Source organism: Mesorhizobium sp. B3-1-6 (assembly GCF_006439555.1).
GTDB lineage: Bacteria > Pseudomonadota > Alphaproteobacteria > Rhizobiales > Rhizobiaceae > Mesorhizobium.
Genome location: NZ_VFTM01000019.1, coordinates 1 through 111,141, shown reverse-complemented (window position 1 = coordinate 111,141; position 111,141 = coordinate 1). Strand labels below are relative to the sequence as shown.

General features: G+C 63.2%; 110 protein-coding genes, 1 tRNA gene and 3 pseudogenes (1 of these 114 only partly in view). 66 read left to right on the top strand and 48 right to left on the bottom strand.

The window, feature by feature from the left end:
* The 4 genes in view from FJ414_RS18295 to FJ414_RS18280 are tightly spaced (at most 40 nt apart) and all read right to left on the bottom strand, a layout consistent with a single transcriptional unit that may run on beyond the window.
* On the bottom strand, positions 1–611 hold the beginning of the coding sequence (locus tag FJ414_RS18295) for an ABC transporter ATP-binding protein (RefSeq protein WP_140645755.1). 1,273 nt of this gene lie to the left of the window's left edge; 611 of the gene's 1,884 nt are visible here — the first part of the coding sequence; the start codon lies at positions 609–611; the stop codon falls past the left edge of the window.
* Positions 608–2,500 carry an ABC transporter ATP-binding protein gene (locus FJ414_RS18290; protein ID WP_140645754.1) on the bottom strand — a complete coding sequence of 631 codons (1,893 nt, stop codon included), beginning with the start codon at positions 2,498–2,500 and terminating at the stop codon, positions 608–610. Before FJ414_RS18290 ends, FJ414_RS18295 begins: the two co-directional genes overlap by 4 nt.
* Before the next feature lie 40 nt (positions 2,501–2,540).
* Positions 2,541–4,421, bottom strand: coding sequence for an ABC transporter ATP-binding protein (locus FJ414_RS18285; protein WP_140645753.1), 1,881 nt, complete (start codon positions 4,419–4,421; stop codon positions 2,541–2,543).
* Between the two features lie 26 nt (positions 4,422–4,447).
* Complete coding sequence (locus tag FJ414_RS18280) at positions 4,448–4,864, bottom strand: hypothetical protein (RefSeq protein WP_246672438.1); 417 nt, start codon at positions 4,862–4,864, stop codon at positions 4,448–4,450.
* Between the two features lie 494 nt (positions 4,865–5,358).
* Here FJ414_RS18280 and FJ414_RS18275 point away from each other — a divergent pair, with 494 nt between their 5' ends.
* Together FJ414_RS18275 and soxR are read left to right on the top strand one after the other, a co-directional pair.
* The gene (locus FJ414_RS18275; protein ID WP_140645751.1) at positions 5,359–5,817 is read left to right on the top strand and encodes a tRNA (cytidine(34)-2'-O)-methyltransferase; all 459 of its coding nucleotides are present in this window, start codon (positions 5,359–5,361) and stop codon (positions 5,815–5,817) included.
* Between the two features lie 148 nt (positions 5,818–5,965).
* Complete coding sequence (gene soxR / locus FJ414_RS18270) at positions 5,966–6,409, top strand: redox-sensitive transcriptional activator SoxR (protein WP_140645750.1); 444 nt, start codon at positions 5,966–5,968, stop codon at positions 6,407–6,409.
* Between the two features lie 181 nt (positions 6,410–6,590).
* Here the strand turns inward: soxR and FJ414_RS18265 are convergent, their stop codons facing one another.
* Positions 6,591–6,848, bottom strand: coding sequence for a hypothetical protein (locus FJ414_RS18265; protein WP_140645749.1), 258 nt, complete (start codon positions 6,846–6,848; stop codon positions 6,591–6,593).
* Positions 6,849–6,969: 121 nt separating this feature from the next.
* On the opposite strand from FJ414_RS18265, the gene hemF reads away from it, so the two are divergent.
* The 5 genes from hemF (at position 6,970) to FJ414_RS18240 (ending at position 10,756) form a co-directional block, all read left to right on the top strand.
* Complete coding sequence (gene hemF / locus FJ414_RS18260) at positions 6,970–7,884, top strand: oxygen-dependent coproporphyrinogen oxidase (RefSeq protein ID WP_140645748.1); 915 nt, start codon at positions 6,970–6,972, stop codon at positions 7,882–7,884.
* 257 nt (positions 7,885–8,141) lie between these two features.
* The gene (locus tag FJ414_RS18255) at positions 8,142–8,402 is read left to right on the top strand and encodes a DUF1344 domain-containing protein (protein WP_140645747.1); all 261 of its coding nucleotides are present in this window, start codon (positions 8,142–8,144) and stop codon (positions 8,400–8,402) included.
* Positions 8,403–8,645: 243 nt separating this feature from the next.
* A complete protein-coding gene (locus FJ414_RS18250) occupies positions 8,646–8,831 on the top strand; it encodes a DUF1059 domain-containing protein (protein WP_008877709.1) in 186 nt (61 codons plus the stop codon).
* 285 nt (positions 8,832–9,116) lie between these two features.
* Entirely contained in the window at positions 9,117–9,695 is a 579-nt protein-coding gene (locus FJ414_RS18245; RefSeq protein ID WP_140645746.1) for a hypothetical protein, read from the top strand.
* Between the two features lie 80 nt (positions 9,696–9,775).
* Positions 9,776–10,756, top strand: a complete 981-nt coding sequence (locus FJ414_RS18240) for a S8 family serine peptidase (RefSeq protein WP_140645745.1) — start codon at positions 9,776–9,778, stop codon at positions 10,754–10,756.
* Between the two features lie 22 nt (positions 10,757–10,778).
* Here the strand turns inward: FJ414_RS18240 and FJ414_RS18235 are convergent, their stop codons facing one another.
* Genes FJ414_RS18235 through FJ414_RS18225 form a run of 3 tightly spaced genes read right to left on the bottom strand, consistent with a single transcriptional unit; the run spans position 10,779 to position 13,335 of the window.
* Positions 10,779–12,047: a CCA tRNA nucleotidyltransferase gene (locus tag FJ414_RS18235; protein ID WP_140645744.1), complete on the bottom strand. Its 1,269-nt coding sequence runs from the start codon at positions 12,045–12,047 to the stop codon at positions 10,779–10,781.
* The gene (locus FJ414_RS18230) at positions 12,044–12,676 is read right to left on the bottom strand and encodes a CoA pyrophosphatase (RefSeq protein WP_140645743.1); all 633 of its coding nucleotides are present in this window, start codon (positions 12,674–12,676) and stop codon (positions 12,044–12,046) included. Before FJ414_RS18230 ends, FJ414_RS18235 begins: the two co-directional genes overlap by 4 nt.
* A complete protein-coding gene (locus FJ414_RS18225) occupies positions 12,676–13,335 on the bottom strand; it encodes a DUF1285 domain-containing protein (protein WP_140645777.1) in 660 nt (219 codons plus the stop codon). The genes FJ414_RS18230 and FJ414_RS18225 overlap by 1 nt, the downstream gene beginning before the upstream one ends.
* Positions 13,336–13,489: 154 nt before the next feature.
* Between FJ414_RS18225 and FJ414_RS18220 the strand changes: the two genes are divergently transcribed.
* From FJ414_RS18220 to FJ414_RS18205, 4 genes are read left to right on the top strand one after another with little or no spacing between them, the layout of a single operon-like run.
* Positions 13,490–14,494, top strand: a complete 1,005-nt coding sequence (locus FJ414_RS18220; RefSeq protein ID WP_140645742.1) for a MoxR family ATPase — start codon at positions 13,490–13,492, stop codon at positions 14,492–14,494.
* On the top strand, positions 14,494–15,411 hold the full coding sequence (locus FJ414_RS18215; protein ID WP_140645741.1) for a DUF58 domain-containing protein: 918 nt from the start codon (positions 14,494–14,496) through the stop codon (positions 15,409–15,411). Before FJ414_RS18220 ends, FJ414_RS18215 begins: the two co-directional genes overlap by 1 nt.
* Positions 15,408–18,230, top strand: coding sequence for a DUF4159 domain-containing protein (locus FJ414_RS18210; protein WP_140645740.1), 2,823 nt, complete (start codon positions 15,408–15,410; stop codon positions 18,228–18,230). The genes FJ414_RS18215 and FJ414_RS18210 overlap by 4 nt, the downstream gene beginning before the upstream one ends.
* Before the next feature lie 3 nt (positions 18,231–18,233).
* Positions 18,234–20,321, top strand: coding sequence for a hypothetical protein (locus FJ414_RS18205; RefSeq protein WP_140645739.1), 2,088 nt, complete (start codon positions 18,234–18,236; stop codon positions 20,319–20,321).
* A 53-nt stretch (positions 20,322–20,374) separates the two neighbouring features.
* On the opposite strand, the gene clpS is transcribed toward FJ414_RS18205, so the two are convergent.
* The 4 genes from clpS to FJ414_RS18185 all read right to left on the bottom strand — a co-directional run bounded on the left by clpS (position 20,375) and on the right by FJ414_RS18185 (position 21,896).
* Positions 20,375–20,680 (bottom strand): ATP-dependent Clp protease adapter ClpS, encoded by a 306-nt coding sequence (gene clpS / locus FJ414_RS18200; RefSeq protein WP_140645738.1) that lies wholly within the window; start codon positions 20,678–20,680, stop codon positions 20,375–20,377.
* 128 nt (positions 20,681–20,808) lie between these two features.
* Positions 20,809–21,153: a hypothetical protein gene (locus FJ414_RS18195; RefSeq protein WP_140645737.1), complete on the bottom strand. Its 345-nt coding sequence runs from the start codon at positions 21,151–21,153 to the stop codon at positions 20,809–20,811.
* Between the two features lie 151 nt (positions 21,154–21,304).
* Positions 21,305–21,556: a hypothetical protein gene (locus tag FJ414_RS18190; protein ID WP_140645736.1), complete on the bottom strand. Its 252-nt coding sequence runs from the start codon at positions 21,554–21,556 to the stop codon at positions 21,305–21,307.
* A gap of 37 nt (positions 21,557–21,593) precedes the next feature.
* Entirely contained in the window at positions 21,594–21,896 is a 303-nt protein-coding gene (locus tag FJ414_RS18185) for a hypothetical protein (RefSeq protein ID WP_140645735.1), read from the bottom strand.
* Positions 21,897–22,133: 237 nt separating this feature from the next.
* Between FJ414_RS18185 and FJ414_RS18180 the strand changes: the two genes are divergently transcribed.
* The 3 genes from FJ414_RS18180 (at position 22,134) to FJ414_RS18170 (ending at position 24,727) form a co-directional block, all read left to right on the top strand.
* Entirely contained in the window at positions 22,134–22,850 is a 717-nt protein-coding gene (locus FJ414_RS18180) for a response regulator transcription factor (RefSeq protein ID WP_140645734.1), read from the top strand.
* Positions 22,847–24,256 (top strand): ATP-binding protein, encoded by a 1,410-nt coding sequence (locus tag FJ414_RS18175; RefSeq protein ID WP_140645733.1) that lies wholly within the window; start codon positions 22,847–22,849, stop codon positions 24,254–24,256. Before FJ414_RS18180 ends, FJ414_RS18175 begins: the two co-directional genes overlap by 4 nt.
* Positions 24,257–24,352: 96 nt before the next feature.
* Positions 24,353–24,727 carry a YciI family protein gene (locus tag FJ414_RS18170; protein WP_140645732.1) on the top strand — a complete coding sequence of 125 codons (375 nt, stop codon included), beginning with the start codon at positions 24,353–24,355 and terminating at the stop codon, positions 24,725–24,727.
* Positions 24,728–24,747: 20 nt separating this feature from the next.
* On the opposite strand, the gene FJ414_RS18165 is transcribed toward FJ414_RS18170, so the two are convergent.
* Positions 24,748–26,226: an aspartate aminotransferase family protein gene (locus tag FJ414_RS18165; protein ID WP_140645731.1), complete on the bottom strand. Its 1,479-nt coding sequence runs from the start codon at positions 26,224–26,226 to the stop codon at positions 24,748–24,750.
* 81 nt (positions 26,227–26,307) lie between these two features.
* Positions 26,308–27,393, bottom strand: coding sequence for a pyridoxal-phosphate dependent enzyme (locus tag FJ414_RS18160; RefSeq protein WP_140645730.1), 1,086 nt, complete (start codon positions 27,391–27,393; stop codon positions 26,308–26,310).
* A 169-nt stretch (positions 27,394–27,562) separates the two neighbouring features.
* Here FJ414_RS18160 and FJ414_RS18155 point away from each other — a divergent pair, with 169 nt between their 5' ends.
* A complete protein-coding gene (locus FJ414_RS18155; protein WP_246672437.1) occupies positions 27,563–29,632 on the top strand; it encodes a transcriptional regulator in 2,070 nt (689 codons plus the stop codon).
* 114 nt (positions 29,633–29,746) lie between these two features.
* Here FJ414_RS18155 and FJ414_RS18150 read toward each other — a convergent pair whose 3' ends face one another.
* From FJ414_RS18150 to FJ414_RS18130, 5 genes are all read right to left on the bottom strand, one after another.
* Positions 29,747–30,784 (bottom strand): MBL fold metallo-hydrolase, encoded by a 1,038-nt coding sequence (locus FJ414_RS18150; protein ID WP_140645729.1) that lies wholly within the window; start codon positions 30,782–30,784, stop codon positions 29,747–29,749.
* A 182-nt stretch (positions 30,785–30,966) separates the two neighbouring features.
* A complete protein-coding gene (locus FJ414_RS18145; RefSeq protein WP_140645728.1) occupies positions 30,967–33,000 on the bottom strand; it encodes an autotransporter outer membrane beta-barrel domain-containing protein in 2,034 nt (677 codons plus the stop codon).
* A gap of 111 nt (positions 33,001–33,111) precedes the next feature.
* On the bottom strand, positions 33,112–34,293 hold the full coding sequence (gene choV, locus FJ414_RS18140) for a choline ABC transporter ATP-binding protein (protein ID WP_140645727.1): 1,182 nt from the start codon (positions 34,291–34,293) through the stop codon (positions 33,112–33,114).
* Positions 34,290–35,144, bottom strand: coding sequence for a choline ABC transporter permease subunit (choW, locus tag FJ414_RS18135; RefSeq protein WP_140645726.1), 855 nt, complete (start codon positions 35,142–35,144; stop codon positions 34,290–34,292). Before choW ends, choV begins: the two co-directional genes overlap by 4 nt.
* Positions 35,145–35,345: 201 nt before the next feature.
* Entirely contained in the window at positions 35,346–36,281 is a 936-nt protein-coding gene (locus FJ414_RS18130) for a choline ABC transporter substrate-binding protein (RefSeq protein ID WP_140645725.1), read from the bottom strand.
* Here FJ414_RS18130 and FJ414_RS18125 point away from each other — a divergent pair.
* The 9 genes from FJ414_RS18125 to FJ414_RS18085 all read left to right on the top strand — a co-directional run bounded on the left by FJ414_RS18125 (position 36,280) and on the right by FJ414_RS18085 (position 46,737).
* Positions 36,280–36,522: a hypothetical protein gene (locus FJ414_RS18125; protein WP_140645724.1), complete on the top strand. Its 243-nt coding sequence runs from the start codon at positions 36,280–36,282 to the stop codon at positions 36,520–36,522. The two genes, FJ414_RS18130 and FJ414_RS18125, sit on opposite strands and share 2 nt — an antisense overlap.
* Before the next feature lie 8 nt (positions 36,523–36,530).
* Positions 36,531–37,142, top strand: a complete 612-nt coding sequence (locus tag FJ414_RS18120; protein WP_140645723.1) for a thymidine kinase — start codon at positions 36,531–36,533, stop codon at positions 37,140–37,142.
* A 328-nt stretch (positions 37,143–37,470) separates the two neighbouring features.
* Positions 37,471–38,559 (top strand): hypothetical protein, encoded by a 1,089-nt coding sequence (locus FJ414_RS18115; RefSeq protein ID WP_140645722.1) that lies wholly within the window; start codon positions 37,471–37,473, stop codon positions 38,557–38,559.
* A gap of 34 nt (positions 38,560–38,593) precedes the next feature.
* Positions 38,594–39,739, top strand: coding sequence for a hypothetical protein (locus FJ414_RS18110; RefSeq protein ID WP_140645721.1), 1,146 nt, complete (start codon positions 38,594–38,596; stop codon positions 39,737–39,739).
* 24 nt (positions 39,740–39,763) lie between these two features.
* Positions 39,764–41,668, top strand: coding sequence for an ATP-binding protein (locus FJ414_RS18105; RefSeq protein WP_140645720.1), 1,905 nt, complete (start codon positions 39,764–39,766; stop codon positions 41,666–41,668).
* Between the two features lie 61 nt (positions 41,669–41,729).
* Positions 41,730–42,143: a DUF559 domain-containing protein gene (locus FJ414_RS18100; RefSeq protein ID WP_140645719.1), complete on the top strand. Its 414-nt coding sequence runs from the start codon at positions 41,730–41,732 to the stop codon at positions 42,141–42,143.
* Positions 42,144–42,207: 64 nt separating this feature from the next.
* Positions 42,208–43,512 (top strand): DUF6638 family protein, encoded by a 1,305-nt coding sequence (locus FJ414_RS18095; protein ID WP_140645718.1) that lies wholly within the window; start codon positions 42,208–42,210, stop codon positions 43,510–43,512.
* 102 nt (positions 43,513–43,614) lie between these two features.
* Positions 43,615–44,739, top strand: coding sequence for a DUF2333 family protein (locus tag FJ414_RS18090; RefSeq protein WP_140645717.1), 1,125 nt, complete (start codon positions 43,615–43,617; stop codon positions 44,737–44,739).
* 318 nt (positions 44,740–45,057) lie between these two features.
* Complete coding sequence (locus tag FJ414_RS18085) at positions 45,058–46,737, top strand: formate--tetrahydrofolate ligase (RefSeq protein ID WP_140645716.1); 1,680 nt, start codon at positions 45,058–45,060, stop codon at positions 46,735–46,737.
* Between the two features lie 67 nt (positions 46,738–46,804).
* On the opposite strand, the gene FJ414_RS18080 is transcribed toward FJ414_RS18085, so the two are convergent.
* From FJ414_RS18080 to FJ414_RS18070, 3 genes are all read right to left on the bottom strand, one after another.
* Positions 46,805–48,118: a hypothetical protein gene (locus tag FJ414_RS18080; RefSeq protein ID WP_140645715.1), complete on the bottom strand. Its 1,314-nt coding sequence runs from the start codon at positions 48,116–48,118 to the stop codon at positions 46,805–46,807.
* Between the two features lie 15 nt (positions 48,119–48,133).
* Positions 48,134–48,349 (bottom strand): hypothetical protein, encoded by a 216-nt coding sequence (locus FJ414_RS18075; RefSeq protein ID WP_140645714.1) that lies wholly within the window; start codon positions 48,347–48,349, stop codon positions 48,134–48,136.
* A gap of 163 nt (positions 48,350–48,512) precedes the next feature.
* Positions 48,513–49,154, bottom strand: a complete 642-nt coding sequence (locus tag FJ414_RS18070; RefSeq protein ID WP_140645713.1) for a cysteine hydrolase family protein — start codon at positions 49,152–49,154, stop codon at positions 48,513–48,515.
* Positions 49,155–49,279: 125 nt separating this feature from the next.
* Between FJ414_RS18070 and FJ414_RS18065 the strand changes: the two genes are divergently transcribed.
* Positions 49,280–50,269, top strand: coding sequence for a helix-turn-helix domain-containing protein (locus FJ414_RS18065; RefSeq protein WP_140645712.1), 990 nt, complete (start codon positions 49,280–49,282; stop codon positions 50,267–50,269).
* Positions 50,270–50,326: 57 nt separating this feature from the next.
* Here the strand turns inward: FJ414_RS18065 and FJ414_RS18060 are convergent, their stop codons facing one another.
* Together FJ414_RS18060 and FJ414_RS18055 are read right to left on the bottom strand one after the other, a co-directional pair.
* Positions 50,327–50,887: a cytochrome b/b6 domain-containing protein gene (locus tag FJ414_RS18060; RefSeq protein WP_140645711.1), complete on the bottom strand. Its 561-nt coding sequence runs from the start codon at positions 50,885–50,887 to the stop codon at positions 50,327–50,329.
* A gap of 5 nt (positions 50,888–50,892) precedes the next feature.
* On the bottom strand, positions 50,893–51,165 hold the full coding sequence (locus tag FJ414_RS18055; RefSeq protein ID WP_140645710.1) for a PepSY domain-containing protein: 273 nt from the start codon (positions 51,163–51,165) through the stop codon (positions 50,893–50,895).
* 189 nt (positions 51,166–51,354) lie between these two features.
* On the opposite strand from FJ414_RS18055, the pseudogene FJ414_RS18050 reads away from it, so the two are divergent.
* Both FJ414_RS18050 and FJ414_RS18045 read left to right on the top strand, forming a co-directional pair.
* Positions 51,355–52,012, top strand: a pseudogene (locus tag FJ414_RS18050) (response regulator transcription factor).
* Complete coding sequence (locus FJ414_RS18045; protein WP_140645709.1) at positions 52,009–53,388, top strand: ATP-binding protein; 1,380 nt, start codon at positions 52,009–52,011, stop codon at positions 53,386–53,388. The pseudogene FJ414_RS18050 and the gene FJ414_RS18045 overlap by 4 nt, the downstream one beginning before the upstream one ends.
* A gap of 34 nt (positions 53,389–53,422) precedes the next feature.
* On the opposite strand, the gene FJ414_RS18040 is transcribed toward FJ414_RS18045, so the two are convergent.
* Positions 53,423–53,980 carry a sugar O-acetyltransferase gene (locus tag FJ414_RS18040; RefSeq protein ID WP_140645708.1) on the bottom strand — a complete coding sequence of 186 codons (558 nt, stop codon included), beginning with the start codon at positions 53,978–53,980 and terminating at the stop codon, positions 53,423–53,425.
* 146 nt (positions 53,981–54,126) lie between these two features.
* On the opposite strand from FJ414_RS18040, the gene FJ414_RS18035 reads away from it, so the two are divergent.
* From FJ414_RS18035 to FJ414_RS18010, 6 genes are all read left to right on the top strand, one after another.
* Positions 54,127–54,588: a DUF4126 domain-containing protein gene (locus FJ414_RS18035; RefSeq protein ID WP_140645707.1), complete on the top strand. Its 462-nt coding sequence runs from the start codon at positions 54,127–54,129 to the stop codon at positions 54,586–54,588.
* Positions 54,585–55,961, top strand: coding sequence for an FAD-containing oxidoreductase (locus tag FJ414_RS18030; RefSeq protein WP_140645706.1), 1,377 nt, complete (start codon positions 54,585–54,587; stop codon positions 55,959–55,961). Before FJ414_RS18035 ends, FJ414_RS18030 begins: the two co-directional genes overlap by 4 nt.
* A 185-nt stretch (positions 55,962–56,146) precedes the next feature.
* On the top strand, positions 56,147–57,319 hold the full coding sequence (locus tag FJ414_RS18025) for an MFS transporter (RefSeq protein WP_140645705.1): 1,173 nt from the start codon (positions 56,147–56,149) through the stop codon (positions 57,317–57,319).
* A gap of 205 nt (positions 57,320–57,524) precedes the next feature.
* On the top strand, positions 57,525–58,580 hold the full coding sequence (locus tag FJ414_RS18020) for a succinylglutamate desuccinylase/aspartoacylase family protein (RefSeq protein ID WP_140645704.1): 1,056 nt from the start codon (positions 57,525–57,527) through the stop codon (positions 58,578–58,580).
* 236 nt (positions 58,581–58,816) lie between these two features.
* A complete protein-coding gene (locus tag FJ414_RS18015) occupies positions 58,817–61,006 on the top strand; it encodes an anthranilate synthase (RefSeq protein WP_140645703.1) in 2,190 nt (729 codons plus the stop codon).
* A 5-nt stretch (positions 61,007–61,011) separates the two neighbouring features.
* Complete coding sequence (locus FJ414_RS18010) at positions 61,012–61,959, top strand: cation diffusion facilitator family transporter (protein ID WP_140645702.1); 948 nt, start codon at positions 61,012–61,014, stop codon at positions 61,957–61,959.
* Between the two features lie 151 nt (positions 61,960–62,110).
* Here FJ414_RS18010 and FJ414_RS18005 read toward each other — a convergent pair whose 3' ends face one another.
* The gene (locus FJ414_RS18005) at positions 62,111–63,211 is read right to left on the bottom strand and encodes a hypothetical protein (RefSeq protein ID WP_140645701.1); all 1,101 of its coding nucleotides are present in this window, start codon (positions 63,209–63,211) and stop codon (positions 62,111–62,113) included.
* A 98-nt stretch (positions 63,212–63,309) separates the two neighbouring features.
* On the opposite strand from FJ414_RS18005, the gene FJ414_RS18000 reads away from it, so the two are divergent.
* From FJ414_RS18000 to FJ414_RS17975, 5 genes are all read left to right on the top strand, one after another.
* Positions 63,310–63,744: a DsrE family protein gene (locus tag FJ414_RS18000; protein WP_140645700.1), complete on the top strand. Its 435-nt coding sequence runs from the start codon at positions 63,310–63,312 to the stop codon at positions 63,742–63,744.
* 68 nt (positions 63,745–63,812) lie between these two features.
* Positions 63,813–64,586, top strand: coding sequence for an SDR family oxidoreductase (locus FJ414_RS17995; protein ID WP_181181651.1), 774 nt, complete (start codon positions 63,813–63,815; stop codon positions 64,584–64,586).
* Between the two features lie 52 nt (positions 64,587–64,638).
* Positions 64,639–64,950, top strand: coding sequence for a putative quinol monooxygenase (locus tag FJ414_RS17990; protein ID WP_140645698.1), 312 nt, complete (start codon positions 64,639–64,641; stop codon positions 64,948–64,950).
* Positions 64,951–64,985: 35 nt separating this feature from the next.
* Positions 64,986–65,231: a type II toxin-antitoxin system Phd/YefM family antitoxin gene (locus FJ414_RS17985; RefSeq protein ID WP_140645697.1), complete on the top strand. Its 246-nt coding sequence runs from the start codon at positions 64,986–64,988 to the stop codon at positions 65,229–65,231.
* A gap of 380 nt (positions 65,232–65,611) precedes the next feature.
* Positions 65,612–66,361, top strand: a complete 750-nt coding sequence (locus FJ414_RS17975) for an SDR family NAD(P)-dependent oxidoreductase (protein WP_140645775.1) — start codon at positions 65,612–65,614, stop codon at positions 66,359–66,361.
* Here FJ414_RS17975 and FJ414_RS17970 read toward each other — a convergent pair.
* On the bottom strand, positions 66,355–67,266 hold the full coding sequence (locus FJ414_RS17970; RefSeq protein WP_140645696.1) for a LysR family transcriptional regulator: 912 nt from the start codon (positions 67,264–67,266) through the stop codon (positions 66,355–66,357). The genes FJ414_RS17975 and FJ414_RS17970 overlap by 7 nt on opposite strands.
* A gap of 144 nt (positions 67,267–67,410) precedes the next feature.
* On the opposite strand from FJ414_RS17970, the gene FJ414_RS17965 reads away from it, so the two are divergent.
* Positions 67,411–68,946, top strand: a complete 1,536-nt coding sequence (locus FJ414_RS17965) for an MFS transporter (protein ID WP_140645695.1) — start codon at positions 67,411–67,413, stop codon at positions 68,944–68,946.
* A 63-nt stretch (positions 68,947–69,009) separates the two neighbouring features.
* Here FJ414_RS17965 and FJ414_RS17960 read toward each other — a convergent pair whose 3' ends face one another.
* From FJ414_RS17960 to FJ414_RS17950, 3 genes are read right to left on the bottom strand one after another with little or no spacing between them, the layout of a single operon-like run.
* Complete coding sequence (locus FJ414_RS17960) at positions 69,010–69,324, bottom strand: nuclear transport factor 2 family protein (protein WP_140645694.1); 315 nt, start codon at positions 69,322–69,324, stop codon at positions 69,010–69,012.
* Positions 69,324–70,100: an alpha/beta hydrolase-fold protein gene (locus FJ414_RS17955; RefSeq protein WP_140645693.1), complete on the bottom strand. Its 777-nt coding sequence runs from the start codon at positions 70,098–70,100 to the stop codon at positions 69,324–69,326. Before FJ414_RS17955 ends, FJ414_RS17960 begins: the two co-directional genes overlap by 1 nt.
* Before the next feature lie 4 nt (positions 70,101–70,104).
* Positions 70,105–71,271, bottom strand: a complete 1,167-nt coding sequence (locus FJ414_RS17950) for an ATP-grasp domain-containing protein (protein WP_140645692.1) — start codon at positions 71,269–71,271, stop codon at positions 70,105–70,107.
* 430 nt (positions 71,272–71,701) lie between these two features.
* Here FJ414_RS17950 and leuA point away from each other — a divergent pair, with 430 nt between their 5' ends.
* From leuA to FJ414_RS17925, 4 genes are all read left to right on the top strand, one after another.
* A complete protein-coding gene (gene leuA / locus FJ414_RS17940; protein WP_140645690.1) occupies positions 71,702–73,441 on the top strand; it encodes a 2-isopropylmalate synthase in 1,740 nt (579 codons plus the stop codon).
* A gap of 227 nt (positions 73,442–73,668) precedes the next feature.
* The gene (locus tag FJ414_RS17935) at positions 73,669–75,456 is read left to right on the top strand and encodes a tetratricopeptide repeat protein (protein ID WP_140645774.1); all 1,788 of its coding nucleotides are present in this window, start codon (positions 73,669–73,671) and stop codon (positions 75,454–75,456) included.
* 202 nt (positions 75,457–75,658) lie between these two features.
* Positions 75,659–76,462, top strand: a complete 804-nt coding sequence (locus FJ414_RS17930; protein ID WP_140645689.1) for an alpha/beta fold hydrolase — start codon at positions 75,659–75,661, stop codon at positions 76,460–76,462.
* Between the two features lie 159 nt (positions 76,463–76,621).
* Complete coding sequence (locus FJ414_RS17925) at positions 76,622–77,242, top strand: hypothetical protein (protein ID WP_140645688.1); 621 nt, start codon at positions 76,622–76,624, stop codon at positions 77,240–77,242.
* Here FJ414_RS17925 and FJ414_RS17920 read toward each other — a convergent pair.
* Entirely contained in the window at positions 77,232–78,167 is a 936-nt protein-coding gene (locus tag FJ414_RS17920; protein ID WP_140645687.1) for a metallophosphoesterase, read from the bottom strand. The genes FJ414_RS17925 and FJ414_RS17920 overlap by 11 nt on opposite strands.
* A gap of 170 nt (positions 78,168–78,337) precedes the next feature.
* On the opposite strand from FJ414_RS17920, the gene FJ414_RS17915 reads away from it, so the two are divergent.
* Positions 78,338–78,841 carry an NUDIX domain-containing protein gene (locus FJ414_RS17915; protein ID WP_140645686.1) on the top strand — a complete coding sequence of 168 codons (504 nt, stop codon included), beginning with the start codon at positions 78,338–78,340 and terminating at the stop codon, positions 78,839–78,841.
* Positions 78,810–79,394, top strand: coding sequence for an ABZJ_00895 family protein (locus tag FJ414_RS17910; RefSeq protein ID WP_140645685.1), 585 nt, complete (start codon positions 78,810–78,812; stop codon positions 79,392–79,394). Before FJ414_RS17915 ends, FJ414_RS17910 begins: the two co-directional genes overlap by 32 nt.
* A gap of 21 nt (positions 79,395–79,415) precedes the next feature.
* On the opposite strand, the gene FJ414_RS17905 is transcribed toward FJ414_RS17910, so the two are convergent.
* Positions 79,416–80,402, bottom strand: a complete 987-nt coding sequence (locus FJ414_RS17905) for a glutathione S-transferase family protein (protein WP_140645684.1) — start codon at positions 80,400–80,402, stop codon at positions 79,416–79,418.
* Positions 80,403–80,710: 308 nt separating this feature from the next.
* Between FJ414_RS17905 and FJ414_RS17900 the strand changes: the two genes are divergently transcribed.
* The 6 genes from FJ414_RS17900 to FJ414_RS17875 all read left to right on the top strand — a co-directional run bounded on the left by FJ414_RS17900 (position 80,711) and on the right by FJ414_RS17875 (position 85,465).
* Positions 80,711–81,316: an N-acetyltransferase gene (locus FJ414_RS17900; RefSeq protein ID WP_140645683.1), complete on the top strand. Its 606-nt coding sequence runs from the start codon at positions 80,711–80,713 to the stop codon at positions 81,314–81,316.
* Between the two features lie 27 nt (positions 81,317–81,343).
* Positions 81,344–82,105, top strand: a complete 762-nt coding sequence (locus tag FJ414_RS17895) for a 3-hydroxyacyl-CoA dehydrogenase (protein WP_140645682.1) — start codon at positions 81,344–81,346, stop codon at positions 82,103–82,105.
* A 6-nt stretch (positions 82,106–82,111) separates the two neighbouring features.
* Entirely contained in the window at positions 82,112–83,299 is a 1,188-nt protein-coding gene (locus FJ414_RS17890; RefSeq protein ID WP_140645681.1) for a CaiB/BaiF CoA-transferase family protein, read from the top strand.
* Positions 83,300–83,335: 36 nt separating this feature from the next.
* Positions 83,336–84,106, top strand: a complete 771-nt coding sequence (locus tag FJ414_RS17885; RefSeq protein WP_140645680.1) for a HugZ family protein — start codon at positions 83,336–83,338, stop codon at positions 84,104–84,106.
* 158 nt (positions 84,107–84,264) lie between these two features.
* Positions 84,265–84,603: a metalloregulator ArsR/SmtB family transcription factor gene (locus FJ414_RS17880; RefSeq protein WP_140645679.1), complete on the top strand. Its 339-nt coding sequence runs from the start codon at positions 84,265–84,267 to the stop codon at positions 84,601–84,603.
* 55 nt (positions 84,604–84,658) lie between these two features.
* Entirely contained in the window at positions 84,659–85,465 is an 807-nt protein-coding gene (locus FJ414_RS17875; RefSeq protein WP_140645678.1) for an RNA methyltransferase, read from the top strand.
* Positions 85,466–85,489: 24 nt separating this feature from the next.
* Here the strand turns inward: FJ414_RS17875 and FJ414_RS17870 are convergent, their stop codons facing one another.
* Both FJ414_RS17870 and FJ414_RS17865 read right to left on the bottom strand, forming a co-directional pair.
* Complete coding sequence (locus FJ414_RS17870) at positions 85,490–86,629, bottom strand: hypothetical protein (protein ID WP_140645677.1); 1,140 nt, start codon at positions 86,627–86,629, stop codon at positions 85,490–85,492.
* Between the two features lie 134 nt (positions 86,630–86,763).
* The gene (locus tag FJ414_RS17865) at positions 86,764–87,300 is read right to left on the bottom strand and encodes an EipA family protein (protein ID WP_226892233.1); all 537 of its coding nucleotides are present in this window, start codon (positions 87,298–87,300) and stop codon (positions 86,764–86,766) included.
* Positions 87,301–87,682: 382 nt separating this feature from the next.
* On the opposite strand from FJ414_RS17865, the gene FJ414_RS17860 reads away from it, so the two are divergent.
* On the top strand, positions 87,683–88,312 hold the full coding sequence (locus FJ414_RS17860; protein WP_140645675.1) for a histidine phosphotransferase family protein: 630 nt from the start codon (positions 87,683–87,685) through the stop codon (positions 88,310–88,312).
* Positions 88,313–88,535: 223 nt separating this feature from the next.
* Complete coding sequence (locus FJ414_RS17855; RefSeq protein WP_140645773.1) at positions 88,536–88,904, top strand: response regulator; 369 nt, start codon at positions 88,536–88,538, stop codon at positions 88,902–88,904.
* A 69-nt stretch (positions 88,905–88,973) separates the two neighbouring features.
* Here FJ414_RS17855 and ctrA read toward each other — a convergent pair whose 3' ends face one another.
* On the bottom strand, positions 88,974–89,669 hold the full coding sequence (ctrA, locus tag FJ414_RS17850) for a cell cycle two-component system response regulator CtrA (RefSeq protein WP_006203583.1): 696 nt from the start codon (positions 89,667–89,669) through the stop codon (positions 88,974–88,976).
* Between the two features lie 448 nt (positions 89,670–90,117).
* Here ctrA and FJ414_RS17845 point away from each other — a divergent pair, with 448 nt between their 5' ends.
* Positions 90,118–90,495 carry a flagellar export protein FliJ gene (locus FJ414_RS17845; protein WP_140645772.1) on the top strand — a complete coding sequence of 126 codons (378 nt, stop codon included), beginning with the start codon at positions 90,118–90,120 and terminating at the stop codon, positions 90,493–90,495.
* An 84-nt stretch (positions 90,496–90,579) separates the two neighbouring features.
* Here FJ414_RS17845 and FJ414_RS17840 read toward each other — a convergent pair whose 3' ends face one another.
* Entirely contained in the window at positions 90,580–90,981 is a 402-nt protein-coding gene (locus FJ414_RS17840; protein WP_140645674.1) for a helix-turn-helix domain-containing protein, read from the bottom strand.
* A 90-nt stretch (positions 90,982–91,071) separates the two neighbouring features.
* On the opposite strand from FJ414_RS17840, the gene FJ414_RS17835 reads away from it, so the two are divergent.
* Entirely contained in the window at positions 91,072–91,998 is a 927-nt protein-coding gene (locus tag FJ414_RS17835; RefSeq protein ID WP_140645673.1) for an NADP-dependent oxidoreductase, read from the top strand.
* A 68-nt stretch (positions 91,999–92,066) separates the two neighbouring features.
* On the opposite strand, the gene FJ414_RS17830 is transcribed toward FJ414_RS17835, so the two are convergent.
* The gene (locus FJ414_RS17830; RefSeq protein ID WP_006203587.1) at positions 92,067–92,342 is read right to left on the bottom strand and encodes a DUF1153 domain-containing protein; all 276 of its coding nucleotides are present in this window, start codon (positions 92,340–92,342) and stop codon (positions 92,067–92,069) included.
* 254 nt (positions 92,343–92,596) lie between these two features.
* On the opposite strand from FJ414_RS17830, the gene mnmA reads away from it, so the two are divergent.
* On the top strand, positions 92,597–93,787 hold the full coding sequence (gene mnmA, locus FJ414_RS17825) for a tRNA 2-thiouridine(34) synthase MnmA (RefSeq protein WP_140645672.1): 1,191 nt from the start codon (positions 92,597–92,599) through the stop codon (positions 93,785–93,787).
* Positions 93,788–93,822: 35 nt separating this feature from the next.
* Here the strand turns inward: mnmA and FJ414_RS17820 are convergent, their stop codons facing one another.
* Positions 93,823–94,788, bottom strand: a complete 966-nt coding sequence (locus FJ414_RS17820; protein ID WP_140645671.1) for a Gfo/Idh/MocA family oxidoreductase — start codon at positions 94,786–94,788, stop codon at positions 93,823–93,825.
* A 252-nt stretch (positions 94,789–95,040) separates the two neighbouring features.
* Here FJ414_RS17820 and FJ414_RS17815 point away from each other — a divergent pair.
* Positions 95,041–95,117: transfer RNA gene (locus tag FJ414_RS17815), tRNA-Met, on the top strand.
* Here the strand turns inward: FJ414_RS17815 and FJ414_RS17810 are convergent.
* On the bottom strand, positions 95,074–96,702 hold the full coding sequence (locus FJ414_RS17810; protein ID WP_140645771.1) for a recombinase family protein: 1,629 nt from the start codon (positions 96,700–96,702) through the stop codon (positions 95,074–95,076). The two genes, FJ414_RS17815 and FJ414_RS17810, sit on opposite strands and share 44 nt — an antisense overlap.
* Positions 96,703–97,548: 846 nt before the next feature.
* On the opposite strand from FJ414_RS17810, the gene FJ414_RS17805 reads away from it, so the two are divergent.
* Complete coding sequence (locus tag FJ414_RS17805) at positions 97,549–97,755, top strand: hypothetical protein (protein ID WP_140645670.1); 207 nt, start codon at positions 97,549–97,551, stop codon at positions 97,753–97,755.
* Positions 97,756–97,848: 93 nt separating this feature from the next.
* On the opposite strand, the gene FJ414_RS17800 is transcribed toward FJ414_RS17805, so the two are convergent.
* Entirely contained in the window at positions 97,849–99,072 is a 1,224-nt protein-coding gene (locus FJ414_RS17800) for a TadE/TadG family type IV pilus assembly protein (RefSeq protein WP_140645669.1), read from the bottom strand.
* A 135-nt stretch (positions 99,073–99,207) separates the two neighbouring features.
* Between FJ414_RS17800 and FJ414_RS17795 the strand changes: the two genes are divergently transcribed.
* Positions 99,208–99,429 carry a hypothetical protein gene (locus FJ414_RS17795; protein ID WP_140645668.1) on the top strand — a complete coding sequence of 74 codons (222 nt, stop codon included), beginning with the start codon at positions 99,208–99,210 and terminating at the stop codon, positions 99,427–99,429.
* Positions 99,430–100,083: 654 nt separating this feature from the next.
* Here FJ414_RS17795 and FJ414_RS17790 read toward each other — a convergent pair.
* Positions 100,084–100,452 (bottom strand): hypothetical protein, encoded by a 369-nt coding sequence (locus tag FJ414_RS17790; protein ID WP_140645667.1) that lies wholly within the window; start codon positions 100,450–100,452, stop codon positions 100,084–100,086.
* A 216-nt stretch (positions 100,453–100,668) separates the two neighbouring features.
* Positions 100,669–100,992 (bottom strand): annotated as a pseudogene (locus tag FJ414_RS17785) (DUF736 domain-containing protein); the annotation flags it as partial.
* A 199-nt stretch (positions 100,993–101,191) separates the two neighbouring features.
* Between FJ414_RS17785 and FJ414_RS31520 the strand changes: the two are divergent.
* Positions 101,192–101,344, top strand: a complete 153-nt coding sequence (locus FJ414_RS31520; protein WP_181181650.1) for a hypothetical protein — start codon at positions 101,192–101,194, stop codon at positions 101,342–101,344.
* Positions 101,345–101,997: 653 nt separating this feature from the next.
* On the opposite strand, the gene FJ414_RS17780 is transcribed toward FJ414_RS31520, so the two are convergent.
* The 4 genes and pseudogenes from FJ414_RS17780 to FJ414_RS17765 form a co-directional block, all read right to left on the bottom strand.
* Positions 101,998–102,528, bottom strand: coding sequence for a GNAT family N-acetyltransferase (locus tag FJ414_RS17780; RefSeq protein WP_246672436.1), 531 nt, complete (start codon positions 102,526–102,528; stop codon positions 101,998–102,000).
* Positions 102,529–102,992: 464 nt separating this feature from the next.
* Positions 102,993–103,181 (bottom strand): hypothetical protein, encoded by a 189-nt coding sequence (locus tag FJ414_RS31515; RefSeq protein WP_181181649.1) that lies wholly within the window; start codon positions 103,179–103,181, stop codon positions 102,993–102,995.
* Positions 103,182–103,489: 308 nt separating this feature from the next.
* A pseudogene (locus FJ414_RS17770) lies at positions 103,490–103,837 on the bottom strand (ABC transporter ATP-binding protein); the annotation flags it as partial.
* 106 nt (positions 103,838–103,943) lie between these two features.
* Positions 103,944–104,252, bottom strand: coding sequence for an ATP-binding cassette domain-containing protein (locus tag FJ414_RS17765; RefSeq protein WP_140645664.1), 309 nt, complete (start codon positions 104,250–104,252; stop codon positions 103,944–103,946).
* Between the two features lie 143 nt (positions 104,253–104,395).
* On the opposite strand from FJ414_RS17765, the gene FJ414_RS32110 reads away from it, so the two are divergent.
* The 6 genes from FJ414_RS32110 (at position 104,396) to FJ414_RS17740 (ending at position 109,139) form a co-directional block, all read left to right on the top strand.
* Positions 104,396–104,581: a hypothetical protein gene (locus FJ414_RS32110; protein ID WP_348639917.1), complete on the top strand. Its 186-nt coding sequence runs from the start codon at positions 104,396–104,398 to the stop codon at positions 104,579–104,581.
* Between the two features lie 93 nt (positions 104,582–104,674).
* A complete protein-coding gene (locus tag FJ414_RS17755) occupies positions 104,675–105,946 on the top strand; it encodes a helix-hairpin-helix domain-containing protein (protein ID WP_348640008.1) in 1,272 nt (423 codons plus the stop codon).
* Complete coding sequence (locus FJ414_RS32105) at positions 105,921–106,382, top strand: hypothetical protein (protein WP_348640007.1); 462 nt, start codon at positions 105,921–105,923, stop codon at positions 106,380–106,382. Before FJ414_RS17755 ends, FJ414_RS32105 begins: the two co-directional genes overlap by 26 nt.
* A gap of 702 nt (positions 106,383–107,084) precedes the next feature.
* Positions 107,085–107,939, top strand: coding sequence for a PRC-barrel domain-containing protein (locus FJ414_RS17750; RefSeq protein WP_140645663.1), 855 nt, complete (start codon positions 107,085–107,087; stop codon positions 107,937–107,939).
* 65 nt (positions 107,940–108,004) lie between these two features.
* Positions 108,005–108,607, top strand: a complete 603-nt coding sequence (locus FJ414_RS17745) for a hypothetical protein (RefSeq protein WP_181181648.1) — start codon at positions 108,005–108,007, stop codon at positions 108,605–108,607.
* A gap of 67 nt (positions 108,608–108,674) precedes the next feature.
* On the top strand, positions 108,675–109,139 hold the full coding sequence (locus FJ414_RS17740) for a hypothetical protein (RefSeq protein ID WP_140645662.1): 465 nt from the start codon (positions 108,675–108,677) through the stop codon (positions 109,137–109,139).
* 489 nt (positions 109,140–109,628) lie between these two features.
* Here the strand turns inward: FJ414_RS17740 and FJ414_RS17735 are convergent, their stop codons facing one another.
* Both FJ414_RS17735 and FJ414_RS17730 read right to left on the bottom strand, forming a co-directional pair.
* Entirely contained in the window at positions 109,629–110,240 is a 612-nt protein-coding gene (locus FJ414_RS17735) for a hypothetical protein (protein ID WP_140645661.1), read from the bottom strand.
* Positions 110,241–110,842: 602 nt separating this feature from the next.
* The gene (locus tag FJ414_RS17730) at positions 110,843–111,082 is read right to left on the bottom strand and encodes a hypothetical protein (RefSeq protein ID WP_140645660.1); all 240 of its coding nucleotides are present in this window, start codon (positions 111,080–111,082) and stop codon (positions 110,843–110,845) included.
* Positions 111,083–111,141: the final 59 nt, after the last annotated feature.

Below are 111,141 nucleotides of genomic sequence, written 5' to 3'. Positions count from 1 at the left end.
CCGAAGGCGGCGATCCAGATCACCACCAGCACTGCCAGCCGCAGATCGAGACCGGCGACCAGCGCCAGCGTGGTGACCGTATAGACGATCATGAACCACACGACCTCGATGAAGCTTTCCATCAGGTCGCCCGTCGCTTGCCCCGCCTGCCAAACCTTGGTGGCAATGCGGCCGGCGAAATCATTCTGGAAGAAGGCGTAGGACTGGCGCGAGACATGCCGATGCGCCTGCCAGCGCACCAGATTGTAGAAGCCGGGCGTGATCGTCTGTTCGTCGACAAGCGCCGACAGGCCGACCACGGCGGTGCGGATGACGAGCACTACCGCGCCCATGAACAAGAGCTCGGGACCGGCCGCGGCCCAAAGCGCGTGCCAGTTGCGTTCGCCGGGCAGCTGGTCGAGGATATCGACCAGCCTTCCGACGAAATAGAACAGGCCGGCCTCGACCAGCGGCGCGATGCCGCCGATGATCAGCATGGCGAAGAAGGCGAGCTTCGCCTGGCCGACATAGTGCCAGAGAAAGCCGCCGACGCTGACGGGCGGCCGCAGATTCGCCGGCTCGCGGAACGGGTAGACCCAGCGCTCGAACCAGCGATAGACGCCCTTCATCATTCGGCGGCTTCACCTTTCGTCGCCAGATCGTCGGCGACCGGTTTTTCCTCCAGCAGGAACCCGCCCGACTGGCGCCGCCAGAGCTGGGCGTAGAGCCCGCCCCTGGCGATCAGCGCCTCATGCGAGCCGTCCTCGACGATGCGGCCCTTGTCCATGACGACGAGCCGGTCCATCGCCGCGATGGTCGACAGGCGGTGAGCGATGGCGATGACGGTCTTGCCCTGCATGAGCTTGTAGAGGTTCTCCTGGATGGCGGCTTCCACTTCTGAATCGAGCGCGGACGTGGCCTCGTCGAGAATGAGGATCGGCGCGTCCTTCAGCATAACGCGGGCAATTGCGATGCGTTGCCGCTGGCCGCCGGACAGCTTCACGCCGCGCTCGCCGACAAGCGCCTCATAGCCGCTCTGCCCATGGGGATCGGTCAGCCCCGCGATCACATCGTCGATCTGGGCGGCTTTGGCGGCGCTGAACATCGCCTCGTCGCTAGCCGTCTGGCGCCCATATTTGAGGTTCTCGCGAACGGATCGATGCAAGAGCGAGGTGTCCTGGTTGACGAAGCCTATCGCCGTCCGAACGCTTTCCTGCGAGACGTTGCGGATGTCCTGCCCGTCGATCAGCACCTTGCCGTCTTGGACGTCGAACAGCCGCAGCACGAGATTGACCAGCGTCGACTTGCCGGCTCCCGAACGGCCGATCAGGCCGACCCGCTCGCCCGGCGCGATCTTCAGCGACAGATTGTCGATGACCCCGCCTTTGCCGTCCTTGCGCCAGTAATTGAAGTTCACCCGGTCGAACTCGATGCCGCCGGCGGTCACGACGAGGGCCGGTGCGTCGGGCTGGTCCTGCATGACGATCGGCCGCGCGATCGTCGTCATCGAGTTGCTGGCGACGCCGATCTGCCGGAAGACGTTGGCGCCGACGTCGAGGATCCTGCCGGAGATGTTGGCGATCTGCAGCGCGAACGGTATCGCGGTCGCGACGGCCGCGGTGGTCAAGGCGCCGGCGTTCCAGCCGACGAGTGCCAGCCAGCTCACGGCGATGAGCAGCGCCGCGTTGAGGATGAACAAAGCTGACCACATCAGCGTGAAAACGCGCATCAGCTGGTAGAATGTGTCGGCGTGCTCGACGACTGCCTGCGAGACATATTTGTCTTCGTGCTCGCCGGTCGAGAATGTCTTGAGCGTCAGGATGTTGGTGTAGCTGTCGACCATGCGGCCGCTCACCTGCGACCACCGCTCCGACAGTTGGGACGAGCGTTGCGTGATCCTGGGCATCGCGGACCAGAAGATCAGGCAATAGAACACCAGCCACACCGCCACGACCGTCAGGAGAAGCGGATCGAGCCGCGCCAGCACGACGATGGCGACCGCAACGAAGACCAGCGCATACCAGACGGCATCGACGGTGAGGTTGACGCTCATCTCCATCGAATCGCCGCTTTGCATAACCTTGGTTCCGATGCGGCCGGCGAAGTCGTTCTGGAAGAACGACCAGTCCTGGCGCACGACATGCCAATGGCTCTGCCAGCGGATGAGGTCGATGAGGTTTGGCGCGATGGCATGGTTGCGGATAAGCGCGTCGATGACCATCGACAGCGGGCGCAGCAGCACGACGAACGCCATCAGCACGAGCAGCGGCCCATGGGCGGCGAAGAAGTCTCCCGGCCTGGTGCTGGAGAGCAGGCCCACGATCAGGCCGACGAAAATCGGCAGCATCGCGTCCACGATTGCCGCGACCGCAACGATGACGATGCGCAGCCAATAGGCGGTGCGAAACTGCCTTATGAAATACCAGTAGAACCGCCAAAGCCCCATTGGCGGCTGCCTGTCTTCGGCCAGCGCCACCGGCGAATAACGGCTTTCGAACCAGGTGAAGATGCGGTCGAGCATTTTTCTCTCATAGACGCCGGAAACTGCAATCGCGATCGCGTTACTCCGCTGCCATCTCGGATTCCGGCGCCTTGGCATCAACCTCGGTTGGCGCGTCATCGAGCAGGAAGCCGCCGGACTGGCGCTGCCAGAGCTGTGCATAGAGCCCGCCCTTGGCGACGAGTTCCTCATGCGAGCCTTCCTCGATGATGCGACCCTTGTCCATGACGACGAGCCGGTCCATCGCCGCGATGGTCGACAGACGGTGCGCGATGGCAATGACGGTCTTGCCCTGCATCAGCTTGTAGAGGTTCTCCTGGATCGCCGCCTCGGCTTCCGAATCGAGCGCCGAGGTCGCCTCGTCGAGGATCAGGATCGGGGCGTCCTTCAGCATGACGCGGGCGATCGCGACGCGCTGGCGCTGGCCGCCGGACAGCTTGACGCCGCGGTCGCCGACATGGGCGTCGAAGCCCTTGCGGCCGTTGTGGTCCGAAAGCCCGCCGATGAAATCGAGCGCCTCCGCCCGACGCGCCGCTTCGGTGAGCATCTCGTCGGTCGCGTCGGGCCGGCCGTAGAGGATGTTCTCCCTCACCGAGCGATGCAGCAGCGAGGTGTCCTGCGTCACCATGCCGATCTGCGCGCGCAGCGAATCCTGCGTCACCGCCGCGATCTCCTGGCCGTCGACGAGGATCCTGCCGCTTTCCAGGTCGTAGAAACGCAGCAGCAGATTGACCAGCGTCGACTTGCCGGCGCCCGAGCGGCCGACGATGCCGACCTTCTCGCCGGGCTTCACGGTAAGCGACAAGTTCTCGATGACGCCCTTCTGCTTGCCATAGTGGAAGCGGATGTCGTCAAAGCGGATCTCGCCCTGGCTGACACTGATGTCCTTGGCGCCCGGCCTGTCCTCGACCAGGCGCGGCAGCGAGATCGACTGGATGCCGTCCTGCACCGTGCCGATATTCTCGAACAGCCCGGACATCTCCCACATGATCCATTGCGACATGCCCCACATTCGCAGGACAAGGCCTATGACTACGGCGACGGCGCCAATCGTCACCGCCTGCCCCAGCCAAAGCCACAGCGAGATTGCCGTGACGGAGAACAGAAGCAGCGAATTCAAGATGTAGAGCAGGCCGTAGAGCACCGTCACCAGCCGCATCGAGCGGTAGACGGTGTCGAGGAAGCTCGCCATGCCTTCCCTGGCGAAGGTTGCCTCGCGCCGCGCATGCGAAAACAGCTTCACCGTCTGGATGTTGGTGTAGCTGTCGACGACGCGGCCGGTCATGGTCGAGCGCGCATTGGCCTGCTCCTCGCCGACCTTGCCGAGCCGTGGAATGAAAAAGCGCAAGAGCCCGATATAGCCGACCAGCCAGACAGCGAGCGGTGCGGCCAGCCGCCAGTCGGCCGAGCCGACGATGAACAACATGCCGAGGAAGTAGACGATGACGTAGTTCAGCACGTCGATCAGCTTGATCACGCATTCGCGCACGGCGAGCGCCGTCTGCATCAGCTTGGTGGCGATGCGGCCGGCGAACTCGTCCTGGTAGAAGGCCATCGACTGCTTGAGCAGATAGCGATGCACCTGCCAGCGGATGCGCATGGGATAATTGCCCATCAGCGTCTGCTGGTTGAGCAGCGAATGCAGCCATACCGTGCCCGGCAGCGCGAACAGCACGACGAAAGCCATGCCGGCGAGCTTCCAGATCTCCGTCTGCAGGAAGGTTTCGCGGTTCTGCGCCGACAGCCAGTCGACGATGCGGCCGAGGAAGCCGAACATCCAGACTTCGGTGAAGGCGATCGCCGTCACCAGCACCGCATCGACGACGATGTAGGGCCAGGCGCCGCGCGTGTAGTGCACGCAAAACGCGATCAGCGTCCTCGGCGGCTCGACCGGCTCCGCGGCGGGGAACGGATCGAGCCTGTTTTCAAACCAGCGGAACATTCCAGGCACTCGACTTATCTGTGCGCTCACGCGGCGCGGGATTGATGGGCAAGGCTTTGCGGCCGCGCGGCATTGCGGGCCGGCGACACGGAATCATCCGAGTCGCCGGCCCTATCCCGCGCAATATAGGGTTTCGCCGGCATTTCGCCGACAGGTTCGTTTGACGATCCTGACGGCCCCGAAGTTCCCGACGAAAGGCCGGAGCCTGCCCGGTTCCTGTCGCCCGGCCGGATCAAACGGATGATCCGGCGCACCAGCGTGGGCCGGCTGCGGTCGGGCACCGCGCGCGAGAAATCGACGTCCGGCAGCATGCCGCGATGCGGCCTGCGCCGTTCCTCGGCATGCACCGCCGACGAATAGGTCTCGCCGATCAGCAGCGCCCAGGTAGCCACCTTGCGCTCATGCAGGCTTCTTGACCCCGGTATCTTGTAGGGATCGAACATCGGTCCGTCCTCCATATGCAAATGCGTTAAAAAGGGTGATGCGGCCTCGACCACCGGCATTCGGCCGAAGGCGCGGATCGAATCGGCCGGAACCGGACGACGAGCGTCAGCCTCGGCACGACGGTAACCGTCGGTCTTGACACGACGGCAAGCATCGGTCTTGACACGTTCAGCGGGAGCGCGGCGCCCCTTTGGCAGTTTGAAAAACATCGCAAGATTCCTTCGAAGGCCGAAAAGTGGGTTCGGCGGGAATCGGTGCGATGAGGACTTAAAGTGTCAGAAGAATCGTCGTACCGAAACCGCCTGCGGGCATACGTGAGCCCCGGAGAGGAGCTGGATGTGCATGGTCATCATGTGTTCCCCTCCATTCGGTTCGGGTTGACGATGGTGGGCATATACTCGACTTCGCAGAAAATGGCCACCCGCCAGTCCAGAAATCGCCAAAAGCCGGAGGTTCCTGTGGCCGATCTGCCACTTATTAGCAGGATGCGGAAATGAACGATCGTCTCCGCATCGCGCTCTACCAGCCGGATATCGCCGGCAACACCGGGACAATCCTGCGCTTCGCCGCCTGCCTCGACATCGGTGTCGATATCATCGAGCCGGCCGGCTTCCCGCTCTCCGACCGGGCGCTGAAACGGGCCGGCATGGATTATCTCGAAATGGCGGCGCTTTCCCGCCATGCCGACTGGCACGCCTTCGAGGAATGGCGGAAGGCGCATGCGCGTCGCCTGGTGCTGCTCACCACCAAGGCCACCAGCGCCTATACGGACTTCGCCTTTGCCGCCGGCGACATTCTGCTGTTCGGCCGCGAATCCGCGGGCGTGACGGAAGAAGTCCACCAGGCGGCCGACGCGCGACTGACCATTCCGATGCGGGCGGGCGCCCGCAGCATCAATGTCGCGCTGTCGGTCGCCATGGTCGCGGGCGAAGCGCTGCGCCAGCTCGGCTAGGACGCGCCGGGTTTCCTCGCTCTCCCGAACCGCCACCCCTTCCGCCGTCATTTTCGTCCAGGCGCACATCGCCTTCTCCTGCATTTGCCATATCGTCGCTCTTTCGCTACAAGCTGAACTTAACTTGAGGTCAAGCGGGAATTTGAGAATGGCTCCGGCAAGGGAATTGACGGTCGGCCAGGTGGCCGTGCGCAGCGGCGTGGCGGTATCGGCGCTGCATTTCTACGAGGCGCGCGGGCTGATCCGCAGCCATCGCACTTCGGGCAACCAGCGGCGCTACAGCCGGGACGTGCTGCGGCGCGTGGCGATCATCCGCGTCGCCCAGGAAGTCGGCATCTCGCTTGCCGGGATCGCCCAGGCGTTCCAGTCCCTGCCCGAAGAGCGCACGCCGACGCGCGAGGACTGGAACCTGCTTTCAACGGCCTGGCGCGACGATCTCGACCAGAAGATCGCCCAGCTGAAGAAATTGCGCGACGGCCTGACCGACTGCATCGGCTGCGGCTGCATGTCGATCGACAAGTGCCCGCTGAGGAACAAGGAAGACCGGCTGGCCCGGGAGGGGACGGGGGCGAGAAGGCTGGCGGTGCGCTGACGGTCTGGCGCCAAGGTGCACTGAGATTCAGGTCAGGCCGAGCCGGAGTAGAAGACGGGCGCGAAGCGACCAAACTAGGTGACTTCCGAGAACCGGAGCGGAGCGTACTTAAAGTACGTGAGCACCGGAAGCGCAGGAAGCCGCCGTTTGCAGGCCGGCCTCACCTGAATATCAATGCACCTTAATCAGCCGCCGGCAACCGCCGCATGGTGAACTCGATCACGTCGCCTGGACGTTCGAACCAGCTTTCGATCTCGGTCCAGTAGGCCTGTTTCGGAAAACGCTCGAACCACTCCTTGGCCTTGAGGCGCGCATCCGGGCGCGGCAACACGAAGGTTTCGCGCAAGAAACCGTCGCGCGGCTGGTTTTCGCGCTCAGCCCGTGAGCGCTCCAGCCTCTTCTTCAAGCCATCCAGCGGCGGTCTTGCCGGGGTGCGCACGAAGGAACTCCTTTGCACCTGGATCAGACAGGACTTGACCCTTGTCCTCAAGAGATTAGGGATCGCGCGCAGAAAAAACGAGTCATTTGTCAGGCAAGTGAGCCTGTGACTGGAGACCGAATTGGAAAGACCTGATCTTCCGGTGGGCCTGCCGGCCGATATCGAGCAGAAGAAGATGAAGGCCCGCCTCTGGTTCGAGGCCTTGCGCGAGCGCATCTGCGTCACGTTCGAGCAGATCGAGCAGGAGCTCACCGGCCCGCAAGCATCATGGTCGCCCGGCCATTTCGAGAAGACCCCCTGGGAGCGCGACGAAGGGCGTGGCGGCGGGGGCACCATGTCGATGATGCGCGGTCGCGTCTTCGAGAAGGTCGGCGTTCACACCTCGACCGTCCATGGCGAATTCTCGCCCGAGTTCAGGAGACAGATTCCCGGCGCCGAAGAAGACCCGCGTTTCTGGGCGAGCGGCATCTCGTTGATCGCCCACCCCTGGAACCCCAACGTGCCGGCCGTGCACATGAACACGCGCATGGTCGTCACCACGCGCCAGTGGTTCGGTGGCGGCGCCGATCTGACGCCGGTGCTCGACCGTCGCCGAACCCAGGACGATCCCGACACGATTGCCTTCCATCGCGCCATGCAGTTCGCCTGCGAGAAGAACGCCGCCGTCGCCGACTATCCCAAATTCAAAGCCTGGTGCGACGAGTATTTCTTCCTGCCGCACCGCAACGAGGCGCGCGGCATCGGCGGCATCTTCTTCGATTGGCTGCATTCGGACGAGGACAGGGGCGGCTGGAACGCCGATCTCAATTTCGTCCAGGATGTCGGACGCTCCTTCCTTGTCGTCTATGCCCATCTGGTGCGGGGCAACTTCAACCAGGACTGGACCGACGGCGAGCGCGACGAACAGCTGATCCGGCGCGGCCGCTACGTCGAATTCAACTTGCTTCACGATCGCGGCACCATCTTCGGCCTGAAGACCGGCGGCAATGTCGCCTCGATCCTGTCCAGCCTGCCGCCCGAGGTAAAATGGCCGTAACGATCCGGTGAGCCCCGGTCATGGCCGCATTGCTGTCCCATTCGCTGAATCTTGGCGGGCAATGTGGCAGGGGCGATATCTTTTTCGTCTAATATCCTTTTGAAAAAATTGATCTATTTAGGGTCGTCGGGTCGGGAAGCGCCGGCGGTCGAAGCGGAGATCACCTGTCTCCGCCGGCCGTGACTCGACGCGACTTGACGGCCCTGACCAGGAGGGTGCCTGACCAAACGGGTGCCCTTGTTTCCAGGAGAGTATCCATGCGCAAGCTTATCGTGACGGCAGCAGCCGCCGCCTTTCTCGCCTCCGGTGGCGCCGCATTCGCGGCGGTGAAGCACACCACCGGCACCGTCAAGAGCTTTGATGGAACGGCCATGAGCCTTGTTCTGGACGATGGGTCGACATTCAAGCTGTCCAAGGCCTTCAAGGATCCCGGCGTTCAGGCCGGCGAGAAGGTCCGCGTGTCCTGGGACATGAGCGGCAAGAACAAAATCGCCGAGGCCGTCAAGATCATGAAGTAACGACCTTGCTCTGAAGGTCCAGTTCTCAGGCAGCGGGGAAAGGCGGGGCATACTGCTCCGCCTTTCCTTCCATTCCGGGATTGGGGACTTTCGATGCAACCGAACCGTCCGACACGTGTTATGGTAGTCCGGCAGAGCAACCGGAAGAGGCGCGCCGCCGTTTCCCTCCCGGACTGCCAAGAAAAAAATCAGGGGCGGCCGGCCGGCCAAGGTCGAACCACCCGCGCTAGGAAAGGAAGAGTCATGAAGGAATTCCAATGCGGATCGCTGGTTCCCGGCTGTGACTGGCACACGCGCGCCGACGAGGAAGCGGAGGTCATGCGCCGCGCCGTCGAGCATATGCGCGAGACGCATGGCGAGACCGTTATTCGCGAGACCATGATCGAGGCGATCCGCTCGCGCATCCAGAAAGTTCGCGACGCCGCCTGATCGGGCCAGATCGCAGGCTTCCAAACGTCACCGGCCGACAGGCACGATGGCGGATCGTTGCTTCCGGCGCATCCCGCCCTTTTTCGCCGGCGATCCTCCGATCGCCGGCGAAGTTATAGTTTATGCGTAATTCCAGCGAATTCTTATATTCGTAACAGCTTAGGTAACCTGGCGGTAACGGTCTGCGTGCGATTCTCCCGCGCATGATCCGGCCAGAGGCGGCTGCCCGAGAAGCCCTTCGCCATCAAGGCGCTGTCCGGAATGGTGGGGCGAGGTGCTTCGCGCATGCGCGAGCGATCCGACATCCGAGGCGGTCTCTGCACGGCGGTGCTCCTGTCGTGCGCCTTCCTCTTGGCGTCCGCTGCGACAGCGCAGGAATGGACCACCTCGCTCGTCGATATCCATCAGGGTTCTCCGCTCAGCGACCGCGCCAGGGGCCTCGGCAACGGCGGCTATGAGCTGCAGGGCGGAAGCTGGGTCTCCTTCAGCCGTTGGTATCACGCGAGCTGGGTCGACATGCATGTCGATCTTCTTACCCAGATCACGCCCGATACCGGCTTTCTCTGGGGATTTGGCACTGGGGAACAAGGCGAGAAATACAGCATCGAGCCCAGTCTCAAGCTTGGTTTTCTCACTCAGGTCCATCCCAATCCGAACAGCACCCTGTCCCTGTCGGTCACCTCGGTTATCGGCGGCAACCTGACCGAAAAGCCCTGCGAGGCCGACTACGGCGAGTTCGGAACCTACAGCGTCAACTGCCGACTGGCGGCAGGCGAGACGGCGCCCGAGGAAACGCTGAAGTATCTGGTCAGCGCGAAGCCGGAGAGCATGCATCTCTGGCTGAACTACCGTCTCACTTTCTGATCGGAGGGGCTGCGGATGAAATCATCTTGTCCCGAAACTCACGATCGTCCGTCCTGGTTCTGTCTGACTGGAGAATGAACATGTCGGTTAAGTCCTTGAAGTTCGGCCTCGCCGCTGCCCTCGCCATCCTTTCGGCACCGATGGCATCGGCGCAGGAAGCTCTCAGCCCGGACGAAATGGCTGCACTCTGCCATGGTGGCGGGTCGATCTGCGTGAGCGCAACGATCCCGGTCGCGCGGACGACGCAAGCCGTGCAGAGCTGGATGAGCCCCGACGTCGGCGCCGCGTGGGCAGCCGGCTACAAGGGCAAGGGCGTCACCATCACCATGGTCGACGACTTCAGCAGTTCGTCGCGCTTTTCCGGCAATTTCGGCATTGGCGTGCAGACCCAGCGGCACGGTGAATGGACGCGCGAGGAGGCTGGCATGATCGCTCCCGCGGCGACCATCCGCTCCAAGGATTTCTCGACGGGCACGGCCGTCCCGCTGGCCGCCGGCCGCAACGTGCTCAACCTCAGCTACGGCATGTACACCACCGCGGGTTACGGCGTGAACCAGATCGGCTGGGCCCCGGAGGAGGCGTCGATCATCTCCTATGCAACCAAAGGTTCTGCGATCATCTCGAAGGCGGCCGGCAACGACGCGGTCGCTGTCGGTGGAGTCACGGGCGGGCAGCAGGACTACCTCGACCTTGCCCTGATCGGCAAATCGACGGCGATCTTCGTCGGCGCATTGTCGACGAACGGCACCACAGCCAACAAGGCCCAACTCGCCTGGTATTCCGACTATGCCGGCTCCAACACGGCTGTGCAGAGCCACTTCCTGGTGGTCGGCGTCGAGGGCAACAAGACCGGTCTTTACGGAACTTCGTTCGCCGCGCCGATCATCTCGGGCTACGCCGCGATCATCGGCAGCAAGTTCACCAAGGCGACGCCGGTGCAGATCACCAACGACCTGCTCAACACGGCCCGCACCGACACGCTGGTCAATTACGACCCGTCCATCTACGGCAAAGGCGAAGCAAGCCTCTCGCGCGCCCTGGCTCCCGTGGCGATACGTTGACTGGCGCCGGCGCTCCGGCCGTCTAGAGCTCCAGCGCCTGCGCGGCGCGTTCCATCAGCGCGCCGCGTTCCAGGGTGAAGCCTGACTCCATCCATTCCTTCTCGAGGTTCTTCAGCGTGGCGCCGAGCTTGGGCCCCGGCGACGCGCCAAGCTCGGTCAGGTCGGCGCCTTTGATCGGGAACACCGGCTTTTCCCATTTAAGCGTGAAATTGAGCAGGCGTGAAAAACCGCCGGCTTCCATCATCGCCTGATTGTCCTCGACGGCACGTGTCCGCGCGGCGGCAAGCGCCAGTCGAATACGGTCGAGATAGCCGTCGCGATCGCCGTAATAGAGTTTCTTGGCCAGTTCGGTCTCGGTCGCCTTGGCATCCGGCGCAACGGTCAGCGCCCAATGCCGCAGGCGATCGGCATCCTCGTTCGAAAGTCGCAGCCTCTCGCCAAGCCTCTTCATACGCACGGCATCGGGCGGGACGATCGCCTCCAGCCTCAGCACCGGATCGGCGATCCAGCCGAGATCCTCTCCAGCCTTGATCAGGCCATGGATGGCGTCGATGCCCCATTTCTCGCTTTCCGGCAGCACGGCGGTGAGCACGCCAGCCTGGCGCATCCACAAGAGCGCGCGCGAGGGATCCGGAGCCGACAAGAGCTTCTTCAGTTCGGACCAGACGCGTTCGGCTGAAAGCCGCGCAAGCCCATCCTTCAGCCTGGCACAGGCCTTCAGCCCTTCCGCGTCCGGCCGTCCTTCGCCATACCAGGCAAAGAAGCGGAAAAAGCGCAGAATGCGCAGATAGTCCTCGCGGATGCGCGCCTCCGCGTCGCCGATGAAACGCAGCCGCCGCGCTTCGATGTCGGCGATGCCGCCGACCAGGTCGACGACCGTGCCGTCCGCTTCGGCATAGAGGGCGTTGATGGTGAAGTCGCGCCGCTCTGCGTCGGCTTTCCAGTCACGTCCGAAAATCACTTTTGCCCGCCGCCCGTCGGTCTCGATATCGGCGCGCAGCGTCGTCACCTCATAGGGCTTGCCGCCCGCGACCACTGTGACCGTGCCATGATCGATGCCTGTCGGCACCGTCTTGAAGCCGACGGCCTTGGCGCGTCTGATCGTTTCCTCGGGCACCGTGGTCGTGGCGATGTCGACGTCGGCGACCCGTTGGCCGATCAGCGTGTTGCGCACCGCGCCGCCGGCGATACGCGCTTCCTCGCCGCCCTCCTTCAGCGCGGCAAGCAGCTTCTGCAGATGCTTTTCGACCAGCCAATCGGCCTTGCCCGAGAGAGACACCTCAGCGCTCACGCATAGAGCCTTTCATAGAGCGTGCGGACGATGCCGGCGGTGACGCCCCAGATGCGCTGGCCGCCATAGGGCATATCGTAGAAGAACCATTCGAGGTCGTTCCAGAAACGGCTGTCGCGCGCGTGGTTGGCGGGGTCCATCAGGAAACTCAGGGGCACCTCGAAGGCCGCATCGACCTCGTCGGCATTGAGCGTCAGCGAAAAACCCGGCCGCACGATGGCAAGCACCGGCACGATGCGGTAGCCGCTGCCGGAGACGTAGTCGGGCATGCGGCCGATGATCTCGATGAAATCCGGCTCGAGGCCGATCTCCTCGAAGGTCTCGCGCAGCGCCGTGGCCTCGGGGCCGGGATCGGTCGGATCGATCGTGCCGCCTGGGAAAGCCACCTGGCCGGAATGGCTGCGCAGCTTCTCGGCGCGCTTGGTGAGCAGCACCATGGCGCCCTTGGCACGGTCGATCACCGGAATCAGCACCGCCGCGTCGCGCAGCGGCTTGACATGTTTGAGCCTGGGATGGCCGGGATTGAAGCGATGGTCGCCGAAATCGTCGCCAGGGACGATCGCCGCCTGCGCCGCGACGCGGGCACGAAAGTCAGCGATCGAAAACGGCGCCGGCGTCACCTGGTCCATCACGCGCTCAGCCGCTTCAGTTTCTCGGCCGGCATGATCGGATAGACCTCGCCGCCCGAGCGGACGGCGAACATCGCCCTGCCGTCGATGTCGATCTCCTCGCCATGCTCGACCAGTTCATACATCACCGGCCGCGCCACCAGCGCCTCCAGCCGTCCGCGCACCAACACATAGGGCTTCAGTCCGCCGGTTTCGTCTTCGTCGACGAAGCGCAGCGGATGGCCGGGGCCGGCGGCGACGACGTCGCCGACATTGGTGCGGAAGGTGATAACCTGGTCGTTCCCACTTCCGGACACGTTCATTTCGACGGCGATGAAGGGGGCGTCGACGACGCGGATCCCGACCCGCTCGACCGGCGTCACAAGGTAGGTCTTTCCGTCGGCATCCTTGCGCAGCACGCTGGAAAAGAGCTGCACCAGCGGCATGCGGCCGATCGGCGTGCCGAGATAGAACCAGGTCCCGTCGGCCTTGATCTCCATGTCGAGGTCGCCGCAGAATTCCGGATTCCAGCGCTCGACCGGCGCCGGCCCCTTGCCGGCCCGGGCCGCGCGCGAGATCAGCGCCTCCAGGCCGCGTGCCTCGGTGGCGCCGGTCAGGCTCTGCTCGCCCGGACTCCGTTCGCCCGGTGTTTGTTCACGATGTTCGCTGCGTTCGGCCATGGTCACGAAATAGTCACTGTTGTCCCGATTGTCAGCCTTGTCCGTCCAAGTCTGTGATTTAAGTTCGAATACAGGCGCCAGGCGAGGCCGAATCGCGGCATTCTGCAGCATTGAGAGTGCAGGCCGGTATTTCCAACCACAAGGATCGAACGGCATGAGCGTGATGATCAAGGAAAGCCCGATCAGCGAAAAAGCGATGATCGAGGAAGCCGAAAAGGCGTTGGCCGACATCTCCAGGGTCCGCGACGCGGTCGGCCGGGTGATCTTCGGCCAGGAGGCGGTCGTCGAGCGCACGCTGGTGGCGCTGCTGGCGGGCGGCCATGCTCTGCTGGTCGGCGTGCCCGGCCTCGCCAAGACCAAGCTGGTCGAAACGCTGGGCATCGTGCTCGGCCTCGATTCGCGCCGCGTCCAGTTCACGCCCGACCTGATGCCGTCGGACATCCTCGGTTCCGAGGTGATGGAGCAGGACGAGTTCGGCAAGCGCTCCTTCCGCTTCATTTCCGGACCGATCTTCACGCAATTGCTGATGGCCGACGAGATCAACCGCGCCTCGCCGCGCACGCAATCGGCGCTGCTGCAGGCGATGCAGGAATATCACGTCACCATCGCCGGCGCCCGCCACGACCTGCCCGCGCCCTTCCACGTGCTTGCGACGCAGAACCCGCTGGAACAGGAAGGCACCTACCCGCTGCCGGAAGCCCAGCTCGACCGCTTCCTGATGCAAGTCGACATCCTCTATCCGGAGATCGAGGCGGAGCGCCGCATCCTGCTCGAAACCACCGGCGTCGACGAAGCCAAGGCCGACAATGTGCTGCAGCCGGCCAGACTGAGGGAAATCCAGACGCTGATCCGTCGCATGCCGGTGCCGGAAAGCGTCGTCGAGGCGATCCTCAAGCTGGTGCGCTCGGCCCGGCCCGGCCAGGGCAATGCCGAGACGGACAAGCACGTCGCCTGGGGGCCGGGCCCTCGCGCCAGCCAGGCGCTCACCCTGTGCGCCCGCGCGCGCGCCCTATATGATGGCAGGTTGGCACCTTCGGTCGACGACGTCCGCGCCTTGGCCGAACCGGTGCTGCAGCATCGCATGGCGCTGACTTTCGCCGCCCGCGCCGAGGGCACTTCCGTGCGCGACGTGGTGGCGAAGCTGGCAAAAGGCATCTGATGGGTCGAATAGGCGAGGTCCAGGCACCGGTTGCGACGCGCGATGCGCTCGCCCGTGGCCGGTTGCGGGCTTCATTGGTGCCGGACCTGCTGGTCGAGGCGCGCCGTATCGTCAACACGGTGATCGCCGGCTGGCACGGCCGCCGCAAGCGCGGCATCGGCGAGAATTTCTGGCAGTTCCGGCCCTATGTCGAAGGCGATTCCTCGCGCATCGACTGGCGGCGCTCCGCCAGGGACGACCACACCTATGTGCGCGATCGCGAATGGGAGGCCGCGCACACCGTCTGGCTCTGGGCCGACCCATCGCCTTCGATGCTCTACAAATCGGCCGGCGTCGGCGTTTCCAAGGAATCGCGCGCGCTGGTGCTGGCGCTCGCCTTGGCCGAGCTCTTGTCGCGCAGCGGCGAGCGCATCGCCTGGCCGGGCCTGACGGACCCGTTCACAGCCCGCAACGGCGCCGAGCGCATCGCCGCCCAGCTGAGCCACGCCGCCGCGCTTCCCGCCAAGCCCGATCTGTCGGCCATCCGCCGTTTCTGCGACATCGTGCTTGTCAGCGATTTCCTCGATCCGGTCGAGGAAACCATGGCCTGGCTCGACGTGCTGGCGCGCCACGGCGTGCGCGCGCATCTGATCGAGGTGGCCGATCCGGCCGAGGAAACCTTCCCCTATGCCGGCCGCACCGAGTTCACCGATCCCGAGACCGGCGACAAGCTGACCGCCGGCCGCGCCGAGATGCTGGCCGAGGAATACCGCCTGCTTTACCGGGCCCGCCGCGAGGAATTGGCCGCCTGGTGCAAGCGTCTCGGCTGGAGCTATACCGTCAACCACACCGACCGCCTCGCCTCCGAGGCGCTGGTGCGCATCCACATGGCGCTGACCGCCGACGGTAGCAATAATGTCGGAAAGGCGGTCGCATGAGCTGGCTGCCGCTTTCCTTCGGGGCGCCCATGGTGCTGTGGGGACTTCTGGCGCTGCCGGTGATCTGGTGGTTGCTGCGGCTCACCCCGCCCAAGCCGCAAACGGAAGTGTTCCCGCCGTTGAAAATCCTCGCCCGGGTCCTGAGGCGCGAGGAAACCCCGCAGCAAAGCCCGTGGTGGTTGACGCTGCTTCGGTTGCTGATGGCGGCGCTTGTCGTGATGGCGTTGGCCGAGCCGGTCTTCAATCCGCGCGAAAAGCTGCCGGCGGAAGGCGCGGCCCTGGCGCTTGTCATCGACAATGGCTGGGCAAGCGCCGCCGACTGGAACAAGCGCGTGGCCACCGCCGAACGGCTGATCGCCGATGCCGGCTCGAACGGCGTGCCGGTCGTCATCGCCTTCACCGCCGAGAAGCCCAATGCCGAGATCGGCCCCTTCGATGCCTCGGCCGCGCTCGACCATCTGCGCGCGGCAAAGCCGCGGCCAATCCCCACCGACAGGCCCGCCGTCTACGCCCGTGTCGCCGCCGCGTTGGAGCGCCTGCCCGGCGCCAGCGTTGCCGTGCTCGCGGATGGCCTTGCCGCCAAAGGCGACGAGGCCGCTTTCAAGACTCTGCTCGAAAAGAACGCGACACGGTTGGTTTGGGCCATTTCCGACCGGCCTTCGCTGACCGGCCTGATTGGCGCCGACAACCAGGTCGACGGCTTCGCGCTGACCGCCATCCGCGCGCCGGGCGATCCGGCCCCGGCGCAGGTCACCGCAGGCGCCTTCGACGACAAGGGCCGCCGCATCGCCGATGCGACGCTGACCTTCGCGCCTGGCGAGGCCGCGACCACGGCCACGATGGCGGTCCCGTTCGAACTGCGCAACGATTTCGCCTCGATCGCGCTCGACGGCGAGCGCCAGGCCGGCGCCGTGCGCGTGCTCGACGAGAGTTCGAAACGCCGGCGCGTCGGTCTTCTGTCGCAGGCCGAGGCCGACCAGGCGCAGCCGCTTCTGTCGCCGCTCTACTATATCCGCCGCGCCCTGCAGCCCTTTGCCGATCTGGTCGAGCCGTCGAGCGCCGATCTCGCCGACGCCATTCCGCAGCTTCTCGACCAGAAGCCGGCGATGATCATCATGGCCGATGTCGGCACCATCCCGGAACAGGTCAAGCAGCGGCTGGTCGACTGGGTCGACAAGGGCGGCACGCTGATGCGCTTTGCCGGCCCGCGCCTCGCCGCGGCCGGCAATGACGACGACCTTTTGCCGGTCCGGCTGCGCAGCGGCGAGCGCGCGCTGGGCGGCGCGCTGTCGTGGACGACGCCGCAGGCGGTGACCGAATTCCCGAAGAACGGCCCCTTTGCCGATCTTTCACCGCCCTCTGAGGTGACGGTCAGCCGGCAGGTTCTGGCCGAACCGACGCCCGACATCGTCGAGCGCACCTGGGCCACGCTTGCCGACGGCACGCCGCTGGTGACGGGCATGAAGAAGGACAAAGGCACCCTGGTGCTCTTCCATGTCACGCCCGAGGCGACCTGGTCGAACCTGCCGATCTCCGGCAGCTTCGTCGAGATGCTGCGGCGCGTCGTGCAATTGTCGCGCAACCAGGGCGCCGCGATCGCCAATGCCGAAGCCGCCGCGGCGTCGCTCGCGCCCTACCGTATGATCGGCGCCGACGGCACGCTGACGCCGCCCTCGCCCGATGCGCGGCCGCTGGTGCCCGGCGCCGGTCCGCTGCCGGTGACGCTGGAAAACCCGCCAGGCCTTTACGGCTCGGAGACCGGTGTGTTCGCGCATAATTTGCTCAACGCTTCGAGCACATTCGCGCCCCTGGCGCGCCCGCAGGTTTCGCTGCCGGTGACAACCGTCCCCTATGCCTTCGACGAATCGGAAAACCTCAAAGGGCCGCTCGTCGCCATCGCGCTCCTGTTGATGGTGCTCGACACCTTGGCGGTGTTCTGGATGGGCGGGCTGCTGGCGCGCCGGCCGCGCCGCGCTAAAGCTGTAGCAACCGCCGCGGCCGTTCTGGTCGTGCTCGGTGGGCTCTTCGGCCACGCCGACGTTGCCCGCGCCGACGATTCGAAACCTGGCGACGCCCAGGCGATCGACGACATTTCGAAAACCCGCATCGCCTATGTGATCACCGGCGAGCCCGGCGTCGATTCGATCAGCCGCGCCGGCCTCGAAGGCCTCACGCGCTTCCTCATCGAGAAGACCGCGCTTGAGCCCGGTCCGCCGGCGGGCGTCGACATCGCCAAGGACGAGCTGTCCTTCTTTCCGCTGATCTATTGGCCCATCGACGCGTCGGCGCCTATGCCCAGCCAGGCGGCGATCGCTCGCATCGACGCCTATATGCAGCAGGGCGGTACGGTTCTGTTCGATACGCGCGACCAGTTCTCGAATGGCATCGGCGCCGGCTCGGCAAGCCCGGCGACCGAGCGGCTGCGCGACATCCTCGGCAATCTCAACGTGCCGCCGCTGGAGCCGGTGCCGTCGGACCACGTGCTGACCAAATCCTTCTTCATCCTTCCGGAGTTCCCCGGCCGCTTCAATGGCAGCCCGCTCTGGGTCGAGGCCTCGCTCGAGGCCAGCAACACCGAGAACCGCCCGGTGCGGACCGGCGACGGCGTCTCGCCGATCATGATCACCGCCAATGATTTCGCTGGCGCCTGGGCCATCGACGAGAACGGCGACCCGATGCTGCCGACCGTGCCGCCGGATCCGATGCAGCGCGTCTATGCGCTGCGCGCCGGCGTCAACATCATGATGTACATGCTGACCGGCAATTACAAATCTGATCAGGTGCATGTGCCCGTGCTGCTCGAACGGCTGGGGCAGTAGGTCATGAACTGGTCGATCTCCTTCGAACCGCTGGTTTCCTGGCCGCTGTTTGGCCTTCTCTTCGTGCCGTTGTTGCTGCTGGCGCTGGTCGGCCTGTGGTTCCGCCAACGCGGCTCGGCGCTGCGCTTCATCGCGTTGCTCGCGCTTGCCGCGGCATTGCTCAACCCGGTGTTCCTCGCCGAGGAACGCGAGGCGCTGAAGAGCGTCGTCGCTCTCATCGTCGATCGCAGCCAGAGCCAGGACATTGGCGACCGCGCCAAGCAGACCGACGAGGCGCTGGCCGGGTTGCAGCAGCGTCTTGCCCGCTTCAAGCAGTTCGATGTCCGTGTCGTCGAGGCCGGCAAGTCCGAAGCCGCTGACGAGCGCACCGAAACCAGGCTGTTCAGCGCGCTGGAGGGCACTTTCCGCGACGTGCCGCCGTCGCGCATCGGCGGCGCGATCATGATCACCGATGGCGAGGTGCATGATGCGCCGGCCGGCGCACCGGAGTTCAACGCGCCGCTGCATGCGCTGATCACCGGCAACGAGCACGAGAAGGACCGCCGCATCCGCTTCGAGAACGCGCCGCGCTTCGGCCTCGTCGGCAAGCCGCTCGACATGACCTACCGGGTCATTTCGACGGAAGGCGATGGCGCTCCGGTGGACGTGCGCGTCTCGGTCAATGGCGAGCAGGTCTCGGTCGAGCACGCGACCGTCGGCCAGCCGATGAAGCTCTCGGTCACCATACCCAATGCCGGTCGCAACATCGTCCAGCTCGGCATCGACCGGGAGCCCGGCGAACTGACCGACGCCAACAACCGGGCGATCGCTTTGGTCGACGGCATCCGCGAGAACCTGCGCGTGCTCTTGGTTTCCGGCGAGCCGCATGCCGGCGAGCGCACCTGGCGCAACCTTTTGAAGTCGGACGCATCGGTGGATCTCGTCCACTTCACCATTCTGCGCCCGCCGGAAAAGCAGGACGGCACGCCGATCAACGAGCTGTCGCTGATCGCCTTCCCGACCCGCGAGCTGTTCGTCGAGAAGATCAAGGATTTCGACCTGATCATCTTCGACCGCTACCAGCACCGCGACGTGCTGCCGATCCTGTATTACGATTACATCTCCGAATATGTCGAAAAGGGCGGCGCGCTGCTGATTGCCGCCGGCCCCGAATATGCCGGCGAAAACTCCATTGCCCGCACGCCGCTGAACGCCGCGCTGCCAGCCATGCCGACCGGCGAGGTGGTGGACAAGGCCTTCTATCCGCGCCTGACCGATCTCGGCCAGCGCCATCCGGTGACGCGCGGGCTCGACGGCTCGGCGAGCGAGCCGCCGCATTGGAGCCGCTGGTTCCGCACCATCGGCGTCAAGAATCCGGAAGGCGAAGTGGTGATGAAAGGCGCTGACGATCGGCCCCTGCTCCTGCTCGACCGCAAGGGCGAAGGCCGTGTCGGCATGCTGCTCTCCGACCAGGGCTGGCTGTGGGCGCGCGGCTTCGAGGGCGGTGGACCGCATGTCCAGCTTTATCGCCGCATCGCCCACTGGCTGATGAAGGAGCCGGAACTGGAAGAGGAGCGGCTGACCGCCGACGGCCGCGGCATGATGCTTGAAATCCGCCGCCAGACGATGAGCGACGACCCGGGTCCCGCCCAGGTCATCACGCCGTCCGGCAAGGCGATGACGGTCAAGCTCGAGAAAGCCGAGCCCGGCATCTTCACCGGCAGTCTGCAGACCGGCGAGATCGGCCTCTACCAGATCGGCAATGGCGACCTTACCGCGCTTGCCCATGTCGGCCCGATCAACGCGCCGGAATTTTCCGACGTGATCTCGACCGAGGACAGGCTGAAGGCGCCTGCCGAGGCGACCGGCGGCAGCGTGCGGCGGCTGGCTCCGTCGTCGACGCTCGGCAATCTCGCCGGCGGCGTGACGCTGCCGTCGATCATCCCTGTCCGCTCTTCCGCGGCCGCTTCGGGCGACGACTGGATCGGCCTGCGCACCACCGACGACAGCACGCTCAAGGCCGTATCGCGCGTGCCTCTGTTCGGCGGCTTCCTCGGCCTCGGCCTGCTGCTGCTCGCCATCGGCTCGATGTGGTATCGCGAAGGGCGGTGACACCACTTTCTTCCTTCTCCCCTTCTTGTGGGAGAAGGGAAAACTCCTCCGCCCTACTCTTCGGGCTCGGTGGTGAACAGCAGCGGATAGCCCTTGGCCTTGCCGGCGTCGGTCGCCCGCGTCGCCTTGGTCTCGGCGATATCCTTGGTGAACACCGCGACGACGCAGACACCGCGCGTATGCGCGGTGATCATGACGCGGTGCGCCTGGTCTTCGCTGAGTTTGAACTCGCCCTTGAGCACCGTCACCACGAACTCGCGCGGCGTGAAATCGTCATTGACGAGGATGACCTTGTAGAGTTTCGGCCGCTCGGTCTTCGGCTGCGGCTTGACGCGGGGCTTGATGACGGTTTCTGGCATCGGATCCGGCGGCGAGGAACTGAGTTCTCGCTCTCATTTTGTCACGCTGAAAAACACCCGTCCAACCCTCCGCGTGGATAGCGACGGATTGGACGTTCGATATTATGTGGGGAAGCGCCGCCGATGGGTCAACGGTCCTGGCGTCCGACCGGACGGCGCAACGGGGTGCCCGATCTGCCTGAACCGACGTCGCCATCCATGCCCGAGCCGCGCTCCATGAAGGCAAAGAATATCCAGCCGGCCAGGCCGATCAGCGTTATGCCGGTCAGCACGAGCAGCATCCAGGACTGTGCCGGGGTGATGTAGTCGAAGCTCGAGGAGATCAGTGGAGCGAAAAGCTCGGGTTCGGTCCTGCCGCTGGCGGGATCCGGCACGGGGCTTGCGGTAAAGATGATCAACGATCGTGCCGCCCCGGTGGCGATCAGGCCGCCGAGCGTCAGCGAGCGCATCAGGGACGAAAACCGCTTCCTCATGCGGATTGTCCTACAGCACCGGCATTGCGATCGGGTTAAGGATCGGGAGCGGCGCGGCGAAATCTGCCGATGCCAGGCTTCGGTCGCCGGAAGACCGCTCCAGCCGGAACCGGCCGGAGCGGTTTTGAAGGATCAGGACTGAAAGCCTGGATTAGGACTTCTTCGCCGGAGCCTTCTTGGCCTTCTTGACCGGGCACTTGTGCGTCTTGGTCACCTTGCAGGCCTTCTTGGCAGCGACTTTCTTCATCGGCTTCGCAGCGGTGCTGTCGGCCGGAGCAGCCGTGGTGGTCGCGGTCGAGGCAGCCGGGGCGGCGGTCGTCGTGGCGGCGGCGTTACCGAGAGCCGGCATCGCGAAAGCGAGAGCAACACCGAGGCCGAGGGCGGAGAGGATGGACTTCTTCATGGCTTCATTTCCTTTTTCTTGCAGGTCTGGATGAGCGTCACTGAGCAGGATCGATCGGTGTCACTCCAAGCAGCTTCAAAGCGTTTGCGAGCATCCGGATTCCCTGCGCCTGTTTCTTGTTGGCGCAGAACCGGTTTCCCTTTCTTTGCAGTGCTTTCGCCGCGGTGACCTGCGTTGCCGCGGCATGGGTTTCGAGGGCTTCGTCAACCTGACGGCTCAGATTGGTGCAACGCTCGGTCCGGGTGAGCGGCGCGACCTTAGCGGTGGAGGCGCCGGCCGCTGCTGTGATGAGCGATATGCTGAGCAAAGCACCCGTCACGCTGATCCAGAACCTCTGCATTGGTCTTGTCCGTTACTCCGGAAACTTGCGTCGCAGCCGATGACCTGACCGCCACGGCACCGGTTATGCTCTTGAAATTTTTCACCAGTTTTTCCCGACTGTAGAATTTTGTTTCTGGATTGTTTCTGGGGAATCCGGCCGGCGCGACGATCGAGGCCACTGGCCAAGATGTGGCCCGAATTCTATCGTGTGAGAGACCGGCGAAGGATGCACGGCCAACAGAATCATAGGTTTCGAGTGAAATCGGACGCACACATACTGATCGTCGACGACGACAAGGGCATACGCGACCTGCTGCAGGAGTTCTTCCAGAAGCGCGGGCTGCACACGACGGTGGCTGCCGACGGCATCGAAATGGAAGCGGTCCTGCGCCGCACGCCGGTAGACCTGATCGTTCTCGACGTGATGCTGCCCGGCAAAAGCGGGCTTGAGCTTTGCCGCGAGATCCGCGCCAACTACACCACGCCGATCATCATGCTGACCGCGGTCACCGAAACGACCGACCGCGTTGTGGGCCTTGAAATGGGCGCCGACGACTACGTGCCAAAGCCCTTCGACCCGCGCGAGCTTTTGGCCCGCATCCGCGCCGTGCTGAGACGCAACGGCAGCGCCGAGCCGCGTCGCCCCACGGCCAAGCAGATTTACCGCTTTGCCGGCTGGACCATGGATTGCGCGAGGCGCCGACTGACGGCGCCGGACGACGTCCGGGTGGAACTGACGATGGCGGAGTTCAACCTGCTGCAGACCTTCGTCAAGAGCGCGCAGCGCGTGCTTACCCGCGAGCAGCTGATCGAGCTCTCCGGCGGCGACACCGGCTACAGCTTCGACCGCAGCGTCGACATTCTGGTGAGCCGCCTGCGCCGCAAGATGGAAGACGATCCGAAGACGCCGAAACTGATCCTGACCGTGCGCAGCGGCGGCTATCAGTTCCTGCCCGAGACGACGTCCGAATGAGACGCTTCCTGCCGCAGACCCTGCCAGTCTGGGTGCTGCTCATCGTCATTGCCGGCCTCATGCTCAGCCAGGTGACGACGCTCTACATCGTGGCGCGCGACCGAGCCGCCGCCAACGGCGTCGTCGATCTCTACCGGCTGAACGACCGCGCCTATTCGCTGGTGCAGCTGATGCATGACGCCACGCCCGAAGAGCGCAAGGCAACCGCGTCCGGCCTGTTCAACTCGACCTATGCGCTGACAGTTTCGGACACGCCCGCCGTCACCTCTTCGATCGCCGGCGACGATCAACTTGCCGAGTTGGAGGACATCCTGGTCGGCCGCCTGTCGAAGTTCGGCATCACCGATGCGCGCGTGCGGCGCGATCCGGCCACCCAGGAGGCGGATGTTCCCGATGGCCAGGCGGTGAACAAGGATGTCGGCCAGGTCGAGCGCGACCTCCTGGTCCTGGCCGCGGATTTCGCGCAGAGCGACAAACTGACCGCCTCGCTGCGCTTTTCCGACGGCCAGTGGCTGAATTTCACTGAGCCGATCACGCCGGCGGGACCGATTCTCAGCCTCGACAGCCTGCCGCTCTATTCGCTGATCGCCGGTTTGATCGTGGTCATGTCGATATGGTCGCTGCGCCGGCTGACCGCGCCCTACCGGATGATGGAAACGGCGGTGACCCGCATCGGCAACGACCTGAAAAGCCCGCCGATCGCCGAAAGCGGCAGCCGCGAGATCCGCGCCGCCGCAAAGGCGATCAACGCCATGCAGATGCGGCTGCGCGATTATGTCGAAGACCGCGAGCACCTCGCGGCGGCGCTGGCGCATGATCTGCGCACGCCGCTGACCCGGATGCGCCTGCGCCTCGAACTGTTGCGTAGATCCCCCACGCGCGAGGCGCTGGCGCATGACCTTGCCGACATCGAAAGCATCGCGAGCTCGGTCATCGACTTCGCCAAATTCGAGGTGACCGAGGAAAAGGCCGAGCGGATCGATTTCTGGTCGCTGGTGGAATCGGTCGCGGACTCCTTCGACGGCGCATCCTTCGACGAAGACGTGGTCCCGTCGCGCGGCCTGATCTGCATCGCGCGGCCGGTGGCGCTGCGGCGCTGCATCACCAATCTCATCCAGAACGCGGTGACCTACGGCAAGAAGGCGCATCTCGGCGTGCGGCGATCGGGCGACACGATCACGCTCTCGATCCGCGACGAAGGCCCGGGCATCCCGCAGGAGAAGCTGGACGCGGTGTTCGGCTCCTTCGTGCGGCTGGAGGAATCGCGCAACCGCACCACCGGCGGTCTCGGCCTCGGCCTCACCATCGCCCGCAACATCGCCCGCGGCGCCGGCGGCGAGGTCGATCTTTCCAACTACCCCGGCGGCGGCCTGCTGACGGAGCTGCGGCTGCCGGTGGCAGCTTGAGTCAGGAGCGGCGTCGGTCCGCCGTCCGCGCCTCTGGATCAGTCGAACCATCCTTGTGATAGTGTGGTCGGCCTGATCACGAGGGAAGACACGCCCATGTTCTACGCCGTCCTCGCCTATCACGTGGAAGACACTGTGCAGTCCTGGACGCCCGACGAGGACGCGGCGCTGATGAAGGACCTGCTGGAGGTCAACGACAGGCTGACTCGCGACGGCAAGCTTGGGCCTGCGGCAAGGCTTGGCCCGACGGCACAGGCGGTAACTTTGCGCGGCCCGGCCGACGCCATGGTGATCGATGGCCCGTTCGCCGAGACCAAGGAGCAGTTACTGGGCCTCTATGTGCTTAACTGCGCGAGCCTTGACGAGGCGATCGCCGCCGCGCGCGATCTCAAACGCGTCAACCCAAGCGCCGTCTACGAGATCCGACCGATCGCGCTTTATCTGCCCGGCGCGCCGCTGACGGTAAGCTGAGACAGGTTCCCGAGCGAGTCTCAGGCCGGTGTCGCGGCCTCGATTTCCCGTCCCAGCCGGAGCATCTCGCCGACCACCAGGTCGAGATCGTGGCGGCGCGTGCGGTGATTGGCGATCGCCACCCTCAGGCAGTGCCGGCCGTGCACGGTGGTATCGGACAGGGCCGCGATGCCCTCCTCCTGGAGTCTCAGCATGATCTCGGTGTTGAAAGCCTTGAGCCGCTCTTCGGACGCTCCGGCCAGCCGGTGGCGGAAGCTGACGATGTTGATGGTGGTCGGCGCCATCAGCTCCAGCGCCGGCTCCGCCTCGATCAACCCGGTGAGGTAGCGGGCTTGGGCGATATTCTGGTCGATCAGCCTGCCGAACTTTTCGACGCCATGCTCCTTCAGCGCCATCCAGATTTTGAGCGCCCGAAAGCCGCGCGATGTCTGCAAGCCGTAATCGTGCAGCCACTCTCCGGACGCGAGGCCGCGCGGCGTCGATTCCAGATATTCCGGCGTGACGGCAAATGTGTTGCGGTGCGCGGATGCGTCCCGCACCAGCGCGCAGCCGGCTTCGAACGGCGCGTGCAGCCATTTGTGCGGATCGAGCGCGATGGAATCCGCCCGCTCGATGCCTGCGACCAGCGATCGGCTCTCGGGCGCGACCGCGATCAGCGCGCCGATGCACCCGTCGACATGGAACCAGAGGTCCTCTTCGCCCGCCACGCTCGCCAGCGCCTGAAGGTCGTCGACGGCGCCGGTGTTGACGGTGCCGGCGGTGCCGATCACGCAGGCCGGCTTGAATCCCGCCGCGCGGTCCTCCGCGATTGCCGCCTTGAGCGCGGCGATATCGATGCGCAACCCTGCGTCGGTCGGGATCCGCCGCAACGCGCGATTGCCGAGGCCCAGCGCCTCCATGGCCTTGCGATGACAGGAATGCACCTGATCCGAGGCGTAATAGCGCAGCGGCCTGGGGATGGCGCCGACGCCACGTTCGCGCACGTCGACGCCTGCCTTGACGTTGCGGGCCACAATCAGGCCTATGATGTTGGCCATCGAGCCGCCGCTGACCAGCGTGCCGCTGGCAGAGGTCGGGAAGCCGACCATCTCCTTCATCCAGTCGACGACCTGGCTGTCCATCAGTCCGGCGGCATGGTTGCCGCCGCCGAGATTGGAACCCTGGATCGCCGCCAGGAAGTCGCCGAGCGCGCCGGTGAAGTTGCTGGACCCCATGTACCAGGACCAGAAACGCGGATGGACGTTACCCATCGGGTAAGGCATCAAATTGCGGGCGACGTCGTCATAGACGTCGGCCGCCGGCGCCGGCGAGCGCGGCAAGGGTGCGCCGAAGAATGCCCGCACCTCGGCCGGCATCCCGCGCCAGACCGGTCGGTCACGGACATCCTTGAGATAGGCGATGGCATCGTCGAGGATCCGGTGCGACAGCGATCCCACCTCGGCCCAATCCGGTGGATCGAGCGTTTCTTCCGCGTTCGTCGCTTCCTGAAATGTATCCATCTCGCCTCTCCCGCCGGCGCGGGTCGACCCGCGCGTAAAAGAATGACGCCGCCATGCGGGGCGGCGTCGCGGTCGGCGTTGTCAGGCTTCGAATTGACAGCTCGGCGTCGAGCGCGACATCGCCGTTTCCTCGGCGTCCATGTCGGCCTCGATGCCGTCGAAAAGCGGCGTCGACATGTAACGCTCGCCTGTGTCGGGCAGCATGCACAAGATCACCGACCCGGCCGGCGCGGTGCCCGCGATCTGCCGCGCCACCGCAAACGTGGCGCCTCCGGAGATGCCGGTGAAAATGCCTTCCTGCTGCGCCAGCGCCTTCGCCCATTTGATGCCTTCGGGACCGGAGATCGGCACCACCTCGTCATAGTAGCGCTGGTCGATCGCCTCCTGCAGCACGTTGGGGATGAAGTCCGGCGTCCAGCCCTGGATCGGATGCGGTTCGAAGGCCGGATGGCTGGCGGCCGGCGCGCCGCCGGCGCCGCGCTCTTGGCGCTTGCCGCTGCCGATCAGCTGCGCGTTCGCCGGTTCGGTCAGCACGATCTTGACCTCCGGCCGCTCTCGGCGCAGCACACGGCCGACGCCGGCAACCGTGCCACCGGTGCCGTAGCCGGTGACCAGATAGTCGAGGCGCGACCCGGCGAAATCATTGATGATCTCGCGCGCCGTCGTCGCTTCGTGGATGGCGGCATTGGCCTCGGTCTCGAACTGGCGCGCCAGGAACCAGCCATTGGCTTCGGCGAGCTCGACCGCTTTCTTGTACATGCCGAAACCCTTCTGGGCGCGCGGCGTCAGCACCACCTTGGCGCCAAGCATGCGCATCAGCTTGCGGCGCTCGATGGAGAAGCTGTCGGCCATCGTCACCACCAGCGGATAGCCTTTCTGCGCGCAGACCATGGCAAGGCCGATGCCGGTGTTGCCGCTCGTCGCTTCGATCACGGTCTGGCCGGGCTTGAGCTTGCCGCTGCGCTCGCCTTCCTCGATGATGTTGAGCGCCAGCCGGTCCTTCACCGAGGCCGCCGGATTGAAGAACTCGGCCTTCACATAGATCGTCGCGTGACCCGGACCGAGATTGTTGATGCGGATGACCGGTGTGTCGCCGACCGTATCGAGAATGCTGTCGAACAGACGGCCGCGCCCGGACGTGGTTCTGATTTTCAATTGATGCAACATGGCTTTCTCCTCGATGTCCTCACGTGCCGGTTACAAACCGGCAGCTTTGGCGGCGCGGTTTCGACACCTGGCCGCGATAGGTTGCTTGATCTGCCGCAAAAGCGGCAACGGCGGCGTTCCGGCACGGAATGGGCTGCCGGCTGCCTCCTGTCATCTTTGGTGATAGACTATGGACCAACTGGCCAGCGTTGGAGAAAGCGTGGAAACATACGTGGAATCCACCCGATCGAGCCTGAATGGCCCCGTTGGCCTGTCCGTAAGGCTTCTCGGGCAACTGACGATTGCCCGCGATGGAGTGCCCGTTACCTTGCCCTCGTCGCGCAAGCTGCGCGCGCTGCTTGCCTATCTGGCGCTGGCGCCCCACCCTGTCAGCCGCAGCCGCCTTTGCGAACTTTTCTGGGACGTGCCCAACGATCCGCGCGGCGAGCTGCGCTGGTGCCTGAGCAAGCTGCGCGCCGCGCTTGACGACCCGGATCGGCGCCGGGTCGAAACCCATGGCGATACGGTGTCGCTTCGCCTCGACGATGTCCACGTGGACGCGCTGGATGCCGCCGCGGCGGTGGCCGAAGGTGTCGAGACGCTCGATCTCATGCGGTTAGAGGCGCTTTCGCAACATTTCGCCGGCGACTTTCTCGACGGTCTTGAGCTCGATCGCAGCCCGCATTTTGGCAGTTGGCTGACGGCGCAGCGCCGCCGTTTCAGCGCGTGCCATGTCGCCGTCCTGGAGCACATCATCGGTCTTGTCCCGCCCGGAGCCGACGAGGCCGGCGCCTATATCGACAAATGGCTGGAGCTCGCGCCCTTCGATGGCCGTGCGCATGTGGCGCTGCTGGAAAATCTGGCCCGGCGCGGACAGATCGGCGCCGGCGAGGACCATCTTGCCACGGCGGCGGAGCTGTTCCACTCGGAAGAGCTGGATTTCACGCCATTGCGCGAGGCGTGGCAGGAGATAAGAGCCCGGAACGCCGGCGCAATGCCATGCGCCCGATCCGGGCCGGCTTTCCCGGTCTCGGAGCCGCCCGTCGCCGCTATCGAATCCGAGCCTGTTGCGACACGCCGGGCGTCGCTCGCGGTGATGCCGTTTGCGGAGAGCGCCGGCGCTGGCGACTTCCGCGGCGGGCTCGCCGACGGCCTCACGCATGACATCATCACGCGGCTTGCCAAGCTTCGCGATTTCTTCGTCATCGCCCGCGGCTCGGTCTTCGCGCTCGCCGAGAAGAATATCGCGCCGGAAGATGCCGGACGCAGGCTGAATGTCGACTATGTCACGACGGGCTCGGTGCGCAGCCTGCCGGGCCGTATCGTCGTTTCCATTGAGCTTGTCGAGGTGCGCACGGCGAGAATCGTCTGGGCCGAGACCTTCGAGCACAATCCCGACGACATCTTCATCGTTATCGAGGATATCGGCAACAGCATCGTCTCCTCGATCGCCGCCGAGATCGCGACGGTGGAGCGCAACCGCGCATTGCTGAAAGCGCCAAACTCGCTCAATGCCTGGGAGGCCTATCATCGTGGCCTCTGGCACATGTATCGCTTCACCCGCCAGGAAAACGAGCTGGCGCAGCATTTCTTCGGCGAGGCGTTGAAGCTCGATCCCACTTTCGCGCGCGCCTATGCCGGCATGTCCTTCACCCATTGGCAGAATGCCTTCCAGCGCTGGGGCGAGCGCGATCGCGAGACCGCGCTTGCCTTCGAAAGCGCCGGCCGGAGCCTTTTGGTCGACGACCGCAACCCTTCCGCCCATTGGGCCATGGGGCGGGCGCTGTGGCTGCGCGGCGAGCAGGACGGTTCATTGCTCGAGCTGGCGAGCGCCGTCGACCTCAGTCCCAATTTCGCGCTCGGCCACTATGCGCTGTCCTTCGTCCATTCGCAGTCGGGCGACCCGCAATCGGCGATCGGTTCGTCCGATCATTCGCGTCATCTCAGCCCCTTCGATCCGCTGCTGTTCGGCATGATGGGCGCCCGCGCCATGGCGCATGCGCGGCTCGGCGAACACAACGAGGCCGCGGAATGGGCGCTGAAGGCGGCCGCGAGGCCAAACGCTCATGTCATCATCCTGGCGATCGCCGCTCATTGCCTGGCGCTGGCCGGCCGGCGGGACGAGGCGCGGAATTACGGCGCCATGATCCGCAACACCTTTCCGAATTATCGCGCCGACGACTTCATCGCGACATTCCGTTTCGACCGGGATGGTGAGGCTCTCTTCCGGAATGGCGCGAAGCTGATCGGGCTGAATTGAATCCAATCGGGCCTAATGCATGTCGCGCGAAAGTGACCTCGGTTTTGCGACAACGACATGCATCAAGCAACGACCTAAAGCGCGTCGCGTGAATCCGTTTCGACGCGACGCGCTTTAATGTGACAGCGGCCCGCTGGCCTTGCGCCAGGCGTCGATGCCGCCCTGGATGTGGCGGGCACTGGCAATACCGACATCCTGCGCTGCCTGCACCGCCATCGCCGAGCGCTCGCCAAAGGCGCAATAGAACAGGATCTGCTTGCTGGTAGACTTCGCCAGTTCATGCAGCATGCCACCGGCGGCGATGTTTTCCTGCAGCCGCGCATAGGGCAGATGGATCGCGCCGGGAATGACGCCGTGCCGCTCGCGTTCTGTCTGCTCGCGCAGGTCGATCAGCGCCACGTCGGGCCGCCCGATCATCGCCTGCGCCTGCTCCGCGCTCACCGCCCAGCCGCGGCTGGCGATATCGTCCTGGTGCAGCCCGACCCGCATGTTGGCCGGCACGGCCACATCCATCATTTTCGGGTTGGACAGATTGAGATTGTTCATGATGTTCACATACTCGTCGACCGACTTGACCTGCAGGCGCGGATTGAAGGCCTTTTCCTCGCCGATCGTCGACACGGTCTCGCCCTTGTAGTCATGTGCCGGGAAGATCATCGTCTCGTCGGGCAGTTTGAGCAGGCGGCCGAAGATCGATTCATATTGCTGGCGCGGATCGCCGTTCTGGAAGTCGGTGCGGCCGGTGCCGCGGATAAGCAGCGTGTCGCCGGTGAAGACCCGGTCCGGCAGGATGAAGCTGTAGGAATCGTCGGTGTGGCCGGGCGTGTAGATGACGTCGAGCGCCAGTCCCTCGATGCCGAGCTTGTCGCCGTCGGCAAGCCGCATCGACACCACGTCGGCCTTGGTCTGCTCGCCCATCACGGTCACGCAATGCGTCTTGTCGCGCAGCGCGCCGAGGCCGGTGATGTGGTCGGCATGAAGATGCGTGTCGACCGCCTTGACCAGCCTCAGGTCCAGCTCATTGACCAGTTGCAGATAGCGCTCGACCTTCTCGAGCACGGGATCGATGATCAGCGCCTCGCCGCCGCGCCGGCTGGCAAGCAGATAGGAGTAGGTACCCGAGACGGAATCGAAGAGCTGACGGAAGATCATCGTCGCATACCCCGCTGCATTTACACCGCCGGGCATCGCCCGCGCGGTCATAGCAATATTCTACTGCACGGGCTTCTGGAATCGGAATGGATTTCGAAAAAAATATATGCCGGTAGGCGACCTTCCCTGCGGCGGCGGGATGCCAGCCTTTAAATGCGGTCCGGGCTGGTCGATCCGCTCCCTCAAAAAGCCTTGCTGAGACGGGCCTGGCCGCGGACGGTGAAGGCATTGTCGGTCCCGTAACCCGCCTCGAAGCCGGCATTGAGCGTCATGCCGGCGCTCACCTCCGCGGCGACGTCCGCGCCGGCAAAGCCGCGCAACACAAATCTTTTGCCGCCGGCGGGAAAAGAGATGTCCTTGCCGAGCAATGTCGCCGAAACGTCATCGCTGCTTTGCGCGATCGCGTCGATTCCGGCTCGAAGCGTGGTTTGCCAGGTCTGGCTTGGCATGCTGACGGGCGCCAATGCCAGCGCGAGCTGGCCACGCGCCTCGAAGACGTTGACGTTGCGCCGCGCGACCGCGAGATCGCCGTTCGAACCGGTCTCGGTGTAATCGTCGAAGAACAGCCCGGCGTAACGCAGCCGCACGCTGGGTATCAGCGTACCGGACGAAACCGGCAGCCGCGTGCCGAGCGTAACCGACGGGCTGAGGAAGACGCCGTTGAAATCCGCCCGCGCCGTCTCGATGCCGTCGAGCACCAGATTGTTCGCGACACGGCGGCGGCTGCGCTCCTGGAGCACGCCGGCGACGAATGCCGCTTCGGCAAAATTGACCCCTCCGTCATAGCCGAGATAGCCGCCCGCGAACACGCTGCGATGGACGATCTCCTGCGCGTCGTCGTCGACCTCGGTCGATCCGGCGGCGCCTCCGATGAACAAGCCACCGAGGAACCCGTCGCCCGAGCGCGTTTCGGCGCCGGCGACCATGCCGCCAAGCGCCTCGCTGAATCCGGCCGATGCGCCGGAACCGCCCTGGGAGCGTAGCCCGCCGAATGTCGATATCCAGGCGTCTGGACCTGTATGCGGCGCAGGCAAATCGTCGCTTGGAGCGGACATGCGCGCCTCGGCAACACCGGCTATGCCGTCGACAAGGTCCTCGACCAACGGCCCGCTGCTGGCAAACCCGGTGATGTCCACCACCGCCACGCTGGCGCCGCTCGTCACGAACGGCCTGCCGCCGGTCAGCACGGTTTGCGGCAGGCCGCTTCCTGAAAAACTTATGACGGCATTCAGTGCGGGGCCGAAGGTGACGGTGTTGCCGGCACCGGAAAAGACGATCGGCCCCTGAATGGCCGTCCCGCCCAAAAGATTCAGCACCGCGTCGGGCGCGCCGAAGTAGATCGCCACGCTCTGGTCGCTGAAGACTCGGCCGGAATTGGTGACGACAGAGTTGCTGCCCTGGGCGGCGATGGCAACACCGCTCACGCCCCTCACGATGACCGAACCCGAATTGACGATCGTGGCGTTGCCGAACAGGGTGCCTATGCCTGTCGAGGCTGTCCCGAAGACATCGACCGTGCCGCTGTTGGCAATTGCGATGTCATTGCCGCTGGCGCCGATGCCGACGGAAGCCAGCCCTGACACAACGATCGACCCGGAATTTTGCAGTTGAAGACCGTTGCTCTGCCAGATGATCCCGGCGGCGGCGGTCCCATGGGCCTCGATCGAGCCGCTGTTGTCTATCTCCAGGTCCGCCCCATCGCCGATTATGCCTGCGGCGGCCGTGCCTGAAACGCCGATAAAGCCACGGTTGTCCACCCGCCCGCCCGGGGCGTCGCTGATGATGCCGTATGTGGCGACCCCAAGCGCTTCGATCGAGCCGTTGTTCACGATGTGCGCATTGCCGCCCTCCGACAAGATGCCGATGGAGGCATCGCCTATCGCCAGGATGGCTCCGTTGTTGAGGATGGTCGCGCTGCTGCCTTGCGAATGCACATTGGCGGCGGCGCCGCCCAAGGTTGCAATCAACCCGTCATTGGTGAGCCGCTGGTTCGAGTTGAGCATCCGCACGGCATCGATGCCGGCGCTGAATGTCTCGATCGCCCCGTTCGGCTGCACGATGCCGGTATCGCCGGCAGCGGCCATCGTCTGCTGGCTGGCGACGACGCCATTGCCGATGACAAAACCTTGGGAAAACGCCGCGCCGCTTGCGAGCGAGATCCCGGCGAACATCGACAGCGCTATCGCGCCTGGAACCCCTGTGCGCGACGTCGGCATCACCCCCTCGGCGCATGGGCATACAACAGATAGATTCTGCGCTGGAAGGAACCGGAAAACAAGCCGCGGGCAGCGCGCCCAGACCGGAGACCCGGGCGCCTTCGAAGAAGCCTATCGCCGCAGCACCGCGCTCAGCACGTCGCGGATGCCGATCGAGCCGACGAAGCGCGAGCCTTCATCGAACAGCGCCACCGGCGCCGTCTGCGAGCGGTGCATGGCGAGCATCACCGTCTTCAGCGGTGTGCCGGGGTTGGCCCAGAACACCTGGGCCCCCTCCTCCGGCTGGGCCTCGACATCGGCGCAGGAGACCCACACCGCCGGCTTGCCGTCGCGTTCGGCCGCGGCCACCAGGCCGTGGTCGTCGATCTTGAAGCGCGTCGTCTTGCGCCGGTCGAGCCACACCCAGCCGTCCTCGCCCTGTTCGAGATCGCGGCGATCGCGCATCACATTCCATGCCGTCAGCACCGAGAGCGGATTCACATTGGCGATGAAGTCGCGGACATAGTCGTTGGCGGGCCTAAGCACGATGTCTTCCGGCGCACCGGTCTGGACGATGCGGCCGCCCTCCATGATCGTGATGTGGCTGCCGATCTTCAGCGCCTCCTCGAGGTCGTGGCTGACGAAGATGATGGTCTTCTTCAGCTCGGCCTGCAGTTGCAGCAACTCATCCTGCAGCTTGGTGCGGATCAGCGGGTCCAGCGCCGAGAACGGCTCGTCCATCAACAGGATCGGCGCTTCGGTGGCGAAGGCGCGCGCAAGACCGACGCGCTGCTGCATGCCGCCCGAAAGCTCATGGGCATATTTCTTCGACCATTGGTCGAGATGGACCAGTTGCAGCTGCTTCTGCACGCGCGCCTTGCGTTCCGCCTCCGGCACGCCGGCAAGCTCGAGGCCGAAGCCGACATTTTCCTCGACCGTGCGCCATGGCAGCAGGCCGAACTGCTGGAACACCATGGCCACCTGCTTCTGGCGCAACCGCCGCAAGGTCGCCTCGTCGCAGGTGACGACATCGACCGTGCGGTCGCCGTCCTTGACCAGCACCTGGCCTCGCGACACCACATTGAGCCGGTTGACGGCCCGCAGCAGCGTCGACTTGCCGGAGCCGGACAGGCCCATCAGCACCGAGATCTCGCCTTCATGCACGGTGAGGCTGGCGCCGGCACAACCCAGCACGTTACCGGTCTTTTCCAGGATCTCGGCGCGCGTAGCGCCCTTGTCGATCATCGCCAGCGAACCTGCCTGATCGGCGCCGAAGACGATGTCCACATTCTTGAAATCAACCGCGACGGTCATTTCTTGCCTCCAACGCCGATGCGGGTCATGCGGTCGAGCACGATGGCGAGCACGACGATGGCGAGGCCCGCCTCAAGCCCGAGATCGATGCGGCGCGAGCCGAGCGCGCGGTTGATCTCCGTGCCGAGGCCGCCGGCGCCGATCAGGGCGGCGAACACCACCATCGACAGCGACAGCATGATCGATTGCGTCAGGCCCGCCATGATGGTCGGCAGCGCCGACGGCAACTCCACCTTCCACAGAAGCTGGCGCTTGGTGGCGCCGAACGCCTCGCCCGCTTCGACGATCGCCTTGGGCACTGAAACCACGCCGAGATGCGTGAGGCGCACGGCTGTCGGGATGACGAAGATGATGGTGACGATCAGGCCGGGCGCGTTGCCGAGGCCGAACAGCGTCAGCACCGGGATCAGGTAGACAAAGGTCGGCAGCGTCTGCATCAGGTCGAGCACCGGCAGCATGACCCGGTAGACCTTCGGCTTGTGCGCGGCCCAGATGCCGAGCGGCACGCCGATCGCCATGGCCATGGCGGCGGCCGCAACCACCAGCACCAGCGTCTGCACCGTCTGCTTCCACAGGTTCTGGTTGATGATGAAGATCAGGCCGAGGAAGACTCCGATGGCGAGCGGCCGCGAACGCTGCAGCAGCCAGGCGATGATCGCGATGACCAGCGCCAGAAGCACGGGCGGGACCACCAGCAGCAGATCCACCGCCCCGTCGAGGATGAAGTTCAGGCCGTTTGAAAACGCCCGGAAGATGGTGTCGAAATTGTCGGTCAGGAAGCCGAAGAAGGCCTTGCCCCACGGCCCGATGGGGATTTTGTAGTCGGTCAGGAATTTCGAAATCGGATCCATCTTTCCCCTCTCGGCTTTGCCGCGCTTGCCGCACGGTCAGCTTCTCGCAGCTTAACGCATGTCACCCAAAAGTGTTCAGCGGTTTTGGGAAAATGGCATGCGTAAAACAGAGACTTAAAGCGCGATGCGCTTTAAGAAAAAGGGCAGCCTTTTCTACCTGGCTGCCCTCTTCCGGATCATCGTTCCGGATTCAAAGCCGGCTCAGCCTCCGAGCGCGGTCTTGACGGCAGCGGCCGCGTCGCCGCCGTCGAAAGTGGTGACGCCGGCAATCCAGGGCGCGACCGCGTCAGGATGCTTCTTCAGCCAGTCCGTCGCCACCGTCTGGGCGTCGCCGCCCTTCAGGATCGCGTCCATCATCTCGCCTTCCATGTCGAGATTGAACTTCAGGTTGGCGATGAACTTGCCGGCGTTCGGGCATTCGGTGGTGTAGCCCTTGCGCACATTGGTATAGACGGTGGCGGCGCCGAAGCCGCTATCGCCCATGCCGTCGAGATAGGTGATCTTCATGGCGCCCATCACCGGATGCGGCGTCCAGCCGAGGAAGGCGATCCACTCGTTGTTCTTCATCGACTGCTCGGCCTGAGTCAGCATGCCGGCTTCGGACGACTCGACCAGTTCGAAGCCTTCGAGGTTGTCCTTCGGGTTCTTGATCATGTCGAGGATGATGCGGTTGCCGTCATTGCCGGCCTCGATGCCGTAGATCTTGCCGTTGAACTTGTCCTTGAACTTGCCGAGATCGGTCAGTGTCTTGACGCCGGCATCCGCGACATAGGTCGGCACGACGATGCCGTAGCCTGCACCGGTCAAGTTGGTGCTGATCGTCTCGACCGACCCGTCGGCGGTGTAGTCCTTGATGTCGTTGGTCATCGACGGCATCCAGTTGCCGAGGAAGACGTCGAGGTCCTTGTTCTTCAGCGAAGCCATGGTCACCGGCACCGAGAGCTGGATCACCTGCGGCTCATAACCGAGCGCGGTGAGCAGCACCGAGGCCAGCCCCGTGGTGGCCTGGATGTCGGTCCAGCCGACATCGGAAAGCCGAACCGCCTTGCAGCTCGCCGGATCGCCGGCATAAGCGGCGGTCGTGGACAGAAGCGCCGCGAGGCCGAGGCCTGCGACGAAAGATTTCATACGCGACATGAACTTTCTCCCATTGCAATTCTTAAGGCAAAGCGAAGTCACGGTTCTTGCGCCCGCCTTGTTTCGTCAGCCAAACACCATTTTGATGTTGTTTCAAGCGGTTCAACATCACGATGAACGGCGCGCGCTGGTCATTAAGCGACATGACACCCTTTTGAGCGACATGGAGTTTTTGAACGGCAGGGAGTTTTTGGTGGACGGAGCCGGTGCCCTCTCCCCGCGCGGCGGCAAGTCGGCTTAAAAGCACCTATGGCCAAGCTTTATTTCCACTACGCGACGATGAACGCCGGCAAGACGACCATGCTTTTGCAGGCATCCTACAACTATCGCGAACGCGGCATGTCGACGATGCTGTTGGTCGCCGGCCATTACCGCAAGGGCGACACCGGATTGATCTCGTCGCGCATCGGCCTCGAATCCGAGGCCGAGATGTTCCGCGGCGGCGACGACCTCTATGCCAGGGTCGCCGAGCACCACCGGCATGCCCCGGTGCATTGCATCTTCGTCGATGAGGCGCAGTTCCTCGAGGAGGAGCAGGTCTGGCAGCTCGCCCGCATCGCCGACCGGCTGAATATTCCGGTCATGTGCTACGGCCTGCGCACCGATTTCCAGGGCAATCTCTTCTCCGGCTCGCGAGCGCTGCTCGCCATCGCCGACGACCTGCGCGAGGTGCGCACCATCTGCCGTTGCGGGCGCAAGGCGACGATGGTCGTGCGGCTGGGTCCCGAAGGCAAGGTGGCGAAACAGGGCGATCAGGTGGCGATCGGCAAGGATGTCTACGTCTCGCTCTGCCGCCGGCATTGGGAAGAGGAGATGGGCCGCGCCGCGCCCGACGACTTCATCGGTTTTGTCAGCCGCTGAGCCGGAAGGCTGCCTAGAGCCGGATGTCGTCCGAAAACCGCTTCAAGCCTTGACCGGCGCCGGCGAAACGGGCATCGCCGCTGCAAGATATTTGCCGGCGCTGTTTCATGGCCGTTCGCAAAAACAAGACCTTAAGGCATATCAGCCAAAGCTGTTCGATGATGGTGCGCGTTACTAGGCGCCATGCGCATGCTTGCCTTGCCTTTCAAGGATCCAACCAATTCTTTTGTTTCGACGCTTCTCCTTGTCTTCCTTCTTTCAATCCCTTGAAGTCCCACATATATTCGCCGCCACGACACGGAAACGGATGCCGAAGCGGGAGGCCCCAATGGCGACATTGCAGAATTTCGATGCCGAAATTGCCAAGACCAAGCAGGTCGTGCAGGACATGCGCACCAAGATCGAGCAGTCCGGCACCGTGCTCGACACGCTCGCCCAGGCCGACAAGAAGATCGGCGACGCCAATTTCGACATCGAGAACGCCCGCATCGAGGACGTGCTCAAGCAACAGAAAGTCATGGAAGGCAACATCGCCGACCTGATCATCGGGCTGGAGGACGCCACCAATGTCTTCGGCGCCGAATTCGAAAGCATGAAGAACTACACCGGCTGGGAAAACTTCGTCGGTGTCTTTTCGGCGCAGCGCAAGCAGCGCATGCGGACCGACCGCGTCCGCAACATGTCGCTTGCCGGCAATCTGCAGGAGCTGCTGGCGAAGTCGGATACCATCGTCGGCATATTGAAGGCGCAGAAGCAGGTCCTCGACCAGCGCTACAAGACCTCGGAGACCAGCCTGTCCCAGGTTATCGAGCGCCGCAAGGTGACGATGACCAATCTTGAAGCGGTGCAGAAGCGCATCGAGGAATTGAACCCTCAGCTGCTCGACATCGAGAACAAGATCGCCGCCTCCACGACCCAAAAGGAGCGCACCGAGCTTGAGGGCGAACGCTCGAAAATGGCGACCGAGTACAATGAAAAGCAGGCCAAGGAACAGGAGCTGCTGGCCGAAAGCCAGACGTTGGAGCGCTACACCTCGATGTTCCAGACCTTCGTCGATTCGCTCAACAACCAGATCGCCGCGCAGTCGACGCTGATCAACAAGCTGACCATCGACACCGAGCAGCGCATCGTGCTGTACAAGGCGCTGGAGGATTCGCTGAAGACCGCCGCCCAGCAGGACGTCGCCCACAAGATCAACACGCTGGGCAGCCAGGTCGATGACACCGCCGAGGAGACGATGGCCGGCATCGGCGCCGCCTCGCAGAAGCACATCGGCGACCTCTTGGAGATGCACGAGAAGAACATGGTCGCCAGCGCCGACATCCAGCGCCGCAAGAAGCTCGCCGACGATGCTTTCGCCCGCCGCTTCGACGATGTGATGAAGAAGCACAATTCGGCAAACTACGTGCAGTCGTAGGCGGCGCCGCTGACTTCATTTCCACGGCAGCCACATGACACCTGAAAACGACGCGGCGGCACGCTATTTCTCCGCCATCACAGCGGCGCTGAGCGGGCTGGAAGTGTTCATGCGCGACGACCGCTCGCCGCTTTACCGGCACGGCATCGTCGCCAGGATCGTCGCGGAGTATATCGCGCGGCTGGACAAGTCCTTTGCCTGCTGGCGCAACCGGCTGGGCTTCATGGACACGTTCCGCATTTCGCGCGCCGACAGCGGCTATCCCGTTTTCCAGAACCTGCTCGAGCTGGAAAACGACCGCCAGCAGGCCGATGCCCGCCTGGCCAACATCCCGCAGGCTGGCGAACTGCGCGAGGAAATGGCCGACTTCATCCTGCGCCACAAGGAGTTTCCCGAGGCGCTGCAGAAATCGATGGCCGAGCGGCTCTATCTGGAGGACGTCAAGAGCGAGGCGACCTTCGGTCCGTTTACCCTGGCGCAGACGGCCAAGGTCTCGGTCAACCCGAAGACCATGCGGCCTTATTATCTCGTCCACTGGGCGACGTTCGACGGCAGCGCCAATCTGCCGCTGGTCTATATGGTGACGGTGGAGGACTCCTCCGAAAACATGGTGCGCCAGCTGGTCGACGTGAACGGCAAGCTCAACGAGAAGGTCGATATCCCGCTTCCCGTCGACGGCCTGCTCAACCCGGAGCTTGCGCACCGCTTCGACGATTTCACCGAGAAGAACTCGGCCTATACGCTCTCGCCGGCGACGATTGCGGTCAATCTCGACAAGGATTTCGAGCCGCTGCATCCCAAGCAGCTGCGGCGCGTGGTGCTGGGCCCCTTCTACTCGGCCGGCATCACCGACAACAATTCGACAGTGACCGAGGTGCTGGCCAAGGTGCGCAAGCCGGAAAACGCCTGGCTGCTTACCTGGACCATCCAGGAGGTCTTCTCCAAGGCCGAGAAACCCGGCCGCAAGGGCCTGTTCTCCAGCGAGAAGACAACGCAGGAATTCTTCATCAACACCGACGACCTCGAAGCGGCGCGCCAGGGCGTGTCGAGCTACGAGAACCACGCGCTGATCCCGCACGAGGCCTACCAGGCGCTCTACGCCGCGGGCGAAGCGCAAAAGATCTTTTCCGGCTACAAGGTCCACATCCTGTCCAACGGACAGGTCATCAGCGACGTCTGACCGTCAAACCGCGGAGCATCCTTCATGGACACCGGCCTGACAACGATCTCGGAAGCCGCAATCGAAAAGCACCGCGCGACAGCGCAGAGCTTCATCACCCGCATCGTCGTGCTGGAGGATCCGTCCCGCGAATCAGGCACCGCGCTCGCCGGCACCAACCGCCGCTTCGTCTCGACCGTGTCGGTCGGTTCGGTGCGCCGCACGCGCGAGGTCGAGCTGTCGAAGACGGTCGCGGCCATCCATCCCGACGACCAGCTGATGAGCATCCCGCAGCACACGCTGCTCTACCGCGCCCGCCGCGGCCTGGCGATCGCGCTGGCCATTTCGGATGTCTTCGCCGAGGGATCCGACCTCGAAAGCCTGCAGGCAAGGAACGTCCGCGCGCCGCTCGAAGGCGACGAAGCCGCGAGGTTCAAAAAACTTCTGTCGGCGTCGGCTTACGTGTCGGCCTTCAGCTTCGCTTCCTGCCTGTTCCAGCTGGTCGACAGCGACGGGGAGGCGCCGAACGACAGCCCCGAACCCGACTTCCTGTTCGACACCCCGCAGGACGCGGTGAAGTCGATCGTCGCCGGCCTCGACAAGGCGATCGCCGGCTCGAAGGACGATGCGGACCTGATGACGCGGGCGCGGGCCTTTGCCCGGGTCGCCATCGACGGGCTCTTGGCGCGCAAGGGCCGCTTCGACGGCATCGGCCCATTCGAGAACGCGCATATCCGCATCGATGTCGACGATTTCATCCTCGATGGCTTCGACGTCGCGCCCGGCAAACGATCCAAGCCGCTGGTGATGACCTTCAAGAAGCCGGAAGAGGTCGTCGGCAACCACATCGCCAAATACCAGTCGGTCAAACTGGCCAAGATGCTGATGGCCTATGATTTCGAGCGCGAGCTCAATCCCTTTGTCGAGCTTGGCGGCTTCCTCTTCACCTTCATCGGCGACGGCGCGCCGGGCACCGGCAAGACGACGCTGATCCAGATGATCGCCGGCCTCGTCAATGGCTACTGTCAGGTCGCCGGCTATCCGTTCGCCTACGAGAATTTCGGCGTCGACCAGATCTCGTCCTATCAGGGCAAGTCCGGCCAAAACTGCCGCCAGTTCATCAACAACGTGCTCAATCCGCGCGTCATCGGCTTCGGCACCATCGACGACATCGACCAGGTGGCGGCGCGCCGTTCCGACGACCGCGCCTCGGCCGGCCAGCAGGAGATCACCGGCGTCTTGATGGACGCCTTCGCCGGTGCCTCGACGGTCGTGCGCGGCAACTGCTCCTTCGGCATGTTTTCCAACTATCCGGAAAATGTCGACGATGCGCTGCGCCAGCGCGCCGGCGCCCGATGGCTGGTCGACGGCCCGCAGACCCGCGACGACTATATCGACATCTTCGTGCTGCTTGCCGGCAAGAACCACAAGATCCCGCTCGGCGAGCACGAGCTCTATGCCGCGCAGGAGATCCAGCGTGCGGTGAGCGAGGCCTATGAAGAGCACGAAAAGCCGCGGGAAGACGGGCTGATGAAGGTCTATGAGCGCTACATGAAGGAGAACGGCGCGCCCAAGACCATGGCCGATGTCGGCACCTACCTGCACATGATCAAGGACGCCGAGCCGCGTTTCACCGGCCGTGCCATCAAGAACGTCACCGACGCGATAAAAATGCGCGCCATGGATATCGAGCTGCCGGACGACTGGTTCGAGAAGCCGGAAGCCTTCATGCACAAGAGCTACGACGACAAGAAGGCGATGATCGAGGAGCTGCGCGGACCATTCTCGATGGACGTGGTCATGCAGGAGATCAACCGCTACGCCGATTCCGAGTTCCGTTATTCCGACAAGTCCGACGATGCCGCGGTGGAGAAGCTCCTGCGCGACGCAAGGCTGCGCGAGCGCGCCGCGCGGGAAATGGAGGAATTGAAGAAGAAGGGGCTTTGGTGATCTTTTCCTTCTCCCCGTTCACGGGGAGAAGGTGCCCGAAGGGCGGATGAGGGGCAGCGCCATGCGTGGGAGGAATGAACCGAAAGTGGCGAGGGCCCGTCAGCTTCGGAAAGTCGAAAACGATGCGGAGGAACGGCTGTGGCATGAACTGCGAGGACGGCGATTGAACGGCTACAAATTTGTTCGCCAACTGCCGATCGGCCCTTATTTTGCGGACTTCGCCTGCCGCGATGCCAATCTGGTTGTGGAGGTGGACGGCAGCCAGCATGCAGGCCGCTCTCGGGATCGATATAGGGACGAAACCATGAACGAAAACGGTTGGTCGGTGTTGAGAGTATGGCACGCAGATGTTTTGACCGGCCTTTCGAGCGTGCTGGACACAGTTGTTGCAGCCCTGGATGGTCGGCTGGATCGCAAAATGATCGGTGTCGATGCGAAATTTCTGCCGGCCGCACCCTCGGAGCAGGGACGATGAGCGTCGGCGCCGCCCCTCATCCGCCCTTCGGGCACCTTCTCCCCGTGAACGGGGAGAAGGAAGAATGACCCACGCCAAAAAGCCCGATCTTCTGCGCGACAACGAGCTGATCTACGGCCGCTTGCTCGCCATCGACGAGCCGCACCTCATCCAGCGCTACAACAAGGCGCTTGCCGCCTTCGGCCTCGAGCCCACCAAGCTCGCAAGCTTCCAGATCGACCGCACCGGCTTCTCGCCGGAGATCGCCGAGGAATGCGGCGACTATGACTATCTCGACCCCAACGAGGTCAACCGCCGCTTCATCATCCTGACGCCGTCGCAGATCGACCTGCCGGTGGTGCATACCGCCTTCTCCAACACCTCGCAGCTGATGTTCGAGTTCATGTCGAAGAACCAGCGTGCCATCGACGCGCTGACCATCAAGGACGTGATCTACGGCGAGATCGAGGACTCGGTTCCCAAGGTCAACGACATCGAGGACCTGCTGTCGATCAACCAGGTCGAGTTCAAGGTGCTGTCGGCAGAGGACGTGCTGGGCAAGGCGGCCGAGCTCGGCAAGCTGGTCGACCGGCTGAAGCAGGAGCCCGACGCCTGGCGCGACAACGCCATGCTCCAGCGCATGGTCGATCTTGCCAAGGTCTGCGGCGACATCCGCGAGAACGCGCTGGTGCCGGACCAGGTTATCTTCCGTCACAACGCCTACTGGACCAGCCATTTCGGCGGGCTCTACGTCTTCGTCGACCCCGATATGACGACGGTGATCAGCGATCCGGCCGCCCCCGGCTTCCGCCGCTCGCGCCCCTGGCAGGTAAGCTATCTGTCGATCAACGACGCCGACAAGGTGTTCCGCTTCCTGGCCGCCACCGGCCGGCTCGACCTGCCGCGCGCTTCCTGGATCGAGGCTTCCGGCTATCTCGAGCATCGCGCAGAGATGGTCGTGCGCGCGCTGATCCGCGACGCCGAGCCCAACCGCAATCTGACCGATGTCGACAAGGTGTGGCTGCAGACCTGGATCCACGGCCATGCCGATCTGATCGCCCAGGACGGGAACTTTCCCTTCCTCAATGCCGCCAAGCGCGAAATCGCCCAGTTCGGCCATCTCAAGATCGAGGATGTGCCGCCGCGCCAGCGATTCCTGGTCGTGCGCGCCAAGCCCGACCACCCCGATGCCTGGCTGACCAACCAGTTGATCTCGGATTTCGTGCCGCAGGACTTCGTTTCGCGTTACGTCTTCAACAAGCCGGGTTTCTACAAGGACTATGACGGCTTCAGCGACGCCTGGAGAAGCCATGTTGTGGACGTTCTGAAAACCACATATTTGAAGGAAAAGGCGGCGTTCCGCGCGCGCCTTTACGGCTTGACTGACTAGAACGAAATGAACCGTCATTTCGTTCTAACTTATTGTTTTGGCGCATGATGTTATCCAAAAAGTCTGCAACTTTTTGGCATCATGCTAGGGGGTGCCACAGCCATGCTCGACCCGATCGTGAACTTCTTCACCCAGATATTCCAGTGGATCGGCCGCGGCATCGGCTTCGTCATCGGCGTCATCCTGTGGCCATTCATGTGGGTCGGCCGCTGGTACGGGCAACGCGGCTGGATTCTGAAGGCCGTGGTCGGTCTTGCCCTCCTGGTGCTGATCGGCCTCTACGCCAATTTCTTCTACGCTACCCAGTGGTGGAACAATTTCAACCCGAACTATCCCGACACCTACACGTTCGAGAAGCGGAACGTGTCGGCGGGCGAGCAGGTTTCGGCCGGCAGCGGCACCGATACGGCCAAGACCTGCGGCAACTCCGCCATCGCCCAGGTTGCCGCCGATCTGACGGACTTCAACGTCAACCAGAATGCCTGGATCTCGTCGATGATCCTCTACAAGCTCGGCCTGTTCGGCATCGATTGGGACAACACGCCCTGGATGGACAACAAGGCGTCCTTCCAGCGCGGCATCAACCAGGCGGTGCGGCGCACCGCGACCGAGCTTGCCGACAATCTTGGCCGCGTTCGCACGACCTCGCAGATCGACGCCGACCTGCAGGACGCGCGCGGCAATCTGCAGTTCGACGAATACACCTGGTATTTCGGCCTGAACCCATTCGGCCCCAAGACGCCGACGCCGAGCTATTATCGCGACGCTGTGCGCAAGCTGCGCTCCTTCAACGCCCGTCTCGCCACCTGCCAGGCGACCTTCGACGCCCGCGCCGACAATCTGAAGCAATATATCGACCGCATCGCTTCGGACATCGGCTCGACCTCGGCCATCCTCAAGGAACGCGCCGAAAACCACAACAATGGCTGGTTCGATACCCGCGCCGACGACCGCTTCTGGTTCGCTTATGGCCAGCTCTACGCCTATTACGGCCTGATGAAGGGCGCCCAGGCCGACTTCGACGACGTGATCAAGGAGAAGCACCTGCAGAACCTGTGGGACACGATGGACCAGCAATTCGTCTCGGCGCTGCGCATCCAGCCCTTCATCATCGCCAATGGCCGCGAGGATGGTTGGCTGTTGCCGACGCATCTGACGACGATGGGCTTCTACATCCTGCGGGTGCGCTCCAACATGGTCGAGATCAGCAACGTGCTGACGCAGTAGCAGCCTCTTCGGCCAAGACAGGGATGGTGGATTTGCGCCGTCGCTTCTGTCGCTTTTCGCGTATTCAGCGGCTGTTTTGAGACGGCGGAACGGCCTTCGCTCTGGCTTCTATACGCCGCAAACGACTGGGGTCGAAGACCCGAACAGGGTCGCACCGGGAACAGCAATATTCTTTCTTTACAGGAAACATAGTTGCATGAAAGTTGACGCCCAGGCAGCGACAGGGTTAGAAAACACCCCTGCGCCCGTGCGGCGTTCCAAACATGCACAATTGATCAAAACAGTCCCTTCCAACGCCCAATCCAGAGGAAAGCCGTCATGGCCGAAGTGAAGTCCGACATCGAGATCGCGCGCGCCGCCAAGAAAAAACAAATCCAGGAGATCGGCGCCAAGATCGGCATTCCGACCGAACACCTTCTGCCCTATGGCCACGACAAGGCAAAAATCTCGGCCGAGTTCATCAAGTCGGTCAAGGGCAACAAGGACGGCAAGCTGATCCTGGTCACCGCCATCAACCCGACGCCGGCCGGCGAAGGCAAGACCACCACCACCGTCGGCCTCGGCGACGGCCTGAACCGCATCGGCAAGAAGGCGATCATCTGCATCCGCGAAGCCTCGCTCGGCCCGAATTTCGGCGTCAAGGGTGGCGCCGCCGGCGGCGGCTACGCGCAGGTCGTGCCGATGGAGGACATGAACCTCCATTTCACCGGCGACTTCCACGCCATCACCACCGCGCACAATCTGCTCTCGGCGCTGATCGACAACCACATCTACTGGGGCAATGAGCTTGGCATCGACACCCGCCGCGTCGCCTGGCGCCGCGTCATGGACATGAACGACCGGGCGCTGCGCGAGATCATCTGCTCGCTCGGCGGCGTCGCCAACGGCTATCCGCGCGAAGCCGGCTTCGACATCACCGTCGCCTCGGAAGTGATGGCGATCCTGTGCCTGGCCACCGACCTCAAGGACCTTGAGAAGCGCCTCGGCGACATCATCGTCGCCTACCGCCGCGACAAGTCGCCGGTCTATGCCCGCGACCTCAAGGCCGACGGCGCCATGGCGGTGCTGTTGAAGGACGCCATGCAGCCCAACCTGGTGCAGACGCTGGAGAACAACCCGGCCTTCGTGCATGGCGGCCCGTTCGCCAACATCGCGCATGGCTGCAACTCCGTCGTCGCCACCACGACGGCGCTCAAGCTCGCCGACTATGTCGTCACCGAAGCCGGCTTCGGCGCGGACCTTGGTGCCGAGAAATTCTTCGACATCAAATGCCGCAAGGCGGGCCTGAAGCCGTCCGCTGCGGTCATCGTCGCGACCGTGCGCGCCATGAAGATGAATGGCGGCGTCAAGAAGGAAGACCTCGGCAAGGAAAACATCGAGGCGGTCAAGAAGGGCTGCGCCAATCTCGGCCGCCACATCGAGAACATCCGCCAGTTCGGCGTGCCGGCCGTGGTTGCCATCAACCACTTCTATTCCGACACCGAGGCCGAGATCCAGGCGATGAAAGACTATGTCGCCTCGATGGGCGAAGAGGCGATCCTGTGCAAGCACTGGGCCAACGGTTCGGCCGGCATCGAGGACCTTGCCAACAAGGTGGTGGCGCTCGCCGAATCCGGCGCCTCCCAGTTCGCGCCGCTCTATCCCGACGCCATGCCGCTGTTCGAGAAGATCAACACCATCGTCCAGCGCATCTATCGCGGCTCGGAAGCGATCGCCGACAAGTCGGTGCGCGATCAGCTCAAGGCGTGGGAAGAAGCCGGCTACGGCAATCTGCCGGTCTGCATGGCCAAGACCCAGTATTCCTTCTCGACCGACCCGAACCTGCGCGGCGCGCCGACCGGCCACACCGTGCCGGTGCGCGAGGTCAGGCTCTCGGCCGGCGCCGGCTTCGTCGTCATCATCTGCGGCGAGGTCATGACCATGCCCGGCCTGCCCAAGGCGCCGTCTTCGGAAAAGATCTTCTTGAACGAGGCCGGCCAGATCGAGGGCCTGTTCTAAAACTTCGTTCGAATTGAACGACCAAGGGCGCCGCCTCATCGCGGCGCCCTTTTTGTTTCGCCGGCCTTCATGCCACCGTGGGCGAGCCGAACTTCTTGATGCCGGCGACCGACATCGAGACGAACTGGTCGAGGATGGCGAAGAAGATATCGAGGCTGAAGCCGAACAGGAAAGCGAAGGTGAACAGGCTGAATCCTATGCCGGTCACCTCGCCGCCGAGCTTGGTCCCCGGCGCCATGAACCAGGCGAGGATCATGCCTGCAAGCCCGCCGAGCGCGATGCGGTGAATGAGCCGGGACAGCGGCGGATTGGGCAAAAGCGGGTTCAGGATCATGCGCATGTGGAACATGATGCCGCCAAGCGCGCCGTAAAGCGCGGGCAGGATCCACAGCGCATAGGGGCTGAGGACCTCGCTGAGCGTCTTGGCCTGCAGTGTCAGCGTCGAAATCGAATTCGGCGTGATGGTGATGACGCCTTCGCACTGCAGATCGCGTGTCGCCGCATCGAAATCGGCGTTCACATCTTCGGCCTGGCCGGCGATGCCGGTGGCGCTTACGGCTTGCGTGCCGCCTTCGGTGTTGCCGTTGTTCTTGCAATCGAAATCCGACTGCTTGAGCGGCTGGCTGTTCCCGGCCCCGCTTTGCTGTTGCGCCAGCGCGATTTGCTGACCGCAGAACTGGTCTATGGCCATCTGCCGGGGGTTGGAGAAATCGATTGGCGCGCCCGCCTTGGCCGGCGAAGCCGAAAGCTTGCAATAGGCCCATTGCATGCCCCATAGCGGAAATGGCGCTTCCTGTGTCATGAACCCCTGCGCCCGCACCAGCAGCGAGGAAAAACGTTGATCGAGCGAATGCAGGCTGTCGACGGAATTGTAGTAGGCATCCTTGAGAAGCGTCAGATCGGTCGCCGACGCCTGCTGGGCGGCGGCCGAGCTCAATTGCTTCTTCGTCGCCCAGACCTGCCGGATCGACTGTCCGAACCGGGCGCTGAAATCGTTGTTATCGATCTCCTGCAGTTCCGCATTGATCGAAACGCCCCTGTTGTAGACATAGGTCAGCTTGCCGATGACGATCATCATCGTCACCGACAGGGCGATCAGAAAATAGGTTGCCAGCGCGGTCCGCCGCGACAAGTCGCCGGGCGACCAGCCGGTGCGGAGCGCGGCCAGCGTGGAAAACGGCACGGTGTTGGAGCAATCGTTGAACACTGTCTGAAGCTTGACGACCTCGGGCTGGCTTGCGGTCGCGCCATTGAGCTTTTCCGCATCGCCGATGGCGGCGAAGAGGGCGCTGTCCTTGAACACGCCGTAGCGGCCGTAGCCGGCAACCAGCTTCGCGTCGGCAAGCAACCCGGAGACAAGAGGATCGTGGGACGTCGTCATCGCTTCCCCCGACGACTAGCCCAGATAGCCCGGCACGAAGCCATATTGCGACGGGCATCCGCAGGGATAGCCGGGCGGCCCGGGCGGCTGCGCCCAGCACCAGAAGAATTGGGTGACGCAGATCGTCCCCGGCGCATGCGGCGGGACTTGCGCAAGAGCGGGCCATGGCAGCAGCGCCGCGCCGACGGCGAGGGCCAGGACCACCATGGTTCGTGCAACGCGCGCCTTCAATCCAGCCCCCAAAAAGCCAACCGCGCTTACTCACATGCGCGGTGACTTTCCGAAAATACCGGAGCGACGTCCGTGAAATGGCTCACGCTCTGCTGGATATTTGGCGCGCCAAGAAAAAGGCGCCGCACCCTGGCGGCGCCTTGCCGTCCGAAAGCGTTTCAAGCTAGGCGGCATTACGCTGCAGGGCACGCTGGTTCGATGCATAGATCGTGTCGCGCTCAGGCAGGGCGCCGGTCTTCAGGCAATCGATCCACTCGGCGGTCTTCAGCACCGCGGCGAAGCGCGACTGCAAGACGACGCTCACCACCCGGTGGATGTCCTCGGCCGATGCATAGCCGGCGCTGTTGGCATAGGGCACCGAGCCGCTGGCATCGGAAAGGAACTCGACGGCAAAGCCCATATGAACAGCGTGGATGATAGTCGATAGATCGCAATTGTGGGTCATGTAACCGACGACCGCGATCGTATCGATGGCGTTGGCGCGCAGCCAGGCTTCGAGATCCGTGCCGGTGAAGGCCGAAGGCAGCGTCTTTTCGACATAGTGGTCGCGGCCGCGCCTGACGATCTCGGGATGCAACTCGCCACCATGGCTGCCCTTGGCGAAGATCGGCGAGGTCTCGGGCGCCATCTGCCTGACCACGACGATCTTGATGCCGGCCGCCGCGGCGGCATCCATGGCGCGCGCAACATTGGCGACCGTCTCGGTGAGTGGCGGATGTTGGATGGCGAGATTGCCGCCATTGTAGTCGTTCTGAACATCGACGACGACAAGCGCGCGGCGTGGCTGGGTGGCGGGAGCTGACATGGCGGTTTCCTTTCGATCGTGTTGATGGGTCAAAGCTAGTCGGCTGGTTCGGCTCCAGAAAGTGGCCCGATTGACATCATTCGAAAGAATTGGGACATTCGACTTTCAACGGAACGATATTTGTCATGAAGAACCCGATCATCGCCGCCGTCGCCTTCGACGGCATCAGCCCGTTTCATCTCTCCGTGCCGTGCCTGGTGTTCGGCGCGGACCGCACCAAGCTCGGGCTGCCGCGCTTCGACTTCCGCGTCTGCGCGATGGAGGAGGGACCCATTCATACCGATGCCGGGCTGAGCATCTTGGTGCCGCATGGACTTTCCGCGCTAGACGAGGCCGACATCGTCATCATTCCGAGCTGGAAGGATCTCGAGGCTCCGCTGGCCGCGCCGTTCAAGGATGCGCTGCGACGCGCGCATCGGCGCGGCGCGCTGATCGTCGGCTTGTGCCTCGGCACCTTCGCCATTGCCGGCGCTGGATTGCTGGCCGGGCGCAAGGCGACCACCCATTGGGCTTATACCGACCGGTTGCAGGCGCTGCATCCCGATCTCGCGATCGACGCGGACGTGCTCTATGTCGACGACGGCGACATCATCACGTCGGCCGGCGTCGCCGCCGGGCTAGACTGTTGCCTGCACATCGTGCGCGCCCGCTATGGCGCGGAGGCCGCCCTTCGGCTTGCCCGCCATGTCGTGCTCTCGCCGCACCGGCAAGGCGGGCAGGCACAGTTCATCGAGCGCCCGCTTGCGCCGACGCCGAACGCGGACCGGTTCACGCGCGCTCTCGACCAGGTGCGGGCAACGCTCGGCGAAACGCACAGTCTAGACAGCGTCGCCGATAGGGCTGGCCTCACGCGCCGCACCTTCACCCGCCGCTTCCAGAACTCGATCGGCACCAGTTTCGGCGACTGGCTCGCCGACCAGCGCGTGGCACTGGCGCAAAGGCTGCTGGAGCAGACGGAAAAATCGATGGACATGGTGGCCTTCGAAGCGGGCTTCGGCAGCGCTACGTCGCTGCGCCAGCATTTTGCCGCGCGGCTCGGAACCTCGCCGATGCGGTACAGACGCGAGTTTTCGGGGCGGGTCGATCAGGACGGGCACATGAAGCACATGTCTTGAGAACAGCAAAGGGCGCCGCATCGACGCGGCGCCCTTTGCATTCTCCAGCCTCATTCGTCAGGCAACGTCTTCCGGCGACGGCGCGCGCTTCCGGCCGGTGACCATCGCCCGAACCAGGTTCTCGCCATGGCGCAGGCTTGCCAGAACCACGCCGCCGACATGCAGGCCGATCAGCACCAGGATAACATTGCCCAGAACCTTGTGCGTGTCCTCAATCCAGGCCACGCCCCACCAGGCGTCGGTGGTCTGCATCCATCCGGTCAGCGCAATTCCCGCGATGCAAATCACAAGCGCCAGCACCATGGCGCCGCCAGCAGGATTGTGGCCGAGATACCGCCTCTCACGGCCATGCGCCACGTCGGCGAGATACGATCGCACCGTGCGCGGCCCGCGCACGAATTGATCGAAGCGCGTATATCCCGACCCGGCCAATCCTGCGACCACCCGCGAGGCGATCAGAACCCCGGCGCAATAGCCGGCCAGTTCATGCACCTTCATGATTTCCCCGGAAGAGAGCCACGCCACGGCAACGCACAGAACCAGCGACCAGTGGAAGAGGCGAACATAGGAACTCCAGACCCTGACCGAGATTTCTCGTGTCGAAAGAGTGGCGTTCATGGCGATCAACCGTCGTCGGAATCGGCGCCGACCGACTCCAGCGTCTTGGGATTGAACACGCCTTCCAGCCTCTTGCCGCTGGCGTCGACCGCCTTGGCTTCGTAGCAGCCGTTTTCGGTCTTGATGCTGCGGACCTTCCAGCCCTCTCCTTCCAGCTTCTTCTGCAATGCCTCGCGCGGCTGCCACTGGTCGGTCGGCACGTTGCATCGGTCTGCTGCGAAGGCAGGCCCGGCCAGGCCCAGCGCCAGCGCCAGCGCGGTCAGGACGATTGTTCTCATATCGGTTTTCTCCATCGGTTGATTCCGATGCCGAAAAACCTGCGACCGAAAGCTGACAGCAGCCTGAACGCCGGCCGGTTCTTGCAAATGCCGCACTTGGAGAGCAGACGCGCCGATTGATGGGACTGGCGTTCAGGCTACTGTCAGTATCGTTCTGCATGGGACGGATGGTTAGGCTGCGGAGGCGGCGTGCGTGTTCTGTTGATCGAGGATGATCGCGTGCTGGGTGAAGCCGTGCGCGACCACGTGGCCGCCGATGGCCATGCCGTCGATTGGAGCGGCACATTTGAGGAAGCCCGTGAGCATTTGCGTGTCGTGACGTATCAGCTGATGCTGCTCGATCTGCATTTGCCGGACGGCAAGGGCCTGGAATTCCTCAAGGTTTTCCGCCGCGACGGCCACCGCACTCCGGTCATAATCCTCACCGCTCGCGATCAGCTCTCGGACAGGATAGACGGCTTGAATTCCGGTGCGGACGATTATCTGGTCAAGCCATTCGATCTGGGCGAATTGTCCGCCCGCCTGGCGGCGGTGGCGCCGCTATGTCGGGAATCCCAACCCGCTCATCGGGATCGGGCCGGTCGAGGTCGACACTGCCCATCGCCGCGTGCTGGTCGGCGGCAAGGAGATCCAGTTGACCGCCCGCGAATGGACCGTGCTGGAACAATTTCTCGGCCGGCCAGGCGTCACGGTCAGCAAGGGTCAGGTAGAGGACGCGCTTTACGCTTTTGGCGCCGAGGTGGAGAGCAATACCGTCGAGGTCTATGTGAGCCGCCTGCGCAGAAAACTCGGCCGCGACGTGATCTCGACCGTGAGGGGGCTGGGCTATCGCCTAGTGGCCCGATGAGCTGGCGATTCAGCCTTGTCGGACGGCTGGTCGCCTCGTTGATCATCGTAACCGTCATGTTTGGAGTTGTGGCAGCCGCCACCGGAACCTTCACGCTTCATCGCGAAATCAACGAGGCCATGGACAATTCGATGCAGGAGGCGGCCCGCAGGTTGCTGCCGCTCGTCATTGACGACCTCTTTGGACGCGAAACGCTTCAGCCTCCGCGCGAACTGGCGGAGGCCGTCTCGCAAGAAGATGGCCAACGGCTGATCTACCAGGTGCGGGACAGCCAGGGTCGGATAATGCTCCATTCCCACGGCGCGCCAGCCACTCCGCTGACGACCGGGCTCACGCGAGGCTTCTCGCAAGAGGCGGGATGGCGCGTCTACACCGAGCCGGCGGTAAGCGGCACCTTGTTCGTCCAGGTCGCCGAGAGCGACGAGCGCCGCAACGAAGAGACGTTGGAAGCCGCCGCCGGCTTCCTCGTGCCGATGATTGCCCTGACACCGCTCAGCGCGATACTTGCCTGGCTGACCCTGACACGGTTCATGCGCCCGATCGGAAAGCTGCGTGCCGACATCAGCGCCCGCGATGGCGACAATCTCGCCGCGATCGACACCGAGCATCTCCCCGTCGAGCTTGCGGCAATCGCCAAGTCGGTCAACAGGCTGATGCGGCGGCTCCACATGGCAATGGAAGCCGAAAAGGAATTCACCGCCAACGCCGCCCACGAACTGCGCACTCCGATCGCCGGAGCGTTGGCCCAGGCCGAGCGGATGATCGCCGAGGCAACCGACGATGCGGGTATGAAGCGCCCGCGACAGATCAAGGCGGCGCTCGTCAGCCTGTCCAACCTTTCGGAGAAACTCATGCAACTGGCGCGCGCCGATGCCGGAATTGCCGCCGGAAAATCGGCTGATCTGGGCGCAGTGGTTGCGCTTGTGGTGGCGGATTTCGAACAGCATGCCGAGAACAAATCCCGGTTGAGCCTCGAAAGGCCGTCAAAAGGCACGGTGGAGGTGGCCATCGATCCCGACGCGCTGGCGATCGTGACGCGCAACCTGATCGAAAACGCCCTTCGACACGGCGCCCAGGGTCGAACGGTGGTGATACGGGTCGACGACAGCGCGGGGTTGAGCGTGATCAATGAAGGTCCCGTCGTGCCGGCGCCCGACAAGCTGCTGAGACGCTTCGAACGCGGAACGACGCCTTCTGGCGGCTCGGGTCTCGGCCTGGCGATCGTCAGCAAGATCCTACAGCAGATTGGCGCGGCACTGAGCCTGAATTCGCCGGCATCGGGCCGCGAAGACGGTTTCGAAGCGACGATCCGGTTTGCTTGCGCCACAGCAATTCCAAGAACCCTGCGCGACGGTTTTCCGTCAGGAAGCGCATAGAACAGCATACCGGAACGCTCGAACCGCAGTGCGCTCAGCGAGGCGCAACGCCTCGCGCCGGGTTGCCGACGACGGTGGTGTTCGCCGGCACGTCGCGCGTCACCACCGCACCCGCGCCAACGATGGCGCCCTCGCCTATGCTGACGCCGGCGAGGGTGACCGCGCTGCCGCCGATCCAGGCATTGTCGCCGATCGTCACGGGCCTGGCGATCTCCAGTCCGGCCAGCCGGCCGGAGGCCTCGCGATGATGCTCGGCGCAGTAGATCTGCACATTGGGCCCAAGCAGCGATCCCTTGCCGATGCGCACCGGCGCGGTGTCCAGGATGGTGCAGGCGGCATTGAGGAAGACGCCATCGCCGAGGAACAGGTTGAAGCCATAGGCGCAATGGAACGGCGCCTCGATGCGAGCCCCCTCGCCCGCGCCGCCGAGCAGCGCCCGCAAGGCCGGAGCGATATTGCCGCGCCGCCGGGGCGGCAGGCCGTTGTGCTCGAACACCGCATCGCGCGCGGCAACGCGCAACGTCTCCAGCTCATCGTCGATGCAGGTGTACCATTCGCCCGCCGCCATCTTCATGCGTTCGCTTGTCGTCATGGTGGCACCTCCAGGTTTCGTCTGCTGCCAAAGCATAATCGCCAAAGCATAATCGATCGTCTGACAAAAGCCCCGTAGCCAAACGCTTGGCTTATGCTAGCCTGCCGTTGCGAGACTGTACGAGGGTCTCTTTGAGGGGGGCGATCATGCTTTACATTCTTGCACTGCTGATAGGCGTCATTGCCGGCCTGCGCGCCATGACCGCGCCCGCCGCCGTCGCCTGGGGTTCCTATCTCGGCTGGCTCCCGGTCGCAGGCACCTGGGCGAGCTTCATGGGTCACTGGATTGCCGTCGGCATCTTCACCATCCTGGCAATCGTTGAGCTGGTCACCGATCAGCTGCCGTCGACACCGAGCCGGAAAGTGCCGCAGCAATTCGGCACCCGCATCGTCGTCGGCGCCTTCTGCGGCGCAGTCATCGGCGCGACCGCCAGCGCCACCATCGGCGGCCTGGTCGCGGGCGCGATCGGCGCGGTGATCGGCACGCTGGGCGGCGCCGAAGCGCGCGGCCGGCTGGCCGCCGCCTTCGGCAAGGATCCGCCCGCCGCCTTCATCGAGGACGCGGTGGCGATCATCGGCGGGCTGCTCATCGTGGCGGCGGTCGCATGAGCGCAAAAAGCTTCGACGCCATCGTCATCGGCGCCGGCCAGGCCGGCCCGCCGCTTGTCGGCCGGCTCGAGGCCGCCGGCATGAAGGTCGCGCTGGTCGAGCGCAAGTTCATCGGCGGCACCTGCGTCAACACCGGCTGCATGCCGACCAAGACGATGGTGGCGAGCGCCTATGCCGCGCATCTCGCCCGCCGCGCCGCCGACTACGGTGTCGCGCTCTCGGGCCCCGTCGGCGTGGATTACGAGCGGATCAAGGCGCGCAAGGACAAGGTCACCAACGACGCCCGCGGCAATCTCGAAAAATGGATCGCCGGCATGAAGGGCTGCACGCTCTATCGCGGCCATGCGCGTTTCGAATCCGCCGACACTGTGCGCGTCGGCGATGAGTTGCTCACGGCGCCAAAGATCTTCCTCAACACCGGCGGCCGCGCCTCGGTGCCCAACCTGCCCGGCGTCAACGACGTACCCTATCTCACCAATGCCTCGATGATGGACCTCGATGTGCTGCCCAGCCATCTGATCGTCGTCGGCGGCAGCTACATCTCGCTCGAATTCGCGCAGATGTTCCGCCGCTTCGGCTCCGAGGTCACAGTGATCGAGAAGGCGCCGCGGCTGACCGGCCGCGAGGACGAGGACACGTCCGCGGCCATCCTGTCCATCCTCGAAAACGAAGGCATCGACGTCCATGTCGGCGCCGGCGATATAAGCTTCGCCAAACAAGGCAGCGACATCGCCGTCACCTTCTCCGCCGACAAGCCGCCGGCCATCGGCTCGCATGTGCTGCTGGCACTGGGGCGCGTTCCGAACACCGACGATCTCGGCCTCGACAAGGCCGGCGTCGCGGTCGATCAGCGCGGCTTCGTCGTCGTCGACGACCAGTTGCGCACCAATGTGCCCGGCATCTGGGCGATGGGCGACTGCAACGGCAGGGGCGCCTTCACCCATACCTCCTACAACGACTTCGAGATCGTCGCCGCCAACCTGCTCGACAACGATCCGCGCAAGGTCAGCGACCGCATCGAAGCCTATGCGCTCTATATCGATCCGCCGCTTGGGCGCTGCGGCATGACGGAAGCCGCCGTGAAGAAATCCGGCCGCCGCGCGCTGGTCGGACAGCGGCCGATGACGCGTGTCGGCCGCGCTGTCGAAAAAGGCGAGACGCAAGGCTTCATGAAGATCTTGGCCGATGCCGACACCGGCGAAATCCTCGGCTGCTCGGTGCTCGGACCGGGCGGCGACGAGGCTATCCACTGTGTGCTCGACCTCATGTATGCCAAGGCACCGATCTCGACGCTGGCGCGCGCCATGCACATCCACCCCACCGTCTCGGAGCTGCTGCCGACCATTGCCCAGGAGCTGAAGCCGCTGGCTTAGAGCAAGTCCAGGAAAAGTGCGCAGCGGTCAGGCTCGGCGACTTCGCCGCAGCCGTGAAACAAAGGTCTCTGAGCCCAGCCGGGCGCTCTTCCGTTTCTGCATTGCTGCGTTGCAACAATGGCGCTTGTGCGCCGGGCATATCCAGCCCCAGTCTAAATTTTGAACCGATTCAGTCCGGACATCCCATGCCGCTGCCGATCCTAGCGCTCGCCATTGCATCCTTTTGCATCGGCACCACCGAATTCGTCATCATGGGCCTGCTGCCGGAAGTCGCGGCCGACCTCGGCGTCTCGATCCCGTCCGCTGGCCTTCTGGTAACCGGCTATGCGCTGGGCGTCGTCTTCGGCGCGCCGATCGTCGCCATGGCAACCGCCCGCCTGCCACGCAAACCGGTGCTTGTCGGCCTCGCCACGCTCTTCGTCATCGGCAATCTCTTCTGCGCCATCGCGCCCAACTACTGGCTGCTGATGGCGGCGCGCGTCTTCACCGCTTTCGGCCACGGCGCCTTCTTCGGCATCGGCTCCGTCGTTGCAGCGAGCCTCGTGCCGCGCAACAAGCGGGCGAGCGCCATCGCGCTGATGTTTGCCGGCCTGACGCTATCCAACATCCTCGGCGTTCCCGCCGGCACGGCGCTCGGCGAAGCCTTCGGCTGGCGCGCCACTTTCCTCGCCGTCGTCGGCATCGGCCTCATCTCGGTCGCGGCCATCGCCTGGCTGGTGCCGTCGGATGTCGCCGAGCCCAGCGGCGGCGGTCTGGTCGGCGAACTGCGCGTGCTCGGCAAGCTGCAGGTCTGGCTGGCGATGCTGATCGCCTCGCTCGCCTCCGCCAGCCTGTTCGCCGTATTCACCTACATCAAGCCTTACCTCACCGACGTCTCCGGCCTGTCGACGGCGACCGTCACCTGGGTGCTGCTACTCTTCGGCGCCGGCATGACCATCGGCAACATCATCGGCGGCAGGCTGGCGGACTGGAAGCTGATGCCGACGGTGATCGCCACGCTGCTCGCCATGGCCCTGCTCTTCGTCGTCTTTACCGAGCTCGGCGCCATCGCAAGCGTGGCTGTCGCCATCGTCTTCCTGTGGGGCATGCTGATCTTCATCGTCGTGCCGCCTTTGCAGATACGCGTCGTCGAAGCGGCTGCCGAAGGACCGAACCTTGCCGCCACGCTCAACCAGGGCGCCTTCAATGTCGGCAATGCCGGCGGCGCCTGGATCGGCGGCCTCGCCATCTCCTGGGGCGTATCCTACGCCAGCCTGCCGCTGGTGGGCGCGGGGCTCGCGCTTCTGGCCGTCGCCGTGGCCGTGCTGTCGCAGGCGCTCGACCGCCGCACGGTCCTGCAGCCACAACCGGCTGAATAAGGCTCGGCGTCTTCGCCCTAGCAGCTCGGCGTCTTCGCCGTAGCAGCTCGGCGTCTTCGCCGTAGCAAGGCTCGGCGTCTTCGCCGTAGCAAGGCTCGGCGTCTTCGCCGTAGCCACCCTGCCCCGACAGCACGGCACGGCTGGACCACTCGACAGCCCGATCGCAAAAATGCATGGGTGAAACCTCTTCACGCGGAGGTGTCCCATGCAGAAGACAATCGAGCGCATCGCCGGCGACAGCGAGGGTGTCGTTTACGAATTTCCGGTCCTGCGCTTCGAGGGCAAGGACAAGGCGGCTCCTTCCGCCTATCTGCAGGCGGCGCTGCATGCCGGCGAGCTGCCGGGCGTCGTCGCCATCGACGCGCTGATGCCCATGCTGGCCAAGGCGGAGGCCGAGGGCCGCATCAAGGGTCCGATCACCATCGTGCCCTGGGCCAATCCGATCGGCCGCGCGCAATATCATTTCGGCGAGCATCAGGGCCGCTTCAATCTCGGCACCCGGACCAACTTCAACCGCTCCTTTCCGTTGCTTGCCGCGCCCGACGCCAGGCTGTTGCCCGATGTCAGCCTCGGCGGCGCCGATCGCCGGCTGAAGAACCGGCTCGTCCAGCTCTCCCTCGGCAACGACATCGTCCTTGACCTCCACTGCGACGACGAAGGCCTTGCCTATCTCTACATCCACACCAGCCTGTGGCCGCATATGGCCGACTGCGCGGCCGCCATGGGCGCCGAAGCCGTCCTGCTGTGGAGTGAGGACAACACCGGCACCTTCGAAGGCGCCTCGATCATGCCCTATCAGAACGTGCCAGCGAGCGTCGCGCGCTTCGACCGCCGCGCCGTCACCACGGTCGAATATCGCGGCATACTCGATGTCGACGCCGCGCTCGCTGCTTCTGATGCCGCGGGACTCTACCGACTGCTGGTGACGCGCGGTGTCGTTCAGGATTCATCCGTGCCGAAATTCGAGAAATTTTCCGGACCGGTCGTACCGCTGGAAAACATCGACATGATGCCTTCGCCCAGGGCCGGCGCGATCCTTTACGACGTCAAGCCCGGCGACCGCGTCAAGAAAGGCGCCAGGTTGGCGACGATCGTCCATGCGCCCGGCGAGGCCGGCGGCCGCACGGAAGTGTTTGCCCCGCAATCGGGCTTCATCCTCACCCGCCGCTCGCGCCGCATCATCCGCGCCGGCGAGGATCTTTTGAAGCTCGCCGGCGACGCCAGGAGCAGCGACGCGCGCTCCGGCACGCTGGAAGACTGAGGCCGCGCGTTCGGCATCGGCGTGAAATCCAGTTGCATGGACCTCCATTCGCCGCTATGGGAGTCGCCATGAACATGCGTTCGAACAAGACCGTTTGGTGGTGGGCTCGCTGACAGCGGCCTGTTCGTGCGTGTGCGCGTGAAAGTAGAGGGTGGCCGCAACGGAATGTCCGGGCGGCCATTTGTTTTTTAAAGCCATTCCCGGGTCCGTTGCCCAAAACGCTGATGGAGACGGCAATGACGACTAAAGTTCTGGACAACGGGGCGGAGCGTTTCGTCACCGCGGGCGGCGTGACGATCACCCGCGAACGCCACGACAAGCCCTATGAAGGCGCGATCGATGCCTATGTCGATGGCCTGAATTCTCGCCGCGGCGCTGTGTTTTCCTCCAACTACGAATATCCGGGCCGCTACACGCGCTGGGATACGGCCATCATCGATCCGCCGCTGGTCATCTCCGCGCGGGGCCGCACGATGCGCATCGAAGCGCTGAACAAGCGCGGCGAAGCGCTGTTGCCCGTGATCGGCAAGGCGCTTGCCAGCTTGAGCGAAGTGACGATCTCCGAGACCTCGAAGACGCTCATTCGTCTCGATGTGGCGAAACCCGGCCGCGTCTTCACCGAGGAGGAGCGCAGCCGCGTTCCGTCGGTCTTCACCGTGCTTCGCGCCATCACTGCGCTGTTCAAGACCACCGAGGACGCCAATCTCGGCCTTTACGGCGCCTTCGGCTACGACCTGGCCTTCCAGTTCGACCCGGTCGACTACAAGCTCGAGCGCAAGGAAAGCCAGCGCGATCTCGTGCTGTTCCTGCCTGACGAGATCCTGGTCGTCGACCATTATTCGACCAAGGCCTGGACCGACCGCTATGACTATTCCGGCGAAGGCTTCTCGACCGAGGGCCTGCCGCGCGACGCCAATGCCGAGCCGTTCAAGACCGCCGACCGCATCCCGCCGCGCGGCGACCACGAGCCGGGCGAATACGCCAACCTGGTGCGGCGCGCCATGGAGAGCTTCAAGCGCGGCGACCTGTTCGAGGTCGTGCCTGGACAGATGTTCTACGAGCGCTGCGAGACCCAGCCTTCAGACATCTCGCGCAAGCTGAAGTCGATCAACCCCTCGCCCTATTCCTTCTTCATCAATCTCGGCGAAAACGAATATCTGATAGGCGCCTCGCCGGAAATGTTCGTGCGCGTCAACGGCCGCCGCGTCGAAACCTGCCCGATCTCGGGCACAATCAAGCGCGGCGACGACGCCATTTCCGATAGCGAGCAGATCCTGAAGCTGCTCAACTCGAAGAAGGATGAGTCCGAGCTCACCATGTGCTCGGACGTCGACCGCAATGACAAGTCGCGCGTCTGCGAGCCGGGCTCGGTGCGCGTCATCGGTCGCCGCCAGATCGAGATGTATTCGCGCCTGATCCACACCGTCGACCATATCGAGGGGCGGCTGCGCGAAGGCATGGACGCCTTCGACGCGTTTCTCTCTCACGCCTGGGCCGTCACCGTCACCGGCGCGCCAAAGCTGTGGGCCATGCGCTTCATCGAGCAGAACGAGAAGAGCCCGCGCGCCTGGTATGGCGGCGCCATCGGCATGGTCAACTTCAACGGCGACATGAACACCGGACTGACCTTGCGCACCATCCGCATCAAGGACGGCATCGCCGAGGTGCGCGCCGGCGCCACGCTGCTTTTCGACAGCGTGCCCGAGGAAGAAGAAGCCGAAACCGAACTGAAGGCATCCGCCATGCTCTCCGCCATCCGCGACGCCAAGACCGGCAACGCCACCGGAACCGAGCGCACCACCGCGCGCGTCGGCGACGGCGTCAACATCCTGCTGGTCGACCATGAGGACAGTTTCGTCCACACCTTGGCCAACTACTTTCGGCAGACCGGCGCCAATGTCTCCACGGTGCGCTCGCCGGTGCCCGAAGAGGTCTTCGAGCGGCTCAAGCCCGATCTCGTCGTGCTGTCGCCCGGACCGGGCACGCCGAAGGATTTCGACTGCGCCGCCACCATCAAGAAGGCGCGCAGCCGCGACCTGCCGATCTTCGGCGTCTGTCTCGGCCTGCAGGCACTGGCCGAGGCCTATGGCGGCGAGTTGCGGCAGTTGCACATCCCCATGCATGGCAAGCCGTCGCGCATCCGCGTCTCGAAGCCCGGCATCATCTTCTCCGGACTGCCAAAGGAAGTGACCGTCGGCCGCTACCACTCGATCTTCGCCGACCCGGTGCGCCTGCCCGACGGTTTCGTGGTCACCGCCGAGACCGAGGACGGCGTCATCATGGCTTTCGAGCACCGCAGGGAGCCGATCGCGGCGGTGCAGTTCCATCCGGAATCGATCATGACGCTCGGTCACAATGCCGGCATGCGCATCATCGAGAACATCGTCGCGCATCTGCCGCGCAAGGCCAAGGAAAAGGCCGCTTAGAAAAGATGGCGCAAACGCTGGACACGACAGCGGCCGCGGCGAAAGCCGCGACCCGGGAGAAGGTCGCCAGGCTTGCCTTCTGGTCGATCGTCGTCGCCTGCGTCGTGCTGGTCTTGAAGCTTGCCGCCTGGTACATCACCGGCTCCGTCGCGCTCTATTCCGACGCGCTGGAATCGATCGTCAACGTGATTGCCTCGGCCGCCGCCTTCTGGGCGATCCAGGTCAGCTACAAGCCCCCCGATCAGGACCATCCCTTCGGCCACCACAAGGCCGAGTATCTTTCAGCGGTGCTGGAAGGCGTGCTGATCGTCGTCGCGGCGCTGCTGATCCTCAACGAGGTCTGGCAGTCCTGGCAGCATCCGGCCCCGCTCGAACAGCCCTGGGAAGGCCTTGCGGTCAACGGCGTCGCGACGGTCATCAATGCGATCTGGGCCTGGACGCTGATCCGCACCGGCCGGAACGCGAAGTCGCCGGCTCTCGTCGCCGACGGCCAGCACATCATGACCGATGTGGTGACATCCGTCGGCGTGTTCGGCGGTCTTGTCGGCGCCGTGCTCACCGGCTGGCAGATCCTCGATCCGGCGCTTGCCATCATCGTCGCGCTCAACATCCTGTGGCAGGGCTGGCATGTCATCGGCTCCTCGATGAACGGGCTGATGGACCGCGCAGTCGACAACCACGAGCACATGCAGATCCGCGACATCATCTCGGCCAATTCGAAGGGCGCGCTCGAGGTCCATGATCTCAAGACGCGCATAGCCGGGCGCGCCACCTTCATCGAGTTCCACCTCGTCGTCGACGCCGACATGACGGTCGGCGCCAGCCATGTCATCTGCGACCGCATCGAGGATGCGCTGAAAGCCGAAATCCCCTCGGTGCGCGTCACCATCCATGTCGAGCCGGACGACGAGGCGAAGCTGCCGAAAGGCACCACGGCGGTGCCTTTCGCTTAGCGCTAACCAAGGCCTGTCGAGATTCAGGTCAGGCCGAGTCGAGAACGATGGCTTCTGAGAACCGGCGCGGAGCGTACTTAAAAGTACGTGAGCACCGGAAGCGCAGGAAGCCACCGTTCGCAGGCCGGCCTCACCTGAATATCGGCAGGCCTTACGGCGCGCAGGCCGACTGTGGCAGTGGCTGCAGCCGATACACCTTGTCGTCGGACCTGGTCTTGCCGTTCGCCGCCTTCGAGCAGAGATCGAGGACCGCCACCGCATTGTTGGGGTTCGCGACCATCATCGTGCCGTTGGCGCCGCGCTTGAGGAAAATCTCCTTCTGCGAGATGTCGCAGGAAAAGTCGCTCATCTTCGAGCTGGCCGAGCAGCGCCATTGGTCGGCCTCGCCCTGGCAGGAATAGGTCTGCGTGACCTTTTTCCCTTTCTGCCTCGTCGTCACCGAAACGGCGATATCGGCGCCATCGGGCCAGTTCGCGGCATCGCCGCCGGCGGCGAAGGAGGCAAGCTCGACGGGTCCGCGGAAGACGCGGATCGATTGCGTCAGCTGGTTGGGATGCGACTTCAGATGCGCATCGTCGTAGTCACGCCCGAAGCAGAAGGGCTGATCGGGTTTCAGCCGCACGCGCAGCGGATCGCCAAGCGCCGGGTCGATCGGATCGATGCGCGCGAACTCCGCCTTGCAGCTGTCGGCCGGCATCGGATCCAGTTTGAAATTATCATCCTCGCTGCCCAGCGCCTGCTTGTTGTATTCCGCTTTGCCGAGCTGTTCTTCCGAATCCGGATCGAGATAGACGTCTTGCGACAAGCCGGACAGAAGCAGCTTTCCCTTGTCGTCGACTTTCAGCGAAGCCAGTGTGCGGTCGCAATCCATGCCGCAGCGGATGCCGCTCGCCTTGTCGCTTGGATCCTCCTTGTTGCACCAGCTGCTTGCCCATTCCGGCTTCTTGGCGCCGCGCACCGTGGTGGTGAGGAAGCCGTTATAGGAAGTATCCTGGTTGGCGGCGGGTTCTTCGTTCGGCCGGCTCACCGGGTCATGGCCGTAGAGGAAGAAGATGCGCGCCACCTTCTGATGCGGATGCGCCTTGAGATGGGCGGCGTCGTAGACGCGGCCGAAGCAGGCGTCGGCGCCGGTCGGGCTGAGCTCGGGAAGCTTGGGCGGCTGTTCGGCGCGCGCCGCGCTGGCAAAAGCGGCAAGGGCGGCGCAAAGCGCCACGCCCGCCATGGTCCTCGCCACCATGGTCCTCGATGTCATGTGATCCTCCTCCACCGACAGGGCCGGGATATGCTAGTCTAGGCGTGCCGCCTGGACCACGCAAAATCGCGCGAGCGGGCGGGCGAAAGGAGGACACGATGCTGCGCCGTGACATTTTTCGTGCCGGTCTCGCAGGCGCCACGGGCCTGTTCGGCCTGAGCCGGGCAAATGCGGCAACACCTGAGGGGCGGCTGAAAGTCGCCTATCACCTCAGCGACGCGGACAAGGTCAACTTCGTCCTCGGCAACATCAAGAACCACTATGAAGGCACCGGCGGCAATGTCGACATCGTGCTTGTGGTGCACGGTCCGGCTCTGGCCGCCTTCAAGTCCAAGAGCGCTTCCGGCGCTGTTTCCAGCCGCTTCGCCGGCCTGGTCCAGCAGGGACTTGTCCCGCAAGCCTGCGGCAACACCTTGCACGGCATGGATATCACACTGACCGACCTGCTGGCGGGCTTCGAGCTTGCCGAGAAGGGCGGCGTCGTGAGGCTCGCCGAGTTGCAGCACCAGGGCTATGTCTATCTCAGGCCCTGAATGCGCGCGGACTTGAAGGCCAGGCCGACAATGGCCTACGAAGGATGGCAGCCCGGAGGCCAGCCGACATGACGACACTTGCCATCCCCGATCTAGCCGGCAAGGCGGTGCTGGTCACCGGCGCTTCGACCGGCATCGGCGCGGCCCTTGCCCGTGCTTACGCGGCGCAGAAATGCCGCGTGGCGCTGCATTACAACGCGAGCCTAGCGCCCGCCGAAACCGTGGCCGGATCCATCCGCGACGATGGCGGCGAGGTGTTTCTGGTCCAGGGCGACTTTTCGAAACCTGCCGACGTCGAGCGTGTCGTCGAGGAGAGCGCAAACCATTTCGGCCGGCTCGACGGCCTGGTCAACAATGCCGGTGGCATGCTCGGCCGCGTCGCTTATGCCGATCAGGACGAGGCGCAGTACGACGCGGTCATGGACCTCAATGCGCGCTCTGTCCTGACCGCCTCGCGCAAGGCGATACCGTGGCTGAAGCGCCAGGGCGGCTTCATCATCAACACCACTTCGATCGCCGCCCGCAACGGCGCCGGCGGCGGCGCAGGCCTCTATGGTTCGTCCAAAGCCTTCGTCTCCAACGTGACGCGCGGCATGGCCAAGGAGTTGATCGGCTTTGGCATCCGCGTCAACGCCGTGGCGCCGGGCACGATCCTGACGCCCTTCCACGAACGCTATTCGAACGCCGAGCAGATCAAGGCGATGGTCGCCACCATACCGCAGGGCCGCGCCGGAACGCCTGAGGATTGCGTCGGCGCCTATCTGTTCCTGTCGTCCGACCTGTTGAGCGGCTACATCATCGGTCAGGTGATCGAGGTCAATGGTGGCCAGTTGATGCCGTGAGCGGTCGACTGCATACTCGGTGCAGCGCGCAACCTGGAGGGAGAGCAAAGGCATGTACGGACTGATCGGCAAGATGCGGGCGGCGCGCGGCCAGCGCGATGCGGTCATGGACGTGCTGCGCGAAAGCACCGGCGCTCTCCCCGGTTGCCTGAGCTACATCATCGCCATCGATCCGGTCGATGCCGACGCGATCTGGGTCACCGAAGTGTGGACCGACCAGGCGAGCCACAAGGCCTCGCTGCAATTGCCGGAAGTCCAGGCCGCGATCGCCAAGGCGCGTCCCTTTATCGCCGGCTTCGAGTTCCAGGTCGAGACCAACCCGGTCGGCGGCTTTGGACTTCCCGCGCCGGAAAAGGCCGGCTGACTGGGGAACAGCTCTATCGTTTGTTGGAGCACCTAATGCGGACCGTGAGCATCCACCATGCAAAGACTAATTTATCACGTCTGGTAGACCAGGCCGCCGGAGGTGAGCCGTTTATCATCACCAAGGCAGGCAAGCCGTTGGTCAAGGTCGTGCCTATCGGTCAACCTACCGCTGCACAGATACGGCGTGTGGGCTTTATGGCTGGCCAGTTTTCCAGCCCCGAAAGTTTCGATCGCATGGGTGGCGAAGAGATCGAAGCGTTGTTTGGCATGGACAAGTGAGGGTGTTGCGGCCCTGCCAACAAGGTGCCACGGGGGTTCGCATTCCCGGCTCCGGGTCTAAGACCAAAAGGTGGACTCCTCACCAGAGCGCCCTCGGACGTGGCGCTTCTGGAGCGCATGGCGCGGAATCTCCTTCGTCATGGCCTTGCAGTCGGCGCGCTTCCTGGTCGTGCTGCTCATTGGGCCAAGCGTAGCCAGACTGGTGGCGCGAAACGTCGGGGCCTGATCCGGGCTATCCAATGCCAAAGGAATTCCAGGAAAAATGCTCAGCGGCTTTCCGTCCGGAATTGCGTAAAAACAGAAAATTGGAGCAGGTCGGCAATCCTGTCGGGATGCTGAATTGCTCTAAAGAAGCAGGGGAATTGCCGATGAACCGCCGTTTGAACGCCGTCGATCTGTCCGGCCGCATCGCCGTGGTGACGGGCGGCGCGCAAGGCATCGGCCTTGCGGTCGCGCGACGCCTGCTGTCGTCGGGCGCCGGTGTCGCCATCTGGGACGTCGACCAGGCCGCGATGGCCAAGGCCGCCGAACTCGCTTCGCTCGGCCGCGTCGAGGCCATCCTTTGCGACCAGTCGCAGATCGAGGCCGTCGACCGCGCCGCCACTGAGACCGAGCGGACGCTCGGCCCCGTCGATCTCCTGGTCAACAATGCCGGCATTGCCGGGCCGGCGGCGACGGTGGTGGACTACGATCCCGCCGCATGGCGCCAGATCGTCGATATCGATCTCAACGGCGTCTTCTATTGCTGCAAGCGCCTCGTGCCCGGCATGATCGCGCGCAATTACGGCCGCATCGTCAACATTTCCTCGGTGGCCGGCAAGGAAGGCAATCCCAATGCCGCCGCTTATTCCGCTGCAAAAGCCGGCGTGCTGGCGCTGACCAAGTCGCTCGGCAAGGAGCTCGCCGGACACGACATCGCCGTCAACGCGCTGACCCCCTCGCCCGCTCGCACCCGCATTCTGGAGCAACTCACCGAGGCCCAGGTCGCCTATATGCTCGGTAAAGTGCCGCGCGGCCGCTTCGTCGAGGTCGAAGAGGCGGCCGCCATGATCGTCTTCATGCTGTCGGACGAGAACTCCTTCACCACCGGCGCGACTTTCGACCTCTCCGGCGGACGCACGACCTACTGATCATCGCCGCGGGCTCTCGTCCCGCCTGCAGCAAGCCGTTCGGGCAGAAAATCGACGAAGACGCGGACCTTCGGCGAGAGGTGGCGATTGGACGGCCACAGCATGCGGAACTGGCCGCGGCCGTCGACATCGTCTTCAAGCACGGTGCGCAGCTTTCCCTCATGCAGCGCCTCCCGCACCAGGAAATCGGGCATGCAGGCGATGCCGAGACCGGCAAGCGTCGCGCCCTTCAACGCCTCCATATTGTTGCAGGTCAGCATCGAACGGATCTGCGGCGCGGCGCTCCCGGTGATGAACGGCCAGTCGAGCGGCCTGCCGCTGTTGAGAAAGCGGAAATGTATGCCGAAATGCGCCGTGAGATCCGCGGGCGTGCGGGGCGTGCCATGCCGGTCGAGATAGGAAGCGGCCGCATACAGAAGCATGCGAAAGGGCGCGACCGGCCTCGACACCAATCGTGAGTCGGGCAACTCGCCGCTGCGGATCGCGACGTCGATACCTTCGTCGATGACGTCGACGATGCGATCGTTGAAATCGATGTCGAGTTCGATTTCGGGATAGCGGGCCATGAACTCCGACAGCACCGGCAACAGCAGGTGATAGGTGACGATCGGCGTCGAGATGCGTAGCCGGCCATGCGGCGTCTCGCGTGTGCGCGACAGCATCGCCTCCGCGTCTTCCATGTCGTCGAGGATGCGGCGCACCCGCTCGTTGAACAGCTTGCCCTCCTCGGTCAGGCCGATGCGCCGCGTGCTGCGCTGCAGCAGCCGCACGCCAAGCTCCTGCTCGAGCCGGGCGACGCTCTTGCCGACGGCAGAGGCGGAGATGCCGAGCGCCCGTCCGGCGGTGACGAAACTGCCTAGCTCGGCAGTGCGGGTGAAAGCCAGAAGGCCGTTGAGACGATCCACGACAAACCTATTCGAGCGTTTCATTCCGGGATGACTGGAGATCTAATACTATTTTGCCGGAAATGTCACCGCCCTATCTTGTCGTTACGATCGGCGCCGCCAGTCAGGGGCACGCCGGCAAGCCCGCCACAGATAGGAAAATCCATGACTTTGATGACCAGAACCGGCCCGGCCGGCAAATGGCTCGTGTTGCTATCGGTTTGCCTCGCAGCCATGACGATGCCGTTGAGCTTCACCGGCCCTGCCGTGGCGCTGTCCCGCATTGCCGCCGATCTCGGCGGCAGTCCGATCGAACTCAACTGGGTGACCAATGCATTCATGCTGACCTTCGGCGCCGGCTTGATGGCTGCCGGGGCATTGGCCGACAACCATGGCCGCAAGCGGATCTTCCTCGTCGGCCTCGCGACCTATGTGCTTGCCGCGCTGAGCTGCATGCTGGCGCCGGACATCGTTCGGTTCGACATGTTCAGAGCCCTGCAAGGCATTGGCGGCGCTGCCGCCTTCGCCGGCGGCGCCTCTGCGCTTGCTCAGGAATTCGATGGGCAATTGCGGCTGCGCGCCTTCAGTTTCCTCGGTACCAGCTTCGGCATCGGGCTCGCCTTCGGCCCAGTCGCCTCCGGCCTGCTCATCGATACATTCGGCTGGCGCGCGATCTTTCTTCTCGTGGCGACGCTTGCGATTGCTGCCGCCGCACTAGGCCTGCGCACCGTCGTCGAATCGCGCGACCCTGACGCAACCGGACTCGACTGGGCGGGAGCCGGCACCTTTACCGTCGCGCTTGCCGCGCTGACCTATGGCGTGCTGCAGGCGCCGCAGAGCGGCTGGGCCAATCCCTTCGTTGTCGCGCTTCTCGGCGTGGCCGCCATCTTCTTTGCCGCCTTCGTCATTGTCGAGCGGCGCGTGCGCCGGCCGATGCTGGACCTGACGCTGTTTCGCTTCCCGCGTTTCGTCGGCGTCCAGTTCCTGGCCGCGGCACCCGCCTATGCCTTCGTCGTCCTGCTCGTGCTCCTGCCGATCCGCTTCATCGGCGTCGAGGGGATGAGCGAGATCAAGGCGGGGCAATTGATGATCTGCCTCTCCGGGCCGCTGCTGATCTTGCCGCTGCTGGCCGGCCAGGCGGCGCGCTGGATCGCTCCGGCGACGATCTGCGGTGCTGGCCTGCTCGTCGCCGCGACCGGCCTTGTCTGGCTCAGCCGGGTGCCCGCGGCGGACAGCGCGCTGGTGGCTCCGCTGATCCTGATCGGCATCGGCATCGCCTTGCCCTGGGGGCTGATGGACGGACTTGCCGTCAGCGTCGTGCCGAAGGAGCGCGCCGGCATGGCGGTCGGCATCTTCAACACCACCCGCCTCGCCTGCGAGGGCGTGGCGCTGGCGATCGTCATGGCGACCTTGTCCGGTTTCACGGCCGCGCGGCTCGGCGCTCAAGGGCTGGCCTCGCCCGCCGAAGCGGCCGCGGCGGCGCAACTTCTGGTTACCGGCAACATCGTGGGAACGGTGCAACATCTGCACTTGGCCGACGCCAGTGCCCTGGTTCAAGCCTACGAGACGGCCTTCGACCGGCTGCTCGTCGTGCTGGCGACCATCACCGCGCTAACCGCCGTCGTCGTCTTTCTCGGCCTGCGTCGCGGATCGGCGCCGGAACAAGACGTCGCTCCTATCCCTGCCCGCCAGGAAGGCTGACGTCACCAGGCCGGGCGCGCTCTTCCGGCCTTCTCCGCCGACCGCCCCACGGCCCGTCCGGCCTCAGCTGATAACCAGGCTTGCGATCCGGTCGCCGTCCAGCGTGAAGGCCATGTCGCCCTCGCCATTGAAGCCGTTGCCCATCACGGCGACGCGGGCATGGTAGACGCCGTCGCGCTGCGCGACGCGCACGATGCGAAGGTTGGACTGCACGCCGATATTGTCCGACTGGTTCCACCGCGCGATCCCGTCGCGGCCACGGAAATCGCGACCCCAGTCGCTCAGGAAAGCATCGTCGGTAAATGCGGCCAGAAAGGCTTCGGTATCGCCAGCATTGGTGGCTTCGACAAAGCGGCGTATCGCGTCGGGCGTGGTCATCAGTCCAACCTGTGCATGAGGTCGTCATCCAGCCAGCGCCCGAAGAAATAGACAAGCTGCTTGTGCCACCACGGCCAGTCGTGGCTGACGTCGCCGCCCCAATAGTCGACCCAGGCCGGGATGGATTTGTCGCGCAGCACCTGTTCCAGTTCGCGCGTCTCGACCAGCATGCGCTCTTCCCAGGCGCCCTGCCCACAGCAGAAGATCAGCCTGAGCGCCCGCAACCGCCCGAGCAGCTTCTGGTCGACGATGCCGGGCAGATAGTCGAGCGGCGAGTTGAAATAGATGTTGCCTTCAAGCGTCCGGCCGAAGAAATCGCGGGCCGAATAGACGCCGGACAGCGAGATCACGCCGCTCGCCAGCTCCGGGAAGCGGAACACGAAATTGGATGAGTGGTAGCCGCCCATCGAGCAGCCGCAAAGCAGCGGCTTCAAGGCGCGGCCGCCATTGGACTTGGCGGCGACCGCCTGCAACTCCGGCAGCGCTTCCTCGCGCACATAGCGGAAATAGGCCTCGTGGCGGGCGATGCGATGCGCCGCGTCGGCATGCTCGTTGAAGAAGGATTCCGAATCGATGCCGTCGAGCGTGAACAGCTGGATGCGGCCGGTGTCGATGAACTCGGCGAGCGCGCCGACGCCGCCGGAATCCTCGAACTGGTAGAACCGCCCCTGCGAGGTCGGAAACACCACCACCGGGCGCCCGGCATGGCCATAGCGCTTGTATTCCATGTCGCGGCCGAGATTGCGGGCATGGCCCTTGTGATAGGAGACGTCCATCGGCTCAGGCCTTTTCCGCGTGGATATAGTCGACCGCCTGGCGCAGCGCCTTCGGATCCTTCGAACGCATCTGGTAGGCGTAATTGCCCATGGCGCGGCTGAAGACCTCTTCGATGGCCTGGTGGTGGACGATCTTGTCGCCGTGGGCGGCTAGCACGTCCGCATGGCTGTGCAAATAGTCGATATGGCGTTTGCGGCTGGCATAGGCGGTGAAATACTTGCCCTTGTAAGGGCCGCCGGCGGCATCCTTGACCACCATGTCGGCCCAGGCGGCATAGACGTCGATGTCGAACGTGTAGTTGATGGCGTCCGTCATCCAGGCGCCGGGCGGGCGCATGTTGACCTCGAGCGCGATGATGCGCTTGTCCCTGGTTTCGAACAGCTCGATGTGGAAGAAGCGCTCGCGCACGTCGAACGCTTTCAGGATCTTGCGCCCCGCCTCCTCGACCGCCGGGGTGATTTCGGGGAAGCAGGTGTAGCTCATGTGGCGGTCCTTGTTGACCGCATCCATGATGCTCTGGTCGTAGCGGTGACTGGCCGCCAGCACCACCTCGCCGTCGCGGTTGACCAGCCCGTCGAAGGTCACCACCAACCCTTCGATGAACTGCTCCATGACGAAAGTGACGCCCTCCGGCTTGTCCCTGAAGAACTGGTCGAGCTCCTTGGCGTTGGAGATCTTGAAGGTGTTGGAAGCGCCGGAGCCCGAATCCGGCTTGACCACCACCGGGTAGCCGACACGGCGGATGAAGGTCATGGCGCCGGCGCGGTCGGAGCATTTGCGCTGCGGAATGGTCTCGACGCCGCTCTTGCGGAAGAAGGCGCGCATGCGGCTCTTCCGCTTCAAATTCTTCACGAAATCGACCTTGGTGCCGAAGATGTTGAAGTCGGTTCGGATGTTGGCTTCGAGTTCGAGCCAATGCTCGTTGAGCGACTCGAAGCGGTCGATGCGGCCCCATTTGTGGATGAAATGCCCCATCGCCCGGAACACGGCATCGTAATTTTCCATGTCGGCGATGCGGTAATATTCCGAAAGCGCCGCCTTCAGCTTGCCGTTCAAGGTCTCGTAAGGCGCATCGCCGATGCCGAGCACGGTGGCGCCGGCTTTCTTCAGCCGGTCGCAGAACTCGGCGCCATTGGCCGGGAAATGCGGCGAGAAGAACACGAAATTCATGGGCGACCCCTCCCCGAAGCTTCGCTCGGTAGCGAAGCCTTCGAAGCCAAGTCTGGCGCATTTGCGAGGCGCGGGGAAGAGCACCCGCAGCGGCAGCGTTATCAGTCAAGGCGCACTCGGCCATGCGTCCCGCTTGCCTCCGCCGGGCCGCTCCTGTAAGAGAGCCGCCATGACCATGCGCGCCCGCTCCGTCGCTTCCTCTCGCACCGGCTTCGCCGGCGAGACCGCGCGCGCGCTCGCTTCGACCCTGCTTCTTCTCGGCCTTATCGGCGATCGCCGGGTTCGCTGAAGGAGCGCCCGGCGGTCGGTACCCGCCGCCTCAGGCGCATGCTCCTTGGCAAAATCATGATCAAGCGAATGAAATTCTGGTAGAGGCGACGCTCGCCATCAATCCGCCCAAGGCGAACGCGAGCCGCCCGGAGAAGAGACGATGAACGCACGAGAAGAAATCCGCGCCGGCGAGGCTGAAGCCGGGAAGCGCGCGGCCGGCCACATGCCGGATGCAGCACGCAAATACCAATCTTACCCGACGGTCGGCCTGACCGACCGCACCTGGCCGAACAAGGTGATCGACAAGGCGCCGATCTGGTGCTCGGTCGACCTGCGCGACGGCAACCAGGCGCTGATCGATCCGATGGGCCACGAACGTAAGGCGCGCATGTTCGCCATGCTGCTCGACATGGGCTTCAAGGAAATCGAGATCGGTTTCCCCTCGGCCTCGCAGACCGACTTCGACTTCGCCCGCTGGTGCATCGAGGAAGGCGGCGTGCCGCGCGATGTATCGCTCCAAGTGCTGGTGCAGTGCCGGCCCGAGCTGATCACGCGAACCTTCGAGGCGCTCAAAGGCGCGCACCGCCCGATCGTGCATTTCTACAATTCGACCAGCGAGCTGCAGCGCCGCGTCGTCTTCGAGAAGGACGTCGCCGGCATCAAGCGCATCGCCACCGACGCCGCCAAGATGATCACCGACATGGCGGCCAAGGCCGGCGGCGGCTACCGCTTCGAATATTCGCCCGAAAGCTTCACCGGCACCGAGCTCGAGGTCGCGCTGGAAATCTGCAACGCCGTCACCGAGATCGTGAAGCCGACGGCCGACAACAAGCTCATCATCAACCTGCCCTCGACGGTCGAGATGTCGACGCCCAACGTCTATGCCGACCGCATCGAGTGGATGTGCCGCAATCTCGACAACCGCGAGAACCTGATCGTCTCGCTGCACCCGCATAATGACCGCGGCACCGGCATCGCCACCACCGAGCTCGGCCTGATGGCTGGCGCCGACCGCGTCGAAGGCACGCTGTTCGGCAATGGCGAGCGCACCGGCAATGTCGACATCGTCACGCTGGCGCTCAACATGTTCACCCAGGGCGTCGACCCGGAGCTCGACTGCTCCGACATCAACCGGATGAAGGATGTCTACGAGTATTCGAACCAGCTGAAGATCCCGGAGCGCCACCCTTATGTCGGCGAACTGGTCTACACGGCTTTCTCCGGCTCGCACCAGGATGCCATCAACAAGGGCATGAAGGCGCTGAAGAAGGCCAACACGCCGATCTGGGAAGTGCCCTATCTGCCGATCGATCCGGCCGATGTCGGCCGTACCTACGAGGCGATCATCCGCATCAATTCGCAGTCGGGCAAGGGCGGCATCGCCTATGTGCTGCAGGCCGATTACGGCCTCAATTTGCCGCGCAATCTGCAAATCGAGTTCAGCCAGGCGATCCAGGCGATCACCGATGCGGAAGGCAAGGAAGTTCCGGCCAAGCGCATCCACGAACGCTTCCTCGAAACCTATGTCGACCAGCCCGGCGCGCGCCTGAAGTTCCTCGACCATCGCACCTTCCCTGACACCGAGGTGAAGGGCCGGCGTATCGTTGAGGCGGAGATCCTCGACAACGGCAAGGAAGTCACCATCACCGGCTCGGGCACCGGCCCAATCGACGGCTTTGTCGATGCGCTTTCGCGCCATGTCGGCATCGACATGTCGGTGCTCGACTATTCCGAGCATTCCTTGCAGCGCGGCTCCAACGCCTCGGCGATCTCCTATGTCGAGATGGAGTATCCGGGCGGCAAGCTGTTCGGCGCCGGCATCAACACCAACATCGTAGCCGCGTCGCTGGAGGCCGTTGTTTCGGCCGCCAACCGGATCATCGGCGGCTCGAGCAGATGATGCGAAACGATCAGGCTCGGCGGCAGGCTTGACCGGGTAGATCTGTTCAAGCGTGGCGCATTCCAATTGCGCCACGCTTCAGACACAGATGCGAAAGCTGCCATTCGTTAACCTGCGGGGGAATTTCCGGTGGCTTACGCGAAAGCATAATAGAAGCATCCTTGTGCGCCGGCGCGAGCGCTATATTATCGCGCCCTAACCTGTGCCGACTTCGAAAGGTTCGACACTTGGAGCATGCCCCGCCTGCCGCCCCCGCAGTGCGCGAGACATTGGAGCGACTGCTAGCCAGCGAAACGTTCGGACGATCCGAGCGTGCCCGCAGGCTATTACGTTATCTGGTCGAACGCGAGCAGGCCGGCGAGGCGGACAGGCTGAAAGGCGTTTCCATCGCCATGGACGTCTTCGGCAAGGACGGCGATTTCGATGCCTCCACCGATGCCGTGGTCAGGGTCCAGGCCGGCCGCCTGCGCGAGCTCCTCGAGCAGTACTTCGCCAACGAAGGTGTCGCCGAGCCCGTGCGCATCGCGATTCCGCGTGGCGGCTATGTCCCTTCCTATGAGCTGAATGCAATCCGTCTGCCTGGCGACGCCAGGTCCGCCTCTGGCGCCATCGCACGATCAGGCGCATCTGCCAACGCTGCTCCGGCCGCGGCCGAATATCTCCATGGCCCGACGCTCGGTGAGCCTGTAGCGCTCATGGCGCCCGCGGCACCTGCCCAGTCGCTCACGCGGCAGCTGCGGTTCTTCTGGGCTGCCATGGTCCTGGTCATTGTCATGCTCGGCGTGCTCATCGCGCGTCAAAGCAGTGCCTTCCTCAACGGCGGCGACACGACCGCGACAGTCGAAACGGCGCGCCTGGCTGGCACCGCCGCCCAGCCGGCATTCGACTCGCTGCCGCTGATCTACATTGCGATGAAGGCGGATGGAGCGGAAGCAGCTCGCGTCGCGTCATCGCTGCGCGCCGGGCTTGCCGGTTTCGACACCATCGATTTCATCGGGCGTGACCCGGATTCGACGCGCGATCGGTCCGCCGATCCAATCAGTTTCGTTTTCGAAATTGTCCCCGGGCCTGCTGCCGGCGACGTCACGGTGGAATTGCAGAGCGTCGCGACCGGCCGGGTTCTCCTGTCGCGCAACCTGACATCGGCCGAGAGCGCCTCCGGTGCGGTTGAAAGCAACATCGCCAGCCTTCTCACCTCGACCGTTCCCGCGTCGGGCGCGATCTACAGCTACATTGACCAGAGCGACATCCGGACCAGCCAGATCGGATGCCTGGTGCTCGACGACCGCTATTATCTCGACATGAGCGCCGCGACCCACGAGGCTGCGTATCGCTGCCTGGAGAAGCTGGTCAGCGAAGGCACCAAATCGTCGCTTGTCTACGCGGAACTGGCCTCGCTTCATACGGAAGCTGTCACCAACCACTACGCCTATCCCGCCGGCGCTTCGCTGGAAAAGGCCATGTCGCTTGCCCACCGCGCCGTTCAGATGGGGCCGATGAGCCCGCATGCGCATCTCGCCTTCGGCTACCTCAACTCGCGTCTCGGCAACACCGACGAAGCGATCCGGTGGATGCGAAAGGCCTACGAACTCAACCCGTACGATCTCGGCATGGCCGCCGGCTATGGTTACGGTCTGATCTTCGCCGGCAAATATGATGAGGGAACGCCAATCCTGGGCCACGCGGTCGAGGCCTTCAGCGGCCATCCCACCTGGTGGGACTATGGCCTGTTCATCGGAGCCTTCATGCAGGGCGATATGAGAAAGGCGGCGGTCACCAGCGAATCTTTACGCACGACCGCATCCAAGCCGCACTACCTGGCCGCGCGCCTGATCGGCGCCAGGATTTCAGGCCGCGACAAGCTGGCGGGCGAGCTTGCCAACAAGCTCACCGCCGAATTCCCGAAATTCGCCGCCGACCCGCGCGCGACATTCGTCGACCGCAAATACCCCGCCGATCTCACCGACCGGCTGGTGCAGTCCCTGCGGGCCGCCGGGATCGGCAACCCGAGCTAATCCACTCCGCGCCTGTGTTTAGGCCACACGATCGCCGGAGCGGAAGTATGATGCTGTGGTCCAGCAAGTATTAGGACATGCTTGCGCGTCGAACGCCTGACGGCGCCGCGGTCGCGAAAATTTTACTGGCCATGGGTCTGGATCGGGAGCAATTCAGCCACAATTTGAAATTGCTGCCTGTCTTCTTCACCGCTCCATTTTCATGCTTCCATTCCCTTATGCCGCCGTGGGCGGCGCTGGTCCGAAGACGATCGTCCTTCTGCACGGCTTCGGAGCCTGTAGTGAGATCTGGCGTGACGTCGCGACCTCGCTGGCGGCGGAGGCGAGAGTGCTGGCCTATGATCTGCCGGGCCATGGACAATCACTCGAATGCGAAGGCATGGGCGGCGCCAAGCCGGCCGCGCGGGCCATCCTGGCCGATCTTGCCGCGCGCCAGTTAGGCAAGGTCCACCTCGTCGGTCACTCCATGGGCGGCGCGATCGCGACACTGATGGCGCTTGCCGACCCCGGCAGGGTTGCCTCGCTCACTCTGTTGGCGCCCGGCGGCTTCGGCCCGGAGGTCAACGCAGCCTTGCTGCGCCGCTATGCCGCTGCGGCCGGCAGGAAGCAGGTCCGCGCCAGCCTTGCGGCCATGTCGGGTCCGCGCAGCGCGCCGCCCGACCACGTGGTGGATGCGTTGTGCCGGATGCGCACCCGGCCGGGCCAGTTGCAGACCCTGATCGATATGGCGGCCGCGATGACAAGGGATGACCGGCAAGGAGTGATCCCCCGCGCACAGATGGATACGCTTGACATGCCGGTGATGGTTGTCTGGGGAGCGGAGGATCCGCTGTTGCCGGTCGAGCAGGCCGAGGCGCTGCCGTCGCATTTCCACCTGCACCATGTTCTTGACGCGGGTCATATGCTGGTCGAGGAGGCTCCGGACCTGATTGCCGAAATCGTGCGTCGCAACACCCGCCGGCACGGCAGACGGTTGCGTCCGCCTCTGGGCGCGGCGGCGAGCTGATCGCTGATTGTCCTGCGGGATTGGCTCTTCCGGACCGACCTGGAAAAATATCCGTAACCCGCTTCCGCCGGACCGCAGCAGTCGCACGGCTCGTCGTCGGCAGTGCATTTTGCCCGCGATTGTGTTAACTCGCTGTTAACCAACAACGAGGCAGCCGCCATGAAGGATGCAGGCGACAAAATCACCCCGATCGAGCCGTCGCGGAAGCTCGCCGATGCGGTACGCGACATCAAGAACGCCTTTGCCGACCGCGACGATGTGATTGTGGAGATGCGCGACGCGCACCGCATGCGCCTCGATCTTCTGGCAACCGAGCTCGCCCCGGTCTTTGCCGATGTTCCGGCCGACATGGACAGCTTCGACTTCGCCGTCTCGTCCGGCCTGCAGCCGCGGCTATGGATCGACGCGGTGAGCCACGTCGCCATGGGACGCGACCGCCGCACCTATCGATTCCTCAAGGATACGCGCGTAGGCCGCGTGGTGCTGGCCGAATCGACCGAGCTGAAAGCCGTCGCCGATGCGGTGACGCGCTACGTAGCGGAACGTGTCGTCGAGCGGCAGCGCATGATGGAAGGGAGCATGGAGAGCGCCGTTCCGGGCCTGCATCGCCCCATGGTCAAGGAAGCGGAGCCGCCGATCCTATCCGAAACCCGCCGCGGCAATGGCTGGACGACGTTCTTCGCCGGCCTCGGCCTGATCGCCGCCGGCGCCCTTGTCGGCCTGGCGGTTTCGCTGGCGTTGTTCTGGGATCGCATCGTGCACATGAAGATCAGCTTCTGACGAGTTCACGGTCCTTCACGACCGGCACGTCGAGATCCATCGTTTGCAGATCCGAAGGCGGCAGCGCCGGCCCCGTCAGGCCGCGCCGGATCAGGCGGAGACGCCAGTCGCCTTTTTCGCCGTCGATTTCGAACAGATTGTACTGAGCGGCCGGATGCTTGCCGCCCGGTGCCTGGCCTGCGGCGGCAACCCCGACCACGGGCACCTTGGCGCCACGTGCGCCGATGGTGAACAAGGACGGCAGATGCGAATGGCCGTGCAGGACGAGTTCCGCGCCATGCCGGCGAATGACCTTGTGAAAGCGAGCGATGCCGAACAGCCGCTTATGCTGCGGTACGGCGCCGCGCACCGGCGGGTGATGGATCATGATGGCGCGGAACAGCCCTTGTTTCGCCGCATCGTCGAGGATCTTGCCGAGCCGCTCGGCCTGCCCCTCCATGAAGAAGCCGTTGGCCATGAAGGGCGCGGTGGCGCGCGCCGTGGTGACGCCGATCAGCGCGACATTGGCGCGCACGCGCAGATACGGAAAGGAATTGCGGTCGACCGGACTGTTGACGCCGTCGCCCGTCATCCAGGGAGCCCACGCCCGGCAGACCTTGTCGAAGGCGCCTGGCACATAGGCGTCGTGATTGCCGGGGACCACGGAGACGTCATGCGGCGATCCGAGCGTCTCCAGCCAATGCTTGGCCATCTCGATCTCGCCGTCGAGCGCCAGGTTGACGAGATCGCCGGTGACGGCGAGGTGATCGGGCGCGCCGGCCTTGATGTCGGCGACGATGGTGTCGATCACCGCGTCATGCATATGGCGGCGGCGATTGCGCTGCCAGTTGACATAGCCCAGCACGCGCTTGGACGCGAGGTCGCGATAGGTTACATCGGGCAGCGGTCCCAGATGAGCATCGGAAATATGCGCGAGCCTGAACATGGCCCCTTCTTAAGCGACGCCGGCAAGGCTTTCCACTCACCGTTTGCTGTTCGCCCAAGCAGGTTCCGCAAAAGTGTCCCACGGCTTTGCGGTCAGAACCTGCGAAAAACAAGGAAAGCCAAGCAGATGTTCGTGGGGCAACCCACGAACATCTGCTTGGGGATCGTTGGATGAATCGCCGAACCGATTCGGAAGAGGCATTCCGCCAGACCGGCTGGCCGGGGTTGCGGGCAAGGCTGTTCCATTTTTACTTCCTGTTGCGCCGCCCGATGACGCTTGGCGTGCGCGGGCTGGTCTATGACCGCGCCTCCAACTCCGTCTTCCTGATCCGCCACACCTATGTTCCCGGTTGGCAATTGCCGGGCGGCGGCGTCGAGGTCGGCGAAACTCTCGAGGAAGCGCTGGCGCGCGAACTGGCCGAGGAAGGCAATATCGCTCTGACCGCGCCGCCGGTGCTGAAATCGATGCATTTCAACCGCCGCCCCAGCAAGCGCGATCATGTCGGCCTTTATCTGATCGAAGCTTTCCGCCAGACGGCGCCGAAACTGCCCGACCATGAGATCGCCGAGGCGGCTTTCTTTCCGCTCGATCGTTTGCCGGAAAATACGACGCCGGCGACACTTCGACGGATCGCTGAAACTCTTGGAGCCGAATTACCATCCCACTACTGGTGACTTGATCGCGGCGATTTTTCTTGCGTTTGAAATTCAAGACTCTATCATTTCTGAAACGCGGGGAAATATGATGCTCATAGACAACATGGAAACGGTGAATATTTGGCGCTACGTTGGAATTTACATTACTATTACAATCGTATTGTATCTCGCATGGATCGCCTTTGTGTATATGGTTCCATCCATGGAGTCAGCCACGGCAACACCCGTTAATCTAGCCATAGTATTCGCATCCACCTCTTTCTCTTACTGGGCATTCATAAAACGACACGGAAGGCTTTTTGAGCGAAACGAGTACTGGAAAATAGTCATATTTTCGACAGTCGCATCGCTGCTGTTTTCAATGGTTTGCCTGCTGTTTTCAATGGCGGTAGGCATCGCGCCGGCGAGCTTGGAACAGTTCTCCGTCGGAGCCTGGGTAATGGTTCTGGCAATACTTGCGCTGTTTGGTTTTTGCATCAACGCCATCGGCTTCAACAAACGGTTCGGCAAAAGGTTTTTGAAGGCCAACCGCGGCAGACGGGCTCAACTCGATGCGGAGCCCTTTCAATAACCTGCTCGCGGTCGATGGATTTCAAGCCGCCTTCCTGAACCTGTTCCGGTCATGCGGCGCGGCATAATCAAGCTCAGGCCCTGCCGGAACGATTCCCGTCGGATTGATCGACCCGTGGCTGCCGTAATAATGCGCCTTGATGTGATGCAGGTTGACCGTGCCCGCGACGCCGGGCACCTGATAGAGATCGCGCAGATAGTTCGACAGGTTCGGATAGTCGGCGATGCGGCGCAAATTGCATTTGAAGTGGCCGACATAGACCGGATCGAAACGAACCAGCGTCGTGAACAGCCGCCAATCGGCCTCGGTGATGCGTTCGCCGGCCAGATAGCGCTGGTTCGAAAGCCGCTCCTCGATCGTATCGAGCGCCGAGAACAATTCGCCGAACGCGTCCTCATAGGCTTTCTGCGCGGTGGCGAAGCCGGCGCGATAGACGCCGTTGTTGATCGCCGGATAGACCAGCGCGTTGATCTTGTCGATCTCCGCCCGCAGCGCCGCCGGATAGAAGTCGAGACCGGCATCGCCCCATTCGTCGAAGGCGGAATTGAGCATGCGGATGATCTCGGAGGACTCGTTGTTGACGATGGTCTGCTGCCTTTTGTCCCACAGCACCGGCACCGTCACGCGGCCTGAATAGGCCGGATCGGCCTTGGCATAGATCTGGTGCAGAAAATCGAGACCGTAGAGCGTGTCGCCGGTGGCGCCGTCCTCGGCTTTGAAGGTCCAGCCGTTCTCGCCCATGAAATGATGCACCACGGAGACCGAAATGATGCCCTCGAGCTTCTTCAAGGCACGGAAGATCAGTGTGCGATGCGCCCATGGGCAGGCGAGCGAGACATAGAGGTGATAGCGGCCGGGTTCCGCCTTGAAGCCGCGTGCGCGCCCTTCGGCCGGCCTGCCATCGCGCGTAATCCAGTCGCGCCATTGCGACTCCGTCCGCACGAACCGCCCACCGCTGTCGGTGTTCGGCGCGCGATCCTGCCATTTGCCTTCGATCAGCAATCCCATGCGAAAAATCTCCCTTGCGGTTGGAGATTATCTAGGTTGATGACCGGGCCGGCGAAGCCCTCAGGCACTGAACAGTTCGTCAAATGACGAAACCGGTCGGAGACGGACAAGTTCGCCGTGCGAGGCAAAGAAAGCCGGAAAGCACCGATTGCAGTGGCGCAGAATTGGTGCTAGCGGAGGCGCCCATGTTCGACTTTGCCTCGATCCGGTTCGACCGACGACGAAAGGGCGCCCGCGCTTAAGTAGCGCTGACTGGCGAACGCTGCCGCTTGCAGCAAACCTTCCTCGTATACCGGAACGCAAAGACCATGAGCCTTGCCGACGTGAAATACCTGCCGGAAACCCCGGCGCATGACCCTGAAATCGAAGCCATCAACGACGAGGCCTTCGGCCCGGGTCGTTTCGTGCTTGCCGCCTACAAGATCCGCGAGGCCGGCGGACATGACCGCTCGATGTCCTTCGTCGCCGTCAAGGACGGCACGGTCATCGCTTCCGTGCGCATGACGCGCGTGGCCGCTGGCGCCGGTCGCGCCATGATGCTCGGCCCGCTTGCGGTGCGCCCCGCCTACAAGAATCTCGGCATCGGCCGCAAGCTGGTGGCGATCGCGCTGGAGGCGGCCAGGAAAGCCGGCGCGCCGGCCGTGATCCTGGTCGGCGACGAGCCATATTATGGGCCGCTGGGCTTCAAGCGCTTTCCGCGCGGGCAGATCACCATGCCGCGCCCGGTCGATCTCGACCGCCTGCTGCATCACGAAATCAAGCCCGGGGCCGTCGCTCGCTTTGCCGGCGATGTCTGTCACGCCAATACGGCGAGGGTTGCCGAACTTGCGCCGGCCTTGGCGCGGTCGGCTGCCACGGCGCAGTCGTCGATCGATCCGGCTATGGCGGTTGCGCCTCCCTTGCGCGCCTCGTAGCATAATTCGAAATCCTGGGAGGCTTGCATGAACCCGAACGGCCAGATCGCGATCGTCACCGGCGGCGGATCGGGCCTTGGCGAGGCGACGGCGCGCGCGTTGGCGGCCAAGGGCGCCCGTGTCGCCATCCTCGACGTGGGCATCGAGCGCGCGGCGAAAGTCGCGGCCGACATCGGCGGCATTGCCGTCCAATGCGATGTCGGCGGCGGCGACGGCGCTGCCGCCGCGATCGCCGAAGTGGCTGAAAAGCTTGGGCCGCCGCGCATCCTGGTCAATTGCGCCGGCATAGCCATCGGCGTGAAGACGATCGGCAAGGACGGACCGCATCCGCTCGACCAGTACCGCAAGGTGATCGAGATCAACCTGATCGGCACCTTCAACATGATCCGCCTCGTCGCCGACCGGGCGGCGAAACTCGATCCGCTCGCCGGCGGCGAGCGCGGCGTCATCGTCAACACCGCCTCCGTCGCCGCCTATGACGGCCAGATCGGCCAGGCCGCCTACGCGGCTTCCAAGGGCGGCGTCGTCGGCATGACGCTGCCTGTGGCGCGCGATCTCGCCCGCTCCGGCATTCGCGTCTGCACCATCGCGCCCGGTATCTTCAAGACGCCGATGATGGCAGGCATGCCGCAGGAAGTGCAGGATTCGCTCGGCGCTTCCGTGCCCTTCCCGCCGCGGCTCGGCGAGCCGTCGGAATATGCAGCGCTTGCCCTCCACATCGTCGAGAACCAGATGCTGAACGGCGAGACCATCCGCCTCGACGGCGCCATCCGCATGGCGCCGAAATAAGCGAGGATGAATGGCTCGCCGACAGGCGCCGGTGCTGCCGCCGGAAAGACCGGCCCGCTCGCTGGCCTCAAAGTGATCGAGATGGCTGGGCTCGGTCCGGTGCCGCTTGCCGCCCTGATGCTGTCCGAGATGGGCGCCGAGGTGCTGCGCATCGAACGTGCCGACGCTGGCCAGCCGCTCCTGAGCCTACCGCAAGAATACGATCTCGACCGCCACGGCCGTTCCATCCTCAAGCTCGACCTCAAACGCCCGGCGGGCGCGGAACTGGTGCTGCGCCTTGCGGCACAGGCCGACTTGCTCGTCGAAGGCTTCCGCCCCGGCGTGATGGAGCGGCTCGGGCTGGGACCGGATGTCGTTCTCCAGCGCAATCCGGCGCTGATCTATGGTCGCCTGACCGGCTTCGGCCAGGACGGGCCGCTGTCCGGGCGAGCCGGGCACGACATCACCTATCTCGCCTATGCGGGCCTCCTGCACGCGGTCGGCAGGCAGGACGCGCCGCCGGTGCCGCCGCTCAACCTCGTCGCGGATCAAGGCGGCGGCGCCATGATGCTGATCGCGGGCGTGCTCGCCGCTCTCTTCCAGCGCTCACGCAGCGGAAAGGGCCAGGTGGTCGATGCCTCGATGATCGAGGGAGCCTCGATGCTCGCCGCACCCATTCACGCCTATATGGCGGCGGGTCTGTGGAGCGACAGGCGCGGCGAGAACCTGCTCGATTCCGGGGCGCCTTTCTACGATACCTATGAGACGGCGGACGCAAGGCACGTTGCCGTCGGCTGTCTCGAACCGCGCTTCTTCGACGAATTCGCCAGGCTGCTGCCGCTCGACGGGCATTTTGTCGGCAGCCAGTACGACAAGTCGTCATGGCCCGCGATGCGCGCCGCCATTGCCGGCCGGATCGAGGCAAAGACGCGCGACGAATGGGCCGAGCTTTTCGCCGCGACGGACGCCTGCGTGGCGCCCGTCCTGTCCCTGGTCGAAGCCAGGAACCATCCGCACAATCGCGCCAGGCAAAGCTTCGTGAAGTCCGGCGAACTCGATCGCCCGGCGCCGGCGCCGCGTTTCTCGCAAGGCGCACAAGCGCTTGCCGCAGCTCCGGCCGTCGCCGATCGCGAGCCCTCAGGCATATTGACCCGTTTCGGCTTGAGCGACGAGGAGATCGGGGCGCTTGCAAAGGCGGGTGTATTCGGTCGATAACCGGAGAACGAAAATCAGCTTATCTCGGGTGCGCTTGTGACCGAACCGAAGAAGGACGTCATCCGCGAGACCGACGCAGAGGCGATCAGGCTGGCGAAAACCCTGATCCGCGCTGCGCGTTTCGGCGCGCTCGCGGCGATCGAGCCTGGCACCGGCGCGCCGCTGGCAAGCAGGGTTGGCGTCGCCACCGACATCGACGGCGCGCCGCTGATCCTGATCTCGATGCTGTCCGCGCATACCGGTGCGTTGCTCGCCGATCCGCGCTGTTCGCTGCTGCTTGGCGAACCCGGCAAGGGCGATCCGCTGGCGCATCCGCGCATCAGCCTGGCATGCCGGGCCCTGCGGCTGGAGCGGGGATCGACCGATCAGATCCGCGCCGAGCGGCGCTACCTCAACCGCAACCCGAAGGCGAGGCTCTATGCCGGGCTCGGCGACTTCTCGTTCTTCCGGCTCGAGCTCGAGCGCGCCAGCCTGAACGGCGGCTTCGGCAAGGCCTTTCTTCTCGACCGCGATGATCTCATCACCGGCGGCACGCTTGTCGAGGAGTTCGCCGGCAGCGAACAGGCGGCACTCGATCACATGAATGCCGACCATCGCGACGCGCTTGCCCTTTATGCCCGTCATTTCGGCCGCGCCGAAGGCGACGGCTGGATCGCCACCGGTTTCGATCCCGATGGCATGGATCTCGCCGCCGCCGATGCGACCTGCAGGATTTTCTTTCCCCGGTCTCTGCAAAGCGCGCGCGAATTGCGTTCGGCGCTTGTCGAGATGGCAAAGGCGGGACGCGCCGCGGAGCAAGAGCGATAGTTGATCGCGCTGCGGCGAAAGCAACGCTTGAGATTTGGACGAAATGATCTACCCTTGTAGTGACGCTGATTCAGCAGCGCCCATCGACATCTGAACATCGCGGAATCAGGCACCATTGCCCCCTGGCGCCTGGATGAGCCAAGACCCTTGGGGGATCTATGATCTCAAATAAGCTAATCGCCAATGCGGAATCGGCGGCCGCCTTTCTCACCCTCATGGGCAACGAAAAGCGCTTGCTGATCGTGGCCCATCTGATCGACGATGAAATGTCGGTCGGCGCCATCGCCGAGAAGGTGCAACTCAGCCAATCCGCGCTGTCGCAGCATCTCGCCAAGCTGAGGGCGCTCGATCTCGTCGAAACCCGGCGCGACCGCCAGATGATTTACTATTCCTGCAAATCCGAGGCGGTGCGCGAATTGCTGCGCATGCTGGAAGGCATTTTCGGCGACGGCGACCTCTCCCAGATGGCCTATCGGCTGCGCCGCGCCGGGGCTTGACCCGCGCCATCCAAAGCCTCTTACCTCGCTGGCATTTTTTGCCGGCGAGATTTGCATGAACCTCATCCCCATCGACGATCCCCAGGATCCGCGCGTCGCCGCCTATCTCGATATCCGCGAGCGCGATCTCGCCGGCCGGCATGGCCGCTTCATCGCCGAAGGCAAGGTGGTGCTGGACCTCTTGTTGTCGAGCGGGCGCTTCGCCGCCGAATCGGCCCTCATCCTCGAAAACAGGCTGGCGGGCGTGCAGGAGATCTTGCGCAAGGCGCGTCCCGAGTTTCCGGTCTATGTCGCCGCGGGTGAGGTCATGGACCGGATCACCGGTTTCCACATGCATCGCGGCATCCTGGCGATCGGCATGCGTGGCGATCCGGCGCCCGCCGAGATTCTGGTGGAGACCTTGCCCCGGCGCGCATTGGCCGTCGTCCTGGTCGGCATATCCAATCACGACAATATGGGGGCGATCTTCCGCAATGCGGCCGCCTTCGGCGCGGGCGCGGTGCTGCTCGACCGGACGTGCTGCGATCCGCTCTACCGCAAGGCAATCCGTGTTTCGGTCGGCGCGGCGCTGAAGGTTCCCTTCGCCACCTTCGGCGATACCGGAACCTTCACCGCGACGCTCGATCGGCTCGGCTTCAGCCAGTTCGCGCTCTCGCCACGCGGAAACATCGACATCCGCGCCGCGGAGCGCTCGGCGCGTCTGGCGCTCTATCTCGGCACCGAAGGCGAAGGCCTGCCCCGGGATCTGCTTGCCCGGCTGCAAACGGTGAGGATCGCAATGGCGGAAGGCTTCGACAGCCTGAACGTCGCCGCCGCATCGGCAATAGCCCTGCATCGCTTTTCGAAAGCCGGCGACGCATAGGCTGAATAACGGCGGTCGTGTCGTTCAGTTGGCCGAGCCGGCCTTCTGCAAAGCCCTCACCCGGTCGGCCAGGCTGACGCCGCGCCCATTTTGCTGCCCTTCGCCCGCCAGGGCCTTGGCGATAGGCGAGTCCGGCCCGTCCAGCTTCATCGTCAGATTGACCACCTCGGCGGCCAGCTCGTTCATTTGTTCGCGAAGGCCGGCGCCGGAGCGCGCGTCGCCCGCCGCTTCGGGCATTGCCGTCCCGGAGGCTGCAAGATCGGTTTTCAGCCGCTTGTTCTCGCGCGCCAGCGCCGTCAGCCTTGCCTCCAGCCGTTCCCGGTCGCCCTCGAGCCTGGCGATCGCCTTGTCGACATTGTCGCCTTTCGTATCCGTGCCGGCAGCCAGCTGCGCGACGCCGTTCGCGGCGCTCTCCTTCGAACGTTCGCGCATTCGAGCGAGATCCTTCTCGCGCCGGTCGAGCTTTTCCTCGCGGTCGGCAAGCGTGGCAAGCAGCCGCTCGACCTTCTTGTCGAGCTCGGCCGTTTTCTTCTTCTCCGCCTTCAACGCTGCGCGCGCGGCGTTGCTTTCCAACGCGATCTCCTGGTTGCGCCGGTCCGCCTCCTTGCGCTGGCCCTTGAGCAACGCAATGTCGCTGGCGAGCTTTTCCAGCTCCGATTCGCGGGCAACCAGTTCGATCTGGCGGTTCGAGGACGAGAAGCTGGCGTCGTCATACATCTGCTCGAGCTTCTGCAACTCCAGCGCGCGTTTTTCCAGCGCCCGCTCCGTCTGTACGTGCTTTTCCGACAGCCGGTGCAGATCCTCCTCGCGCTGCCTGAGCTCCGCATTCTTTGCCTGTAGATCGGAGAGCGCCTGGTTCTTGTCCTTCTTTTCGACCGCCAGTCCCTTCAGGGCCTCGCGCCCGCGACCGATCTCCACCAGTTGTTCGGCCGCCTTCTCCTGAAGGTTCTTGACGGTTATCTCCAGCCGGCGCGTCGTCATGGCATATTCCGCCCGGACCCGGTCCTTGTCCGCCTGGATTTCGGCTGGCGTCAGCGGCAGCGAAGCCTCGAGGCGCCTGCGCGTCAGGACGACGGCCCGCCGCCAGACCGCCGGCGCGACCAGCGACACCAGAAAAACGGCGCAAAGGAAACCGAGTACGAAGAACAGAACCGACTGGACCAAGGCGTGCTATCCACTTTACGGAGCGGCAATCGCTGGATTGTGCCACCTTGGCATGGCGGAAATTCAACGCCGCGGCAAGAGTTTGCCGCAGCGCGATCAGCACTGTCCGAGCGATTGTAGCGAGCGCAATCCGATCAGAACGGGTTCCAGGTCGGCCTTTCGGTGAGCTTCAGATAGCCGAGATTGACCCCGAGACGGGCACCTACGCCGGTACGGATCGGCACAATCAGCACCCGGTTGCTCTGCAATACGTTGAAACCGACGCCCGCAATGACATAGGCGGAGCCGGCAACGCCGCCGAAGCGGTTATAGAGGCTGCTGATGTCGTCGAGGTTGTAGACCAGCATCATCACCCGCGATCCCTCGCCGCCGAAATCCCAGCCGAGCGACGGACCTTGCCAGAACACCTTATGGTCGCCGGCGTTCTTGGTGTAGAGCGTCCCCTCGCCATAGGTCAGGCCGCCGATCAGGGCGCCGGATCCTTCCTCGCCCAGCAGGTAGCCGTTGGGCAGGCCGTAGGAGGCAAAGATCTTCTCGACGACGGTGGCCAGGCCGCCGGACGTCTCGCCGAAGAATTTATGACCGGAATCGACGATCTCCTGAGCGGTGTACTGTTGGGCCCGTGACGCAGCGGTCGAAAGGACAAGAGCCCCCAGGAGCGTGATGGTCATGGCGAGGACACGGACGAACGTCCGGTCGTAGTATCGGGAAAACATGCTTCCAATCTCCGTCAGGGAGCACTTTCGCCGACGCCTCGCACCCCTGCGGCTCTTGCCGGCCGTTCGGGGTGGCTATCACGGGCAAACTATGCCGTAATCCTTTTTCAACCATTAAGCTCCCACACGAAGATGGCGGTTCGAAGGCTGCGCTTGTGCTCCGGCGGCGGGTTTCCCCCGCGAACACACCATTTTCGCCGTCGGCAATTTTGGATTTGTTGATGCGCGCTCAGGCCCTGTGTATTCAGAAAGTCTTGGAAAAGAGCGTGATTCGTGTGGGCAGGCGCGAAAACGGTCGCTCGGCCATGAACAAGTGACTTAAGCAGGGATTTCGCCGATGGCCGAGCTTTTCACTCTTTCCGCGCCAGATCTCGCGGCGCTGCTTTGCAGCCGTGTCTGCCACGACATCATTTCGCCGGTGGGCGCGATCAACAACGGCCTCGAACTGCTCGACGAAGGCGGCGCCGACGAAGACGCCATGAAGCTCATTCGCCAGAGCGCCAAGAACGCCTCGGCGCGATTGCAGTTTGCCCGCATCGCCTTCGGCGCCGCGGGTTCCGCCGGTATGATGATCGACACCGGCGATGCCGAGGCCGTGGCCATCGCTTTCCTGAAGAACGAAAAGCCGGAACTGGTATGGAACGGCCCCCGAGCGCTCTTGCCCAAGAACAAGGTCAAGCTGCTGCTTAACCTCATTCTCGTCGCCAACGCGGCCATACCGCGCGGCGGCAAGCTGGTGGTCACGCTGGAAAGTCTCGAAACCGAGCCACGTTTTTCGCTGGCGGCCGGTGGCCCGATGCTGCGCGTGCCGCCGAAATTCCTCGAACTGCATTCCGGCCACAAGCCGGAGGAGCCGATCGACGCCCATTCGGTCCAGCCTTACTATACGCTGCTTCTGGCGCGCGAGGCCAATATGACGATCTCGATCCACGCGACCGCCGACGAGATCGTGTTGACGGCTGCATAAGAAGAGCTAAAGTATCTTCTATTGCTAATATTTGTGCTGGCAGTGCAGGTCGAGCAATGCCGGCCGCAATGCATGTAACGGTGCTGCGCGTCAAAACGGCGCGAGACGCTCGTTTGGAAAAACTTTACCTAACGGCTTTTCGGCTTCTTTACCAGATTGGCCTATGGTGCTTTCCGGTTGCCGGAAGTTGCCGGTTCGGCAGATGGCAAAGAGGACCCCGGATATGAAGCGCTGCCTGTTCGTCGATGATTCGAGCGTCATCAGGAAGGTCGCAAAACGCATTCTTGGCGGCTCGGATATGATTGTCGTCGAGGCCTCGACCGGGGTCGAGGCTGCCGAGATTTGCGCCGGCGAGATGCCCGATGTCATCGTCATCGACGGTGGTCTTGCCGACATCCAGGCGGTCGACCTCATTCGCCGTATCCGCGCCATCGAAAGCTCTGCACGGCCGCAGATCCTGATCTCGCTGGTCGAAGTCGATGTGGCTGCGATCATGCGCGCCAAGCGCGCCGGCGCTCAGGGCTATCTGCTGAAGCCCTTCAACCGTGCGCAACTGCTCGAAAGCTTCCGCGTCCTGAAGATAGCTGCCTGATTCGCCGAGACCGTTTTCAAACAAAAAACCCGGCCTGAGCCGGGTTTCCGTTCGAATCACTTGGATCGTTTACGCGCTGACGCGGATATCTTCCGGTTCGCGCAGCACATAGCCGCGGCCCCACACCGTCTCGATGTAGTTCTGGCCGCCGGACGCCGCGTCGAGTTTCTTGCGCAGCTTGCAGATGAAGACGTCGATGATCTTCAGCTCCGGTTCGTCCATGCCGCCATAGAGATGGTTGAGGAACATTTCCTTGGTGAGCGTGGTGCCCTTGCGCAGCGAGAGCAGCTCCAGCATCTGGTATTCCTTGCCGGTCAGGTGCACGCGCTGGCCGCCGACCTCGACCGTCTTGGCGTCGAGATTGACCACCAGGTCGCCCGTGGTGATGACCGACTGGGCATGGCCCTTGGAGCGGCGCACGATCGCATGGATGCGCGCCACCAGCTCGTCCTTGTGGAAGGGCTTGGTCATATAGTCGTCGGCGCCAAAGCCCAGGCCGCGCACCTTGTCCTCGATGCCGGCCATGCCGGAGAGGATCAGGATCGGCGTCTTGACCTTGGAGAGGCGCAGCGTCCGCAGGACTTCATAGCCCGACATGTCGGGGAGATTGAGATCCAGAAGGATGATGTCGTAATCGTAGAGCTTGCCGAGATCGACACCTTCTTCGCCGAGATCGGTCGTATAGACGTTGAAGCTTTCCGATTTCAGCATCAGTTCGATGCTCTGTGCGGTTGCACTGTCATCTTCAATCAGCAGAACACGCATTTCATTCCCCTTTTCTGCTGCCGGACCGTGTCACGACCCGTCCGGGACCGGAGCAGTGATTGCCTGAACAGAAGGTGCCACCGATTGGTTAACAAATCCTAATTTCGTGTCATCCACGATACCAGATTTTTTAACCCCTTTCTACACCCACTTGAATCTAATAACGAATCACAGACCAAAATCGCTAATGCACCACATTAATAAGTCAGCCTAAGTGACTCCAGAGACTCACTGGCCCGGGCTTCCCGCCGCAGCCGGAATTTTTACCCGGCCTTAAGTCCTCGCCCGTATGATTAACAATGCCCGTAAACGAATGGTTACCGTCGGCAAAAATCTTTAGGGCTTTGTTTCCCATAGCCCAGGGAAAGCCGGGGGAAACGGGCGGCGCTTGGGTCGTTCCGGGCGGACTGGGCGGTATTGCAGGTGTGCGTTTGCGGAGTATCGAATCATGAAGTCACGTGAAAACCTCGTTCGACTGAAGCAGTTTCAGGTGAATGAGAAGCGGCGCCAGCTCTTGCAGCTGGACATGATGATCGCCGAGTTCGAGCGCATGGCCGTCGAGCTGGAAGCGCAAATCATCGCCGAAGAGAAAAAAGCCGGCATCACCGACATCAACCATTTCGCCTATCCGACCTTCGCCAAGGCGGCTCGCCTGCGCCGCGACAACCTCAGGAACTCACAAAGCGACCTCGCCCAGCAGCGAAGCACCGCCGAATCATTACTCGGCGAAGCTGAAGCGGAGCTGTCCAAGGCCGAGATGCTGGAATCGCGAGACACCAAGATCCGCGAAACCGAAATTGGCGGCCGCAGCGCCATGATCGGCTGATCGCCTGGCCATATTTGCAATCATGCCGGAGATATCTCCGGCAACTTCAGAACCGGCAATCGGCAGAAATCGGACTCGCCGTCTTCACGGCACAGCGCCCATCTCGCCATGATCGGCCGATGCCCGGGTCCGGGCATCCTTGATTTCCGGCGTATGCTCTTCCGCCCAGGAGCGTATCTGGCTAAGCAGCCCCGCCAGATTCTGGCCAAGTTCCGTCAGTTCATATTCCACGCGCGGCGGGATGACCGCAAACACCTCGCGCCGCACGAGGCCGTCGCGCTCCAGCACGCGCAGCGTCTGCGTCAGCATCTTGGGCGTGATGCCTTCCAGCTTGCGCGCCAACTCGCCATTGCGCAGCCGCCCGCGCCGCAACGCGCAGACCGTGAGATAAACCCATTTGCTGGCCAGCATCTCCAGCACCGTATGTGACGGGCAGGTGCGCCGGAACGCGTCGTAGCCGAATGGCGATCTGTCTTCACTATCCATGAGGTACCTATATATAGAAAAGGTACATACTCGACAATCGAATATTACTATCCAAATGATAGCGGCACATTCATCGAACAGGAGACGTTCATGCGTGCCGTTATCCAGACTTCCGTCGGCGGACCCGAGGTCCTTTTCGTGGCCGAGCAGCCCGACCCGGCGCCCAGACCCGGTGAAGTGCTCGTCCGCGTCAAGGCGGCGGGCATCAACCCGGTCGACGGCGCCGTGCGCGGCGGTTTCTATCCGTTGCTTGGCGAACCGCCTTTCATCCTGGGCTGGGACATTTCGGGGACCGTCGCGGCGCTCGGCCCCGGCGTGACCGCCTTCAAGGTCGGCGACGACGTGTTTGGCATGCCGCATTTCCCCAAACAGGCTGGAGCCTATGCCGAGCTCGCCGCGGCGCGGGCGGACGAGATCGCCGCGAAGCCCGCCGCCATCGACCATGCGCAGGCTGCGGCCTTGCCGCTGGCCGGACTGACGGCCTGGCAAGGCCTCGTGCGCCATGGCGGCCTGCAGGCGGGACAACGCGCGCTGGTTCACGCCGGTGCCGGCGGTGTCGGCCATCTGGCGGTTCAGATCGCCAAGGCGCGCGGCGCTTATGTCATCGCTACAGCCAGCCCGAACAAGCTCGACTTCGTCCGTTCGCTCGGCGCCGACGACGTCGTCGACTACACCAAGGGCAACTTCGTCGAACAGGTCGGCAATGTCGATCTTGTGCTCGACCCCATCGGCGGCGACCATGTCGACGAGTCGCTGAAGGTGGTGCGTGATGGTGGCGTCCTGGTGTCGCTGCTCAACGTTCACGACGCCACCAGGGCGAAGGCCAAGGCGCGCGGTGTCCGCGTCGAGCGCATGTCCGTGGTGCCCAATCGCGAGGGCCTTGTCGAACTCGCCAGGCTGGTCGACGCCAAAAAGCTGATGCCGCACGTGGCCAAAGCTTTTCCGCTCGATCAGGCGGCGGCTGCCCATGCCTTCCTTGCGACCCGGCCCATCGGCAAGGTCGTGCTGACTGTTTGAGTGGAAGGCCGCTTCAAAAAGCGAAAGGGCGCGGTGTTCCGCGCCCTTACGTTTAATAGCTGTCTGGCCTAGTGGCGGTATTGCTGGATCCGCGTGGTGCGCAGCCCGGCAAGGCCGTATTCGTCGATCGATGCCTGCCAGGAGAGAAATTCTTCGGTTGTGAGCTTGTAGCGCTGGCAGGCTTCCTCAAGGCTGAGCAGGCCGCCGCGTACCGCGGCGACCACTTCCGCCTTTCGCCGGATAACCCAGCGACGAGTGTTCGTCGGCGGCAGATCTGCAATCGTAAGAGGGCTGCCGTCAGGCCCAATAACATACTTGACTCTAGGTCTAACCAGATCGGTCATCGTACTCTCTACTAAAAACTCAAAGACCCAATCCCCGCCACAGTACCGCCACAGCTTTAAAAATTGCCTAAGCGAACCCTAATCACTAGGTAAGGATCATGAACGCCTGGTTAGGATTTCGTTTAGAATTTGAAACACCGGCCTCCAGGCCTTGGTTTTGCCGGTAGGCTCGTCTTGCGCCGCAAGCTGGCGCACACGTGAGGCTTGACCTATATTCCGGCCATTGGCATTGAGCGCCGCACAGTGAAAGCACCATGAACAGCCTCGATCTTCCCCGCCGCCCCGAAGAAACCCGCGTCGTCGTCGCGATGTCGGGCGGCGTCGATTCGTCTGTCGTCGCAGGCATTCTGAAGCGCGAAGGCTATGACGTCGTCGGCGTGACGCTGCAGCTTTACGACCACGGCGCGGCCACGCACCGTGCCGGTTCGTGCTGCGCCGGCCAGGACATCGACGATGCCCGCCGCGTTTCCGAGACGCTTGGCATCCCGCATTACGTGCTCGACTATGAGGAGCGTTTCCGCAAGGCGGTCATCGATCCGTTTGCCGAGAGCTATGTCGCCGGCGAGACGCCGATCCCTTGCGTGTCCTGCAACCAGACGGTGAAGTTCGCCGATCTTCTGGCCACCGCCCAGGATCTCGGCGCCGACGCCTTGGCCACCGGCCACTATATCCGTTCGCGCGCCAACAGCGCGCATCGCGCGCTCTACCGCCCGGTCGACGCCGACCGCGACCAGAGTTATTTCCTGTTCGCCACCACGCAGGCGCAGATCGATTATCTGCGCTTCCCACTCGGCGGCCTGTCGAAGCCGCAGGTCCGCGCCATTGCCGAGGAGATGGGCCTGACTGTCGCCGCCAAGCAGGACAGCCAGGACATCTGCTTCGTGCCGCAGGGCAAGTATTCCGACATCATCGCCAAGCTGAAGCCGGCCGCCGCCAATCCGGGCGACATCGTGCATATCGACGGCCGCGTGCTCGGCCGCCATGAAGGCATTCTGCGCTACACGATCGGACAGCGTCGCGGCATCGGCATCGCGTCCGGTGAGCCGCTTTATGTCGTCCATCTCGACGCCGACCGGGCGCGCGTCATCGTCGGCCCGCGCGAGGCGCTGGAGACGCACAAGATCTATCTGCGCAACATGAACTGGCTGGGCGATGGACCGCTGTCGGACGTTCCGGCCGGCGGGATCGAGCTTTTCGCCAAAGTCCGCTCGACCAGGCCGCCACGTCCGGCCGTGCTGCATCACCGCGACGGCGTGACCTCCGTCGAACTGGCCGACGGCGAGTCGGGCATCGCGCCGGGCCAGGCCTGCGTGCTTTATTCCGACGACGGCAACGAGGCGCGGGTGCTCGGCGGCGGCTTCATCGAGCGCTCGGAACGAGGCGCGGAGGCCGAGGCTATGTTGTCCAGGCTTGCCGCAAGGCCGGCGCAGATCCCAGCCGAATAAGTTTCCTAGTCTTATCGCCGCCGTTTCCGGACGCCTCAGGCGGACGAACCCGTGTGGATCACCGTGCCGGCGGTCAGGATGCGCAGCACTCTAATCGCTTCCTCGCCATCGGTGCGCGGCTCGGCGCGGGTCTCGATGCACTGCATGAAATGGGCAAGCTCGCGCGTCAGCGGCATGCCCTCGCCAACCGGCACGTAGGCAGGCTCATTGGCGGTGAAGGCCCACTGGCCGCTGTCCTGCCAGACCGCGTGTCGGTAGACGGCAAGTTTGCGCTCCCAGGGCTCGACGTCGTCGAACACCGCCATCGCCTTGGTGCCGACGACCGTCAGCCGCCGCTCGCGATAGGGATTGAGGCGCGAGGCGAAGAGATGGCTGCGCAGGCCGTTCGGGAAGCGCATGTGCAAATGGGCGAAGTCGCTGAGGTTGTCGAGCAGCGCCGCCCCCTCGCCCCTCACCTCGATCGGCTCGGTACCGGTGATGGCGAGGATCATCGACAAATCGTGGGGCGCAAGGTCCCACAACGCATCGTTTTCAGTATGGAACTTGCCGAGGCCGAGCCGGTGCGAGTGGATATAGCGCACTTCGCCGAGCTCGCCATTGTCGATCAGCGCCTTCAGTGTCTCGAAAGCCGGATGGAAGCGCAGCACATGGCCGACCATGAACACGCGGCCATTGTCTTTGGCCGCCTTCACCGCGCGCTCTGCATCCGTGACCGTCAGCGCGATCGGCTTTTCCACCAGCACGTCCTTGCCGCTTTCGACCGCGCGCACCGCGGTGTCGGCATGGAATTGCGGCGGCAACGCCATGACGATGGCGTCGATATCGGTTCGCTCGAACAGTCTGTCCGGCTCGATCGCCAGGCAGTCCTGCTCGCTGGCGAAACCTTCGGCGCGGGCGCGGTTGACGTCGGAAACGGCATGGAGCGCGCCAAGCGCCTTGAGGGTGCGGATATGGTTGCTGCCCCAGTATCCGCAACCGAGGACGGCGATGCGCGGCTTCATTCGCTCAAACTCTAGAATTTCATGGCCGAGACATAGCGACGTGCCCCGCCGAACTCAACCCCGGGACATGCCTTGAGTATCTGTCCGGCAAAGCTTTTCTGGGATGAGATTATGCCGGCCGGATTATGCCGGCATGTCGGCCGCTTCGAAGCTTGACACGCTCACCCTCCCAACCTTATATCCGCGCGACCTTGGCGAACGCCTTGAAACACCCATCCATCCAGGACGGTTTTTCGGGCCATTTGCCACCCTGGCGGGGTAGCTCAGTTGGTTAGAGCACGGGAATCATAATCCTGGGGTCGGGGGTTCAAGTCCCTCTCCCGCTACCACCATTCCCCCCACTCCTTTGACACCGTGGGGGAAAGCACCCTCGCCCAAGAGGGCCGTTAGCCGCCCAGCGATTTCGACTTCAACCCCGCCGATCTTCGACGGATCTCGAAACACCGTGACGGTCTCGATCAGGTCCCGCATCGCCTCTGCAGATTCGGAATCACCGCTAGCAATACCCTTGGCAAGCCCTGCCTGAAGCTGGTTCAGTTGTTCCTCGTAGCGTGCCAGCACCGCAGGATGCAGCGCGACCACTCCGGCAGCGGTGGGCACCTGATCCAACTCTGCCAAAATGGACTTACGCTCTTCATGCAGCGTTGTTGATTGCGGTCCCAGTACGGCTGGGTCGCCGTGGCCCTTGGCAATAGCGTTGACCAGCCGCTCGATCTCCCGAGATAGTTCTCCAAGCCGTCGCTCCAAACGAGTGCGCCTGGCATCGGTGTCGGCTGCCCAGCGCTTCCGTTCTTCGTGGTACGTCTGGACGTACTGGGCAATCACTTCAGGGTGGCGCAGCTCGGTGGTAAGCCCGTTCAGAACTGCAGCTTCGACGGTATCCAAATAAAAAGTCTTAGGATCAGCGCATGTTCCGCTTTCTGTCGCAGCGGAGCAGCGGATACGACCGCGCTTGGAATTGTCCATGCCCTTTGACGACATTCCCGCACCACAGGCACCGCACCTCAGAAGCCCCGCCAACATATGCCGTGGTCGGCGCTGATGGCTTGGATGGGTGATTGCGCGCGCCTTCTTCCGCGCGTGTGCTGCGTCAAACAGCTCGGGCGAAACAATGGCAAGATCGGGAACTTCAACTATCCGCCATTCACCTTTGGGATTCGGACGCGAGACACGTTTCCCTGTATCAGGATCCTTGATCATCCTGACCCTGTTCCAGATCAAGCGGCCTGCATAAAGCTCATTGTGAAGGAGCCCCGTCCCTCTCTGCGCATTTCCATTGATAGTAGAGGCATTCCAGGCTCGCCCACGAGGCGGCGGTATGCGGTCTCTATTTAGATTGTGGGCGATATCACGCGGTGTCTGTCCGTCGACGTACTCCTTGAAAACACGACGCACGATATCCGCTTCCTCCTCCATGATAAGGCGCTTTCCAGGGTCGCCCAGCACGTAGGAGTAGCCGTAAGTCAATCCACCGGCGTGGAGTCCCTTGCTGATTCGGCCCGCTTGGCCTCTCCGAACCTTGTGAGCGATGTCCTCTCGATAGAGTTGCCCAACCAGACCGCGAAGCCCGACCAAGACCGTGTTCACCACGCCCTCGTGGACAGCACGAATTTCGATGCTAAGAAATGAAAGGCGCTTGTGAATGCCCGCAAGGTCTTCCATGTCGCGAGAGAGGCGATCAAGTGCCTCCACGACGAGCACATCAAATTCGTGCTCACGAGCTTTGTCCATCAGTTGTAACAAACCCTCACGGCCCATGACGGAGCCGCCGGAGCGAGCTCGGTCTTCGAACGTTGCGACAACGTTCAACCCCTCACGCTCGGCATACGTCCGGCATAGCGCGAGTTGGTCGTCTATCGATCGCTCATTCTGAAGATCGGTTGAGAAGCGTGCGTAGATCGCGGTTCGATTCATGATGTATCTTCTCGGCCTGTTCACGCTCGTGATCTTCGCGGGCCGCTTGGCGCGCGAGAGCGCTTGCAAGGCGCAGAATCGCTCTGTCAGGCACTTGGCGCAAGAGCCGTTTGTGCGATTTCACAACCACTGCGGGTAGCGCTCGCTATGGATCAGGAATAGCGCCAGTTGTGCTCCTGCGGAAAATAGCAGTCCGGAGGATGCGTGGCCTTCTTCAATCCTGCCGAGATCATGATCTTGGTCCATGCCTCGCAAGATATGCTCGTGCTGGAGCCGGGATAGACGTCAGATCGATCGGTCGCAGAAAGGGATAGTAAGGCGTGTTATTCGGAAATCCGCTAGCCTGATCGATTGCTCTCCGTTTTCAGGCTTGTTGGCAAAATCGTAGGTTCAAATCACGGACGCCCAGCCACTGAAACCGACATTCGCTGGTCGTCGGGTTTTGACCGTGGCCGTGGACTCCGAGATGGCGCAGATACCCGGAAGTCGCCACCGATTCCTGGTTTGTGAACGACTGCCAAACCGAATGCTTACCGCGTTATCGCCGCATTCCAGCTTCACCAATCGTCTCCGCTAGCCTCCAGGGACCGGCCTCCCAATGAATGTTCGAGATGACTGGACTGGGGCCGTAAGAAGACTGTCCGGTCTAACACATGGGCAGAAAACGGACGATTCTGTCTATCTCTCCTGACAGATTTTCGGGTCAGCGGCGATCCGGTTGAAGGCGAATTCGGCAAGCATGGAACTCTCCCTCAAAAGCTCCTCGTACGCAGACCGCATTTTGCTCCTCCTGCCAATTGAGAACAAGCATGTGCTAATGTGCCGTGCCGGGCTGGAGGGGCCTCAATGCTCAAGGCACGACAGAAGCCAAAGAAGGTCTATCCGAACGCCGACCGCTTCGGAGTGGATGGCCGACGCCTCTACAGCGCCTATGATGCCGCAGCTATAGCGCGACGGCCTCGGCAGATATGGGTCAAGCGCATTCGACTTGCCGCCATCATGCTCGCCCTCATCGCCGCGATCGCCGTCGTCGGCGCGTTGGTGCTACACTAGGCTTTCGTTCGCTTCGGCGGGATGCGAAGTGACCAGCCTGACCGCGGACAGCTTGACCGTGATCCCAAGATCCTTGCTGCTGATCCCGCTTCCCTACTCGACAACCGCAACGGACTGCGCAGCCGGAATGTCCTTCATCCCAAGGCTGGAGCAATTCTGGTTTATGGACGTGTTGCCTGACCACTGAATGGTGTCAGCAACGACTTGGGTGCAGCCGTTCTTTCCCGAGAAATTGCCGAGATAGTTGACCTGCTGGCGAGGGAAATAAATCGCGCCGGTCAACAGGGAGGCAGCGTTCCCGTTGAAGTTGCTCGATGCCGAATTGCCCGTTCTATCGCCATAAAATAGCACCCCCGAATACGTCCCCGACGTTGGCGCGCTCAGCGTGACTGTGGCGTTGCCGTTGATGGTCACCGTCGAACTACCCTCCATGAAGATAGTCACTCCGCTGCCCGAGACGGTCGTGTTGCCGTTGATCTTCAGGTTGCCCTGGACGACATAGACACCTGGAGAAAGCGTGACATTGCCCTTGGGGCTCATTCCGCTGCAGTAAGTCCCTGGGCTGAGCGTCGGCGCGCTATCGCTCAGGCATTGCCCTAAGGCTGCTGGTGTCGGCAGGCCGGCATAAGGATCGGGCGCGGGCAGTGCTTGAGTAACCGGAGCCGGGCAGATCGTAGTCACTGGATTGCTCAGCGAGACGCCGCCGGTCGACATCAGGCAGTCGGCCTGCAATGCCGCCGATCCCTGAAGCTTGATCGCGTCTGAAGCGTCCGAGTCGGCCATGATCGAACAGCCGGTGAGCTTGAGGCTGCTGTTTCCCGAGAACAGCGCCGCCTTCGAGGCGGTCGCATTCAGCGCCAGCACACAAGCCTTTGACGAGCTCTTGATCAGTGCAACTGACCTCGCCTGCTCGGGTACTTTGCCCCGGGTGAAGATCGAGGTGAATATCCGGTCGAGGTTCTGGCTGACCATCACCTCGACTGCGTTCTTGGCGGTGTTCGCACCCGATTTCGGCGGGATATTCACGACGATGGTGCCCGTGCCGAGGCCATTGTCGGAAGCCGCCTGGACCGCCGCTGCCGTGATCGTCTGCGTGTTCGATCCTGCGACCTTCTCAAGGGCGCCGGCATAGGCCGCTGCGTCTGAGATCGCCTGCAGCTTTAGGCTTGAATAGTACCAATAGGACGTCTCGACGCCTAGCCCTGCGCCGCCGACCACGATCGGCAAGGTGAGCGCGAATATGGTGGCGACGTTGCCGCCCGCCTCACGGCGGATTTTCCGCATTGAGTCCCAAATGCGCGCTTTGGTTACCATCATGTATTAGTAGGCTCGCATATGTGAAGGAAAAGCTAATGATGCGCGGGCCTGCAGTGTCTATGCCTTGACGCCGGAGCAGCGGAAGGGCTGGACGCCTTGTCCGTGACCTTGCGAATAAGTCGTGACCGATGCATCATGTCGCGCACGCATCTAGCGAGGCGCGAAATGCTGGCATGTTCCCCTTTTACAGAAGTCGGGATCGCAGGCATCGGCACATATCGCCTGCCCAATGTGTGGCAACTCCGACGCATCAAGCGCCTTCGCGGCGATGCCCGGCACATCGCGCGCCTGGCGCTCGGCTCCGTCATGGCCTTTGCCCGGACGACCGGCACCGACATTAACGCGCCGCCCAACTGATGCCATCAAAATTGACATCGAGCGCGATCGGCCTCGCCTTGTTGATCGCATCGCGAATTTCCTTGGCTAAAGCGGCCACGTTGATCGATGCGATGCGGGACGTTCGTAGCTTCGCGGCGCGACAGTTCGACACCCATTTTTCCCCCGCGCATGATCAAGTCTCAACTTCAGGCTTGTGGCAAGTTTGAACAGCGTCCGGCAACGCCCTAAAGGGCAAGACGTTGCTCGCACCGCCGGCCGCACCGCATGCCGCTGAGGAAATCGCCAAGATGACGACGAACAGCACCACCATATGAGTCTTGTAAGCGGTGACGAGGCAATTCGCGAGATGGTTGAACGTTAGATCATACGTACGGGACTGTGGCTTTCTGGCCATCGTTCCAAGAGACTGGTATGCGGCAGTTGCCGCAATTCGTCGTCCCGGTCGCTACGTTCGCTTATGAACGGCGGCAAAGTTTGCCTCTACGACCGAGAAGAGGCGCAAAGCGGCCGATTCGCGTGACCGGTTCTAGACTAGCGTGCCACGACACTTCCCTGACCGGCCTCTATGAGGGGGCACGACTACCAGTGCAGCACACTCTTTGCCACCCGCCTCACCAGCTTCATGTGGATCAAAGGTCACTCGCGCCTCTCGAAACGCAAAAGCCGCCCCGGTTAGACCGGGACGGTTATTGATTTATGATAAAATTGGTTGCGGGGACCTGCAGCCCCTTTTGTCATAAGATCGACAGGCTTTTGATTTTGGTCAGGATTAGCGAATTCGAGGATGCCGAACAGCTCGCGGCGTAGCTCGGCATGGACCTCCCCGCGCTTGTCGCCGGGAGTGAGGACGATCTCTCCGATCAACGAGCGCAGTGCCTCGGCGGCTGGACGTCCGTCCTCGTGGTCGGCGAGCGCTTGCGTAAACTGCTCTACCCGCCTGCGGTAGAGAGTGGCGGTGCTGGGATGCAGGTCAGGCACGTCAGTGGGCGCCACCGCCAGACGCTCGGCGGTCTCCGCCTTCTGCCTCTCCAGGTCTTCCATTCTCGCTTTCATCGAAGGTTGGTAAGCCCGTCCTCGATCGCGGCCATGATCCCCGCAATGGCGCGCTCGATCTTGTCGAGTGCCTTACGGTCTTGTTCACGTTGCGCGTGACGCTCTTGGTTGAGGCGGTTGGCCGTGTTCGCCGCGAAGTGGTTCGCCATGCCGAATGCAGGAAGCATCCGCCAGGACCAGCCGGGCGGGAAAGTGAAAACCTGAGTCGCCGTTGCGGCGGGTCGGGCGGGACCAGATAAGGCTGTAGCTCTCCCCGTCCTCGCCCTCTACAAGGTTGGCGTAGATGGGGCCCGTGAACGAGGGATCGTCGAGCCTGAAGCCCAGGTACGGACGTCCGTCGTTGGACTGCTTGTTCCAGGCTGCGCCGATCTCGGCTCGGCCAACGAAGAGCCGGTGGGTCGGAGCATTCTCGCCGCTGGCGCGGCTGTCGGGGACGACGCGAACGTTCTTGGCCTGGACCGAAAGAGTGACGATTACACCGGTGAACTCGTTGGTGCCAGTCTTCTTGAAGGTGCCGACGGTGGCCATGGTAGTTCTCCTTGGTTCTGCTCGACCCGCACCATGCGGCTTCGATGGCGATCGTCCGGCCGAAGGCGATCGACGGCGCACCCGAAGGGGGCTGACGGCAAAGGAGGAACTATCTTGCTGCGCGAGGAATCCCGGCTTCTTGGCCGGGAGGGGAAGATGGTTTCGACGACGCTGTTGCGCTGTTGCGCTCATCCGACTCATGAGCGCGCTGGATGACGTGGCGCGTGCCAAGCTGATTGAGCCACCTTCGCTCCAACCCAACGACGCGGCGTTGCTGGCTGCTGATTTCTACCGATCCCTTCTGGTCGAAAAGACAGTCGACGTATTTTCCGCGGCCATAGCCGGCGCATAGTCGTTGGCCAAGTGCGTCGCCCAGCGACTCGCGCGATCTGTTTGAGGCGCGGAAATGCCGGTCCGCGGGGAAGACGGAGCGGATTCGGGTGGTTGCGGGATGTCATTTCAGTACCGGCGCTGCTTAGCTAGGAACTAGCGCCACCGCGAAGGGTCTTGAGTACGCGATCGGCCTTCGCTTCGGGGACGGCTATACCTCGGAAAACCGCACGGTCTCGGTTCCCTAACGCGATAAGCCCCGCGCCTAGACTAGACGCGTTAAACTGCTCGATCATCCTGCACTGTCGTCCCGACGGCCTTCCAGTCGCCGCGCTGTGTGCCCGGCTGAAGCAGGACCCGACGACCCGCCCTATTCTGCTTGTCGCCCTGATCGCACCGGGCGCCGAAGACCAGCATATCGCACTAGCCGACCGACCTCGGACACCACAGCGTCTGAAGGGCTCGCGAGCCCGGCGGAATCTTCGCCCCGCTCACGCCCTGTCCGGCTTACCACTACCACCCTCTATCCTCGGCCACCCTGACCAGACCAGCTCAGACATCGCGGCCGGGTGGGAGCACCGCGCGGCCGCTGGTAAAATGCGGATCAAGCGTTTTAAAGCTACACAGCTCTCGTGCTTAGCTGTTGTCTTGACGACATTTCGGGCGGACACCATTTCACGTTTCCTGGAATTGCTTGTCGCCGCCATGAGGGTGCGGTCCGGGCGCTTGCGCACCGCGCTCAAGCCAAATGCCTGTGCAGGAAGATGCGGGCGTGTCCGCCGACCCCGAAATCAACCCTGCCGAACTCCTGGTAGCCATGTCTGGTGTAGAACCCGGCGCTTGGAAGCTGCTCGTCTCCACCACCGCCCCGCTGCAGCCACGGCGCTTTGCCTCCGCTTCGACCAAGGCGAGGAGCCGCGTGCCGTGGGATTGCCCCCGCAAATGCTCGGGCAGGAAAAACATGTCGAGGAAGAGAAGGCCCATTTCCGTCCGCCCCCACAGGCCGCCTAACGCCTTTCCGGCGTCGTCGCACAGCTCGGCTCCAATGGCGGCACGGTCGTCCACGGCCGTTGCCGCAACGTTGTAGCGATAGAGCGCATCCGCCGCCTGCGCCTTTGCATCGGCTTGCGCCGACAGCCTTATGTTTAATCCTTGAATGGAACCGCTCCGCTTGGTGCAATCCCAATGAACCTTGGCGAGGCTCAAGCGTTCCCCGGGTATGGATGAAAACCTGTTCGTCTTCGGTACGCTGAAGAGGGGATTTCCGCTGCACGAGGGCTTTGCGGCGCCTCCTACCCGGCAACCGGGTTGAAATGGCGGTGCTCCAATCAATCATGCAAGTAGCAAACTCGTCAATGCCGAGCTTTGTTTGCAATCCAAACATCATCGCCGTTTGAATTTATGAGTTCACGGCCTAGCACGCGCCCGTGAAGCGCCGCGGACTTCTGCCAGTGGCGCCTGTCGTCGCGTCATTTCCTTTTGGCCGGTATCGCCGGCCTTTGTCTTGCCGGTTGTTCACAAAAGGAGGCCGGGGCGCCGGCGGCGCCACGAACGGCCTGCGTGGTGGTGGTCACGCCGCCCTACAAGTTCGTGCTGGTGACGTAAGGCGCCGGCCGCCTCCAATCGCGCTATGTTAGCCAGGTTGGCTTCGAGGTTGGGGGCGGCTCGTCTCATGCGATGCCGACGCCGGCGCAACGGTCAAGAAGGGCCAGAAGCTCGCGGAACTCAGCGCCGTCGATTACCAGAACAAGGTCACCGCCACCGCGGCGGACCTCGACGCGGCCAAGGCCGCGCTTGCTCAGGCTGCTGCCCAGGAAGAAAGGTTTCGGCTCCTCCTCGGCAAGGGCTTCGCCACGCATTCGCAGTATGATGACGCACTGAAGTCACTGCGGAGCGCGCAAGCTCAGGTTCAGGCGACTGAGGCCATCTGCGCGCATCGCACAGCACCAACTCGCCTATACGGAGCTCAAAGCGCTGGACGACGGCATTGTGACCGCGACCAGGGCAGACCCCGGCCAGATGGTGGCCCGGGCGATTTGTCGATGGACCAAACCGCTCCGGCATCGGCAAGGGCGGCTTGGCGGTGCCGAAGAACGAAGGCGGCGTCCAGCAGGCGCAACTGCGCTATCCGTTGAATTTTCAGGCAATGTCGCCAACCAGCGGCGGCTCACCCAGACCGACCTAAAGGATGAACACTCGGCCACGCTGCCAGCAGTTCTCGGGTATAGGCATCGCGCGGCGACTGGAACAGAGACGCGGCCTCGCCGATGTCCACCACCCTGCCGGCCCGCATCACGACGGCGTTCTCGGCGATCAGCCGTACCACTGCCAGATTGTGGCTGATGACGACAAGCGTGATGTTCTGCACGCGCCTGATGTCCTGCAAGAGGTTGAGCAGGTCGCCCTGGACGTCAAGGCCGGCGGTCGGCTCGTCCGCGATCAGGATGGAGGGCTTCATCAAAAGGGCGCGCGCTATCGCCACCCGCCTCGCCTGCCCGCCGCTGATTTCATGCGGATATTGTCGATGATACTGTCCGGCAGGCCGAGTCGCTTCAGGATGACAAGCAGACGCTCATGCGTCGCCGCATGCGGTTCTTTCAACACAGTGCCGACCTCGTTCATCAGTGTGCGGATGCGGCTGCGTGGCGACAACGAGGCGGCTGGATCCTGGCAGATCGGTTGGACAATGAGGGCGCGCTGCTTGAGCGCGGCACGCCCCTGCTGCAACGGCGTGTGTCAAGGATGCGGATTTCGCCAGCGTCCAGTCGCTGCAGGCCGAGCACGGCACGCGTCAGCGTCGTCTTGCCGGATCCGGATTCGCCGACGATGCCGAAGCATGTACCCCGCGGGATCGAAATCGAGACGCCGTCCAACGCCACCGTCTGGCCGAAGCGCAACCGTGCATCATGAACCGCGATCGCATCGGTCATGGCGTCACCAGCCGAAAGCAGCGGGCGCCATGCGCCGCGTTTCCGAGCGATCCCTCTCACTTTACGGCCGCGTTGCCGAAGGCGCGCCGCAAGGGGCGCATCTTTGTGGACTATTTGCGTAACCAGCGTGGGCGACCGCGATCATGCCGTACAGCGCAAGGTCCCGACCGGGCGCTCCGATCGCGGCGCCGATCACCTGGGCGGAGATGAAGACGATAGATGCGCCCTCGCATTTCCATGTCGGCGACGCTGCTGAATTAAAGAAACGCGCAGCCAGCAAATCCCTGGCGGGGTGGGACCGAGCTGACCAATCGTTGCCAGATCTGTAGCCCCATTCCGCGAAAGGCAGCAAGACTGGATTAGGGGCGTCGCTGCCTTGGCCTGAATGGAACCTGCGAAGATTGGCCCCGTTTGCCTCGACCATGGCAAAAACCGATCCGCGGACAGTCGCCAGCCTCTTAAGGGAATATGCACATCGCACGTCACTGCGCGGGGACAATCCCTATCGCACCAAGGCTTACTTGCGCGCGGCCGATAGTCTGGCTGCGTTGTCGCAGCCGCTCGATCGGCTCATCGCCGCAGGCGCCCTCACCAGGATCCCGGGAATCGGTGACGCAATCGCAGACATTGTGCGCAAGCTCCATGAAACGGGCACGCATCCACGCCTTGAGAAGCTGCGCGAGGAGGTGCCAGCAGGTGTGATGGAGCTTTTTGCCGTGCCTGGGCTTCGGCCCGACAAGATCCTGAAACTTCATCGGGCGCTCGGCGTGAACTCGTTGGCTGAGCTCGAAGCCGCAGCAAAGGCAGATCGCATCCGGCCACTTAAAGGCCTCGGTGCTTCGCTTCAGACAAAGATTCTGCAGAACCTGGCTATAGCGCGAAGCGGCGAAACACAGCTTCACCTGCATAAGGCCGCCGCTCTCCTCGAGCATGCAGTTGTATCCGTGAAGCAAGAGCATCCGGAGTTTTCGCGCGTGGAAATCGCCGGTGATTTCCGGCGCGGTTGCGAACTTGTTGCCGACCTCGCGCTGGTAGCGCTGGGAAAGCAGCCGATCGAAATCGAGCAGTCCACCCTCAGGCTTGTCGTCACGGACAAGAAGCACTTTGGCGCGAGCTTACTCGAAGCAACCGGTTCGGCGGCCCATCTTGAGCAGTTGAAGATGTATGCGACCGAGAGGGGGTTCGCCCTCAGACCCGATGGGCTCTACCGCGGGAAAAAGCTGATCGCATCAGCGACAGAGGAGGAAATCTACGAAGCGTTGGACCTGCAGTTCATTGAACCCGAACTACGCGAAGGCAGGGACGAGATTGAGGAGGCAGCGAGGCGGCACCTCCCTACTCTCGTCCGGGATGAAGATCTGCATGGCATCCTGCATTCTCACACGACCGCATCCGATGGCACCGAGACGCTTGAGGCAATGGCTGAAGCGACCCGCAAGCGTGGGTTCGAGTACTATGGTGTCGCCGACCATTCACAGTCGGCCCACTACGCGGGTGGGCTCTCATCGCAGGAGGTTGCCGAACAGCACCGCGAAGCCGATCGGTTGAACACGAACTACGGTGGAGAATTCCATATCCTGAAGGGCATCGAGGCAGACATCCTAGCCGACGGCTCGCTTGACTATCCGGATCACGTCTTGAAGCAGTTTGATTTTTGTTGTGGCGAGCGTGCACAGCCGCTTCAAGTTACCTAAGCAAGAGCAAACGGATCGTATCATCCAGGCAATCGCGAACCCTCTGACGACAATCATCGGGCACATGACCGGTCGCCAGTTGTTGCGTCGCCCCGGCTATGAGCTTGACATCGACAAGGTCCTCAGAGCGTGCGCGAGATATGGCGTCGCTGTCGAAATCAACGCGCATCCGTGGCGGCTCGGTCTCGACTGGCGGTGGCATCAAAAGGCACTCGACTACGGCTGCATCTTCAGCATCAATCCGGACGCTCATTCAATCCGCGAACTCGACCACATGCATTGGGGTGTCGAGATGGCCCGCAAGGGAGGTGTCCCCAGGACGCGCGTTCTCAATGCGATGGGTTTGGCGGCTCTGCTTGCGCACCTTTCAAAGCGCAAGTGCACGTCCAAGACCGGCGGCAAGCGCCGCTCGCCTGCGCGGAAAGCTATCGCATGAGGCTCGAGTTCCTGTCGGCAGAACAGGCAACGGGTCTCGGACGGGCCGCCGCCGGTATGGTTCCCTAGCGCGCCGTCAACGCCAGCAAGGAACCTCATAACGCACTCTTTCCTGTGGCGGTCAACATGCCCTTCGCAGGTCAAGTGAGAACATGCAGAGACCCTCTGCCTCTCAGCGTTTAGACCGGCGTTTTACGTTTTGGATGCCGAGGAACTTTCCCCGTGGACCAAGTTCGGGATTGTCTTCGTTGGGGGAGGTAAACCCGTGCAAGGTCGAAAGCTCGTAAACGGCCGCGCTTGTCAATCAGATCGATGCGGTTCGGTGCATCGGCTCCAAGCCGAACTGGAAATCCTGGCGTTCTGGAATGAGTGAACGCTAATAAAGGCGCGTCTTGTCCGGCTGGGACCGTGCTGGCGAACTATCCATCAGGGCAAGGTCAGAGTGGCGCTCCGATGTCAATTGAGAGCCAGCTCGCGGAAGGCCACCGCTTGAAAAACCCTCAAGAAGACTATGCTGCCGGCGGGCCATGGGATTGCACCGGCCGCAGGAATAGCCGCGCGCCTATTTCTGCGTGAGCCTTCGGTCTGGGGCCGGTTGCGACCATTGGCCCCTCCCGGAACGTAAGGCGGTTCCTTTCGTTGGATGAACTGACGTTGGCAGATCCCGAGGTCAATCGACCAGGCAACAGGAGGAATTTCACCAATGATCCGCAAGATATTAGTTACGGCCGCGACGGCTGCTCTCATGTCGACGGCGCTCTGCACGGCGGGTGCCCACGCCGCAAATACCAGCAAGCCCGCTATCCAGACGGAGGTTGTTGCCCCGGTCACTGATGGCAAGCTCGTCTCCAAGATCATGGGAGCCGCGGTCTATGACAGCACCGCTGATGACGCTGCGAAAATCGGCGATGTTAATGACATCGTCCTCGACAAGGACGGGAACGCCAAACTTGTCGTCATTGGCGTCGGCGGGTTCCTTGGCGTGGGGGAAAAGAATGTGGCCTATGATTTCAGCAAGCTTGAATGGGTCAACAAGAAGGGCGATCGCTGGTTAGTCGCGAAGACGACGAAGGATGAGCTCAAAGCTCAACCTAATTTCGATACGAAGGCTTATGATACCACGGCAGCGTCGACGTCCCCACCCACCAACAGCACGGCCGACAGCCAGGCGGCCAATGGCAAAACCGATACCACTGCGACGGCCTCGATTGACAAGTCGACCTTGACCGAAATGCCGTCAGACAAAATCAGTGCGGCAAATCTGATCGGAACCAACGTCTATGGCGCAGATGATGCGAAGGTCGGCGAGATTGGCGACGTCATCCTGACTGGTGACAAGAAGGTCGACACAATAATCGTTGATGTAGGGGGCTTTCTGGGCATTGGCGAAAAGAAGGTCGCCGTCGGTATGGAGAACCTCAAGTTCATGACCGACAAGAACGGCAACCGTTACCTCTATACGAACTTCACCAAGGACCAGCTGGAGGCGCAGACTGCCTACGACAAGGCCACTTACGCCCAAAACCGGGACAAGCAGCGCATCATCGTCAACAAATAAAAAAAATCATCGCTAAGCGCTCGCCCGTGTGGCGGGCGCTTAGACTGGAAAACGCGGGAGCGGACTTGAAATTAGCCGACGAGGTCCGTCATAGCTCTGAAGATATTAGCGACCTCGTTCTGTCTGATGTCGTTTCTGCGCTTCATCGACGAGTTAGGATCAGCCACGAGTTCGATATTCCCTACATTGCTGGGTACAGCAGGGATGCAACGACGATTTACATCGACCGACATCTGCCGCGCACCATCAGGTGGAGAGGCAAGGACGTGCGGCTCGAACCATTTCTGGTGTGCCACGAAATTGTTGAAAAAGCTCTCTTGGACGAGTTGCGGCTTCATTATCTGCACGCCCATCAAATTGCCTCGCGCATCGAAAGAGATGCGGTGAGAGGGGCTGGCCTGACCTGGCGGCACTACCAAAGCGTCATCAAGGGGCACGAGAAAGCGATCGATGAGGAACAGCTTCGCTGCGTGCCATGGGAGTTAGATCTCACGCCTTACAAGGACCTGAAGGGATTACCCATTGCTCCAACGGCTGGTCGAAGCATCGCAGTAGCTCGTTGCACGGGATGGTCCAAGGCACAGAGACAGCGGGAAATTGAAGCAGGCACACTGTCAAATTTCCTGGCCAATGGAACTTCCCGACGGACTGCTGGTTCGCCTGCATAGGGACGACCGAGGCCCATTCCGCCCTGTGCATTCTGCAGGCAGAGCGCCTCGCCAACAGGAGACGGCCATGAAACATCAGACACTTGAAGAACTGCATGAGGTCGCGGAAGTCGAAGTATCCTTTCCGACTATGGCGCGGCGTCAGCGTTTGGAACATTGGGCCATGCTGCTCGAGCGAAATCCCGAGCGGTGCCTCGCCGCCTTCCCCGGGACGGAATACATGACCCTGGACGTGCGTGACAAGGCGCGGTCCCTGGACTCCGCGCTCAGCATCGCTTTCGCCGATCCAATATTGCGCGCGCAAGGACTGAAGAACGATACCTATGGCGAATCGAAACGCTTCTTCGAGCTAACGGATTGGCAACTGCACGCGATTGTTTGCCACTGCCACGTCGGCGGGACCATGAAGGCCGGATGGGCTGCCGTTCAGGTCCGATCTGCCGGCGACAAGGAAGGCAAGCTTTTCAGCAGATTGCGTGAAGCGATTGCCCATTGGCCGGTATTTCGCATTTTAACTCATGCGAGGGAGTAAGAGACGCCTCAAGAAGCTGAAAAAGGCGGCGAGCGAAAGTCCAAGCACATGCATTTGGCCTGAGATCGCTAACTGTGAGAATACGGGCGAGCGCCGCCCGTATTCCTTTTGCCTCGTCAGGCTAGTCGAAGATCACTCTCCTCGAAAGCAACCTCCTCAGATCCGCAGCATAGCGGTGATTACTATGTACCTCGTCCAAATGCTGTTACACCAAGGTCAACTCTTCCCCGGAAGGGATTTCGATCGTCTGAAAGAAGGACTAGCGACCCGCTTCGATGGCGTGACGGCCTATCTCCAGGCGCCGGCGAGGGTCTTTGGAAGGACGTCGGAGAAACAGACCGGGATGATATCGTCGGCTCCGGGACCGTTTTCAGCCCGTCCGGTATTGGCCAAGTTTGGCGACAAGTAGACACTCTCCAACGGATGATCTCTATGACCTTGGAACAGCTGCGGTTGGCTTTGCCGGCCGGGCGAGTGCATTGTTTTGCACTAACGCTTGCGCAAGAAAACCGGTACGACGTGGTGAAAAGCGATCCCCTCATCGCGGTGTTCACCCCCGGCAATCGCTGCAAACCATGCTGCCGCAGCGCCAAGCGCGGAGCCTGCAGCAGTCGCAAAGCTAAAAATGGCAGTTATGTGGGCTGAAAGGCGCACCGTGCTTTCGTTGAGTTGCGCGTCGGGGCGATTGACCACGGCGGCTGCGCCGTGCCCACCAATCATTGCCAAGAAAAACGCTGCTCCAAGTGTCGCTAGGGCCCAGACTGCGATGCCGTGTATGCCGTCGCGGAATTCGCTTTCACTTTGGTTGCTATCTTCCCAGCGCGTGCGCATCCGTCCAGCTACATAACCGCCGGCTGCGGAACTTGCTATAGCAACGATAACTACCCACAGCCCGGCCACCAGCACATTCCAGGAGGCGCCACCGTTGGGAAGAGTCGGAGAACCCAGCGCCAAACCAGCGCTCGACCCGAATTGCAGAAGAACCACCGAAATGGCGCAAGCGATGACACCCCCGCCAAATATGCCTCCCCACTCAAGATAGGACGATGTAGCCACTTTTGGGGTCACTGCAGCGCTTTCCGTGGGGGCTATTTTGGCCATGATCTTACCGAAGTCCAAAAAATGATAGAATGAACAAAACGATCACGACGAGGCCAACAAGATAGATTATTCCGTTCACGGCATCCTCCTCCTGATTGCGGACCGAAACACAACGTGCCCGTGAGGTTTTGGTTGCAAAGGAGCCCGGCCCGGAATTGGACATTGACGATAAGGGGAAATTCCGCCTGAGATCCGCATCCCCAAATGATGTGCGCGTTTAGCAGCGGCAAAGCTGATTCAATGCATCGGTTTCCCTGCTTCGACCGGAATGGGGCCGACAACTGACTGTCCGTTTTGGGAACGTGCTGAAGAGCGGACCGATGCGTCCAACGCAGGACGGACCGCGTCGCGCCATAAGCAGCCATTTTGGGGTGCGTTTCGAAACGGCGGGAACTGCCAAGAACGAGGATGAGCACAAGGTAGCGTTCGGCTAAGTGTCAGAGCCGGGACCGACCAATAGCAGCTCCGGGCGCCTTATCGGCGCCGGGCTTCGCCGCGTCTGCCAAGTCCTGCAAGCACAGATCGTCTCGGGGACGCTGTTTTGCCATTGAACTCGCATCCGGATATTCAATGATCGGGGCATTCGCTCGGTGTTCGAAGGTTTATGTCCCGTACCGGCACTCCAGCGCGTCAGCAATCCGCTCGCAAAGCAGTTCACCTCTGATGATGCTGACATGAAGGCGAACACGTCTCCCTCCTACGTCGACTATGGTAACTACAGCTCCATACTCGGAATAATCGGTTAGCTCCAGAACATCCTCAACAACGAAGTCTTGCACTTCAGGCGGGTCATTCATTTGATCTTCTTTCAACTTATCAATAACATCAGCGACTATTTTCATTTTAGTTTATCGAAACTTCCTCATATGGTGTACCCCCAAATATTTGCCCTGCACGTCCC

Coding starts and splice junctions, on each gene's coding strand:
- ctrA (WP_006203583.1), bottom strand. CDS start 89,669: ATGCGTGTTCTGCTGATTGAAGATGACAGTGCAACCGCACAGAGCATC.
- choW (WP_140645726.1), bottom strand. CDS start 35,144: ATGGATCCGATTTCGAAATTCCTGACCGACTACAAAATCCCCATCGGG.
- FJ414_RS18095 (WP_140645718.1), top strand. CDS start 42,208: ATGACCCACGCCAAAAAGCCCGATCTTCTGCGCGACAACGAGCTGATC.
- FJ414_RS18230 (WP_140645743.1), bottom strand. CDS start 12,676: ATGGACCAGGTGACGCCGGCGCCGTTTTCGATCGCTGACTTTCGTGCC.
- FJ414_RS18155 (WP_246672437.1), top strand. CDS start 27,563: ATGGACCAACTGGCCAGCGTTGGAGAAAGCGTGGAAACATACGTGGAA.
- FJ414_RS18000 (WP_140645700.1), top strand. CDS start 63,310: ATGCTGCGCCGTGACATTTTTCGTGCCGGTCTCGCAGGCGCCACGGGC.
- FJ414_RS18285 (WP_140645753.1), bottom strand. CDS start 4,421: ATGTTCCGCTGGTTTGAAAACAGGCTCGATCCGTTCCCCGCCGCGGAG.
- FJ414_RS17950 (WP_140645692.1), bottom strand. CDS start 71,271: ATGAATTTCGTGTTCTTCTCGCCGCATTTCCCGGCCAATGGCGCCGAG.
- FJ414_RS18115 (WP_140645722.1), top strand. CDS start 37,471: ATGGCGACATTGCAGAATTTCGATGCCGAAATTGCCAAGACCAAGCAG.
- FJ414_RS18070 (WP_140645713.1), bottom strand. CDS start 49,154: ATGTCAGCTCCCGCCACCCAGCCACGCCGCGCGCTTGTCGTCGTCGAT.
- FJ414_RS17765 (WP_140645664.1), bottom strand. CDS start 104,252: ATGACCGATGCGATCGCGGTTCATGATGCACGGTTGCGCTTCGGCCAG.
- FJ414_RS17900 (WP_140645683.1), top strand. CDS start 80,711: ATGAGCCTTGCCGACGTGAAATACCTGCCGGAAACCCCGGCGCATGAC.
- FJ414_RS17880 (WP_140645679.1), top strand. CDS start 84,265: ATGATCTCAAATAAGCTAATCGCCAATGCGGAATCGGCGGCCGCCTTT.
- FJ414_RS18120 (WP_140645723.1), top strand. CDS start 36,531: ATGGCCAAGCTTTATTTCCACTACGCGACGATGAACGCCGGCAAGACG.
- FJ414_RS17955 (WP_140645693.1), bottom strand. CDS start 70,100: ATGGACGTCTCCTATCACAAGGGCCATGCCCGCAATCTCGGCCGCGAC.
- FJ414_RS18160 (WP_140645730.1), bottom strand. CDS start 27,393: ATGTTGCATCAATTGAAAATCAGAACCACGTCCGGGCGCGGCCGTCTG.
- FJ414_RS18105 (WP_140645720.1), top strand. CDS start 39,764: ATGGACACCGGCCTGACAACGATCTCGGAAGCCGCAATCGAAAAGCAC.
- FJ414_RS17750 (WP_140645663.1), top strand. CDS start 107,085: ATGATCCGCAAGATATTAGTTACGGCCGCGACGGCTGCTCTCATGTCG.
- FJ414_RS17915 (WP_140645686.1), top strand. CDS start 78,338: ATGAATCGCCGAACCGATTCGGAAGAGGCATTCCGCCAGACCGGCTGG.
- FJ414_RS18025 (WP_140645705.1), top strand. CDS start 56,147: ATGCCGCTGCCGATCCTAGCGCTCGCCATTGCATCCTTTTGCATCGGC.
- FJ414_RS18005 (WP_140645701.1), bottom strand. CDS start 63,211: ATGACATCGAGGACCATGGTGGCGAGGACCATGGCGGGCGTGGCGCTT.
- FJ414_RS18290 (WP_140645754.1), bottom strand. CDS start 2,500: ATGCTCGACCGCATCTTCACCTGGTTCGAAAGCCGTTATTCGCCGGTG.
- FJ414_RS18030 (WP_140645706.1), top strand. CDS start 54,585: ATGAGCGCAAAAAGCTTCGACGCCATCGTCATCGGCGCCGGCCAGGCC.
- FJ414_RS17890 (WP_140645681.1), top strand. CDS start 82,112: ATGAATGGCTCGCCGACAGGCGCCGGTGCTGCCGCCGGAAAGACCGGC.
- FJ414_RS18015 (WP_140645703.1), top strand. CDS start 58,817: ATGACGACTAAAGTTCTGGACAACGGGGCGGAGCGTTTCGTCACCGCG.
- FJ414_RS17820 (WP_140645671.1), bottom strand. CDS start 94,788: ATGAAGCCGCGCATCGCCGTCCTCGGTTGCGGATACTGGGGCAGCAAC.
- FJ414_RS17960 (WP_140645694.1), bottom strand. CDS start 69,324: ATGACCACGCCCGACGCGATACGCCGCTTTGTCGAAGCCACCAATGCT.
- FJ414_RS17830 (WP_006203587.1), bottom strand. CDS start 92,342: ATGACCGATCTGGTTAGACCTAGAGTCAAGTATGTTATTGGGCCTGAC.
- FJ414_RS17895 (WP_140645682.1), top strand. CDS start 81,344: ATGAACCCGAACGGCCAGATCGCGATCGTCACCGGCGGCGGATCGGGC.
- FJ414_RS17790 (WP_140645667.1), bottom strand. CDS start 100,452: ATGGAAGACCTGGAGAGGCAGAAGGCGGAGACCGCCGAGCGTCTGGCG.
- FJ414_RS17920 (WP_140645687.1), bottom strand. CDS start 78,167: ATGTTCAGGCTCGCGCATATTTCCGATGCTCATCTGGGACCGCTGCCC.
- FJ414_RS18010 (WP_140645702.1), top strand. CDS start 61,012: ATGGCGCAAACGCTGGACACGACAGCGGCCGCGGCGAAAGCCGCGACC.
- FJ414_RS17990 (WP_140645698.1), top strand. CDS start 64,639: ATGTACGGACTGATCGGCAAGATGCGGGCGGCGCGCGGCCAGCGCGAT.
- FJ414_RS18125 (WP_140645724.1), top strand. CDS start 36,280: ATGAACTTTCTCCCATTGCAATTCTTAAGGCAAAGCGAAGTCACGGTT.
- FJ414_RS17865 (WP_226892233.1), bottom strand. CDS start 87,300: ATGACCATCACGCTCCTGGGGGCTCTTGTCCTTTCGACCGCTGCGTCA.
- FJ414_RS18150 (WP_140645729.1), bottom strand. CDS start 30,784: ATGATCTTCCGTCAGCTCTTCGATTCCGTCTCGGGTACCTACTCCTAT.
- FJ414_RS18085 (WP_140645716.1), top strand. CDS start 45,058: ATGGCCGAAGTGAAGTCCGACATCGAGATCGCGCGCGCCGCCAAGAAA.
- FJ414_RS17845 (WP_140645772.1), top strand. CDS start 90,118: ATGAAGTCACGTGAAAACCTCGTTCGACTGAAGCAGTTTCAGGTGAAT.
- FJ414_RS18040 (WP_140645708.1), bottom strand. CDS start 53,980: ATGACGACAAGCGAACGCATGAAGATGGCGGCGGGCGAATGGTACACC.
- FJ414_RS18190 (WP_140645736.1), bottom strand. CDS start 21,556: ATGAAGAAGTCCATCCTCTCCGCCCTCGGCCTCGGTGTTGCTCTCGCT.
- FJ414_RS17730 (WP_140645660.1), bottom strand. CDS start 111,082: ATGAAAATAGTCGCTGATGTTATTGATAAGTTGAAAGAAGATCAAATG.
- FJ414_RS17860 (WP_140645675.1), top strand. CDS start 87,683: ATGGCCGAGCTTTTCACTCTTTCCGCGCCAGATCTCGCGGCGCTGCTT.
- FJ414_RS17985 (WP_140645697.1), top strand. CDS start 64,986: ATGCGGACCGTGAGCATCCACCATGCAAAGACTAATTTATCACGTCTG.
- FJ414_RS17755 (WP_348640008.1), top strand. CDS start 104,675: ATGGCAAAAACCGATCCGCGGACAGTCGCCAGCCTCTTAAGGGAATAT.
- clpS (WP_140645738.1), bottom strand. CDS start 20,680: ATGCCAGAAACCGTCATCAAGCCCCGCGTCAAGCCGCAGCCGAAGACC.
- FJ414_RS17930 (WP_140645689.1), top strand. CDS start 75,659: ATGCTTCCATTCCCTTATGCCGCCGTGGGCGGCGCTGGTCCGAAGACG.
- FJ414_RS18035 (WP_140645707.1), top strand. CDS start 54,127: ATGCTTTACATTCTTGCACTGCTGATAGGCGTCATTGCCGGCCTGCGC.
- FJ414_RS18090 (WP_140645717.1), top strand. CDS start 43,615: ATGCTCGACCCGATCGTGAACTTCTTCACCCAGATATTCCAGTGGATC.
- FJ414_RS18215 (WP_140645741.1), top strand. CDS start 14,494: ATGGGTCGAATAGGCGAGGTCCAGGCACCGGTTGCGACGCGCGATGCG.
- FJ414_RS18100 (WP_140645719.1), top strand. CDS start 41,730: ATGCGTGGGAGGAATGAACCGAAAGTGGCGAGGGCCCGTCAGCTTCGG.
- FJ414_RS17840 (WP_140645674.1), bottom strand. CDS start 90,981: ATGGATAGTGAAGACAGATCGCCATTCGGCTACGACGCGTTCCGGCGC.
- FJ414_RS17905 (WP_140645684.1), bottom strand. CDS start 80,402: ATGGGATTGCTGATCGAAGGCAAATGGCAGGATCGCGCGCCGAACACC.
- FJ414_RS18170 (WP_140645732.1), top strand. CDS start 24,353: ATGTTCTACGCCGTCCTCGCCTATCACGTGGAAGACACTGTGCAGTCC.
- FJ414_RS18175 (WP_140645733.1), top strand. CDS start 22,847: ATGAGACGCTTCCTGCCGCAGACCCTGCCAGTCTGGGTGCTGCTCATC.
- FJ414_RS18280 (WP_246672438.1), bottom strand. CDS start 4,864: ATGTTCGATCCCTACAAGATACCGGGGTCAAGAAGCCTGCATGAGCGC.
- FJ414_RS17965 (WP_140645695.1), top strand. CDS start 67,411: ATGACTTTGATGACCAGAACCGGCCCGGCCGGCAAATGGCTCGTGTTG.
- FJ414_RS17925 (WP_140645688.1), top strand. CDS start 76,622: ATGAAGGATGCAGGCGACAAAATCACCCCGATCGAGCCGTCGCGGAAG.
- mnmA (WP_140645672.1), top strand. CDS start 92,597: ATGAACAGCCTCGATCTTCCCCGCCGCCCCGAAGAAACCCGCGTCGTC.
- FJ414_RS18210 (WP_140645740.1), top strand. CDS start 15,408: ATGAGCTGGCTGCCGCTTTCCTTCGGGGCGCCCATGGTGCTGTGGGGA.
- FJ414_RS18045 (WP_140645709.1), top strand. CDS start 52,009: ATGAGCTGGCGATTCAGCCTTGTCGGACGGCTGGTCGCCTCGTTGATC.
- FJ414_RS32110 (WP_348639917.1), top strand. CDS start 104,396: ATGCCGTACAGCGCAAGGTCCCGACCGGGCGCTCCGATCGCGGCGCCG.
- FJ414_RS17740 (WP_140645662.1), top strand. CDS start 108,675: ATGAAACATCAGACACTTGAAGAACTGCATGAGGTCGCGGAAGTCGAA.
- FJ414_RS18055 (WP_140645710.1), bottom strand. CDS start 51,165: ATGAGAACAATCGTCCTGACCGCGCTGGCGCTGGCGCTGGGCCTGGCC.
- FJ414_RS18225 (WP_140645777.1), bottom strand. CDS start 13,335: ATGGCCGAACGCAGCGAACATCGTGAACAAACACCGGGCGAACGGAGT.
- FJ414_RS18020 (WP_140645704.1), top strand. CDS start 57,525: ATGCAGAAGACAATCGAGCGCATCGCCGGCGACAGCGAGGGTGTCGTT.
- FJ414_RS18145 (WP_140645728.1), bottom strand. CDS start 33,000: ATGCCGACGTCGCGCACAGGGGTTCCAGGCGCGATAGCGCTGTCGATG.
- FJ414_RS18195 (WP_140645737.1), bottom strand. CDS start 21,153: ATGAGGAAGCGGTTTTCGTCCCTGATGCGCTCGCTGACGCTCGGCGGC.
- FJ414_RS18250 (WP_008877709.1), top strand. CDS start 8,646: ATGAAGGAATTCCAATGCGGATCGCTGGTTCCCGGCTGTGACTGGCAC.
- FJ414_RS18130 (WP_140645725.1), bottom strand. CDS start 36,281: ATGTCGCGTATGAAATCTTTCGTCGCAGGCCTCGGCCTCGCGGCGCTT.
- FJ414_RS17805 (WP_140645670.1), top strand. CDS start 97,549: ATGCTCAAGGCACGACAGAAGCCAAAGAAGGTCTATCCGAACGCCGAC.
- FJ414_RS18185 (WP_140645735.1), bottom strand. CDS start 21,896: ATGCAGAGGTTCTGGATCAGCGTGACGGGTGCTTTGCTCAGCATATCG.
- choV (WP_140645727.1), bottom strand. CDS start 34,293: ATGACCGTCGCGGTTGATTTCAAGAATGTGGACATCGTCTTCGGCGCC.
- FJ414_RS17835 (WP_140645673.1), top strand. CDS start 91,072: ATGCGTGCCGTTATCCAGACTTCCGTCGGCGGACCCGAGGTCCTTTTC.
- FJ414_RS31520 (WP_181181650.1), top strand. CDS start 101,192: ATGAGCGCGCTGGATGACGTGGCGCGTGCCAAGCTGATTGAGCCACCT.
- FJ414_RS18205 (WP_140645739.1), top strand. CDS start 18,234: ATGAACTGGTCGATCTCCTTCGAACCGCTGGTTTCCTGGCCGCTGTTT.
- FJ414_RS18245 (WP_140645746.1), top strand. CDS start 9,117: ATGCGCGAGCGATCCGACATCCGAGGCGGTCTCTGCACGGCGGTGCTC.
- FJ414_RS18060 (WP_140645711.1), bottom strand. CDS start 50,887: ATGAACGCCACTCTTTCGACACGAGAAATCTCGGTCAGGGTCTGGAGT.
- FJ414_RS18080 (WP_140645715.1), bottom strand. CDS start 48,118: ATGACGACGTCCCACGATCCTCTTGTCTCCGGGTTGCTTGCCGACGCG.
- FJ414_RS17800 (WP_140645669.1), bottom strand. CDS start 99,072: ATGATGGTAACCAAAGCGCGCATTTGGGACTCAATGCGGAAAATCCGC.
- FJ414_RS17810 (WP_140645771.1), bottom strand. CDS start 96,702: ATGAATCGAACCGCGATCTACGCACGCTTCTCAACCGATCTTCAGAAT.
- FJ414_RS18220 (WP_140645742.1), top strand. CDS start 13,490: ATGAGCGTGATGATCAAGGAAAGCCCGATCAGCGAAAAAGCGATGATC.
- FJ414_RS17875 (WP_140645678.1), top strand. CDS start 84,659: ATGAACCTCATCCCCATCGACGATCCCCAGGATCCGCGCGTCGCCGCC.
- FJ414_RS18110 (WP_140645721.1), top strand. CDS start 38,594: ATGACACCTGAAAACGACGCGGCGGCACGCTATTTCTCCGCCATCACA.
- soxR (WP_140645750.1), top strand. CDS start 5,966: ATGGCTCCGGCAAGGGAATTGACGGTCGGCCAGGTGGCCGTGCGCAGC.
- FJ414_RS17795 (WP_140645668.1), top strand. CDS start 99,208: ATGTCGCGCACGCATCTAGCGAGGCGCGAAATGCTGGCATGTTCCCCT.
- leuA (WP_140645690.1), top strand. CDS start 71,702: ATGAACGCACGAGAAGAAATCCGCGCCGGCGAGGCTGAAGCCGGGAAG.
- FJ414_RS17855 (WP_140645773.1), top strand. CDS start 88,536: ATGAAGCGCTGCCTGTTCGTCGATGATTCGAGCGTCATCAGGAAGGTC.
- FJ414_RS31515 (WP_181181649.1), bottom strand. CDS start 103,181: ATGCGTGGCGAAGCCCTTGCCGAGGAGGAGCCGAAACCTTTCTTCCTG.
- FJ414_RS17735 (WP_140645661.1), bottom strand. CDS start 110,240: ATGGCCAAAATAGCCCCCACGGAAAGCGCTGCAGTGACCCCAAAAGTG.
- FJ414_RS18165 (WP_140645731.1), bottom strand. CDS start 26,226: ATGGATACATTTCAGGAAGCGACGAACGCGGAAGAAACGCTCGATCCA.
- FJ414_RS18240 (WP_140645745.1), top strand. CDS start 9,776: ATGTCGGTTAAGTCCTTGAAGTTCGGCCTCGCCGCTGCCCTCGCCATC.
- FJ414_RS17995 (WP_181181651.1), top strand. CDS start 63,813: ATGACGACACTTGCCATCCCCGATCTAGCCGGCAAGGCGGTGCTGGTC.
- FJ414_RS18065 (WP_140645712.1), top strand. CDS start 49,280: ATGAAGAACCCGATCATCGCCGCCGTCGCCTTCGACGGCATCAGCCCG.
- FJ414_RS18255 (WP_140645747.1), top strand. CDS start 8,142: ATGCGCAAGCTTATCGTGACGGCAGCAGCCGCCGCCTTTCTCGCCTCC.
- FJ414_RS18275 (WP_140645751.1), top strand. CDS start 5,359: ATGAACGATCGTCTCCGCATCGCGCTCTACCAGCCGGATATCGCCGGC.